Origin of the sequence: Geodermatophilus maliterrae (genome assembly GCF_041018925.1) — a bacterium.
Classification (GTDB): Bacteria; Actinomycetota; Actinomycetes; order Mycobacteriales; family Geodermatophilaceae; genus Geodermatophilus; species Geodermatophilus maliterrae.
In genome coordinates this window covers 56,886-161,832 of record NZ_JBFNXQ010000001.1, presented here as the reverse complement: position 1 = coordinate 161,832, position 104,947 = coordinate 56,886, and the positions used below count along the sequence as shown (strand labels likewise).

Annotated in this window: 105 protein-coding genes and 2 tRNA genes (1 of these 107 running past the window's edge); 61 read left to right on the top strand and 46 right to left on the bottom strand. The window is 75.6% G+C overall.

All coding sequences use genetic code 11. The annotated features are described in order from the left end of the window. Positions 1-3,730 (bottom strand): type VII secretion EssC family protein (locus ABQ292_RS00820; protein WP_369202237.1); only part of this gene is annotated, 3,730 nt, incomplete at its 3' end. A gap of 153 nt (positions 3,731-3,883) precedes the next feature. Here ABQ292_RS00820 and ABQ292_RS00815 point away from each other — a divergent pair. Next, positions 3,884-4,177 (top strand): WXG100 family type VII secretion target, encoded by a 294-nt coding sequence (locus tag ABQ292_RS00815; RefSeq protein ID WP_369202235.1) that lies wholly within the window; start codon positions 3,884-3,886, stop codon positions 4,175-4,177. 15 nt (positions 4,178-4,192) lie between these two features. Here ABQ292_RS00815 and ABQ292_RS00810 read toward each other — a convergent pair whose 3' ends face one another. Next, entirely contained in the window at positions 4,193-5,140 is a 948-nt protein-coding gene (locus ABQ292_RS00810; protein WP_369202233.1) for an HTTM domain-containing protein, read from the bottom strand. Then, on the bottom strand, positions 5,137-5,625 hold the full coding sequence (locus ABQ292_RS00805) for a hypothetical protein (protein WP_369202231.1): 489 nt from the start codon (positions 5,623-5,625) through the stop codon (positions 5,137-5,139). The genes ABQ292_RS00810 and ABQ292_RS00805 overlap by 4 nt, the downstream gene beginning before the upstream one ends. Positions 5,626-5,757: 132 nt before the next feature. Here ABQ292_RS00805 and ABQ292_RS00800 point away from each other — a divergent pair, with 132 nt between their 5' ends. Continuing rightward, the gene (locus tag ABQ292_RS00800; RefSeq protein ID WP_369202229.1) at positions 5,758-6,264 is read left to right on the top strand and encodes a MaoC family dehydratase; all 507 of its coding nucleotides are present in this window, start codon (positions 5,758-5,760) and stop codon (positions 6,262-6,264) included. Positions 6,265-6,318: 54 nt separating this feature from the next. Here the strand turns inward: ABQ292_RS00800 and ABQ292_RS00795 are convergent, their stop codons facing one another. Beyond that, on the bottom strand, positions 6,319-6,771 hold the full coding sequence (locus tag ABQ292_RS00795) for an NUDIX domain-containing protein (protein ID WP_369202227.1): 453 nt from the start codon (positions 6,769-6,771) through the stop codon (positions 6,319-6,321). An 80-nt stretch (positions 6,772-6,851) separates the two neighbouring features. Here ABQ292_RS00795 and ABQ292_RS00790 point away from each other — a divergent pair, with 80 nt between their 5' ends. The 5 genes from ABQ292_RS00790 (at position 6,852) to ABQ292_RS00770 (ending at position 10,207) form a co-directional block, all read left to right on the top strand. Next, on the top strand, positions 6,852-7,475 hold the full coding sequence (locus ABQ292_RS00790; RefSeq protein ID WP_369202225.1) for a DUF6758 family protein: 624 nt from the start codon (positions 6,852-6,854) through the stop codon (positions 7,473-7,475). A gap of 128 nt (positions 7,476-7,603) precedes the next feature. Further along, positions 7,604-7,759, top strand: a complete 156-nt coding sequence (locus tag ABQ292_RS00785) for a hypothetical protein (RefSeq protein ID WP_369202223.1) — start codon at positions 7,604-7,606, stop codon at positions 7,757-7,759. 6 nt (positions 7,760-7,765) lie between these two features. Beyond that, positions 7,766-8,419, top strand: a complete 654-nt coding sequence (locus ABQ292_RS00780; RefSeq protein ID WP_369202221.1) for a PH domain-containing protein — start codon at positions 7,766-7,768, stop codon at positions 8,417-8,419. A 29-nt stretch (positions 8,420-8,448) separates the two neighbouring features. Then, positions 8,449-9,312 carry a PHP domain-containing protein gene (locus ABQ292_RS00775; protein ID WP_369202219.1) on the top strand — a complete coding sequence of 288 codons (864 nt, stop codon included), beginning with the start codon at positions 8,449-8,451 and terminating at the stop codon, positions 9,310-9,312. Positions 9,313-9,349: 37 nt separating this feature from the next. Continuing rightward, positions 9,350-10,207 (top strand): RecB family exonuclease, encoded by an 858-nt coding sequence (locus ABQ292_RS00770; protein ID WP_369202217.1) that lies wholly within the window; start codon positions 9,350-9,352, stop codon positions 10,205-10,207. Here the strand turns inward: ABQ292_RS00770 and ABQ292_RS00765 are convergent. The 4 genes from ABQ292_RS00765 to ABQ292_RS00750 are packed head-to-tail and all read right to left on the bottom strand — an operon-like array spanning position 10,204 to position 15,020. After that, a complete protein-coding gene (locus ABQ292_RS00765) occupies positions 10,204-11,073 on the bottom strand; it encodes an oxygenase MpaB family protein (protein ID WP_369202215.1) in 870 nt (289 codons plus the stop codon). The two genes, ABQ292_RS00770 and ABQ292_RS00765, sit on opposite strands and share 4 nt — an antisense overlap. Next, entirely contained in the window at positions 11,070-11,990 is a 921-nt protein-coding gene (locus ABQ292_RS00760; protein WP_369202213.1) for an alpha/beta fold hydrolase, read from the bottom strand. Before ABQ292_RS00760 ends, ABQ292_RS00765 begins: the two co-directional genes overlap by 4 nt. Before the next feature lie 48 nt (positions 11,991-12,038). Beyond that, the gene (locus tag ABQ292_RS00755) at positions 12,039-13,199 is read right to left on the bottom strand and encodes an outer membrane protein assembly factor BamB family protein (protein WP_369202211.1); all 1,161 of its coding nucleotides are present in this window, start codon (positions 13,197-13,199) and stop codon (positions 12,039-12,041) included. Positions 13,200-13,214: 15 nt separating this feature from the next. Then, positions 13,215-15,020, bottom strand: a complete 1,806-nt coding sequence (locus tag ABQ292_RS00750; protein ID WP_369202209.1) for a DEAD/DEAH box helicase — start codon at positions 15,018-15,020, stop codon at positions 13,215-13,217. A 291-nt stretch (positions 15,021-15,311) separates the two neighbouring features. Between ABQ292_RS00750 and ABQ292_RS00745 the strand changes: the two genes are divergently transcribed. Next, positions 15,312-15,962: a ferritin-like fold-containing protein gene (locus tag ABQ292_RS00745; RefSeq protein ID WP_369202207.1), complete on the top strand. Its 651-nt coding sequence runs from the start codon at positions 15,312-15,314 to the stop codon at positions 15,960-15,962. Between the two features lie 59 nt (positions 15,963-16,021). Here ABQ292_RS00745 and ABQ292_RS00740 read toward each other — a convergent pair whose 3' ends face one another. Both ABQ292_RS00740 and ABQ292_RS00735 read right to left on the bottom strand, forming a co-directional pair. Beyond that, positions 16,022-16,261, bottom strand: coding sequence for a DUF3107 domain-containing protein (locus ABQ292_RS00740; RefSeq protein WP_204691371.1), 240 nt, complete (start codon positions 16,259-16,261; stop codon positions 16,022-16,024). Positions 16,262-16,463: 202 nt separating this feature from the next. After that, positions 16,464-17,105 (bottom strand): TetR/AcrR family transcriptional regulator, encoded by a 642-nt coding sequence (locus tag ABQ292_RS00735; RefSeq protein WP_369202205.1) that lies wholly within the window; start codon positions 17,103-17,105, stop codon positions 16,464-16,466. Between the two features lie 68 nt (positions 17,106-17,173). On the opposite strand from ABQ292_RS00735, the gene ABQ292_RS00730 reads away from it, so the two are divergent. The 11 genes from ABQ292_RS00730 (at position 17,174) to ABQ292_RS00680 (ending at position 32,315) form a co-directional block, all read left to right on the top strand. After that, positions 17,174-18,259: an alpha/beta fold hydrolase gene (locus ABQ292_RS00730; protein WP_369202203.1), complete on the top strand. Its 1,086-nt coding sequence runs from the start codon at positions 17,174-17,176 to the stop codon at positions 18,257-18,259. Between the two features lie 160 nt (positions 18,260-18,419). Continuing rightward, a complete protein-coding gene (locus ABQ292_RS00725) occupies positions 18,420-19,484 on the top strand; it encodes a DUF3152 domain-containing protein (RefSeq protein ID WP_369202201.1) in 1,065 nt (354 codons plus the stop codon). Between the two features lie 111 nt (positions 19,485-19,595). Then, entirely contained in the window at positions 19,596-20,507 is a 912-nt protein-coding gene (locus tag ABQ292_RS00720) for an ABC transporter ATP-binding protein (RefSeq protein ID WP_369202199.1), read from the top strand. Next, positions 20,504-22,144, top strand: coding sequence for an efflux permease Rv1217c-related protein (locus ABQ292_RS00715; RefSeq protein ID WP_369202197.1), 1,641 nt, complete (start codon positions 20,504-20,506; stop codon positions 22,142-22,144). Before ABQ292_RS00720 ends, ABQ292_RS00715 begins: the two co-directional genes overlap by 4 nt. Positions 22,145-22,226: 82 nt before the next feature. Continuing rightward, positions 22,227-23,387 (top strand): adenylyltransferase/sulfurtransferase MoeZ, encoded by a 1,161-nt coding sequence (moeZ, locus tag ABQ292_RS00710; protein WP_369202195.1) that lies wholly within the window; start codon positions 22,227-22,229, stop codon positions 23,385-23,387. Positions 23,388-23,522: 135 nt separating this feature from the next. Next, positions 23,523-24,110, top strand: a complete 588-nt coding sequence (locus ABQ292_RS00705; protein ID WP_369202193.1) for a TIGR03086 family metal-binding protein — start codon at positions 23,523-23,525, stop codon at positions 24,108-24,110. Between the two features lie 3 nt (positions 24,111-24,113). Continuing rightward, a complete protein-coding gene (locus ABQ292_RS00700) occupies positions 24,114-24,398 on the top strand; it encodes an MGMT family protein (RefSeq protein ID WP_369202191.1) in 285 nt (94 codons plus the stop codon). Further along, a complete protein-coding gene (locus ABQ292_RS00695) occupies positions 24,395-24,922 on the top strand; it encodes a GNAT family N-acetyltransferase (RefSeq protein ID WP_369202189.1) in 528 nt (175 codons plus the stop codon). Before ABQ292_RS00700 ends, ABQ292_RS00695 begins: the two co-directional genes overlap by 4 nt. 161 nt (positions 24,923-25,083) lie before the next feature. After that, positions 25,084-28,272 (top strand): ATP-dependent helicase, encoded by a 3,189-nt coding sequence (locus ABQ292_RS00690; protein ID WP_369202187.1) that lies wholly within the window; start codon positions 25,084-25,086, stop codon positions 28,270-28,272. Continuing rightward, on the top strand, positions 28,269-31,799 hold the full coding sequence (locus tag ABQ292_RS00685) for an ATP-dependent helicase (protein WP_369202185.1): 3,531 nt from the start codon (positions 28,269-28,271) through the stop codon (positions 31,797-31,799). Before ABQ292_RS00690 ends, ABQ292_RS00685 begins: the two co-directional genes overlap by 4 nt. Positions 31,800-31,820: 21 nt before the next feature. Next, entirely contained in the window at positions 31,821-32,315 is a 495-nt protein-coding gene (locus ABQ292_RS00680; protein ID WP_369202183.1) for a GNAT family N-acetyltransferase, read from the top strand. Between the two features lie 4 nt (positions 32,316-32,319). On the opposite strand, the gene ABQ292_RS00675 is transcribed toward ABQ292_RS00680, so the two are convergent. Further along, entirely contained in the window at positions 32,320-33,156 is an 837-nt protein-coding gene (locus tag ABQ292_RS00675) for an alpha/beta fold hydrolase (RefSeq protein ID WP_369202181.1), read from the bottom strand. A 57-nt stretch (positions 33,157-33,213) separates the two neighbouring features. On the opposite strand from ABQ292_RS00675, the gene ABQ292_RS00670 reads away from it, so the two are divergent. The 6 genes from ABQ292_RS00670 (at position 33,214) to nudC (ending at position 41,107) form a co-directional block, all read left to right on the top strand. Continuing rightward, positions 33,214-34,617: a dipeptidase gene (locus tag ABQ292_RS00670; protein ID WP_369202179.1), complete on the top strand. Its 1,404-nt coding sequence runs from the start codon at positions 33,214-33,216 to the stop codon at positions 34,615-34,617. Then, positions 34,614-36,194, top strand: a complete 1,581-nt coding sequence (locus ABQ292_RS00665; protein ID WP_369202177.1) for a serine/threonine-protein kinase — start codon at positions 34,614-34,616, stop codon at positions 36,192-36,194. Before ABQ292_RS00670 ends, ABQ292_RS00665 begins: the two co-directional genes overlap by 4 nt. Before the next feature lie 124 nt (positions 36,195-36,318). After that, positions 36,319-37,212 (top strand): DUF2510 domain-containing protein, encoded by an 894-nt coding sequence (locus ABQ292_RS00660; RefSeq protein WP_369202175.1) that lies wholly within the window; start codon positions 36,319-36,321, stop codon positions 37,210-37,212. A 249-nt stretch (positions 37,213-37,461) separates the two neighbouring features. After that, on the top strand, positions 37,462-38,772 hold the full coding sequence (locus ABQ292_RS00655) for a M16 family metallopeptidase (protein WP_369202173.1): 1,311 nt from the start codon (positions 37,462-37,464) through the stop codon (positions 38,770-38,772). Then, positions 38,769-40,151 (top strand): M16 family metallopeptidase, encoded by a 1,383-nt coding sequence (locus ABQ292_RS00650; RefSeq protein WP_369202171.1) that lies wholly within the window; start codon positions 38,769-38,771, stop codon positions 40,149-40,151. Before ABQ292_RS00655 ends, ABQ292_RS00650 begins: the two co-directional genes overlap by 4 nt. Continuing rightward, a complete protein-coding gene (nudC, locus tag ABQ292_RS00645; RefSeq protein WP_369202169.1) occupies positions 40,148-41,107 on the top strand; it encodes an NAD(+) diphosphatase in 960 nt (319 codons plus the stop codon). Before ABQ292_RS00650 ends, nudC begins: the two co-directional genes overlap by 4 nt. A 70-nt stretch (positions 41,108-41,177) precedes the next feature. Here the strand turns inward: nudC and ABQ292_RS00640 are convergent, their stop codons facing one another. The 3 genes from ABQ292_RS00640 to ABQ292_RS00630 all read right to left on the bottom strand — a co-directional run bounded on the left by ABQ292_RS00640 (position 41,178) and on the right by ABQ292_RS00630 (position 42,909). Then, on the bottom strand, positions 41,178-41,426 hold the full coding sequence (locus tag ABQ292_RS00640) for a hypothetical protein (RefSeq protein ID WP_369202167.1): 249 nt from the start codon (positions 41,424-41,426) through the stop codon (positions 41,178-41,180). A gap of 419 nt (positions 41,427-41,845) precedes the next feature. Continuing rightward, complete coding sequence (locus tag ABQ292_RS00635) at positions 41,846-42,472, bottom strand: ANTAR domain-containing protein (RefSeq protein ID WP_369202165.1); 627 nt, start codon at positions 42,470-42,472, stop codon at positions 41,846-41,848. A gap of 173 nt (positions 42,473-42,645) precedes the next feature. Next, positions 42,646-42,909 carry a mycoredoxin gene (locus ABQ292_RS00630; protein ID WP_369202163.1) on the bottom strand — a complete coding sequence of 88 codons (264 nt, stop codon included), beginning with the start codon at positions 42,907-42,909 and terminating at the stop codon, positions 42,646-42,648. A gap of 202 nt (positions 42,910-43,111) precedes the next feature. Here ABQ292_RS00630 and ABQ292_RS00625 point away from each other — a divergent pair, with 202 nt between their 5' ends. From ABQ292_RS00625 to ABQ292_RS00610, 4 genes are all read left to right on the top strand, one after another. Further along, positions 43,112-45,148, top strand: a complete 2,037-nt coding sequence (locus ABQ292_RS00625; RefSeq protein ID WP_369202161.1) for an ATP-dependent helicase — start codon at positions 43,112-43,114, stop codon at positions 45,146-45,148. 192 nt (positions 45,149-45,340) lie between these two features. Beyond that, positions 45,341-45,739 carry a hypothetical protein gene (locus ABQ292_RS00620; RefSeq protein WP_369202159.1) on the top strand — a complete coding sequence of 133 codons (399 nt, stop codon included), beginning with the start codon at positions 45,341-45,343 and terminating at the stop codon, positions 45,737-45,739. Between the two features lie 142 nt (positions 45,740-45,881). Then, on the top strand, positions 45,882-46,229 hold the full coding sequence (locus ABQ292_RS00615) for a WhiB family transcriptional regulator (RefSeq protein WP_438940555.1): 348 nt from the start codon (positions 45,882-45,884) through the stop codon (positions 46,227-46,229). 72 nt (positions 46,230-46,301) lie between these two features. Continuing rightward, entirely contained in the window at positions 46,302-46,466 is a 165-nt protein-coding gene (locus ABQ292_RS00610) for a hypothetical protein (RefSeq protein WP_369202157.1), read from the top strand. 130 nt (positions 46,467-46,596) lie between these two features. Here the strand turns inward: ABQ292_RS00610 and ABQ292_RS00605 are convergent, their stop codons facing one another. The 3 genes from ABQ292_RS00605 to ABQ292_RS00595 form a co-directional block, all read right to left on the bottom strand. Continuing rightward, on the bottom strand, positions 46,597-47,919 hold the full coding sequence (locus ABQ292_RS00605) for an ABC1 kinase family protein (protein ID WP_369202155.1): 1,323 nt from the start codon (positions 47,917-47,919) through the stop codon (positions 46,597-46,599). Between the two features lie 59 nt (positions 47,920-47,978). Further along, positions 47,979-49,037 (bottom strand): ThiF family adenylyltransferase, encoded by a 1,059-nt coding sequence (locus ABQ292_RS00600; RefSeq protein WP_369202153.1) that lies wholly within the window; start codon positions 49,035-49,037, stop codon positions 47,979-47,981. Positions 49,038-49,211: 174 nt separating this feature from the next. Continuing rightward, on the bottom strand, positions 49,212-49,364 hold the full coding sequence (locus ABQ292_RS00595; protein WP_012950213.1) for a DUF5679 domain-containing protein: 153 nt from the start codon (positions 49,362-49,364) through the stop codon (positions 49,212-49,214). 377 nt (positions 49,365-49,741) lie between these two features. Between ABQ292_RS00595 and ABQ292_RS00590 the strand changes: the two genes are divergently transcribed. Continuing rightward, on the top strand, positions 49,742-50,359 hold the full coding sequence (locus ABQ292_RS00590; RefSeq protein WP_369202150.1) for a M48 metallopeptidase family protein: 618 nt from the start codon (positions 49,742-49,744) through the stop codon (positions 50,357-50,359). Between the two features lie 13 nt (positions 50,360-50,372). On the opposite strand, the gene ABQ292_RS00585 is transcribed toward ABQ292_RS00590, so the two are convergent. Further along, entirely contained in the window at positions 50,373-51,773 is a 1,401-nt protein-coding gene (locus ABQ292_RS00585) for a zinc-dependent metalloprotease (RefSeq protein ID WP_369202148.1), read from the bottom strand. A 150-nt stretch (positions 51,774-51,923) separates the two neighbouring features. Between ABQ292_RS00585 and ABQ292_RS00580 the strand changes: the two genes are divergently transcribed. The 13 genes from ABQ292_RS00580 to ABQ292_RS00520 all read left to right on the top strand — a co-directional run bounded on the left by ABQ292_RS00580 (position 51,924) and on the right by ABQ292_RS00520 (position 63,870). After that, on the top strand, positions 51,924-52,949 hold the full coding sequence (locus tag ABQ292_RS00580) for a YlbL family protein (RefSeq protein ID WP_369202146.1): 1,026 nt from the start codon (positions 51,924-51,926) through the stop codon (positions 52,947-52,949). Positions 52,950-53,280: 331 nt separating this feature from the next. Further along, complete coding sequence (locus ABQ292_RS00575) at positions 53,281-56,241, top strand: UPF0182 family membrane protein (protein WP_369202247.1); 2,961 nt, start codon at positions 53,281-53,283, stop codon at positions 56,239-56,241. A gap of 78 nt (positions 56,242-56,319) precedes the next feature. Further along, a tRNA-Met gene (locus tag ABQ292_RS00570) sits at positions 56,320-56,396 on the top strand. Positions 56,397-56,528: 132 nt separating this feature from the next. After that, positions 56,529-56,618, top strand: a complete 90-nt coding sequence (locus tag ABQ292_RS00565) for a putative leader peptide (RefSeq protein WP_369202144.1) — start codon at positions 56,529-56,531, stop codon at positions 56,616-56,618. Positions 56,619-56,664: 46 nt separating this feature from the next. Next, a complete protein-coding gene (locus ABQ292_RS00560; protein ID WP_369202142.1) occupies positions 56,665-57,585 on the top strand; it encodes a TauD/TfdA dioxygenase family protein in 921 nt (306 codons plus the stop codon). 134 nt (positions 57,586-57,719) lie between these two features. Next, positions 57,720-58,667, top strand: a complete 948-nt coding sequence (locus ABQ292_RS00555; RefSeq protein WP_369202140.1) for a glycine betaine ABC transporter substrate-binding protein — start codon at positions 57,720-57,722, stop codon at positions 58,665-58,667. Between the two features lie 10 nt (positions 58,668-58,677). Then, the gene (locus ABQ292_RS00550; protein ID WP_369202138.1) at positions 58,678-59,871 is read left to right on the top strand and encodes a quaternary amine ABC transporter ATP-binding protein; all 1,194 of its coding nucleotides are present in this window, start codon (positions 58,678-58,680) and stop codon (positions 59,869-59,871) included. Position 59,872: 1 nt separating this feature from the next. After that, positions 59,873-60,811: an ABC transporter permease gene (locus ABQ292_RS00545; RefSeq protein WP_369202136.1), complete on the top strand. Its 939-nt coding sequence runs from the start codon at positions 59,873-59,875 to the stop codon at positions 60,809-60,811. Positions 60,812-60,875: 64 nt separating this feature from the next. Continuing rightward, positions 60,876-60,949: transfer RNA gene (locus ABQ292_RS00540), tRNA-Met, on the top strand. A gap of 84 nt (positions 60,950-61,033) precedes the next feature. Continuing rightward, entirely contained in the window at positions 61,034-61,321 is a 288-nt protein-coding gene (locus ABQ292_RS00535) for a GNAT family N-acetyltransferase (protein ID WP_369202134.1), read from the top strand. A 37-nt stretch (positions 61,322-61,358) separates the two neighbouring features. Continuing rightward, positions 61,359-62,228, top strand: a complete 870-nt coding sequence (locus ABQ292_RS00530) for a polysaccharide pyruvyl transferase family protein (RefSeq protein ID WP_369202132.1) — start codon at positions 61,359-61,361, stop codon at positions 62,226-62,228. An 89-nt stretch (positions 62,229-62,317) separates the two neighbouring features. Then, positions 62,318-63,685, top strand: a complete 1,368-nt coding sequence (locus ABQ292_RS00525) for a cytochrome P450 (protein ID WP_369202130.1) — start codon at positions 62,318-62,320, stop codon at positions 63,683-63,685. Then, complete coding sequence (locus ABQ292_RS00520; RefSeq protein ID WP_369202128.1) at positions 63,685-63,870, top strand: ferredoxin; 186 nt, start codon at positions 63,685-63,687, stop codon at positions 63,868-63,870. Before ABQ292_RS00525 ends, ABQ292_RS00520 begins: the two co-directional genes overlap by 1 nt. A 30-nt stretch (positions 63,871-63,900) precedes the next feature. On the opposite strand, the gene ABQ292_RS00515 is transcribed toward ABQ292_RS00520, so the two are convergent. Together ABQ292_RS00515 and ABQ292_RS00510 are read right to left on the bottom strand one after the other, a co-directional pair. Beyond that, on the bottom strand, positions 63,901-65,058 hold the full coding sequence (locus ABQ292_RS00515; protein WP_369202126.1) for a cystathionine gamma-synthase: 1,158 nt from the start codon (positions 65,056-65,058) through the stop codon (positions 63,901-63,903). Further along, on the bottom strand, positions 65,055-66,464 hold the full coding sequence (locus ABQ292_RS00510; RefSeq protein ID WP_369202124.1) for a cystathionine beta-synthase: 1,410 nt from the start codon (positions 66,462-66,464) through the stop codon (positions 65,055-65,057). The genes ABQ292_RS00515 and ABQ292_RS00510 overlap by 4 nt, the downstream gene beginning before the upstream one ends. 113 nt (positions 66,465-66,577) lie before the next feature. On the opposite strand from ABQ292_RS00510, the gene ABQ292_RS00505 reads away from it, so the two are divergent. Then, positions 66,578-67,357: an aldo/keto reductase gene (locus tag ABQ292_RS00505; RefSeq protein ID WP_369202122.1), complete on the top strand. Its 780-nt coding sequence runs from the start codon at positions 66,578-66,580 to the stop codon at positions 67,355-67,357. A 21-nt stretch (positions 67,358-67,378) separates the two neighbouring features. Here ABQ292_RS00505 and ABQ292_RS00500 read toward each other — a convergent pair whose 3' ends face one another. After that, positions 67,379-67,948: a hypothetical protein gene (locus tag ABQ292_RS00500; protein WP_369202120.1), complete on the bottom strand. Its 570-nt coding sequence runs from the start codon at positions 67,946-67,948 to the stop codon at positions 67,379-67,381. A gap of 99 nt (positions 67,949-68,047) precedes the next feature. Between ABQ292_RS00500 and ABQ292_RS00495 the strand changes: the two genes are divergently transcribed. Genes ABQ292_RS00495 through ABQ292_RS00480 form a run of 4 tightly spaced genes read left to right on the top strand, consistent with a single transcriptional unit; the run spans position 68,048 to position 71,719 of the window. After that, positions 68,048-69,058, top strand: a complete 1,011-nt coding sequence (locus ABQ292_RS00495; protein ID WP_369202118.1) for an aldo/keto reductase — start codon at positions 68,048-68,050, stop codon at positions 69,056-69,058. Beyond that, positions 69,055-69,843 (top strand): alpha/beta fold hydrolase, encoded by a 789-nt coding sequence (locus ABQ292_RS00490; RefSeq protein WP_369202116.1) that lies wholly within the window; start codon positions 69,055-69,057, stop codon positions 69,841-69,843. The genes ABQ292_RS00495 and ABQ292_RS00490 overlap by 4 nt, the downstream gene beginning before the upstream one ends. After that, positions 69,840-70,343, top strand: a complete 504-nt coding sequence (locus tag ABQ292_RS00485; RefSeq protein WP_369202114.1) for an XdhC family protein — start codon at positions 69,840-69,842, stop codon at positions 70,341-70,343. The genes ABQ292_RS00490 and ABQ292_RS00485 overlap by 4 nt, the downstream gene beginning before the upstream one ends. Continuing rightward, on the top strand, positions 70,340-71,719 hold the full coding sequence (locus ABQ292_RS00480) for an FGGY family carbohydrate kinase (RefSeq protein ID WP_369202112.1): 1,380 nt from the start codon (positions 70,340-70,342) through the stop codon (positions 71,717-71,719). The genes ABQ292_RS00485 and ABQ292_RS00480 overlap by 4 nt, the downstream gene beginning before the upstream one ends. Positions 71,720-71,765: 46 nt before the next feature. Here ABQ292_RS00480 and ABQ292_RS00475 read toward each other — a convergent pair whose 3' ends face one another. The 3 genes from ABQ292_RS00475 to ABQ292_RS00465 all read right to left on the bottom strand — a co-directional run bounded on the left by ABQ292_RS00475 (position 71,766) and on the right by ABQ292_RS00465 (position 75,788). Next, on the bottom strand, positions 71,766-72,497 hold the full coding sequence (locus tag ABQ292_RS00475; protein ID WP_369202110.1) for a hypothetical protein: 732 nt from the start codon (positions 72,495-72,497) through the stop codon (positions 71,766-71,768). Positions 72,498-72,565: 68 nt separating this feature from the next. Then, positions 72,566-74,896, bottom strand: a complete 2,331-nt coding sequence (locus tag ABQ292_RS00470; RefSeq protein WP_369202108.1) for an ATP-binding protein — start codon at positions 74,894-74,896, stop codon at positions 72,566-72,568. Then, complete coding sequence (locus ABQ292_RS00465; protein ID WP_369202106.1) at positions 74,883-75,788, bottom strand: SIR2 family NAD-dependent protein deacylase; 906 nt, start codon at positions 75,786-75,788, stop codon at positions 74,883-74,885. Before ABQ292_RS00465 ends, ABQ292_RS00470 begins: the two co-directional genes overlap by 14 nt. Before the next feature lie 266 nt (positions 75,789-76,054). On the opposite strand from ABQ292_RS00465, the gene ABQ292_RS00460 reads away from it, so the two are divergent. Further along, positions 76,055-76,255 (top strand): hypothetical protein, encoded by a 201-nt coding sequence (locus tag ABQ292_RS00460; RefSeq protein ID WP_369202104.1) that lies wholly within the window; start codon positions 76,055-76,057, stop codon positions 76,253-76,255. Between the two features lie 72 nt (positions 76,256-76,327). Here ABQ292_RS00460 and ABQ292_RS00455 read toward each other — a convergent pair whose 3' ends face one another. Together ABQ292_RS00455 and ABQ292_RS00450 are read right to left on the bottom strand one after the other, a co-directional pair. Further along, a complete protein-coding gene (locus tag ABQ292_RS00455) occupies positions 76,328-77,134 on the bottom strand; it encodes an inositol monophosphatase family protein (protein WP_369202102.1) in 807 nt (268 codons plus the stop codon). Between the two features lie 22 nt (positions 77,135-77,156). Continuing rightward, entirely contained in the window at positions 77,157-77,333 is a 177-nt protein-coding gene (locus ABQ292_RS00450) for a DUF2795 domain-containing protein (protein WP_369202100.1), read from the bottom strand. Positions 77,334-77,386: 53 nt separating this feature from the next. Here ABQ292_RS00450 and ABQ292_RS00445 point away from each other — a divergent pair, with 53 nt between their 5' ends. Continuing rightward, positions 77,387-77,923, top strand: coding sequence for a DUF2087 domain-containing protein (locus ABQ292_RS00445; RefSeq protein WP_369202098.1), 537 nt, complete (start codon positions 77,387-77,389; stop codon positions 77,921-77,923). Positions 77,924-78,155: 232 nt separating this feature from the next. On the opposite strand, the gene ABQ292_RS00440 is transcribed toward ABQ292_RS00445, so the two are convergent. The 4 genes from ABQ292_RS00440 to ABQ292_RS00425 all read right to left on the bottom strand — a co-directional run bounded on the left by ABQ292_RS00440 (position 78,156) and on the right by ABQ292_RS00425 (position 82,417). Beyond that, positions 78,156-78,593 (bottom strand): VOC family protein, encoded by a 438-nt coding sequence (locus ABQ292_RS00440; protein ID WP_369202096.1) that lies wholly within the window; start codon positions 78,591-78,593, stop codon positions 78,156-78,158. A 14-nt stretch (positions 78,594-78,607) separates the two neighbouring features. Further along, positions 78,608-79,531, bottom strand: coding sequence for a ribosome small subunit-dependent GTPase A (gene rsgA / locus ABQ292_RS00435; protein ID WP_369202094.1), 924 nt, complete (start codon positions 79,529-79,531; stop codon positions 78,608-78,610). An 89-nt stretch (positions 79,532-79,620) separates the two neighbouring features. Next, entirely contained in the window at positions 79,621-80,913 is a 1,293-nt protein-coding gene (gene aroA / locus ABQ292_RS00430; RefSeq protein ID WP_369202092.1) for a 3-phosphoshikimate 1-carboxyvinyltransferase, read from the bottom strand. 43 nt (positions 80,914-80,956) lie between these two features. Beyond that, a complete protein-coding gene (locus tag ABQ292_RS00425) occupies positions 80,957-82,417 on the bottom strand; it encodes an NAD-dependent succinate-semialdehyde dehydrogenase (RefSeq protein ID WP_369202090.1) in 1,461 nt (486 codons plus the stop codon). Between the two features lie 153 nt (positions 82,418-82,570). Here ABQ292_RS00425 and ABQ292_RS00420 point away from each other — a divergent pair, with 153 nt between their 5' ends. Beyond that, entirely contained in the window at positions 82,571-83,317 is a 747-nt protein-coding gene (locus ABQ292_RS00420; protein ID WP_369202088.1) for an SOS response-associated peptidase, read from the top strand. A 72-nt stretch (positions 83,318-83,389) separates the two neighbouring features. Beyond that, positions 83,390-84,883 (top strand): fused MFS/spermidine synthase, encoded by a 1,494-nt coding sequence (locus tag ABQ292_RS00415; protein WP_369202086.1) that lies wholly within the window; start codon positions 83,390-83,392, stop codon positions 84,881-84,883. A gap of 31 nt (positions 84,884-84,914) precedes the next feature. On the opposite strand, the gene ybaK is transcribed toward ABQ292_RS00415, so the two are convergent. Next, positions 84,915-85,391: a Cys-tRNA(Pro) deacylase gene (ybaK, locus tag ABQ292_RS00410; RefSeq protein ID WP_369202084.1), complete on the bottom strand. Its 477-nt coding sequence runs from the start codon at positions 85,389-85,391 to the stop codon at positions 84,915-84,917. Positions 85,392-85,620: 229 nt separating this feature from the next. Between ybaK and ABQ292_RS00405 the strand changes: the two genes are divergently transcribed. Next, positions 85,621-86,337, top strand: coding sequence for a sigma-70 family RNA polymerase sigma factor (locus tag ABQ292_RS00405; protein WP_369202082.1), 717 nt, complete (start codon positions 85,621-85,623; stop codon positions 86,335-86,337). After that, positions 86,334-86,663: a mycothiol system anti-sigma-R factor gene (gene rsrA / locus ABQ292_RS00400; protein WP_369202080.1), complete on the top strand. Its 330-nt coding sequence runs from the start codon at positions 86,334-86,336 to the stop codon at positions 86,661-86,663. The genes ABQ292_RS00405 and rsrA overlap by 4 nt, the downstream gene beginning before the upstream one ends. Positions 86,664-86,792: 129 nt before the next feature. On the opposite strand, the gene ABQ292_RS26670 is transcribed toward rsrA, so the two are convergent. Then, on the bottom strand, positions 86,793-86,867 hold the full coding sequence (locus tag ABQ292_RS26670; RefSeq protein ID WP_099459150.1) for a 50S ribosomal protein bL37: 75 nt from the start codon (positions 86,865-86,867) through the stop codon (positions 86,793-86,795). Between the two features lie 176 nt (positions 86,868-87,043). On the opposite strand from ABQ292_RS26670, the gene ABQ292_RS00395 reads away from it, so the two are divergent. Beyond that, positions 87,044-88,093, top strand: a complete 1,050-nt coding sequence (locus tag ABQ292_RS00395) for a biotin carboxylase N-terminal domain-containing protein (RefSeq protein WP_369202078.1) — start codon at positions 87,044-87,046, stop codon at positions 88,091-88,093. A gap of 109 nt (positions 88,094-88,202) precedes the next feature. Continuing rightward, positions 88,203-88,427, top strand: a complete 225-nt coding sequence (locus ABQ292_RS00390) for a biotin/lipoyl-binding carrier protein (protein WP_369202076.1) — start codon at positions 88,203-88,205, stop codon at positions 88,425-88,427. 37 nt (positions 88,428-88,464) lie between these two features. Here the strand turns inward: ABQ292_RS00390 and ABQ292_RS00385 are convergent, their stop codons facing one another. Further along, positions 88,465-89,280, bottom strand: a complete 816-nt coding sequence (locus ABQ292_RS00385) for an alpha/beta hydrolase (protein ID WP_369202074.1) — start codon at positions 89,278-89,280, stop codon at positions 88,465-88,467. A 195-nt stretch (positions 89,281-89,475) separates the two neighbouring features. Between ABQ292_RS00385 and ABQ292_RS00380 the strand changes: the two genes are divergently transcribed. Then, a complete protein-coding gene (locus ABQ292_RS00380; RefSeq protein ID WP_369202072.1) occupies positions 89,476-91,023 on the top strand; it encodes a WS/DGAT/MGAT family O-acyltransferase in 1,548 nt (515 codons plus the stop codon). 85 nt (positions 91,024-91,108) lie between these two features. On the opposite strand, the gene ABQ292_RS00375 is transcribed toward ABQ292_RS00380, so the two are convergent. Further along, on the bottom strand, positions 91,109-91,615 hold the full coding sequence (locus ABQ292_RS00375) for a GNAT family N-acetyltransferase (RefSeq protein WP_369202070.1): 507 nt from the start codon (positions 91,613-91,615) through the stop codon (positions 91,109-91,111). A 437-nt stretch (positions 91,616-92,052) separates the two neighbouring features. Here ABQ292_RS00375 and ABQ292_RS00370 point away from each other — a divergent pair, with 437 nt between their 5' ends. After that, entirely contained in the window at positions 92,053-93,552 is a 1,500-nt protein-coding gene (locus ABQ292_RS00370) for a sensor histidine kinase (RefSeq protein WP_369202068.1), read from the top strand. Between the two features lie 124 nt (positions 93,553-93,676). Here the strand turns inward: ABQ292_RS00370 and ABQ292_RS00365 are convergent, their stop codons facing one another. Together ABQ292_RS00365 and ABQ292_RS00360 are read right to left on the bottom strand one after the other, a co-directional pair. Further along, positions 93,677-93,925 carry a WhiB family transcriptional regulator gene (locus ABQ292_RS00365; protein WP_369202066.1) on the bottom strand — a complete coding sequence of 83 codons (249 nt, stop codon included), beginning with the start codon at positions 93,923-93,925 and terminating at the stop codon, positions 93,677-93,679. Between the two features lie 356 nt (positions 93,926-94,281). After that, positions 94,282-95,304, bottom strand: a complete 1,023-nt coding sequence (locus tag ABQ292_RS00360; RefSeq protein ID WP_369202064.1) for a diacylglycerol/lipid kinase family protein — start codon at positions 95,302-95,304, stop codon at positions 94,282-94,284. A gap of 83 nt (positions 95,305-95,387) precedes the next feature. Here ABQ292_RS00360 and ABQ292_RS00355 point away from each other — a divergent pair, with 83 nt between their 5' ends. Further along, complete coding sequence (locus tag ABQ292_RS00355; protein ID WP_369202062.1) at positions 95,388-95,861, top strand: hypothetical protein; 474 nt, start codon at positions 95,388-95,390, stop codon at positions 95,859-95,861. A 3-nt stretch (positions 95,862-95,864) separates the two neighbouring features. Here ABQ292_RS00355 and ABQ292_RS00350 read toward each other — a convergent pair whose 3' ends face one another. The 6 genes from ABQ292_RS00350 to sodN form a co-directional block, all read right to left on the bottom strand. Then, on the bottom strand, positions 95,865-96,647 hold the full coding sequence (locus ABQ292_RS00350) for an HAD-IIA family hydrolase (RefSeq protein ID WP_369202060.1): 783 nt from the start codon (positions 96,645-96,647) through the stop codon (positions 95,865-95,867). 45 nt (positions 96,648-96,692) lie between these two features. Next, positions 96,693-97,178 (bottom strand): GNAT family N-acetyltransferase, encoded by a 486-nt coding sequence (locus ABQ292_RS00345; RefSeq protein WP_369202058.1) that lies wholly within the window; start codon positions 97,176-97,178, stop codon positions 96,693-96,695. Next, on the bottom strand, positions 97,175-98,002 hold the full coding sequence (pssA, locus tag ABQ292_RS00340) for a CDP-diacylglycerol--serine O-phosphatidyltransferase (RefSeq protein ID WP_369202056.1): 828 nt from the start codon (positions 98,000-98,002) through the stop codon (positions 97,175-97,177). The genes ABQ292_RS00345 and pssA overlap by 4 nt, the downstream gene beginning before the upstream one ends. A gap of 9 nt (positions 98,003-98,011) precedes the next feature. Further along, entirely contained in the window at positions 98,012-98,689 is a 678-nt protein-coding gene (locus ABQ292_RS00335) for a phosphatidylserine decarboxylase (RefSeq protein ID WP_369202054.1), read from the bottom strand. Positions 98,690-98,761: 72 nt separating this feature from the next. Beyond that, positions 98,762-99,175: a VOC family protein gene (locus tag ABQ292_RS00330; RefSeq protein ID WP_369202052.1), complete on the bottom strand. Its 414-nt coding sequence runs from the start codon at positions 99,173-99,175 to the stop codon at positions 98,762-98,764. A 60-nt stretch (positions 99,176-99,235) separates the two neighbouring features. After that, positions 99,236-99,670 carry a superoxide dismutase, Ni gene (gene sodN, locus ABQ292_RS00325; protein WP_438940554.1) on the bottom strand — a complete coding sequence of 145 codons (435 nt, stop codon included), beginning with the start codon at positions 99,668-99,670 and terminating at the stop codon, positions 99,236-99,238. A gap of 51 nt (positions 99,671-99,721) precedes the next feature. Here sodN and ABQ292_RS00320 point away from each other — a divergent pair, with 51 nt between their 5' ends. Further along, the gene (locus ABQ292_RS00320; protein WP_369202050.1) at positions 99,722-100,111 is read left to right on the top strand and encodes a S26 family signal peptidase; all 390 of its coding nucleotides are present in this window, start codon (positions 99,722-99,724) and stop codon (positions 100,109-100,111) included. Here the strand turns inward: ABQ292_RS00320 and ABQ292_RS00315 are convergent. After that, positions 100,108-100,713 carry a dTDP-4-dehydrorhamnose 3,5-epimerase family protein gene (locus ABQ292_RS00315; RefSeq protein ID WP_369202048.1) on the bottom strand — a complete coding sequence of 202 codons (606 nt, stop codon included), beginning with the start codon at positions 100,711-100,713 and terminating at the stop codon, positions 100,108-100,110. The two genes, ABQ292_RS00320 and ABQ292_RS00315, sit on opposite strands and share 4 nt — an antisense overlap. A gap of 75 nt (positions 100,714-100,788) precedes the next feature. On the opposite strand from ABQ292_RS00315, the gene ABQ292_RS00310 reads away from it, so the two are divergent. Next, positions 100,789-101,982, top strand: a complete 1,194-nt coding sequence (locus ABQ292_RS00310) for an NAD(P)-dependent malic enzyme (protein WP_369202046.1) — start codon at positions 100,789-100,791, stop codon at positions 101,980-101,982. A gap of 114 nt (positions 101,983-102,096) precedes the next feature. On the opposite strand, the gene ABQ292_RS00305 is transcribed toward ABQ292_RS00310, so the two are convergent. From ABQ292_RS00305 to ABQ292_RS00295, 3 genes are all read right to left on the bottom strand, one after another. Further along, entirely contained in the window at positions 102,097-102,810 is a 714-nt protein-coding gene (locus tag ABQ292_RS00305; protein ID WP_369202044.1) for a metal-dependent hydrolase, read from the bottom strand. A 321-nt stretch (positions 102,811-103,131) separates the two neighbouring features. Next, positions 103,132-103,326 (bottom strand): DUF6104 family protein, encoded by a 195-nt coding sequence (locus tag ABQ292_RS00300; RefSeq protein WP_369202042.1) that lies wholly within the window; start codon positions 103,324-103,326, stop codon positions 103,132-103,134. 42 nt (positions 103,327-103,368) lie between these two features. After that, positions 103,369-104,947, bottom strand: the end of a protein-coding gene (locus tag ABQ292_RS00295; RefSeq protein ID WP_369202040.1) for a multifunctional oxoglutarate decarboxylase/oxoglutarate dehydrogenase thiamine pyrophosphate-binding subunit/dihydrolipoyllysine-residue succinyltransferase subunit. It continues 2,333 nt past the right edge of the window; the window shows 1,579 of its 3,912 coding nt (coding positions 2,334-3,912); its start codon lies beyond the right edge, outside the window — the gene reads right to left on this strand; it ends in the stop codon at positions 103,369-103,371.

Below are 104,947 nucleotides of genomic sequence, written 5' to 3'. Positions count from 1 at the left end.
GCGTGGCGGTCCGGCCGCTGCGCGACGGGCCGACGACGAGCAGTCCGCCGGTGCGGCGGAGGTCGACCGTCAGCACCGTCCCCTCGTCCCCGCCCGGCCCGACCGGGAGGGCCCCGGGGAGGCCGGGCGGGACCCCGGCCGGCGCCGGTGCGGTCGCCGGCAGGACCGGGTCGGCCGGCAGCTCGGGGACCCGGAGGGCCAGCGGGCCGTCCGACACCGCGTGCGGGGCCGGGCGCAACGGCCGGGGGAGCGCCACCTGGCACTCGCGCGCCTCCTCCCCGAGCAGCGCGCGTCCGGGTGGCCGGTTGCCGGGGACCGACCGCACCGGGATGCCGGCGACGGCGTAGTCGGCGCGGTCGGGCAGCGGGAGGACCAGCCGGGTCCCCACGGCCGCGGCCAGCCGTCCGCCCGGAACGGCGCGGTCGGCGGTCACGACACAGGTGAGGCCGGCCGCGGCGCCATCGCGGACCAGCCGGAGGAACTCCGCCGACCCCTGGCCGGGCACGGACTCGTCCAGCTGGGCCGTCAGCGCCTCCACGCCGTCGACGAGCAGGAGCACGACCGGGCCGGGATCGCCGGGACCGGCCCGCCGCGCGGCCGTCTCCTCGCCGAGCCGGGTCAGCAGCCGCACCGTGCGGAGGGCATCGGAGGCACCGACCACCGTCCCGGTGTGCGCGAGCCGTGCGGCCTCCGCCCCGAGCGCTCCACCGCCGTGGTCGAGGACGTGGACGTGCAGCCGGTCCGGCGGCAGCTGGGCGACCGCCTCGGCCAGGACGGTCCGCAGCAGCGTGGTGCGGCCGCTGCGGGGGCCGCCCACGGCCAGCCACCCACCGCCGCGGGCCAGGTCGAGGACGAGGGGTTCCCGGGCCTGCCGCTCCGGACGGTCCACCAGCCCGACGAGCAGCTGTGTCGGCGGCCGGTGCGCGGTGCCCGGGTCGGTAGCGGGGCTCGGCGTGAGGTCGGCGGCCTCGAGCCGGTCGGGCAGCGCCGGGCGCCACGGGCGGTGTGGGCGGCGCAGGCCGGTCCGTTCGGCGAGCTCGGTGGTCACGGCGGCGATCCGGGCGAGGTCGGAGGGGACCGCGCCGGTGCCCGTCGTCCCCGAGGCGGGCGGGGGTGCGGCACGAGCGGGCCACTCCCAGCGGCGGACGGCCGGGCCGCTCGCCTCCTGCGGGTCTCCCAGGGCCACGCCCGCCGCCTGGAAGGCCACCGGCCGCCCGCTGCCGATGCGCAGGAAGCCGCGGCCGGGACGGTCCACGGGCACGCTCGCCGCGTCGGGGCCCCCGAGCACGTCGCGGGAGTCGGCGTCGTCGGTGGTGCGCAGGCACAGCCGCAGGGAGCAGTTGGCCCGGATCTCCGGCGAGACGACACCGCTCGGTCGCTGCGTCGCCAGCACCAGGTGCACGCCCAGCGAGCGGCCCCGCTGGGCGATCCCGACCAGGCCGGGGACGAACTCGGGCAGTTCCTCGGTCAGGCCGGCGAACTCGTCCACGACGATCACCAGCCGCGCCAGGTCCACCTCCGGCGGCAGCGTCCCGACGTCGGGGACGCCGGCGGCCGCCAACAGCGCCTCACGGCGGGTGAGCTCCGCGGAGAGCGAGCGCAGGGCGCGGGCCGTGGCCGCTGCGTCCAGGTCGGTCACCACGCCGACGGTGTGCGGGAGGGACACGGCCTCGGCGAAGGCCGCGCCGCCCTTGTAGTCCACCAGCAGGAAGCTGCAGCGGTCCGGCGGGTGCGCCAGCGCCAGCCCGGCGACGAGCGTCCGCAGCAGCTCGGACTTGCCCGAGCCGGTCGTCCCGGCCACGAGGGCGTGCGGCCCGTCGCGGCACAGGTCGACCTCCGCGACGCCGTCCGCGGTGATGCCCAGCCGGGCGCGCAGCGACGTCCGGCTCCGCGACCAGTCCACGGGGACGTCCGCGCCGGTCGCCCCGCCGCCGGCGAGGTCGAGCAGCCGCACCGCGGAGGGCAGCGCCGCGGCCGGCGGGACCGGCGCGAGCGCGGCCAGGTCCCGCGCCAGGCGGGCGGCGACCGCGGGCGGCAGGCGGTCGACGACCAGCTCCGCCCGGTCGCCCGTGCCATCCCGGTCGAGCACTCCGCTGTCCCCGGTCTCGCCGCCCACCTGGAGGACGGCGTCCGCGGTCCCCGCGAGCTGCTCCACCCGTCCGGCGAGACCCACGGTGACCACGCCGGCGTCCCGGGCGCCGCGGAGCGCGGCCCGCAGCACCGGGTCCACCGGCCGGTCGACGACCAGGACCAGCCGGTGCCCGGCTCCCTGCCTCGGTGCCCCCGCCCGCCGGCCCGGGCGCTGGATCCCGCCCGGCTGCCCGGCCAGGTCCGCGAGCCAGGTCAGCAGCGCACCGTCCTCCGCTTCGGCGGACGACTGCTCCTCCGGCTGCACGTGCACCGACCCCGGCGCCACGTGGGGCAGCCAGCGGGCCCAGGACCAGTCCGCGAGCCGCCCGCTCGTGGTCAGCACCGCCACGTCGACGTCCCCGGGTGGTGCGGATGTCACCAGCTGGGCGAGCACCCCTGCCACCACGCCCAGAGCCGGCCCGCGCGGCCCGCTCACGCCGAGGCCGCCGGTGCCGGCCAGGTCCACCGTCACCGGCAGGTCGGCTGCCGGCTCGGGCTCCCGGCGGCCGTCCTCGAGCCGGGACACCCGCGTGACGCCGGGCCCGGTACCCAGGCGGACCACCAGGACCCCGGGATCCCCGGCGCCGCGGTGCCACAGGAGGCTGGTCCGCCGCCGCGCCGCCGCGGTCAGCGTGGCGAGGTCGGGACAGGCCTGACGGGCCGAGCGGACGTCGGCGCGCACCGCCTCGGCCAGGCGTTCGCGCGCCGTCCGCAGCTCCCCGGCGTGGGCCCCCGCCGCCCGTCGCGCACTCCGTGAGCCGCTCCACCGGTCCGATGCCCAGGTGCCGACGGCGACGACCGGGCTGAGCAGCGCGAAGAACAGGAACGTGGGCGCCGACAGGACCCACGCCAGCGACACACCGGCGACCGCGGGCAGGACGACGGCGACCCAGGCGAGGCGGCGCCGGGGCGCGGCCACCGGGGCGTCGGGCAGCCGGACCTCCACGTGGGGGTGCACCGGGGCCGGCCGTGGGGCCGGCTGGACCAGCCACCGTCCCCCCGGGCCGGGGCGGAGCCCGACCGGGCCGTCCCGCGGACCGGTCACCGCCACCGAGCTGGCGCCGACCCGCAGCACGGCCCCGGAGGGCCACTGGTGCGCCTCCCGGCCGAGATCGGTGTCGTCGAGCCGGCTGCCGTTGATGGAGCCCAGGTCGGTGACGGTGATGCCGCCGGCGCCCACGTCCAGCTGCACGTGGCGGCGGGAGACGCCCGGGTCGGGGAGGGGCAGCGTGGCACCGGCGCCGCGGCCGAGCACGTGCCGGCCGGTGGTCAGCGGGACGGTGGTGCCGGCCGCGGGACCACCGACGACGTGCAGCTCCAGCGGGTGCTGCGCCGGTGCGCCCGAGCGCGGGACCGGCCGGCCCAGGCCGAGGACGGCGCCGTGGGCCAGCGCGGGATGGGTCAGCGGCAGCTCCTCGGGCAGCCGGGTGCTGCCCGACCACAGCGCGGCCGGGGGGACGCCGAGGGTCGTCGCGAGCTCGGACAGGACCGCGCCCAGCCGGGCGTCGTCCGCGGCCCGGACCTCGACGTCGACGGCGCCCCCGGGACCGAGGACGGTCCAGCAGCGCGGCTCGGCGGGTGCGGTGGGTGAGGCGGGCACCCGCCGACGGTGGAGCGCGGAGGCGACCCGCGGGGTGGCCGGGCGGGGCCTGTGGACGGCGGACCCTGCTGTGGACGATCGATCGGCCCCGGACCCGCGTCCGGCCTACCGTCCGCTGCCACCGGGGAGGTCCCGGGACGGACAGGAGGAACCATGAAGGTCGACATCGCCACCCTGCAGTCGATGGCCGGGCAGTGCCAGGCCGAGGCCGCCGAGACGGGGTCCCGTCACGCGACCCTGTCGAGCAGCGTCAACACCTCGGTGCTCGACGGGTGGACCGACAGCCAGGCGGCCGTGCAGTTCAGCGCCCTCTACGAGCAGTGGCGGCTCTCGGCGCAGGGGGTGAGCGACGCCCTGACCGGCATGGGGGGCCTGCTCGCGCAGGTGGCCGGTTCCTACCAGCAGCACGAGGCGGACGTGGCCGCCCGGATCGGCGCCCTGCTCTGACCTCCGCCGCGACGGTCAGCCGGGTGGCGCCGCGGCGGGCACCGGGGCCCGCCCGGCGCCCAGCCGCCGGCGCAGCGCCGCGAACACCTCCGGCGCCTTCTCCCAGGGCAGGATCGACAGGATCGCGATGCAGTGCGGCAGGAAGATGATCGTGACGCCGGCGTAGACCATGACGTGGAAGCCGAGCAGCAGCACCACGAGCGCCACCCGCGCCCGGTTCGACCACACCAGCAGCATCAGCGGTGCGGCGAACTCCAGCGCGAGCATCGCGAACTGCAGGGTCATGAGCAGGCCGGGCACCTCGAGCGTCCAGTCGGACAGGAAGGTGCCGCGGCGGACGACGGCGCGGGTCAGCGTGGACCCGGTCGCCCAGTCCCAGCCGCCGAAGCGCGTCTTCGCCCAGGCGGCCAGGAAGTAGGTGAGCATCACGGTGACCAGCACCGCGGCCATCGCCCACCCCGCGGCCTCGGACGAGCGGCGGTCCCGCCAGCGGGCCACGCCGATCGTCGGCAGCACCGCGAGGGCGACGAGGTAGGCGATGCGGTCGTGGTCGACCTTGCCGTAGCTCATCGCGATGACCATCCACTCGAAGTAGAGGAGGAACACCGCGGTACCGAGCAGGCGGGGCGCGCGACCGGTGGCCGCGGCGAGCGCGGCGGCCACCAGCGCCCACTGGACGACGTGGACGACGGTCGAGGTCGGCGTGGGCAGGTTCAACAGCTCGCCGACGACCAGCGGCTGGTAGTAGGCGGTCGGGACGTCGGCGTGCGCGCTCACCCACGCGGTGGTGAGGAAGACGTCCACCGGGATGAACAGGTAGGCGATGGTGCGGAACACCGCGATCCGCGCCAGCGGGACCGGCCGGGTCCACCAGTGGGAGACCGCACCCAGCCGGCCCCGGTCGCCCGTGCCCGGGTGGGCCGCGGGGGTGGGCGCCGGTGCGGACGTGGATCGAGCGCTCACGGGCAGACCTCCAGGTCCTGGTCGACGAGGACCCGGTCGGTCCACTCGCCGGTGAGCGCACCGTCGGTCAGTTCGAAGCGGCGCTGCACCACCTGCACCTCCACGAGGGGCTCGGCGCCGGGGTGGTGCTCGGCGTAGGTGTCGGCGAGCAGGACCAGCAGCGACGGGTCGTCGACGAGGCGGGGCAGCTGGCCCTCGAACTCGGCGCGGCGCAGGCCGACCTCGCCGCCGGAGAGGCGTACCTCCTCGCCGTCCCCGGTGAACCCGACGACGCGGGTGGACACGACGGGGGAGTCGGTGTCGGCGCGGGTCGAGTACATCTTGAACGGGCCGAACGGGAAGGAGGCGTCGGTGCCCCAGACCGTGCCGGCCAGCAACAGGGCCAGGACCACGGAGGAGGCGGCCAGGCGGGTGCGGCGCCCGGTCGGGGACAGCGTCACGACCTCCGCCTCCGCGGGCTCGCCGACGCGGGAGGGGTGGACCACCCGCGCATCGTAGGATCGGCGGCGGTCCAGATGGGTCACCGGCGCGCGTCGTGGCACCTGGCCTCCCGTGCCGGGGCGGTCCGTGTGCGCTGCCGTGTCCGATCACCCCACGACGACGTCGGGAGCGCGCAGATGCAGTTCGGTCGGTACTACGAGGAGTTCGAGGTCGGGGCGGTCTACAAGCACTGGCCCGGGAAGACCGTCACCGAGTACGACGACCACCTGTTCTGCCTCATCACGATGAACCACCACCCGCTGCACCTGGACACCCACTACGCGGCGGAGACCACCGACTTCGGCAGGAACGTCGTGGTCGGCAACTACGTCTACTCGCTGCTGCTCGGCATGAGCGTCCCGGACGTGTCGGGCAAGGCCATCGCCAACCTGGAGATCGAGTCGTTGCGGCACGTGGCGCCGACCTTCCACGGCGACACCGTCTACGGCGAGACGACCGTGCTGGACAAGACCCCGTCGAAGTCCAAGGACGACCGCGGCGTCGTGTACGTCGAGACGATCGGCTACAAGCAGGACGGCACCGTCGTGTGCGTCTTCCGGCGCAAGGTGATGGTGCCCAAGCGCTCCTACGGCGAGGCCCGCGGCGGCGAGCAGCCCGGCCGCCCGGAGCCGGCCGCCCGCTGACCGCCGGCCGGCGGGGCTCACGTCCGCGGAGGCGGGGCCCGGCCGGGCGGCGGCTCAGCCGGGCAGGGCGCCCCAGCCGCGCAGCGTCGCCACGAGCTCCGGCGTGCAGGCCAGGCGGTCGAGGTCGGCGGCGTCGGCGAAGGTGACCGCGTCGGCGTCGTCGCCGGGCGCCGGCTCGGCGGGGCCCCCGGTCAGCGCGCAGACGATGTCGACGACGTCGTAGACCACGCCGTCCCCGGGGATAGTGATCCGCCCGACCGGCTCCCCGGCGCGGACCACCAGCCCGGTCTCCTCGCGCACCTCCCGCTCGACGGCCTCGGCCAGCGACTCACCGGGCTCCACCCGCCCCCCGGGCACCGACCACAGCCCGCGGCCCGGGGCGTTGCGCCGGCGCACGAGGAGCAGCCGCCCGGCGTCGTCGAGCACCACGGCCCCCACGCACGCCTGCACGGGCAGCGCCGCGACGGCGGGCGGACGGGAGTCGTCGCCGGCGGGGGAGGCGGGCACCCGCGCAGGGTACGGCGGCGCGCCGGGCCGCGTCGTCCTGCGCTTGACGGGAGCCCCGAGTGACAGGACGGTGTGACCCGATGAGCGCCTCCCCGGTCTGCCCTCGCTGTGGCGAGCCGCTCGTGGTGCGTCCGGGGGACTCCGCGCAGGCCTGGTGCCACCTGCACGGCGCGGTCACGCCCCTGCACCACACCGCGCTGATCGCCCACGACGCCATCGCCGCCGTCACCGCCGACGCCCGCGTGCCGGCCTGGGTGCCCGACCCCGTGCCCTCGGGCTGGTCGGTCACCGGCCTGGCCTGGGGCGGCGAGCCCGGCGCCCGCGCGATCGTCGTCGGGTGCGCCGGCCCGGCGCCGCTGGGCGGGTCGGCCGAGCTCGTGCTGGTCGCGGAGGAACCGGGCATGGGGGTCGGCTGTGGCTACGCCGGCCTGCCCGGCCTGGATCCCGGTGACGTGATCACCGGGCCCTCCTCGGCGTCGGTCGAGGCCGCCGGCCAGCACGCGCCGCTGTGGGCGGTGCCCACCTCCGACGACCGGGCCGCCTTCGTCGGCGAGGCCTACGGCGTGTGGCTGTGGCTGGTCATGTGGCCGATGTCGGCCGGGTGGCTGCTGGCCGAGGAGATGGAGCTGCTCGACCTGCGCGACCGGCTCTACCCCGACCTGCCGCTCGGTCCGCCCAGCGAGCACCTGCTGCCGGGGGAGTGAACGTGTCCGGTCCCGGTCGGCGTGTCCGCGAGGGGAGCCGTGGGGCCTGTGTTACGCATGGGGTCGGCCTCCGGGCCGAGCCGCGCGGGCACCCGTCCGCGGGTCCGAGCTGATCCCCGGAGGTGGCGGTGCTGAAGAAGGTGCTCGTCTGGCTGGCCGTCGCCTTCGTCGTCTTCTACGTGATCCAGCAGCCGGAGTCCTCGGCCGAGATGGTCCGCAGCGCCGGCACCGCCCTCGGCGACGCCGCCTCCTCGCTCGCCGCCTTCGTCGGCTCCCTCGTCTAGCGGGCCGTGACCGGCCCGGCGCGCTCGGCGGACAGCCGCCCGCCGCGGTGGGCCAAGGACGCCGCCAAGTACCTCCTCCCCGGCGAGGAGGCCGTCGTGGCCACCCGCCGGCACTGGGCGGTCCTGCTCGAGCCGGCCGTCAAGCGCCTGCCCGTGCTGGGCGTCGGTCTGTGGGTGCTCACCCTCGACCCGGAGAACCGGGTGAGCTCCACCGTCGGCGCCCTCGTCGTGCTCTGGGCGCTCGGGTCCTTCGCCCTGCGGGCCGGTGAGTGGTGGATGCGGCACTTCATCGTCACCCGCCGCCGGGTGCTGCTGACCTCGGGCATCGTCGCCCGCACGGTCACGCTGCTGCCCCTGCGCCGCATCACCGACCTGACCTGGAAGGAGACGCTGCTCGGCCAGCTGCTGGGCTACGGCACCTTCCGCTTCGAGTCGGCCGGCCAGCAGCAGGCGCTGTCGCAGATCACCTACCTGCCGCGGGCCGACCGGCTCTACCACCAGGTCAGCGCGCTGCTGTTCAGCAGCGACCGGGGCGGCGCGGCGTCCGGCGACGACGAGGGCAACGCCGAGCCGCCGGGGGACCACGGGCGTGGCCGGCACGACACCCAGCCCATCCCCGGGGCCGGCACCGCGCGCGAGGACGGCCCCGGACGGGCCTGAGCGGCCCGACCGCACCTGGGGGACGCTGGATGCCGATGCGCATCGACCTGCACACCCACTCGTCGGTGTCCGACGGCACCGACGAGCCCACGGCCCTGCTGGCCACCGCCCGCGCCGCCGGCCTCGACGTCGTCGCGCTGACCGACCACGACACCACGGCCGGGTGGGCGGCGGCGGAGACCGCCCGTCCTCCCGGACTGACCGTCGTCCCGGGCATGGAGCTGTCCTGCCGCTGGTTCCCGGCCGGCCGGCCGCCGGTCAGCGTGCACCTGCTGGCCTACCTGTTCGACCCTGCGCACCCCGGCCTGGCCGCCGAGCTGACCAGGCTGCGCGCCGAGCGGCTCAGCCGCGGCGAGCGGATCGTCACCGCGCTCGCCGCCGCCGGCTACCCGGTGGTGTGGGAGCGGATCGTCGCGGCCAGCGGCGGGGGCGTGGTCGGCCGGCCGCACGTGGCCCGCGCGCTGGTCGAGGCCGGCGTCGTCGGGTCCGTCGACGAGGCCTTCACCGAGCTGCTGCACCACCGCGGCCCGTACCACGTCGTCAAGGCCGACACCGACGTCCTCGACGGGATCCGGCTGGTCCGCGCGGCCGGCGGGGTGCCCGTGTTCGCGCACGGCCTGGCCACGAGGCGCGGACGGGTGGTCGACGACGCCGCGATCGCCGCGATGGCCGCCGCCGGGCTGCTCGGTCTCGAGGTCGACCACCCCGACCACGGTCCCGCCGAGCGCGACCACCTGCGCGGACTGGCCGGCGAGCTCGGGCTGCTCACCACCGGCTCCAGCGACTACCACGGCGTCAACAAGACGACGCCGATCGGCGCCTGCACCACCGACCCGGCGCAGTACGAGGCGCTGCTGGCCGCCGGCACGGGGAGCGCGCCGCTGTCGGGCTGACGTGGGAGTCGTCGGTACGGCGGTTAGCGTGGCCGGCATGGCAGGCGCGCAGCTGGAGATGCCGGGCATGCCCCAGCGGCTGTTCCCCGCGACGCCGAGCAAGCTGGCCACCTTCGCCGACTGCCCGCGCCGCTACCGCTACGCCTACGTCGACCGCCCGACCCCGCCCAAGGGCCCGCCGTGGGCGCACAACACCGTCGGCTCGGCGGTGCACGCGGCGCTGCGGTCGTGGTGGGAGCTGCCCCGCGACCGCCGCACCGCCGTCGCCGCCCGGCAGCTGCTGTACGGCGTCTGGTCGGCCACCGGCTTCCGCGACGGCGGGCAGGCCGAGCGCTGGCGGGCGCGCGCCGCGGGCTGGCTCACCGACTACGTGGCCGAGCTCGACCCCGACGACGAGCCGGTGGGCACCGAGCGCCAGGTCGCGGCCACCACGCAGCGGCTGGCGCTGTCGGGGCGGGTCGACCGCATCGACCAGCGCGGCGACGAGCTCGTCGTCGTCGACTACAAGACCGGCCGGGTGCCCAGCACCGACGACGAGGCGCGCGGGTCACCGGCGCTGGCGGTCTACGTCCTCGGCGTCCAGCGCACGCTGCGCCGGCCGTGCCGCCGGGTCGAACTGCACCACCTGCCCAGCGGCACGGTGGCCGCCTTCGAGCACACGGAGCGCTCGCTGGCCAACCACGTCCGGCGGGCCGAGGACGTCGCGGCCGACATCGCCGTCGCGACCACGGCGCTCGAGGACGGCGTCCCGCCCGACGAGGCGTTCCCGGCCGTGCCCGGCCGGCAGTGCGGCTGGTGCGACTTCCGGCCCAGCTGCCCGGCCGGCCAGGCGGCGACGCCGGCCCGCGAGCCCTGGAGCTTCCTGGCGGCCGACGACGACGAGGCCGCGACCTAGGCGCTCGCGGCGGCGTCGGCCGCGGTCCGCTCGAAGCCGGCGCGCACGACCGGCGACAGCCGCGCCCACGTCGGCAGCGCCAGCACCCCGGTGCGGAACGCCCACAGCGCCGCGGTCGCCGCGGTGTCGGTGACCGCCAGTCCCGGCAGGGAGCCCAGCCGCCGCGCCCACGACGGCAGGGTCGCCACCGCCAGCGAGGCGAGCGTCCCCCACGCCGGGCGAGCCGGGGTGAGGAGCTGCACCCAGCGCGGCATCGGCGGGACGACGACGAAGCGCCACGCGTCGCGCGCCGCCGGGGTCACGGCCAGCTCCGGGCGGACCCGGTCGAAGTAGGCGGCAAGCGTGGCCACCGAGTCGGGCACCCCCGCGGCGTCGACGCCGATGAGCTCCGCGGCGACGACCTGCTCGGCCACGTAGCGGTCGGCCTCCTCGTCGGTGACCACGCCGGCGCGGCGGGCGACGTCGAGCAGCGAGTCGACCTCGCAGCAGTGCACCCACAGCAGCAGGTCGGGGTCGTCGACCCGGTAGCTGCGGCCGGTGGTCTCCTCGGTGCCGCCCAGCCGCTGGTGCAGACCACGCACCCGCCGGACGGCGCGCACCGCCTCGCGGCGGGTGCCGAAGGTGAGCGTGTCGACGTACTCGGCGGTGCGGGTCAGCCGCTGCCACGGCGATTCCCGGAACACCGAGTTGCGCGCGACGCCGTCCATGGCGACCGGGTGCAGGGCCTGCAGCAGCAGCGCGCGCAGCCCGCCGACGCTGTACACGGGGTCGGCGTGCACCCGCCAGGTGATGCTGGCGGGACCGAAGAAGCCGAGCCGGTCCTCCTCGTCGGTCCAGTCGCGGGCCGAGGGACGCAGGCCGCTCACGCCGCGGTCCCGGCCAGCGAGGACCAGAAGGACTCGAGCACCTCGACCGTGCGCGGTGGGTTCTCGATGGCGGGGGAGTGGATCGCGGCCGGGATGACCTCGTGGCGGGCGCCGAGGCGGGCGGCCATGTCGGCCTGCGCGGCGGGCGTCCACGCGTCGTCGGCCTCGCCGTGGGCGACCAGCACCGGGACCCCGGTGGCGGCCAGCTCGGCGACCCGGTCGGGCTCGGTGGTCATCGCCGCAGCCATCCCGCGCAGCCCGGCGGCGCTGTTGGCGAGGAAGCGGCGGGCGTAGAAGGCGCGGGTCGGCTCGGGGACCGCCCGGGCGCGGGGGTCGGTCATGGCGAGCTGCTCGAGCGTGGCGTGCACCAGCGGGACACCGCCGGCGTCCAGCAGCGGGCCGAGGTGGTCCAGCAGCTCGACCCGCGGGCCGACCAACCGGGCCGGCCCGGAGCCCAGCAGGGTCAGCGACCGGAAGGCGCCCGGGTCGGCGAGGACGGCGGCGCGGGCGACCAGGCCACCGAAGCTGTGCCCCAGCAGGTGCACGGGCCCGGTCTCCGCCTGCAGCAGGTGGGCGACGGCGACGACGTCGGCGGCGAGCTCGGAGACGGTGTACGCGGCCGGGTCGTCGGGACCGGGGGACTCGAACTGCCCGCGCTGGTCGATCGCCACGACGCGGTGGCCGGAGGCGGCCAGCGGGGCTAGCAGCGGGGCGAAGTCCTCCTTGCTGCCGGTGTACCCGGCCACCATGAGCACCGTGCCGCGCGGCCCGTCGCCGCCGGTGTCGAGCGCCGCCAGCGGGCCGGCCCGGCCGGGGAGGGTGCGCGGCGTCGCGTCGTGGTCGGCGAGCTGGCGCAGGTCGTCAGGGGCGACGGCGAGGGAGAGCGCAGGCGTCTCGGGGCTCCCGGGCAGGACCATGGTCCCCAGTGAACCTCGCGACGGGCGAGCGCGCCGCGGACGGCGGACCTAGCTGTAGCCGACCACCCGGTCGGGCAGGCGGTACACCAGCACGGGGCCCACGACGGAGGTCCGCCCGCCCGGGGCGAGGCCGCCCTCGACGGCCGCGCGGTCCACCTCGCTGCCGGTGGCCAGGTCGCGCAGCACGAAGCCGTCGGCCTCGGGCACCCACACCTGCGTCGTGTCGGTCGCCGACGGCAGGCCGAGGGCGGGCAGCTGCCACACGGGCGCGCCGGTGGTGCGGTCCAGCGCCCGGACGGTGCCGCGGGCCCACACCAGCGCGAGGTCGCCGACACCGGCCTGGTGCAGCACCTCGTCCCCCGGGTCCCCGGCGGCCGCGGGCAGCGGGAGCTGCTGCAGCAGGGCGCCGTCGTCCGGGCGGTGCACGAGCAGGGTGTCGCCGGCGACGACGTCGACGAGCCGGTCGACGCCGGTCAGCCGCACCGTGCCCCCCTCGGGGACGGCGAGGTCGCGGGTCCACCGGGCCTCGCCGGAGAACCCGTCGAACAGACGCAGCTGCACCGCGGCCGAGTCGGGGCAGCGCTGCAGCACGGCCACGCCGGTGCTGCCGACGTCGGACCCGACGAGCCGGCAGCCCTCCGGGGCGACGTAGCGCCAGCGGACGTTGTCGCCCACCGGGTCCAGCACGACGATCCCGGTGGCGCTGCTGGCGAGCACGACCCGGTCGGTACCGGCCAGGACGGCGTCGCCGCGCAGGCTGAGGTTTCGCGTCCAGGCCCGCACGCCGGTGGCCGCGGTCAGCGCGAGGGCCTCGTCGCAGCGGTCCCGGGTGCGGAAGACGGCGACCACCAGCCCGTTGACGGCGGTGACGTCGCACAGCCGCGCGTCGGCCCGCCGGTAGTGCCAGGCCTCCTCGCCGGTGGCGCCGTCGAGCGCGGTGAACCCGTGCGCGTCGGGCACCAGGACCCGCCCGCTCTCGACGACGCGCCGGGGCAGGGGAGCGCCGGCGTCAGCCGACCAGGTCTGCGCCACCTGCGCGGCCGGGGCCGCGTCGGGGACGGCCGGCTCCGGTGCCGTCGTGCTGTCGGTGGCCGCGACGCTCGACCCCCGCCACAGCAGCGTGGCGACGACGACCAGCGCGAGCGTGGCCGCCGTCCAGACCCACACCCGCAGTGGCGGGGGACGCAGCGACGGGGAGCGCGACGCCACCGGCGGACGCCGGTGTCAGGCGGCGGACTCGGAGTCGCCGCCGGAGCCGCTGTCGGACCCGCCCGCGGAGTTGGCCGCCGAGCTGGTCGCGGAGTTCTCGCCGCCACCGCGCTTGGCGCCACCGCGGCGACGACGGCGCCGGCGCGGCGACGAGGAGCCCTCGCCGTCGGCCACGGGGGCCTCGGCGGCGGGCGAGCCACCCTCGGCGGTGGAGGTGTCGTCCTCGGCGGTGGGGGTGTCGTCCTCGGCGGTGGGGGTGCCGCCCTCGGCGTCGGAGCCGCTCCGGGTGCGCCGGCGCGAGCGGGAGCCGGAGCGGGCGGGCCGCTCGCGGTCCTCGCGGGGCTCCTCGCGGGCGGGCCCGCGGCCGGCGCCCCTCGTGCGCTTGCCGGTCTCGCCGAGGTCCTCGAGCACCTCGGCGTCGAGGCCCTCACGGGTGCGCTGGGCCCGGGGCAGGCGGCCGGTCGCGCCCTCGGGGACGTCGAGGTCGCTGTAGACCCACGGGGAGGTGGAGTAGGTCTCCGGCGGGTCGGCGAAGTCGAGGTCGAGCGCCTTGTTGATCAGCTGCCACCGGGGGATGTCGTCCCAGTCGACCAGCGTGACGGCGACACCGGTGCTGCCGGCCCGGCCGGTGCGGCCGATCCGGTGCACGTAGGTCTTCTCGTCCTCGGGGCACTGGTAGTTGACGACGTGGCTGACGCCGGTGACGTCGATGCCGCGGGCGGCGACGTCGGTGGCGACCAGGACGTCGACCTTGCCGCTGCGGAAGGCGCGCAGCGCCTGCTCGCGGGCGCCCTGGCCCAGGTCGCCGTGCACGGCGGCCGCGGCGAACCCGCGGTCGACCAGCTCGTCGGCGACCTTCTGGGCGGTGCGCTTGGTGCGGCAGAAGACCATGACCAGGCTGCGGTCGCGCGACTGCAGCACGCGGGCCAGCAGCTCGGGCTTGTCCAGGTTGTGCGCCCGGTAGATGAACTGCGTCGTCTGCGGGACCGTCGAGCCCTCGTCGTTGCCGTGGGCGCGGATGTGCGTCGGCTGGGTCATGAACGACCGGGACAGCGTCACGATCGGGCCGGGCATGGTCGCGGAGAACAGCATCGTCTGCCGCTTCTCCGGGACCATCGCCAGGATCCGCTCGATGTCGGGCAGGAAGCCCAGGTCGAGCATCTCGTCGGCCTCGTCGAGGACGAGGACCTTGACCTTGCCGAGGACGAGGTGGCCCTGCTGGGCGAGGTCGAGCAGCCGGCCCGGGGTGCCGACGACGACCTCGACGCCGGCCTGCAGCGCCGAGACCTGCGGCTCGAAGGCACGGCCGCCGTAGATGGCCTGCACGCGGGTGCCGCGCTTCCTGCCGGCGGTGGCCAGGTCGCGGGCGACCTGTACGCACAGCTCACGGGTGGGGACGACGACCAGCGCCTGCGGGACGCCGTCGCCGCCCTCGGCCGGCGGGACGATGCGCTGCAGCAGCGGGACGCCGAAGCCGAGGGTCTTGCCGGTGCCGGTGCGGGCCTGACCGATGAGGTCGTGGCCGGCCAGTGCCAGCGGGAGGGTGAGCTCCTGGATGGCGAAGGTGCGGGTGATGCCGACCTCGGCCAGCGCCGCGATGACGTCGGGGTGCACGTCGAAGTCGCTGAACAGCGGGCTGTCCTCGGCGACGGGGGCGCCGCCGAGCTGCTCGACGGTCTGCTCGAGCTGCTCGGGGGCCGGCGCGCCGGTCTCGGCGTGGTCGAGCTCGGGAGTGGTGGGGGTGCTCTCGATGGAGGTCAGTGGTCTCGCCTCTGGTCGGCTGGGGGAGCGGCCGGGGGCGACGTCGACGTCGCCCGGCACTCCGCGGTCGGGTGTCGCGGGAAGTGCGTTCCAGCGCCGACGCGGCCAGCGGACCGGGTGGACCCCCGGGGACGGCCCCTCGCCCGGGATGACTCCCCAGGGCGTCGCGGGGCGTTCGTCAGCGCACAGATACCAGCGAGCCTGGCGGCCCGCTTGTCCCCATGGTAGCGCGGACAGCGGTTAGCCTCGGTCGCCGCGCGGGGGACGCCTCGCGACCTCCCCCTCCCGGGGTGGGTGTGCGCGGCACCGACCTGCGCCGGAGGCGCCCACGACCACCGCCCGGAGGCGCCCGTGACCACGGTCGAGACCCGAGCCGTCGTCGACCTGCTCGGCGTGCTGGCCTACGCCGAGCTGACGGCGTTCGACCGGCTGGCGGAGGACGCCCGCATGGCGCCGACCCCGGCCGGCCACGCCGCACTGGCCCGCATGGCCGCCGCCGAGATCGGCCACCACGACCGGCTGGTCCGGCGGCTGGGCGAGCTGGGTGCCGACCCGGCCTGGGCGATGGCCCCCTTCGTGCCGGCGCTCGACGGGTTCCACGCCAGCACCCGGCCGCGGACGTGGCTCGAGGGCCTGGTGAAGGCCTACGTCGGGGACGGGCTGGCCGCCGACTTCCACCGCGAGATCGCCGGGTTCCTCCCCGAGCCGGACCGGTCGCTCATCCTCGAGGTGCTCGCCGACACCGGCCACGCCGACTTCGCCGTCCGCGAGGTGCGCGCCGCGATCGCCGCCGAGCCCGCGCTGGCCGGCCGGCTGGCGCTGTGGGGACGTCGGCTGGTCGGGGAGGCCATCTCCCAGTCGCAGGCGGTCATCGCCGACCGCGAGCAGCTGGCCCGCCTGATCACCACCGGCACCGGGGACGTCGCGGGCATCGGGCGACTGATCGACCGCATCACCGCCGCGCACACCGAGCGGATGCGGACCCTGGGCCTCAACCCCTGACAGACGCCGACGGGGCGCCCCCGCGGCTGCGGGACGCCCCGTCGGGACGCGGTCCTCGCTCAGGCTCCGCCGGCGACGAAACCGACCCGGCGCTGGTCGGCCTGGGCGATCTCCACGTAGGCGATGCGGTCGACCGGGACGAGGACGCGGCGCCCGCGCTCGTCCTCCAGGGTCAACAGCCCGTCCTTCGTCGCACCGCCCATGGCGGCGGCCACGTCGGCAGCGATCTCTTCAGGGGTCTTCGGGCTGTCGACGACCAGCTCCCGGGGGGAGTGCTGGACACCGATCTTGACTTCCACGGGGGATGCCTCCTCGGGTTGCACGGCTGACGACCACGCTAGTCCAGCGCCGGTCGGGCGGCCCCGCCGCGCGGGTGCGCCGACAGCGAACGCGCAGCCTGCACGGACCTGGCGCGAGCCTGCGAGGGTGGGGAGGACGGGCGGCCCTCCTGCAGGGTCCCGCCGCGAGCGTCCGAGTGGTGGGGGGCAGGGGGGTCCTCCTTCAGCCGGTGGCCGGCTCGCCCTCGACCCGCGGGAACCGGGAGATGCCGCGCCAGGCCAGCGACGACATGAGCGACACCGCCTCCTCGCGCGGGAGCGTGCCCTTCTGGGCCAGCCACCAGCGGGCGCTGGTCTCGGCCAGCCCGGTCAGCCCCGAGGCGAGCAGGTGCGCCTGCTCGGGCGAGCTGCCGGTGTCCCCGGCGATGACCTCGGCGACGGCCTCGACACACGCCCGGTTGCCGCGGTCGACGAGCGCGCGGACCTCGTCGTCGTTGCGCAGGTCGGACTCGAAGACCAGCCGGTAGGCTCCGCCCTCGGCGTCGACGAAGTCGAAGTAGGCACCCACCGCGCCGTGCACCCGGTCGCGGTTGTCCTGCGTGCCGGCCATGGCCTCGCGCACCCGGTCGGTGAGCTCGGTGACCTGCTGCTCGAGGAGCGCCAGGTACAGCTCCCGCTTGCCGGGGAAGTGCTGGTAGAGCACCGGTTTGCTGACGCCGGCGCGGTCGGCGATGTCGTCCATCGCCGCGGCGTGGAAGCCGTGGGCGACGAACACCTCCTGCGCAGCCTGGAGCAGCTGCAGCCGCCGGGCACCCCGGGGCAGCCGCGAGGTGCGGCGGACGGGGACCGGGCGTGAGGACTGCATGGCGCGGAGGATGTTACCGGCGGGTCACCGGCCGCACGCGGGGCGTCGGCCTGACATACGGTCGCCGGGTGCCCGAGGCCTCCCGCACGCGCACCCGCCGAGCCCCGGCGCCGCCCACCGTCGCGCCGTCGTCCACCGCGCGCCCGTCGACGGCGCCGCTGCCGCCGACCGACCCCCCGCCGCCGGCCTGGCCGGGCGCGCAGCTGCCCGTCCGGGGCGGCGCGGTCCACGTGCGCACCACCCCGTGGGCCGGCCGGCCCGGCGCACCGCGGGAGCGGGCGCTCTACGTGCACGGCCTCGGCGGGGCCTCCACCAACTGGACCGACCTGGCCGCCCTGCTCGCCGTCCGCTGTGAGGGCTGGGCGCTCGACCTGCCCGGCTTCGGGCGCTCCTCGCCGACGCCCGGCGGCTCCTACTCCGTCGGTGGCCACGTGCGGGCCGTCGTCGAGGTGCTCGAGCACGTCCGGGCGCAGCCGGGGGAGGCCGCCGGCCGGCCGGTGCACCTGCTCGGCAACAGCCTCGGCGGGCTGGTCACCCTGCTGGTCGCCGCGCGGCGACCGGACCTCGTCGCCTCCCTGACGCTGGTCTCCCCGGCGATGCCGGTCTACCGCGTGCCGCAGGCCTTCGGGCGGGCGCTGCTGCTGGTCCTGCTGCCCGGTGTCCCGTCGCTGGCCGAGCGGCGGCTGGCCGGGGTGACCCCGGAGCAGTCGGTGCGCGGGATGCTGCAGATGTGCTTCGGCGACCCCGCGCGGGTCCCGCGCGAGCGGCTCGACGCCGCCGTCGAGGAGATGCGCGAGCGGACGTCGCAGGCGTGGGCCAGCCGGGCGCTGGTCCGCAGCATGCGCGGGCTGATCACCTCCTACCTGCGGGTGGGCCGGGCCAACGCCTGGCGCCTGGCCCGCGCGCTGCGCGTGCCGACGCTGGTCGTGTGGGGCGACCGCGACCGCCTCGTCGACCCGCGCCTGGCGCCGCGCCTGGCCGCCGCCGTCCCCGGCGCGCGGCTGCTGGTCCTCGAGGGCGTCGGTCACGTGGCGATGCTCGAGGCGCCCGAGGAGACGGCGCGTGCGGTGCTCGGCATGCTCGAGGACGCCGCGGCGGAGGCCCCGGCCGGCACCTCCGCGGACACGGCGGCTCCCGAGGAGCGGGCCGGCTGACCCACGGCGCGCCCCCGACCCGGGTGGGCCCGTCTCCGCAGGGGCCGTGAGAACCTGACCGAGGACGCGTGGTGACGGCCCTCGGCCGCCTGCGTGACCGGCAGGACGAGACGCGGCCGGCCCCGAGCGCCCGGCCGCAGGGACGGGTGAGGAGGCCGCTGTGGCAGGACCCCCCTCCGGTCGGCCGCCCGGTCCGGAGCCGGTCCGCGGCCTGCCCCGCGTCCCGCCCCCGCCGGCACGGCGTCCGGGAGCCCGGGAGACGCCCGCGCCGCCGGCCCGTCCCTCCTCCCCTCGCCCCCCGGCGCGGTCCCGACCGGCCGGGCCGCTGGTCGCCCGCCGCGACCCGCTCGCCGTCCGCGAGGACGCCGGACGGCGTCCCGCCGGGTCCCGGCCGGTGCCGCCGCGCCGCCCCGCCGGCCGGCTGCGCCGCTTCGTCGCCCGCCACGGCTGGCGGGCCTACGCCATCCCGCTGCTCACCGTCGCCACCGTGCTGACCCTCGTCGACTTCGTGCTCACCGCGGGCGGGAGCGAGCCGGCCCCCACGGCCGTCGTCACCGGCACCGGTGCACCCGCCGGCGAGACGCCGGCCGGCACGGCGGCGACCACGTCCCCGCCCGCTCCTCCAGCCCCGGCCGAGGGTGACGCCGGCCCGACCGACGTGCCCCCGGCGACCACCGCCGTGACCTACGTGGAGCAGGGCGCCGGCAGCGTGACGGTCGTCCCCGGCAGCTCCGCCGTCCAGGGCAGCGGTCCGCTGCAGCGCTTCGTCGTCGAGGTCGAGGACGGCATCGGTGTCGACGGCGCCGCGTTCGCCGCCGCGGTCGAGGCCACGCTCGGCGACCCGCGCTCGTGGGGGAGTGGCGGGCGGATGTCGTTCCAGCGGGTCGGCGAGGCCGAGGCGGCGGCCGGCGACTACGACTTCCGGGTCAGCCTGGTCAGCCCCGGGAGCATGGAGCGCTACTGCCCGGGCGTGGGCACCGGCGGCTACACCTCCTGCCGCTACGGCGAGCGCGCCGTCATCAACCTGGCCCGCTGGGAGACCGCCGTCCCGCACTACGACGGTGACATCGCCACCTACCGGCAGTACGTGGTCAACCACGAGGTGGGCCACGCCCTGGGCAACGGCCACCAGGAGTGCCCGGGGCCCGGTCAGGTGGCGCCGGTCATGCAGCAGCAGACACTCGGCCTCGACGGGTGCGTGAAGAACGCCTGGCCGTACGCGTAGGCAGCGTGTCGAAAGGCCTGGGAGGGCAGGGACTCCGGGTCTAGGCTCTCCCTCGGTGCGCCGGGAAGCCTGGTCGGCAGTCGTGTCCGCGACTCCGATCGGAGCACCTCGATGGCCGTCCCTGCCGGCGTCCCCGCCCTGCGTGCCGAGCGCCTGACCAAGCACTTCGGCGGCACCCACGCCGTCGAGGACCTCACCCTCGAGGTGCCGGCCGGCGAGGTGTTCGGCTTCCTCGGCCCGAACGGCGCGGGCAAGTCCACGACCATCCGGATGCTGCTCGGGCTGTTGCGCCCCACGTCGGGGCAGGCGTGGGTGTTCGATACACCCGTCGCGGACGTCGAGCAGGCGCACGTGCACCTCGCGTACGTGCCCGCCGACGTCGCGCTGTGGCCGTCGTTCACCGGCCAGGAGTGCCTCGACCTGCTGGCGGGGGTGGGCCCGGGCACCGACCTCGGCTACCGGGCCGAGCTGGTCGAGCGGCTCGGGCTCGACCCCGGGAAGCGGGCCCGCGCCTACTCCACGGGCAACCGGCAGAAGGTGGCGCTCGTGGCGGCCTTCGCCACCCGGGCGCCGCTGCTGGTGCTCGACGAGCCCACCAGCGGCCTGGACCCGCTGATGGAGCGGGAGTTCCGGCGCTGCATCGGCGAGGCGACCGGGCGGGGCCAGACGGTGTTCCTCAGCTCCCACCAGCTGGCCGAGGTCGAGGCCGTGTGCACGCGGGTCGGGATCCTCCGCGCCGGGCGGCTGGTCGAGGTCGCCGGGCTCGAGGAGCTCCGCCGGCTGCGCCGCTCGGAGGTCACCGTCGACCTGGCCCGCCCCGCGCCGGGGCTCGAGTCGCTGTCCGGCCTGCCCGGCGTGGCCGACGTCCGCTGGAGCTCGCCGCTGCGGCTCACCCTCGCGCTCACCGGGCCGCCCGGGCCGGTGCTCCGCGCGCTCGGCGAGGCCGACGTCGTCCGGCTCGACGTGCGCGAGCCGACGCTCGAGGAGATCTTCCTCGACTACTACGGCCGGGCGGCGGCGTGAGCACCCGGACCCCGCCCCGCACCGCGCCGTCCACCGAGCGGCCCGCGCTCCGGCGGGCCGGAGCCGCCGTCACCGGCGGGCTGGTCCGGGAGCTGCGCCGCGGCACCGTCGTCGTCGCCGTGGTCTGCGGCGGGCTCGCCGGCTTCGTGGCGCGGGAGTACGAGCGGACCCTCAGCGGCGCGGTCGGCGCCGACTCGCTGGCCGCGCTCGCGGAGAACCCGGCCATCCGCACGCTGTTCGGCCCACCGGTGGCCCTGGACGACCCCGGCGGTTTCACCGTCTGGCGCACCGGCACGGTGCTCGCCGTCCTGGCCGGTGTCTGGGCCGCGCTCGCCGCCACCCGCGTCACCCGCGGCGAGGAGGACGCCGGGCGGGCCGAACTCCTGCTCGCCGGGCGCATCCGCCTGACGTCCCTGGTGCGACGCGCGCTGGCGGTCGTCCTCGGGGCCGGAGCGCTCGTGGGCGCGGCCCTGACCCTCGGCACGCTGCTCGCCGGCACCGCGGCCGCCGGCGCCGTCCTCTTCGGGGCGCTGGTCGGCGGCACGGCGATGGTCGGCGGCGCCCTGGGCGTGCTGGCCGGGCAGCTGCTGCCCGAGCGCCGCGCCGCCTCGGGGCTCGCCGTCGGGCTGCTCCTCGCCGGCCTACTCACCCGCATGGTCGGGGACGGCGTGCCGGCCCTGTCCTGGCTGCAGTGGCTGAGCCCCTTCGGGCTGGTCGCTCGGGTGGCGCCCTACGCCGGGGACCGGGTGGCGCCGCTGCTCGTGCTCGCCGCGCAGGTCGCCGTCCCGTCCGTGGCGGCCGTGGCCCTCGCCGGGTCACGGGACGCCGGCACCGGACGCTGGCGGGGCCGCGACCGCCCTCGGGCGCCGAGCCGGCTGCTGCGGTCCCTCCCCGGTCTGGCCGTGCACCGCACCCGCCGGCCGACGGCGACCTGGTCGGCCGGCGTGGCCGCCTACTTCCTGCTCATCGGACTGCTGGCCACGGCGATGGTGGACTTCCTGCGGGACAACCCCGTCTTCGCGCAGATGGCCGCCGCGGCCGGGTTCGCGCGGCTGGCCTCCGTGCAGGGCTACGCCGCGTCGCTGTTCTCGCTGCTCGCCGTGCCGGTGGGCGCCTATGCAGCGGGGCGGGTGGCGGCCGTCGCGGCCGACGAGGCGGCGTCCCGGCTCACGCTGCTGTACTCCCGGCCGGTCTCGCGGGTGCGCTGGGCGACCTGGGAGACCGCGGTCGTCGCCGTCGGCACCGTGCTGGTGGCTGCCGCCGCGGGCGTGGCCGCGTGGGCCGGCGCGACGTGGGTCGGCGCCGGGCTCGGCCTCGGGGAGGCGCTGCGCGGCGCGCTGTCCGTCGTCCCCGTCGCCCTGCTGTGCCTCGGTGCGGGGCTGCTCGCGCTGGGCTGGGTGCCATCGGCCGTCCTCGCCGTGGGGGTCCTGCCCGCCGCGGGCGGCTACCTGCTCCTGGTGCTCGCCGACAGCTTCGGCTGGCCGGCCTGGGTCCGGGAGGTCTCGCCGTTCGCGCACCTGGCGGCCGTCCCCGCCGAGCCGGCCGACGTCGCCGGGACCGCCGGGATGCTGGCCGTCGCCGTGGTCCTGGGTGTGGTCGGGATCGTCGGCTACGCCCGCCGGGACCTCCGCGGCTAGGGGAATCAGCATGGCTGCCACCCTGTTGTGCGGAGGAACGCAGGCCCCACCGGGGCCGCTGGTCGAGACCTGAGGAGCAAGCGTGTCCCTGCCACCCCTGGTGGAGCCCGCCGCCGACCTGTCGATCGACGAGGTCCGCCGCTACAGCCGCCACCTGATCATCCCGGACGTCGGGATGGACGGGCAGAAGCGGCTCAAGAACGCGAAGGTGCTCGCCGTCGGCGCCGGCGGCCTCGGCTCCCCGGTGCTGATGTACCTGGCCGCGGCCGGCGTCGGCACCCTCGGCATCGTCGAGTTCGACGTCGTCGACGAGTCCAACCTGCAGCGGCAGATCATCCACGGGCAGTCCGACGTCGGCCGGTCGAAGGCCGAGAGCGCGCGCGACTCCATCAAGGAGATCAACCCGCTGGTCGACGTCCGGCTGCACGAGACGCGGCTCGACAGCGACAACGTGCTCGACATCTTCGGCCAGTACGACCTGATCGTCGACGGCACCGACAACTTCGCCACGCGCTACCTGGTCAACGACGCCTGCGTGCTGCTGGACAAGCCCTACGTGTGGGGCTCGATCTACCGCTTCGACGGGCAGGTCTCGGTCTTCTGGAACGAGCACGGGCCCAACTACCGCGACCTCTACCCGGTCCCGCCGCCGCCCGGCATGGTCCCCAGCTGCGCCGAGGGCGGCGTGCTCGGCGTCCTGTGCGCCACCATCGGCGCCATCCAGGCCACCGAGGCGGTCAAGCTCATCACCGGCATCGGCGAGACGCTGCTCGGCCGGCTCATGGTCTACGACGCCCTGGAGATGACCTTCCGCACGATCAAGGTGCGCAAGGACCCCGAGGCCGAGCCGATCACCGGGCTCATCGACTACGAGGCCTTCTGCGGCGTCGTCTCGGTCGAGGCCCAGGAGGCGGCCGCGGGCTCGACGATCACCGTCGACGAGCTCAAGGACATGATGGACGCGGGCAAGGACTTCGAGCTGATCGACGTCCGCGAGCCCAACGAGTACGAGATCGTCTCGATCCCCGGTGCGAAGCTGATCCCGAAGGACGAGATCCTCTCCGGTCGGGCGCTGGCCGAGCTGCCGCAGGACAGGCCGATCGTGCTGCACTGCAAGACCGGCGTGCGGTCGGCCGAGGTGCTCGCCGCGGTGAAGAACGCCGGCTTCCGGGACGCCGTGCACGTCCAGGGCGGCGTGACGGCGTGGGCCACGCGCATCGACAAGACGCTGCCCACCTACTGAGGAAGGACCCCCTCGCCCCCCGCCGCTCGCAGGCTCGCGGCGGGGCCGTGCAAGGGGCCGTTCCAGTACGTCACCGAGGGCCCGGCTCCTGCACTGCGGGTGCCGGGCCCCCGGCGTCTGTGTTGACTGGACGACGTGCCCGCACCCCCGGATGCCACCGAGCTGCTCGAGCTGTTCCAGCGCGCCCAGGCCGCCTTCACCGACCGGGTCGACGCCGTCGAGCCGGGGCAGTGGGACCTCGAGGCGCTGCCCGGCTGGACGGTCGCCGACCTGGTCGCCCACCTCGTCGGCGAGGGGCACTGGGTGCCCGGCCTGCTCGCCGGCGAGCCCGTCGACGACGTCGCCGCCCGCATGCCGCACGGCACCTCCGCACTGCTGGGGGAGGACCCGCTGACCGCGTGGGAGTCCGTCGCGGACGAGGCGCTGGCCGCCGTCGCCGCGGCCGGGGACCTCACCGGCACGGTGCACCTCTCCCGGGGTCCCACGCCGGCGCACGAGTACGTCGAGGAGCTCACCGCCGACCTCACCGTGCACTCGTGGGACCTCGCCCGCGCCACCGGGGGTGACGAGCAGCTCGACCCCGCGCTGGTGCGTGCCGCGGAGGCGCTGGCGGACCGGTTGCCCGCCGACGGCCTCCCGGGCCTGTTCGACCCGCCGGTCGAGGTGCCCGACGGTGCGTCGCCGCAGGCCCGGCTGCTGGGCCGCTTCGGCCGCCGGGCATGACCCGTGGACGCCGCTGACGTCGACGAGGCGGTCTACGACTGCGTCGAGCGGATCCCGCCGGGCCGGGTGAGCACCTACGGCGCGATCGGCCGGCTGGTCGGCGTCGGCCCCCGGCGGGTGGCCCGGGCACTCTCCGCCGGTGGGGGAGCGGTGCCCTGGTACCGGGTGCTGCGCGCCGACGGGACCTGCGCCGAGCCGGTGCGGGTGCGGCAGCTGGAGCTGCTGGCCGCCGAGGGCGTGCCGGTGCGCGGCGGCCGGGTCGACCTGGAGGCGGTGGGCTGGCCGTGACGGACGTCGACCTCCGTGCGCTGGAGCCCGCGGACGCCCTGCTGCTGCGCGTCGCCACGTGGCTCGACGTCAACTGGGGCGGCGAGCGGATCTCCCTCGCGCAGGTGGACGCCGACCCGCTGCTCGCCGAGTACTGCCGGTTCCGGCCGGACGGCGGCGACTTCGGCCTCGTGTCCGCCTCCGGGGACCCGAGCACCGGCGTCGTGTGGGTCAAGCACTTCCCGCCCGACCGCCCCGGCTACGGCTTCGTGCGCGCCGGCGTCCCCGAGCTCAGCGTGTGCGTGCTGCCGGGCTACCGCGGCGCCGGGACCGGCGGTGTGCTGCTCCGCGCGGCGGTGGCCGAGGCGCGACGCCGGTCGATCGGCGCGCTGAGCCTGAGCGTGGAGGACGGCAACCCGTCGCGCCGGCTCTACGAGCGCCTGGGGTTCACGTCCGCGCCGTCGGCCCGGCATCCCGGGACGATGCTGCTGCCGCTGACGGGACGACGGCACGGGCCGCCCGGGCCCGGTGCTCCCGCGGGCTGATCCCCCGCTCCCGGGTGGAGGCCGCGGTCAGCGCGAACGGTGTCCGGACCCGGTGGAACAGCGTCCGTGCCGTCGTGTGCCTCCTCGCGGCGGCCCTCGCCGCCGCGCCGTCGGTCCGAGCGGACCGAGGCGCTGTCGGCGGTCCGTGGTGTCATCGACGGGTGGCACTGCGGGGGGACGAGGCAGCGCCGGTGTACCGGCTCGTGCAGCCGGCGCCGGCGCCGGCGCGGCTGCCCCGGCTCGACCCCACGCAGCAGGCCGTCGTCGACCACCCGGGCGGGCCGCTGCTGGTGCTCGCCGGTCCCGGCACGGGCAAGACGACCACGATCGTCGAGGCGGTCGCCGCGCGGATCGACCGCGGCGTGGACCCCGAGCGGGTCCTCGTCCTCACCTTCAGCCGCAAGGCCGCCGCCGAGCTGCGCACCCGCATCGCCGCGCGGGTGGCGCGCACCATCCGCGAGCCGCTGGCCCGCACCTTCCACTCCTACGCCTACGGCGTGCTGCGCCGGTCGGCGCTGCTGCGCGGGGAGGCGCCACCCCGCCTGCTCACCGCCGCCGAGCAGGACGCCGTCGTCGCCGAGCTGCTGCGCGGTGACCTCGCCGGTGAGGGCGCGGTGCGCTGGCCGGCGTCGCTGCTGCCCGCGCTGGCGACCGCCGGGTTCCGCGGCGAGCTGCGCGACCTGCTGCTGCGGGCCACCGAGCGCGGGGTCGACCCCGACCTCCTGGCCGGCTGGGCCCGCGAGACCGGCAACGAGGCGTGGCTGCACGTGGCCGCGTTCCAGGAGCAGTACGAGGCGGTCACCGCCTTCTCCACCGCCGGCGGCGGCGACGCGTCCGGCTACGACCCCGCCGAGCTGGTCCGCGCCGCGATCGCCGAGCTCGAGGACGACCCCGAGCTGCTGCGCGCCGAGCGCGAGCGGGCCCGCTGGCTGTTCGTCGACGAGTACCAGGACACCGACCCCGCGCAGGTCGAGCTGCTCGAGCTGCTGGCGGGGGGAGGGGGCGACCTGGTCGTCGTCGGCGACCCCGACCAGGCGGTCTACGCCTTCCGCGGCGCCGAGCCGCGCGGCATCGTCGAGTTCCCCGACCGGTTCCGCACGGTCGACGGCCGGCCCGCCGGGCGGCTGTCGCTGGGCGTGTGCCGCCGGTCGGGTCCGGGGCTGCTCGCGGTCAGCCGCCGGGTCGCCGAGGCGCTGCCCGGCCCGTGGGAGCACCGCCGCCTGCAGGCCGTCCCGGGGGCCGAGGAGGGCACCGCGGAGGTGCACGTGTTCGGCTCGGCCAGCGTCGAGGCCGCCTACGTCGCCGACGTGCTGCGCCGGGCGCACCTGGTCGACGGCGTCCCCTGGTCGGGGATGGCCGTCGTGGTGCGCACCGCACTGGCCATCGGCCCGCTGCGGCGCGCCCTGACGTCGGCCGGTGTCCCCGTCGAGGTCTCCACCGACGACCTGCCGCTGGCCGCCCAGCCGGCCGTCGCGCCCCTGCTGGCCGCGCTCACCGCGCTGCTGCCGCGACCGGGCACCGAGCCCGGCGCGCTGGCGCTCGACGAGCCCGGCGCCGAGGCGCTGCTGGCCTCCGCGCTGGGTGGGGCCACCGTCCTCGACCTGCGCCGGCTGCGCCGCGCGGTGCGCATCGCCCAGGCCCAGCGGGGTGTCGACGCCGACGAGCGGGGCGCGCCGCTGGCCACCGCGCTGGCCGACCAGACCCTGCTCGTGGAGATCCCCGAGGCGGTCGCCCGCCCGGCGCACCGGGTGGCCGGGGTGCTGGCCGCCGGCCGCGTGGCGCTGGCCCGCGACGGCTCGGCCGAGGACGTGCTGTGGGCCATGTGGCAGCGCAGCGGCCTGGCCGGCACGTGGGCCCGCGCCAGCGCCGTCGGCGGGTCCGCGGGCGCGGCGGCCGACCGCGACCTCGACGCCGTCGTCGCGCTGTTCGACGCCGCCGCCGGCTTCGTCGACCGGCTGCCCTCGGCCACCGTGGGCGCCTTCGTCGAGCACCTCTCGGCGCAGGAGCTGCCCGGCGTGACCGGCGCCGTCCGGGAGGGCCTGCCCGACGCGGTCCGGCTGCTCACCGCGCACGCGTCCAAGGGCCTGGAGTGGGACCTCGTCTGCGTCGCCGGAGTGCAGGAGGGCATCTGGCCCGACCTGCGCGACCGCGGCACGCTGCTGGGCACCGAACTGCTGGTCGAGCGGGTCGCCGGCATCGACGGTGCGTCGCTCGACCGGCGCACCCAGATGCTGGCCGAGGAGCGGCGGCTGTTCTACGTCGCGGCCACCCGGGCCCGCCGCCGGCTCGTCGTCACCGCCGTCGAGGGCGCGCTCGACGGCCCGGACGCCGGGGCCACCGCCTCCCGCTTCCTCGACCTCGTCGTCCCCCCGCCGGAGGAGGGCCGGCCGCTCACGCCGCTGCCGCGCTCGCTGCGGCTGCCGGCGCTGGTCGCCGACCTGCGCCGGGCGGTCAGCGACCCCCAGACCGACCCGGCCCGCCGCTCGGCGGCCGCCGCCGTGCTGCGCCGGCTGGCCGACGAGGGCGTCCCCGGCGCCTCCCCGGCCGACTGGTGGGGCCTCGCACCGCTGTCGGACGACGCGCCGCTGGTGCCAGCGGACGACCCGGTGCGGGTGCGGCCCTCGGCGATCGAGACCTTCCAGCGCTGCCCCCTCACGTGGGTGCTCGGTGCGGTCGGCGCCGAGGCCTCGCCCGACGCCACCCGCACGGTCGGCACGGCGGTGCACGCGGTGGCGCAGCAGGTGGCCGAGGGGCTCCCGCCGGCCGAGGCCCCCGCCGCGCTGGCCGCCGAGCTCGACGCCCTCGACCTCGGGCCCGGCTGGGCCGACCAGCGGCAGCGCACCGCCGCCCGCGACATGCTCGACCGCTTCCTGCGCTGGCACGCCGGCAACCGCCGCGAGCTGGTCGCCGCCGAGGCCGACTTCGACGTCGTCGTCGGCCGGGCGCGCATCCGCGGCCAGGTCGACCGGCTCGAGCGCGACGGCGCGGGCCGGCTGGTCGTCGTCGACCTCAAGACCGGCCGCAGCGTCGCCAAGGAGATCGACACCCACGGGCAGCTGGCCGCCTACCAGGTGGCCGTGGCCGCCGGCGCCTTCGGCGAGCACGGCAGCGAGCCCGGCGGTGCGGCGCTGCTGCAGGTCGGCTCCGGCGCGAAGGCCAAGGAGCAGGCCCAGGAGCCGCTGCCGGCCGAGGTGCCGGTGGGCGAGACCTGGGCCGGCGAGCTGGTCGCCGAGGTCGGCGAGGGGATGGGCGCGGCCACCTTCGCGGTGCGCACCGGCAGCCACTGCTCCCGCTGCCCGGCGCGGCGCAGCTGCCCGCTGCACGAGCGCGGCCGGCAGGTCACCGGATGACACCTCGAGGCACGAGGCCCCGTCCAGGGCTCCCTCGCGGGCCTGCGAGCGGAGGGGAGAGCGGGGTCCTCGAACAGCTCTCCTTCGACGACGACCTCTTCGGGACCGCGCCCGAGCAGGTCCGCCGGCGCCGGCTGCTCACCCCCGCCGAGGTCGCCGCGCGGTGCGGGCTGTCCTACGCGCCCTCGCCCGAGCAGGCCGGGGTCGTGTCCGCGCCGGCCGACCGGCCGCTGGTCGTCGTCGCCGGGGCCGGGTCGGGCAAGACCGAGACGATGGCTGCCCGCGTGTGCTGGCTGGTGGCCAACGAGCTGGTCGCGCCCGACGCGATCCTCGGGCTGACCTTCACCCGCAAGGCCGCCAGCGAGCTCAACGAGCGCATCAAGATCCGCCTCGGCGCGCTCGCCCGGCACCCGGAGACCGACCCGGCACTGCGGGAGCGGCTGGCCGTGGCGGTGCCGACGGTGTCGACCTACCACGGCTACGCCGCGTCGCTGGTGTCCGAGCACGGCCTGCGGATCGGCGTGGAGCCCGGCGCCGGCGTGCTCGGCCCGGCCATGTGCTGGGGACAGGCGGCCGCCGTGGTGAACGGCTGGACCGGCGACATGGACGACGTCCCGCTCACCCCGCTGACCACGGTCGAGGACGTCCTCACGCTGGCCGGCGAGCTCGGTGAGCACGACATCAGCCCGGCCCGGCTGCGCGAGTGGACGGCGCAGCTGCAGGCGCGGGTCGCCGGTTACCCCGACGCGCCCCGCAAGCGCGGTCCCTACGCCCCGGTGCTCGAGATGCTGGCCCGCCAGCGCGCCCGGGTGGCCCTGCTGCCGCTGGTGGAGGCGTTCGAGGCGCGCAAGCGGGCCGCCGGGGCCATCGACCACTCCGACCAGGTGGCGCTGGCCGCGCGGATCGCGGTCAGCGCACCCGAGGTGGGCCGCCGCGAGCGGGCCCGCTGGACGGTGGTGCTGCTCGACGAGTACCAGGACACCAGCGTGGGCCAGCTGCGGATGCTCGAGGCGCTGTTCGGCCGGTCGAGCGGGCACGCGGTGCTCGCCGTCGGCGACCCGCGGCAGTCGATCTACGGCTGGCGCGGCGCCTCGGCCGGCACGATCGAGCGCTTCGACCGCACCTTCCCCGGCGTCCGCGGCAAGGAGGCGGAGCGGCTGACCCTGGCCACCAGCTGGCGCAACGACGGCGCCGTCCTCGCCGTGGCCAACGCCGTCGCCGGGCTCCTGCCCGCCCCCGACGTGCCCCTGCCCGACCTGACCCCGGCACCGGCCGCGGGACGGGGACTGGTCACCGCCGGCCTCTACTCGACGGTGGCCGAGGAGACCGAGGCGCTGGCCGACCGGCTGGCCGCCTGCTGGCGCGGGGAGGACCCGACGCTGCCGCCGCGCCCCGACGGTCGCCCGCCGACCACCGCGGTGCTGGTGCGCACCCGCCGCCAGCTGCCGGGGATCGCCGCCGCCCTGCGCGCCCGCGGGCTGCCGGTCACCGTCGTCGGCCTGGGCGGGCTGCTCGAGGTGCCCGAGGTCTCCGACGTCGTCGCCACCCTCACCGTGCTGGTCGACCCCACCGCCGGTGACGCGCTGGGCCGGCTGCTCACCGGCGCCCGCTGGCGGATCGGCCCGCGCGACCTCGCCGCCCTCGAGGCCCGGGCCCGGGCGCTGGTGCGCGCCCGCCGCTCCGCCCGTGACGACTCCGGGGACGATGCCGGGGACACCGCCGGGGACGCAGCCGCGCCGACGACGGGGGAGCGCGGCAGCATCGTCGAGGCCCTCGACGACCTCGGTGACCCGTCGGCGTACTCGGCCGTGGCCCACCGGCGGCTGCGGCGGCTCGGCGGGGAGCTGGCGCACCTGCGCGGCCGGCTGGGCGACTCGCTGCCCGACCTGGTCGACGAGGTGGCCCGCGCCCTGGGCCTGGAGACCGAGCTGGGCAGCGCACCGGGCGTCAGCCCCGGCGCGGCGCGGGCGCACCTCGACGCGCTGCACGGCGTGGCCGCCGAGTTCACCGAGCTGGCCGAGCTGCCCTCGCTGCCGGCGTTCCTCGGCTACCTGCGCGACGCCGAGGAGCGCGAGCGGGGCCTGGAGCCGGGCGAGGTCGCGGTCGACCCCGAGTCGATCCAGCTGCTCACCGGCCACTCGGCCAAGGGCCTGGAGTGGGACGTCGTCGCCGTGCCCGGGATGACCGCCGACCAGTTCCCCGCCCGCACCGACACCGGTGACTCGTGGGTCAAGGACCCCGGCGCGGTCCCGGTCGACCTGCGCACCACCGACCGCGCGGAGCTGCCGCAGCTGCGCCTGCCGGTGCCCGGCTCCGGCGACCAGGCCGCGGTGCGCGCCGCGCTCGAGGACTACGTCCAGGAGTGGAAGGACTTCGGCACGTCGGAGGAGATCCGGCTCGGCTACGTCGCGGTCACCCGCGCCAAGCACCTGCTGGTCTGCTCGGGCAGCTGGTGGCGCGACGGGGTCAAGCCGTGCGGGCCCTCGGTGCTGCTCGACACCGTCCGCCGGTCCTGCGCCGCGGGCGCCGGGGTCGTCGTCGCCTGGGCCGAGCGGCCGGAGGAGGGGGCGACCAACCCGGCGCTTGAGGAGTGGCCGGTCGGGGTCTGGCCGGCCGACCCGCTGGCGCCGGCCCGCCGTCGGGCGCTCACCGCGGCCGCCGAGCTGGTCGCCGGGGCCGCGCCGCACCCGCTGGACGCCGGCGTCTCGCTCGGTACCGCCGACCCGGTGGTCGAGGACTGGGTGCGCGACGCCGACCTGCTGCTGCGCGAGCGCCGCCGCGCCGCCCGGCCGACCGTCGAGGTGCCGCTGCCCAGCCACCTGTCGGTCTCCGAGCTCGTGGCGCTGCGCCGCGACCCGGCCGGGCTGGCCCGCCGGCTGCGCCGGCCCCTGCCCGCCGCGCCCGCGCCGCTGGCCCGCCGCGGCACCGCCTTCCACGCCTGGCTGGAGGAGCGCTTCGGCGCCTCCCGGCTGCTCGACCTCGACGAGCTGCCCGGCTCCGGCGACGCGGGCGCCCTGCCCGACAGCGCGCTGACCGGCCTGCAGGAGGCGTTCCTCGCCGGCGAGTGGGCCGACCGGCAGCCGGTCGAGGTCGAGGTGCCGTTCGAGACACCGCTGGGCTCGCTGACCCTGCGCGGCCGCATCGACGCGGTCTTCGGCGACGGCGCCGGCGGCTACGAGGTGATCGACTGGAAGACCGGGCCACCGCCCTCGGGCGCGGAGCTGGCCGCCGCGGCGGTGCAGCTGGCCGCCTACCGGCTGGGCTGGTCGCGGTTGGCCGGCGTCCCGGTCGAGCGGGTCAGCGCCGGGTTCCACCACGTCGCCGCGGGCGTCACCGTGCGCCCGGTCGACCTGCTCGACGAGGCCGGCCTGCTCGCCCTGGTCGCCGGCGAGGCCGCCGGGGAGCACCTCCCCGAGCCCCCGGACGACGACCTGCCCCCGCCGCCCGAGGACGAGCCGCCCGAGGACGAGCCGCCCGGGGACGAGCTGCCCGGGGACGTGCTGCTCGAGTACCGGGAACCCGGTTGACGCGGCCACCAGCCTGACCGTGTGGCCGTCGAGATCCGGGACCTGACCGACGCCGACGTCCCCGGGGTGGTGGCCCTGTCGCTGCGCGCGTGGGCGCCGGTGTTCGCCTCCTTCGCGACGGTCCTCGGGCCGGGGGTGTACCGGCAGCTGTACCCCGACTGGCGCACGGCGCAGGCCGCGGCGGTGGAGCGCGTGTGCCGTGATCCGGCGATCCGGGTGCGGGTGGCCGCCGAGGACGGCCGCCCGGTCGGGTTCGTCGCCGTCGTCGTCCACGACGAGTCGCACGACGAGCCCGGTAGCGGCGAGGTCGAGATGCTCGCCGTCGACCCCGCGGCCCAGCGGCGCGGCACCGGCGCCCGCCTGCTCCAGGCCGGCCTGGACGTGCTGCGGGACGCCGGGGTGCGGCTCGCCGCGATCGGCACCGGCGGCGACCCCGGGCACGCCCCCGCCCGCCACACCTACGAGGCCGCGGGTTTCACCGCGCTGCCGCTGGTCCGCTACTACCGGCTGCTGTGACCGCTCAGCTCGACGCGATCCGGTCGAGGATCGCGGCGGCCAGCCGGTCGGGCGCCTGCTCGGGGATCCAGTGGCTGACGCCGGGCAGCTCGAGGAAGCGGTAGTCGCCGGTCACGTGCGCCGCGCAGGCCTCGGCGGCGGTCCGGCCGATCGCCGCGTCGGCGTCGCTCCACACGTACGTGGTGGGGACGGCGACGTCGTCGACCGGCGTCGCCGAGCTCATGGCGCGGTACCAGTTCAGCGCCGCGGTCAGCGCGCCCGGCGCCGACAGCACCGCCACGTACTCGTCGACGGCCTCGCGGTCGACGGCGTCCCCGTACATCCGCCGCAGCCGCCGCGCGTCGTCGGCCAGCAGCACCTCCTCGGCCTTGCCCTCCTGCCAGAACAGCCGGATGTAGGCCGACCGCTCCTGCTGCTCGGGGTCCCTGCGCCAGGCGGTGGTGAACGCGCTGGGGTGGGGCACCGAGACGGCGGTGAGCGAGCGGACCCGGTCGGGGTGCCAGGCGGCCAGCGCCCAGGCCACGTTGGCGCCCCAGTCGTGCCCGACGACGTCGGCCACCGGCAGGTCCATCGCCGTCATCAGGTCGGCGGTGACCTGCGCGAGGTTGGTCAGCGCGTAGGCCTCCACCTCGGCCGGCCGGGCGCCGGGGGAGTAGCCGAGCTGGTCGACGGCGTGGGTCCGCAGCCCCGCCTCGGTCAGCCGCGGCGTGACGGCCGCCCACGACAGCGACGTCTCGGGGAAGCCGTGCAGCAGCAGCACCGGCCGCCCGTCCTCCGGTCCGTCGGCCCGCACGTCGAGGGTCAGGTCGCCGACGTCCACGCGCAGCAGTTCTCCGGCCATGCCGCGGAACCTAGCCGGGGCGGTCCGGCGCCGCCCACGCCGCTACCGTCGGCGCTCGTGACGAGCCCGGAACGCGCGTACGTGCAGGCCCACCTCGACGACCTGCACGCCGACCTCGACGCCTGGTTGCGCATCCCGTCGATCTCCGCCGACCCCGTGCACGCTCCCGACGTCGCCGCCAGCGCCGAGTGGCTGGCCGCCGCGCTGCGGCGCACCGGCTTCCCCGTCGTCGAGGTGTGGGAGACCGCCGGGGCGCCGGCCGTCTACGCCGAGTGGCCCGCGGCCGACCCCGGCGCGCCGGTGGCCCTGGTCTACGGCCACCACGACGTGCAGCCCGTCGACCCGCCCGAGCTGTGGGAGCACCCGCCGTTCGAGCCGACCCGCGTCGAGGGCCCCGACGGCCCGGAGCTGTACGCCCGCGGCGCCATCGACGACAAGGGCAACGTGGCGATGCACCTGCTCGGCATCCGCGCCCACCTGGCCGCCACCGGCCGCGACGCCCCCGCGGTCACGGTCAAGCTGCTGGTCGAGGGGGAGGAGGAGTCGGGCTCCCCGCACTTCGCCGACCTGCTCCGCGAGCGCGCCGCGCGGCTGGCCTGCGACGTCGTCGTCGTCAGCGACACCGGCATGGCCGCGCCCGACGTGCCCAGCGCCGTCGTCGCCATGCGCGGCCTCGCCGACGCCGAGATCACCCTGCGCGGGCCCGCCGTCGACCTGCACTCGGGCTCCTTCGGCGGCGGGGTGCCCAACCCGCTGCACGCCATGGCCGAGCTGGTCGCCGCCCTGCACGACGAGCAGGGCCGGGTCACGCTGCCCGGCTTCTACGAGGAGGTCCGGCCGCTGACCGACCGCGAGCGCGAGCTGATGGCCCGCGTCCCCTTCGACGAGGCCGCGTGGCTGGCCGGTCCCGCCGCCTCCCGGGCGACCGCGGGCGAGGCGGGCTTCAGCACGCTGGAGCGGATCGGCGCCCGCCCGACCGCGGAGGTCAACGGCATGTGGGGCGGCTACACCGGCCCCGGCCACAAGACGATCATCCCGGCCGAGGCGCACGCCAAGCTCACCTTCCGGCTGGTGGCCGACCAGCGGCCCGAGAACGTCGCCGCCCAGGTCCGCGCGTGGGTCGAGCAGCACCTGCCCGAGGGGATCGAGGCCGACGTGCACACCCCGCCCGGCGGCGTCGCCCCCTGCGCGAGCGACCTCGACTCCCCGCACGTGGATGCCCTGCTCAGCGCCATCGGGCAGGCCTTCGACACCGATCCCGCCGACGTGCTGTTCACCCGGGAGGGCGGCAGCGGTCCCGAGGCCGACCTGGTCGAGGTGCTCGGCGCGCCGCTGGTCTTCCTCGGCGCCGGGCTGCCCACCGACCGCATCCACTCCCCGAACGAGCGCGTGCTGCTGCCGATGCTGTACCGCGGCGCGGAGGCGGCGGCCCACCTCTGGCGGGAGCTGGCGACCCGGTGACCGTCCCCGAGCCCGGTGGGCGCTTCGGCCCCTACCGCGTCCTCGGCGTGCTCGGCAGCGGCGGCATGGGGTCGGTGCTCCGGGCGCACGACGACGAGCACGAGCGCGACGTCGCGCTGAAGGTGCTGCACCCGCAGTGGGCCACCGACGAGGGCTACCGCGAGCGCTTCCGCCGCGAGGCCCGGATCGCCGCCCGGCTCAACGAGCCGCACGTCGTCCCGATCCACCGCTTCGGCGAGATCGACGGTCAGCTGTTCCTCGACATGCGGCTGGTCGAGGGGGAGGACCTCGCCTCGCTGCTGCGCCGCTCCGGGCGGCTGTCGCCGGCGCGCGCGGTCGACGTCGTCGGCCAGGTGGCCCGCGCGCTCGACGCCGCGCACGCCAGCGGCCTGGTGCACCGCGACGTCAAGCCGTCCAACGTGCTGCTGGTGGCCCGTGCCGACGGCACCGACCTCGCCCACTCCGCGCCCGGTGAGGACTTCTGCTACCTCGCCGACTTCGGCATCGCCCGCACCACCGAGGGCACCGGCCCGGCGCTCACCGGCACCGGGGCGGCCGTCGGCAGCACCGAGTACATGGCGCCCGAGCGGTTCTCCTCCGTGCCGCTGGACGGCCGCGCCGACGTCTACTCGCTGGCCTGCGTGCTGTTCGAGACGCTCACCGGGCGGCGGCTGTTCCCCGGCGCCGACCCGGTCGCGCTGATGGCCGCGCACACGCACGAGCCGCCGACCCCGCCGTCGTCCCTGGTCCCGGGCGTGCCGCCCGCCCTGGACGCGGTGGTCCTGCGCGGCCTGGCCAAGGACCGCGAGCAGCGCTGGCCGACCGCCGGGGCCATGGCCGCGGCGGCGCGGGCCGCGCTCACCGGGAGCGGCGTGCCGGTGCCCGCCGAGGCCGGCACCCGGGTCGGTCCCGCACCCGACGGCGTCCCCGGCCGGGTGGTCACCCGGCAGCAGGGCGTGCCCCGGCCGGCCGGCCCGCCGACGACGGTCGGCGCCGGGGCGTACCGGGCCCCCACCGGCCCGCCGGCGCGACGCCTCCCGCGGCTGCCGTGGGTGCTGGCCGCCCTCGGCGGTGTCCTCACGCTGGTGCTGGCCGCGCTCCTGGCCCTCGCCGCCGTCAGCGCGGACGACGCCTCCGACGCCGCGACCGGCGCCGGTCAGCGGCTGGTCGCCGCCGGGCTCGCCGACGACGTCGACCCGGCCGACTGCACGGTGCAGGAGCCCGCCGACGGCGTGCTGCGGCAGCTGGCCTGCCCCGCGGTCGAGGACGGACCGACCAGCACCACCTACGCCGCCCACGAGGGCGACGGCGCCGCCGCGGCGTCTGTCCGCCGACGTCGAGCGCCAGCAGCTGGGCCGGCTCGGATCGCGGACCGACTGCGGACCCAGCGCGGACGGACCGGGCCCGAGTGGGTGGCTGCCGGTCGTCGACACCAGTGCCGGGACCGGCGCCGACGCCGGCGAGGTGGAGGTCGGCCGGCTGGCCTGCTGGGTCGACGACGACGGCGACTCCGTGCTCGCCTGGACGTGGGACGACCTCGGCACCTACTCGGTCGCCGAGCAGCGCGGCGGGGGTGAGGACGGGCTCCGCGCCCTGCTCAGCTGGTGGGGTGACACCGGCGACCGCGGCTACAGCTGACCCCCGCCGACTCCCGCTGCCGGGTGACGCGGACCGGCGGGGTCACGGTCCTACGCTGACCGCGTGACCGGACGTGGGCAGCCGAGCGAACCGGCAGGGTGGTACCCCGATCCCGACGGTGCCGCCGGGATGGTGCGCTGGTGGGACGGGGTCGGCTGGTCCGACGTGACGACGCCGGCCGGCCCCGGCGTCGCGGTGCAGGCCTCCCCGGTGGCCGCGCCCCCGCGTCCGCCGCTCCCGCCGTCGGCCGGGACCCCGTGGCAGGTCGCGCCGCCGCGGCCTGCCTCGCGGGCGCGCACGGGGTGGCTGGTCGCCGGCGGCGTGCTGGCGGTGGTGGTCGTGGTCGTCGTGGCGCTCGTCGTCGGCCTGTCCGGGCGCAGCGACACGGCCGTCGCCGACCCACCGCCTGACGACCCGCCGGCCGGCCCGACCTTCCCGCCGGGCACCGTGCGGATCGTCGACGAGTCGGCGGGCATCTCCTACCCGTTCCTCGGCAACGGCTGGTACGAGTACGACCTCACGCTCATGCCCGAGACCCGCACGACCGCCGGGCAGTACTTCACCACCCAGGAGGGCGTGCCCACGGGCGGGGACTTCATCGCCCAGTGCACCTCCGGCCCGGTGTCGCCCGGCTACGGCTGGACCGGCCCGGGCAGCGAGCAGGCCACGGTGACGACGCTGGCCGACGGCGTCCGCGTGGCCTACTACCCGTACCCGAACGAACGCGAGGTCCTGCGCGACGAGGCACTCACCGTCGACGGCGCGAACGCCCACCTGATCGAGTTCCAGCTGACCTGGGACGTCGAGGGGTACGACTCCACCGGCGAGCGGGCCGCGCTGCTGGTCATCGACGTCGGCCGGCCCGACCCGGCCCTGCTCTACGTCTCCATCCCCAACACGCACGCCGAGCTCTACGGCGTCATCGACCGCGTGGTCGCCGACATCGACGTGCTCTGACAATGCGGTCCTCCGGACCGCACCGCGGCCAGGAGCCGTCCCCCTGCCGCGTTGCGCCGCGGCGGGCGCAGCCCTCCTCGGGGACCCTGCGGGCCCCGCTCGTCGGTCGCCGACCGCGGCCAGGAGCCGTCCCCCTGCCGCGTTGCGCCGCGGCGGGCGCAGCCCTCCTCGGGGACCCTGCGGGCCCCGCTCGTCGGTCGCCGACCGCGGCCAGGAGCCGTCCGTCGCCCTGCGGTTAGTGTCGGGTGCGTGACAACAGCTGGGGTCGACCTGACCGTGCGGCACCCGGTGGAGCGCTTCTCGCTGGACAACGGGCTGCGAGTCGTCCTCGCGCCTGATCGCAGCGTGCCGGTCGTCGCCGTGACCGTCTTCTACGACGTGGGCATGCGCAACGAGCCGGAGGGCCGCACCGGGTTCGCCCACCTCTTCGAGCACGTGATGTTCCAGGGCTCGGCGCACGTGCCGAAGATGGAGCACGCCCGCCTGGTGCAGGCCGCCGGTGGCACGTTCAACGGCTCGACGCACCAGGACTACACCAACTACTACGAGGCGTTGCCGGCCGAGGCGCTCGAGCGCGCGCTGTTCCTCGAGGCCGACCGGATGGCTGCGCCGGCGATCACCGAGGAGAACCTCCGCAACCAGATCGACGTGGTCAAGGAGGAGATCAGGGTCAACGTGCTCAACCGGCCCTACGGCGCGTTCCCCTGGCTCCAGCTGCCGCAGCTGGCCTTCGAGAGCTTCGCCAACACCCACGACGGCTACGGCTCCTTCGTCGACCTGGAGAGCTCCACGGTCGCCGACGCCACCGACTTCTTCTCCCGGTACTACGCCCCGGGCAACGCCGTCCTGTGCATCGGCGGGGACCTCGACGCCGGCGAGACCGAGCGGCTGGTGCGCCGCTGGTTCGGCCCGGTGGAGGCCCGCGACGTCCCCCCGACGCCCTACACCGGGGAGCCCTCCCCGACGCAGGTCCGTTCCGGCGTCGTCGAGGACCGGCTCGCCCCGGCGCCCGCCGTCGCACTGGGCTGGCGGGTGCCCGACCCGGTGGGCGACCTCGACACCTACCTCGGCACCGTGCTGCTGGCCGAGCTGCTCAGCGAGGGCGACGCCTCCCGGCTGGAGCGCCGGCTGGTGCACGACGACCGGCTGGCGGTGGCGCAGAGCAGCTACGTGGGTCTGTTCGGCGACCCGTTCGACGTCCGCGACGCCACCCTGCTGACCACGCAGGTGCACCACCCGGCCGCGGTGCCCGTCGCCGACGTGCTGGCCGCGGTGCACGAGGAGATCGGTCGCGTGGCCGCCGAGGGCGTCGAGCCCGAGGAGCTGGCCCGGGTCCAGGCCCGCACGAGTGCCCAGCTGCTGCGGCAGGCCGACTCGGTGCTCGGCCGCACCTTGGGCTTGGCCGCCGCCGAGCTGGTGCACGGCCGCGCGGAGCTGGCCGGGGAGCTCGCCGCCCGGCTGGCCGCGGTCACCCCCGACGAGGTGCAGGCGGCGGCCAAGGGGCTCGATCCCGGCACCGCCGCGGTGCTGGAGCTGCGCGCCACCGGGGGTGCCCGGTGAGCGCGCCGGTGCTCGACCTCGGCCTCGTCCCGCCGCTGGGCGAGCCGCGTCCGCAGCCGGTCCCCGAGGTGGCGACGACGACGCTGCCCAGCGGGCTGACCGTCGTCGTCGTCCCGCGGCCGGGCGTCCCGCTGGTGGAGCTGCGGCTGCGCGTGCCCTTCGCCGCGACCTCGCCGCGCGGCGCCGCCCAGCACACCGCCCGGGCCTCGGTGCTCTCCGGCGCGGTCCTGCTCGGGACGGCCCGGCACGACGCCACGGGGATCGCCGAGCTGCTGCAGGGCCACGGCGCCGAGCTGTCCGTGGCCGCCGACCCCGACCGGCTGCTGTTCTCCACGACGTTGCTGTCCGAGGGGCTCGAGCCCGTCCTGGGCGTGCTCGCCGAGGTGCTCACCCAGGCGGCCTACCCGACCGACCGGGTGGACGCCGAGCGTGACCGGGTGGCCGAACGGATCGCCATCGCCCGCTCCCAGCCCGGCGTGATCGCGCGGACCGCGCTGGCCGCCCGCCGCTACGGCACCCACCCCTACGCCGCCCAGCTGCCCTCGCCCGAGCTGGTCGGCAGGGTCGGGGCCGCCGCACTGCGCAAGCTGCACCGCGAGCGCGTGCTGCCCACCGGCAGCACGCTGGTGCTCGTCGGCGACCTCGACGCCGCCGCGGCCACCGACGCCGTCGCCGCCGCGCTGGGGCAGTGGACCGGCGAGGGCACCGCCGCCGTCGCTCCGCCGGCCCCGACGCTGGCGGCCGGACACCTCGAGGTGGTCGACCGGCCCGGCGCGGTGCAGTCCAACATCCGCCTGGGCGGGCCGGCCCCCGGCCGCACGGACCCCGACCTGCCCGCCGTCCGGCTGGCCAGCATGGTCTTCGGCGGTTACTTCTCCTCGCGGCTGGTCGAGAACATCCGCGAGCGGCGCGGCTACTCCTACAGCCCGCGCAGCGCCGTCGACCACCTCGCGGCCGCCTCCTCGTTCCTCGTCGAGGCCGACGTCGCCACCGAGGTCACCGGCCCGGCGTTCCTGGAGACCTGGGCCGAGCTGGGCCGGATGGCGCTGGCCCCGGTCACCGAGGCCGAGCTGGACGCCGCCCGCCGCTACGTGCTCGGCAGCATGGCGCTGTCCACGGCGACGCACGCCGGGCTGGCCGGCACGCTCTCGGCGCTGGCCGGCTCGGGCCTGTCGGCCGAGTGGCTGGCCGAGCACCAGCGCGCGCTGGCCGACGTCACCGTCGAGCAGGTGCAGGAGGCCGCCCGCCGGTACCTGGCGCCGGCCACGCTCACCGGCGTCGTCGTCGGTGACGCCGAGCGGGTCACCGACGCGCTGCGCGCCCTCGGCCCGGTCGACGTCACCGCCAGCGCCGCCGCGACGGCACCGGAGCCGGAGTGAGCGTCCCGCCGGGTGGCAGCACGCCGGCCGACGTCCCGCCCACCCGCGAGCAGTGGCCGGCCGGCACGCCACCGACGAACGGCGCCGTGCCCGTGCTGTCCCGCTCGGCGCACGACCGGGCGCACCTGTCCCGCTCGCTGCCCGACCCCGCCGGTGGGCGGCCGGTGCGGGTGCTCACCGTCGACGAGCGGCGCACCGTGCCCGTGCACGAGGGGGACGACGGCCCGTCGCTGGTGTGGGACGAGCAGCCCGCGCTGCCGGTCGGCGCGGTGTACCTCGGCGAGGCCGACGGCGTGCCCTACGCCGCGGTGCGCGGGGAGCGCGCCCTGACGGTCAACGGCCGGCCGGTGGACACCTGGTCCGGGCTGCGCGAGGTCGGCGCCGCCCTGGGCGACCTCGACGCCGGCCTGCTCGCCGAGGCGATCGGCATCCTCGAGTGGCACGAGCGTGCCCGGTTCAGCCCGCTGTCGGGTGCCCCCACCACCGTCGAGCGGGCCGGCTGGGTGCAGCGCGACCCGGTGACCGGTGTCGAGCTCTTCCCGCGCACCGACCCTGCGGTGATCATGCTCGTGCACGACGGCGGTGACCGCTGCGTGCTGGGTCGCCAGGCGGTGTGGCCACCGGGACGGTTCTCCATCCTCGCCGGGTTCGTCGAGCCGGGGGAGTCGGCCGAGGGCGCGGTGGCCCGCGAGGTGGCCGAGGAGGTGGGCCTCACGGTCACCGACATCCGCTACGTGAGCAGCCAGCCCTGGCCGTTCCCGCAGTCGCTCATGCTCGGGTTCACCGCCCGCGTCGAGGGCGACGACACCCTGCGGCTGGACCCCACCGAGATCGAGGAGGCCCGCTGGTGGACCCGCGAGGAGCTCGCCTCCGGTCGCGGTCCCGAGGCGCTGCCGCCGCCGGTGTCCATCGCCCGGCACATCATCGACCGCTGGGTGGCCGGCGAGCTCGGCTGAGCCACGATCAGGGTCCCTGATCGTGGCGCGTCCCCCCTGACCGTGCACGGTCGGGGAGGACGTGCTGGGATCAGGTCACCTGGTCATCGCGGGCGGCGAAGCGGCCCTGCAGCACCAGCGCGGGGTGCTCCGGGCGGTCGGCCAGCACCACGGCGTCGGCCAGGGCCACGGGGTCGACCTCGTCGTCGTAGCGGTCGAACGCGGGCAGCTCCCACGCCTGGTCGGCCGGGAAGCGCCGTCTCCGTGCGGCCGGGGCCACCCGCAGGTGGACGACGACGTCGAAGGCCAGTCCGACGCCCTGCAGCAGCGGCCCGGGCACCAGCAGCACCCCGCCGGTCGGCGCCGCCCGGTAGGCGACGCGGGCCGCTCGGTCACGGGCGACGTCCCACAGCAGCGGCAGGTACTCGCCGGGACCGCCCGGGCCGACCCGGTCGAGGACCTCCCGGGCCAGCGCCCCGGTGTCGAGCCAGTCGGTGTAGCGCGCATCGGGGTCGGTGCGCCCGTGCTCGAGACGCAGCGAGGCGGGGCGGAGGAACCCCGCGGCGGGGACGACGGCCGCGGGGCGGCCGAGGACGGGCAGCCGCTCGGCGACCGCAGCGGCGAGCGCCTCCGGAGCGGCGACGTCGGGGCCGTCGACGGCGACCCGTACGGCGGCGGCCCCGGTCAGCGGTTCGACGTCGGCGAGGAGGGCGGCCAGCCGGTCGGCCAGCGCACCCGGGGTCAGCGGCTCCGGACCGCTCAGCGGCGGCCGTCCGCGGGGGACGCCGGGCCGGGGCGGCTGCTGCCCCGCTCGACCCGCCGACCGGGGTGCCGCCGCGGCGCGGGCGAGGGCCCGGCGGGTGCGGACGGTGCCGCCTCGGCGGCGGGCGCGTCGACGACCGGCTCGGCGCCGACGGGCACGGCCGGGCGGGGCGCCTCGGCGGGCAGCCGTTCCAGCGTCGCGAGCACCTCGGTGGCGAGCTCGTGCACGGAGCGGCCGAAGGAGCGGGCCTGGGCGCGCAGCGCCTCGAACGCCGCCCGCGGTGCGGTGGTGTGTCGCTCGGCGAGCACCCCGATGGCCCGCTCCGTGACCACGCGGGAGGCCAGGGCGTGCTCGAGCTGGGCGACGGTGCGCTCCAGCGCGACGATCCGGGCGTCGCGCGGGTCGGCCGGGGGCTCCTGGGCGCCCGGACCGCGGGCGGCCCGGCGGGCGGTGCGGTCGGGCTCGGCGGGGGAGCCGAGCTCCTCGGCGACGAGGTCGGCCAGTGACATGCCCTCGAGCAGGTCGCCGACGTCCTCGGCGCGCCCCGGCGCGAACACGTGCCAGCCGCGGCCGGTGCGGGCGACGACGACGGCCGGCCGGTCCTCCGTGACGTCCGGGGACACGGGCGAGCCGGGTACGGCGGGCGGAGGGAGGTGCACGGCGTCCGAGGTCACGACAGCGGCTCCCGGGGTGGTCCGGCCGGGCGGGCCGGGGACGGTCGGGCGGTCACGGTCGCGACCAGCCAGGGGTCGATGATGCACCGCCGGGAGTCGGCGACCGTGCACCACCCGCCGTCTCAGGCGCCGGGCTGCTGCGCCAGCTGGGCCTTCACCTGGTCGATGCTGGGGTTGGTCAGGGCGCTGCCGTCGGCGAAGACGAGGGTCGGCACGGTGCGGTTGCCCCCGTTGGCGCGCATGACGACGTCGGCGGCGGCCTCGTCGCGCTCGATGTCGACCTCGGCGTAGGAGATGCCCTCGATCTGCATCATCTTCTTGAGCCGCACGCAGTACCCGCACCAGGTGGTGGTGTACATCGTCACGGCGGCGGGTGCGGCAGTCACTCGGGGTCCTCCCAGGGAGTCGGTCGGTGCTGGACGCGCGGCGTCCCGCCGGGGGAACGCCCCGACCGCGGTGGACCTTCCCTCCTGCTCCCCACCCGCCGTCCCCAGGTCCGGGGTGTCCCCGCCGCCCGTCGGTGGCGGCTGGGAGGATCGGGGGCAGTCCGCCCGACCACCACCGTGCTCGTCCTCAGGAGGAAACCGCATGCCGCGGACAGCCGACGCACCCGGACGCGGTGCCGGGGCTCCGGCGCCCTCCACCGCCGAGGCGGTGCTGGCCGGTCTCGACGAGGAGCAGCGGACGGCGGCGCAGGCGGTCACCGGACCGGTGTGCATCCTCGCCGGCGCCGGCACGGGCAAGACCCGCACCATCACGCACCGCATCGCCTACGGCGTGCACACCGGCGCCTTCGTCCCCGAGCAGGTGCTCGCGGTGACCTTCACCGCCCGCGCGGCGGGGGAGCTGCGCACCCGCCTGGCCGGGCTGGGTGTCGGCGGTGTCCAGGCCCGCACCTTCCACGCCGCGGCGATGCGCCAGCTGCGCTACTTCGCCCCCCGCGTCCTCGGCGGGCCGCTGCCGCCGCTGGTCGAGAACAAGCTCCGGGTGGTCGCCTCCGCCGCCACGCGGGCACGGCTGACCACCGACCGCACCAGCCTGCGCGACCTCGCCAGCGAGATCGAGTGGGCCAAGACGACGCTGGCCACGCCCGAGGACTACCCGAAGCGGGCCGCGGCCGCGGGCCGGGAGCCGCCGTTCGACGCGGCCGCCGTCGCCCGCGTGTACGCCTCCTACGAGTCGGCCAAGCAGCGCGACGGGGCGCTGGACTTCGAGGACCTGCTGCTGGTCACCGCCTTCGCGATCGAGGAGCACCCCGACGTCGCCCGGCAGGTGCGTGCGCAGTACCGCTACTTCGTCGTCGACGAGTACCAGGACGTCAACCCGCTGCAGCAGCGGCTGCTCGACGCCTGGCTCGGCGGGCGGGCCGACGTCTGCGTCGTCGGGGACCCCAACCAGACGATCTACTCCTTCACCGGCGCCGACCCCGACCACCTGCTCGGCTTCGCCGACCGCTATCCCGACGCCGAGGTGGTCAAGCTCGAGCGTGACTACCGGTCCACCCCGCAGGTCGTCGCGCTGGCCAACAAGCTCATCGGCCAGGCGCCGCCGCGCCGGGGGCTGCCGGGTCTGCGCCTGCTCGGTCAGCGCGCCGAGGGGCCGGCCCCGCGCTTCCTCGAGCACGCCGACGAGCCCACCGAGGCCGCCGCCGTCGCCCAGGCCTGCCGCGCGCTGGTCGAGGCGGGGACACCGGCGTCGGAGATCGCCGTCCTGTTCCGGATCAACGCCCAGTCGCAGGTGTACGAGTCGGCGCTGACCGACGCCGGCGTCCCCTACGTCCTCAGGGGCGGCGAGCGGTTCTTCGAGCGGCCGGAGGTGCGCGAGGCCGTCGTCCTGCTGCGCGGGGCGGCCGCCGGCGGCAGCGAGCCGGGCGCGCTGGTGCCCACCGTGCGCGACGTGCTCGCCTCGACCGGCTGGGTCGAGCACCGGCCGCCGGCCGGTGGGGCGGCGCGCGACCGCTGGCAGTCACTGGCCGCGCTGGTCGACCTCGCCGTCGACCTCGTCGCCGAGGACCCCACGGTCGACCTGCCGCGCTTCGTCGCCCACCTCGCCGAGCGGGCCGACGCCCAGCACGCACCCACCGTCCAGGGCGTCACCCTCGCCTCGATGCACGCGGCCAAGGGCCTGGAGTGGGACGCGGTCTTCGTCGTCGGCCTGGTCGACGGCGTGCTGCCGATCGCCCAGTCCCTGTCGCGGCCCGAGGCGGTGGATGAGGAGCGGCGGCTGCTGTACGTCGCGGTCACCCGCGCGCGGGAGCAGCTCACCCTCTCCTGGTCGCTGGTGCGCAACCCCGGTGCCCGGCGGCCCCGGCCCCGCAGCCGGTTCCTCGAGGGCCTGGTGCCCGGGTCCACGCCGTCGGCGGCGCCCGTGCCCCGCAAGGCCAAGAAGGTCAAGGTCGTGCTCGAGGGCGAGGCGGGGGAGCTGTTCGAGCGGCTGCGCGCCTGGCGCAGCAGCACCGCGCAGGCGGCCTCGGTGCCGGCCTACGTCGTCTTCACCGACGCCACGCTGCAGGCCATCGCCGAGGCGAGGCCGGCCAGCCTGCGCGAGCTGTCGGGACTGCCAGGGGTCGGCGCCCGCAAGCTCGAGCTCTACGGCGACGAGGTCCTGGCCACCGTCAGCGGCTGACCGCTCACGCGCGGTACCGACGGCACGGGCCGACGCCGGCCCGTCCCGTGGGCGGAGGACGGCGTCGTTAATTGCGTTGCGCCGGATCCTGGCCCGCCCCTACTGTCCGGTCAGCGCCTGACGGAACCCACTCGGGCGCGCCAGACCGAGCCGGCTCGACCGCCGGCTCCGACCCCGGGAGGAGGGGTTCCTGTGATCAGCACTGCGTGCACCGGCACCCCCGCCGGGGTCACCGGCCCGGGTGCCCTCGCTGTGCGTCCGGCCCCGCGCGCGGGCATGGACGGCGCCGCGCTCGTGGTCCGTCCGCGGCACGGCACCGCCGCTCCCGTCGCCGTCGCGACGCCGTACCAGCTGACCGGGACCGGCCTGACCGGCGTGACCGTCGCCGTGCAGGGGACCAGTCTGCCCACCGCCGGCCTCCTCGGTATCAACGCCCGCCGCGCCGACGTCTTCAGCACCGACGTCTTCAGCGCCGACGTCTTCAGCGCCGACGTCTTCAGCGCCGACGTCTTCGGCACTGACACCACCGACCCCACGTCCATCGAGCGCACCACCCTCGGGATCCACTCCCCGAGGAGACCGCAGAGCTAGCCGCTCGTCCGGTCCTCCTCGAGGCCGCGGAACCCGAACCCGGGATCCGCGGCCTCTTCGTTTCTCGCGGCACCCGGCCCCGACCACCCGGTCGGCGGGCCCCCGCCGGCCGCGGAGACGACGAGTACGAGGAGGAGCGGCAGTGCAGTCGACGATCGCCCGCCCGACGTCCCACCGCCGACCCGGGCTCCCCCGGACCGGTGGCCCCACCCCGAGGACACCGCACACGCCCCTGGCCCCGGCACCGGTGCGGCGGCCCCTGCCGTGCCGCGGGTCCGACGACCCGGACCTGTGGTTCGCCGAGAGCCCCGCGCTGCTCGAGCAGGCCAAGGTCCTGTGCGGCGAGTGCCCGGTCCGCGACGCCTGCCTGGCCGGTGCGCTCGACCGCGGCGAGCCGTGGGGCGTCTGGGGCGGCGAGATCTTCGAGCGGGGTGTGGTCATCCCGCGCAAGCGCCCGCGGGGCCGTCCCCGCAAGGTCGTCGCGGCGTGACCGCGACGGCATCGGACACCGACACCTGATCCCCAGCGGGCACCGACGCCCGCCGAGCACCGAGGACCCGAGATGAGCACGTACGAGTACGACCTCGCCACCAGCCGGTTGCGCGAGCTGCGCGCCGAGGCCGACGCCGCCGGCCGTGTCCGCCGGCTGCGGGCCGCCCGCCGGTGGGCCCGGCGCGCCGAGTACGCCACCCGGCGTGCCGCGCGCGCCAGCGCCGCCGTCCGCTAGGAGGACCCCGCTGCCCGCACCGCTCGCAGGCCCGTGGTGGGCCCCTGCAGCGGGACCATCCGGCCGAGGCCGGGTCCCGGACGCTCCCGGTGCGTCCGGGACCCGGCCTCCTGCCGCCGCGAGGGCCGGCTCAGCCGGCGAAGCCCGGCAGCCACTCCTCGCAGACGCTGCGGTAGTCGGCGGCGGCGTCGAGCTGGCAGAGCACACCGATCGAGCCGATCGTCACGCGGTGGATGAGCAGGTAGGCAGGTGGCAGGTTCAGCTGGCGGCCCAGCCGGCTGGCCTCGCTGCGCGGGTCGGCCAGGCGGGCAGCCTGCTCCTGCATCCACGCGCGGGTGAAGCGGAAGCCGTGACGCTCGATCGGCTCGAGCATCGGCCGCAGGTAGTCGAGCACCCCCCCGGCGTCGACCTGTACGCCCGGACGGATGAAGCCCTCGGCGCGCAGGTCGGTCAGCACGTCCTCGGCACGCCCCTCCAGCGCCCACCGCACGAGGCGGCCGATCGGCTCGGGCAGGCCGTCGGGCAGCCGGGCGGTCGCGCCGAAGTCGATGACCCCGAGGCGGTCGCCGTCGACCAGCCGGAAGTTGCCCGGGTGCGGGTCGGCGTGCAGCAGGCGGGCCCGCCACGGAGCGGAGAAGTGCAGCACCGCCATGAGGTGGCCGGCGCGGTCGCGCTGCTCCCGGGTGCCCTCGGTGATCACCCGGGACAGTGGCAGGCCCTCCAGCCACTCGGAGACGATCACCTTGGGGGCGCTGGCGACCACCCGGGGGACGACGATCTCCGGGTCGCCGGCGTAGGCCGCGGAGAACTGCCGCTGCGCGTCGGCCTCGAGCCCGTAGTCCAGCTCCTCGACCACCCGGGCCTTGAGCTCGGCGATGAGCGGCTTGACGTCCAGGCCGGGGAACAGGGCGGCGAACAGCCGGGCGAAGCGGGCCAGCTGGTTGAGGTCGGCCATGAGCGCGGTCGCCGCACCCGGGTACTGGATCTTGACGGCGACCTCGCGGCCGTCCCGCCAGATCGCGCGGTGCACCTGGCCGATGCTGGCCGCCGCGGCCGGGGCGTCGTCGAACTCGCGGAAACGGGTGCGCCACGTGCCGCCGAGCTGCTGGGCGAGCACCGCGTGCACGGTGCGCACCGGCATCGGCGGCGCCTCCTCCTGGAGCTTGACCAGCGCCTCGCGGTACGGCGCGGCCATCTCCTCGGGCACGGCGGCCTCGAACACCGACAGCGTCTGGCCGAGCTTCATCGCCCCGCCCTTGAGCTGGCCCAGGACGGCGAACAGCTGTTCGGCGGTGCGCTGCTGGAGCTCCGCGGTGACGGCGTCGGCCGGCTGGCCCGACAGGCGCTTGCCGATGCCGAGCGTGGCGCGTCCGGCCGCCCCCAGAGGAAGCGAGGCCAGTCGCGCGCTGCGCGAGATCGAGCCCCGCGGGATCCCCCGTGCGTCGTCGCTCACCGTGCCATTGTCCCCTGCGGAGCGCGTCCACCGCTGACGGGACCAGGGACGGCCTCCCGTCAGGACGTCGGTGGCCGCGTCGACGCGGTGCAGCCGCACCCCGGGTGCGGCGGCCACTGGCGCAGGCGGGGCACCAGGTCGGGCGGCCCCAGCTCGACGACGGCCGAGAGCGCGGCCGGGCTGCCGCTGCCGTCGAGGTAGGCCAGCGCCTGCTGGACGGCGGCCAGCGCGGTGGCCCAGCAGGTGAGCGTGGCGCCGCTCGGCGCAGCCTCGCCGCCGGTGAGCTGGGCGGCCAGCACCGGCCACCGCGGATCGGCGTCGCGGCGGTGCAGGTCTGCGCACCTCAGGCAGCTGGTCACCCCCGGCACCACCAGCGGCCCGACCACGCCGGTCTCCCCGCGCACGGTCGCGACCAGGTGTGCCACCCCGGCGTCGCGCAGCCCGGCCACCAGCGGGTCGGAGGCGGCCCAGGGACGGGCGAGGACGACCAGGTCGGGGACGACGCCCGGCGGGAGCGGCCGCAGGTCGGTGAGCGGACTGGCCCGGCGGACGGCGTCGGCGGCGGCTGCCCCCCGGGGCCGTCCCTCGTCGGCCGCCGTCAGCCCGCCGACGACGGCGTCACCGGCGTCCACCGTGCCGTCGTCGCGCACCGCCACGCGGCCCACCCCGCTGGCCGCGAGCAGCGCGGCCACCGGGACGCCGACCCGCGTGGCGCCCTCGACCACGACCGACGCCCTCCGGCGGGCGCGCCAGCGGGAGGTGCCGGCGCGGTCCCGCGCGGCGGGCAGCTCGGCGGCGGTGCGTGCCGTGGCGGCCGGCCCGGCGTCGGAGGCCAGCAGATCGGCGGCCTCCAGGTCGACCAGCGTGCCGGTGGCCCGCAGGCCGTCGAGGAGGTCGCCCACGGAGCCGGGGTCCAGACCGGCCGCGCCCGCGTCGGCCAGGACCGCCCGCTGGGCGCGCCGGCCGTCCAGGCCGCGCAGCAGGCCCGCGACCAGCGACGGCTCGGCGCCGACCAGCAGGCCGTCGGCGCCCTGGACGCCGCCGACCTGCAGGGCGTCGGGCCCGTGCCGCAGCAGCGGGGTGCCGGGGGGCAGGAGGGGGTGGGCGGTGTCGGACACCCGGGCAGGGTGGCAGCGGATCGGCCCGGCTCGCTGCCGCTGTCCACAGGGCCGCGGACAGCGGACGGCGGCGCCCCGCCGTGCGGGACGCCGCCGTGGGTGACGTGCTGGAACGGCCTCCCTGCAGGGGCCCGCCGCGAGCGTGCGAGTGGTGAGGGGCAGGGAGGTCCTTTCTCAGGCCTTGCCGAGGATCCGGTTCATCTTGGTGCCGCACACGGGGCAGGTGCCCTGGGCCATCCGGCGACCGGACTCGCTGACCTTGACCTCGCCGTCGAAGTCCCGCTTCTCCTTGCACTTCACGCAGTAGCCGTTGTAGCTCTCCGCCACGGTGCCTCCTCCTCGTCGGGCCGCTCGGCGCCCGTCCCGGGCGCCGCTGTCGCCGGGGAACGCTACCCGGACGGTCCCCACCGTCCGGCGCGACCGGCGGACGCGTCCCGCCCGCGCACCCACAGCCTGTGGACGACCCTGTGGAGCACGTGGGGACGCGGCGGCGTGTCGCTGTGCGGATCCGGGGGACGGGAACGGGGACGCAACCCGCCGTCCTGCGGGTGACGCAGATCCCACCTGCACGGACGCCGTCCGCGACGCTGTGGACAGGGTGCGGCGCGCCCCGTCCCCCCGGCTGTCCACCGTCCGTGCGACTCGTACCCGTGCGGGTGGCGCCCGCGGGTACACGGGCGGCGGGTGGTGACTACGGTCCAGGCGTGCCCGGCTCGACCTCCGACCGCCCCTCCGGCCCCCTCTCCGCACCGGGGCCGGTCGAGGTGCGCCGCAGTGCGCGTCGCCGGCGGACGGTGACCGCCTACCGGGATTCGGGCCGGACGATCGTGCTCATCCCGGCGGCCTTCACGCCGGCCGAGGAGCGGCGGTGGGTGGCGCAGATGGTGGCCAAGCTGCAGACCCGCGAGGAGCGTCGGCGGCGGTCGATGGGCGGGGACGCCGAGCTCATGGCACGGGCGCGGGAACTGGCGGCCGCGCACCTCGACGGCCTGCCCCAGCCGACCAGCGTCCGGTGGGTGGACAACCAGCAGCGGCGGTGGGGCTCCTGCACGCCGGCCGACGGCAGCATCCGGCTGTCCAGCCGCCTGCGCGCCATGCCCGAGTACGTCGTGGACTACGTCCTGGTGCACGAGCTGGCCCACCTGCTGGAGGCCCGCCACGACGCTCGCTTCTGGGCGCTGGTGGCCCGGTACCCGCGGGCCGAGCGGGCCCGCGGCTTCCTCGAGGGCGTCGAGTCCGCCCGCGCCGACGCCACCGACAGCAGGGACGGCGCCGGAGCCGAGGCCGCCGGCGTCGAGGACGCCGACGACCTGGTCGACTGAGCCGGCGGGCGACTCAGCGGGCGGCGGCGTCCCCGTCCGGCCCGTCCGGCCCCTCGTCGGTGTCGTCGCCCGGCGTCTCCGGCGTCCGGGGCCCGGCGTCGTCGGCGCTGAGCTGGCGCAGCTCGTCATCGACGCCCTGGCGGGCGACGAAGTCCATCGGCTCGTCGAGGTCCTCGGAGGTGGGCAGCAGGTCGGGGTGCGACCAGAGCCGGTCCCGCTCGGCGGTGCCGTACCGCTGTGCCATGGCGCCCCAGACGGTGGCGGCGTCGCGCAGCCGGCGCGGGCGCAGCTGCAGGCCGACGAGGGTGGCGAAGGTCTGCTCGGCCGGGCCGCCGGAGGCGCGGCGGCGGCGCATCGTCTCGGCCAGCGCGCCGTGCCCGGGCAGCCGCTCACCGGCCGCGTCGGCGACGACGGCGTCCACCCAACCCTCGACCAGCGCCAGCAGCGTCTCCAGCCGGCGCAGCGCCATCTGCTGCTCCGGCGTCTCCTCCGGCTCGAGCAGCCCGCTGCCGAGCAGCTCCTGGATGCTCTCGGGGTTGGACGGGTCGAAGCCCCCGCCCATCGAGCCCATCGCGTCGTTGAGCCCGCGCTCGATCGCCTCGCGGTCGATCGTGATCCCGCGGGCGTAGGCGTGGACGGCATCGTGCAGTTGCTGGCGCAGCCACGGCACGTGCGCGAACAGCCGCAGCGAGGCCGCCTCGCGCAGGGCCAGGAACAGGCGCACCTCGTCGGCGGGCCGGTCCAGGCCCTCGGCGAAGGCGGCCACGTTCTGCGGCACCAGCGCGCCGGCGCCGGCCGGCGCCAGGGGCAGGCCGACCTCGGTGCCGGTGAGGATCTCGCCGGCGAGCCGGCCGAACGCCTGCCCGACCTGGGCGCCGAACATCAGCCCGCCCATCCGGCCCATGATCCCGGCCAGCGGCCCGGCCATCGCCATGGCCTCCTGCGGCAGCGCGCTGGTCATCGCGGCGACGACCTTCTCGGCCAGCGGGTCGATCAGCGCGCTCCAGGCCGGCAGCGTCTGCTCGACCCACTCCACGCGCGACCAGGCCAGCGTGCGCTCGACCCCGGAGGGCAGGTCGGTGGCCTGGTCCAGCCACAGGTCGGCCAGCCGCAGCGCCTCGGCCACGGCGGCCCGCTCGGCCTCCGACGTCGGCTGGGTGCCGGTGGCCAGCGCGCTGATCGCGCCCTGACGGGCGAGGTCCCAGTTGACCGGGCCGCCGGACCAGTTCATGAGCTTCTGGAGCTCGGCGAACAGCGGCATCTTGCCCAGCAGTTCCTCGGGCGCGCCGCCGCCGGGACCGCCGGAGCCGAACAGCGCGCCGAGACCGAAGGGGTCGGCGGGGTTGGAGCCCGGCTGGTCGCGGCGCTCGGGGTCGCGGTCGGGCATCCCGAAGCCGAACGGCAGGTCGCTCATGCCCCCACGGTAGACGCGTGATCACCCCGTCGCGGCCGGATCGGCGGTCCCGTCGTCCGCTCTCGGCGGACGGGCGGCCCCCGGCCGGGCTCCGCCGCGAGCGTGCGAGCGGTGGGGGGTAGGACGGTCCTTCTCCTAAGCTGGCCGGTCGTGACCCGTCGGATCGCCGTCCTCGCCGTCGGTGTGGTGCTGTTGCTGGTCGCCGGTGTCCTCGGAGCGGCGCTGCCGGTGCCCTACGTCGCCCAGGTACCCGGACCGACGTTCAACACCCTGGGCGAGATCGACGGCGACCCGGTCATCTCCGTGCGTGGGCGCGAGCGCAACGACACAAGCGGCGACCTCACCCTGACCACGGTCGGCGTCGGCCGGGCCGGGCTGAGCCTGGTCGAGGCGGTCCGCGGCTGGTTCGACGACGAGGTCAGCGTCGTCCCGGAGGAGTCGGTGTACCCGCCCGACCAGACCGAGGAGGAGATCGAGCAGGCCAACCGGGAGGCCTTCCTCACCTCCGAGGAGTCCGCCGAGGCTGCCGCGCTGGCGGAGCTGGGGTACCCGGTGAAGGTCGTCGTCCGCGGGGTGTCCGGCGACGACTCGCCGTCGGTCGGCCTGCTCGAGGAGGGTGACGCGATCGAGGCCGTCGACGGGCGGCCGACACCGGACGACGACGCCCTGGCCGCCGTGCTCACCGCCATCCCGGCCGGCAGGGCCGTCGAGGTGGCCTACACCCGTCTCGGCGAGGCCGGGACCGCCACGGTCACCACCGACGCCGCGCCCGACCGCGACGGCTCGGTGCTCGGCGTGCTGGTCAGGCAGCAGCCCTCGGCGCCCTTCGACGTCGACATCGACGTCGCGGACGTCGGCGGCCCCTCGGCGGGCCTGATGCTCACCCTCGGCATCCTCGACCTGGTCGGCGACACCGACCTGACCGAGGGCGCGGTCGTCGCCGGCAGCGGCACCATCGACGAGGACGGCACGGTGGGTCCGATCGGCGGGATCCAGCTCAAGATGGTCGCCGCGGCCGAGATCGGCGCCGAGCTGTTCCTGGTGCCGGCCGACAACTGCGCGGACGCCCTCGCCGCGCCGCGGTCCGGCCTGACCCTGGCCCGCGTCGCGGACCTCGACGACGCCCTGGCCGCCCTGACCGACCTGCGCGAGGGCCGGACCCCGGTGGGCTGCTGAGACCCCGGCGGCCGCGCGGGGGACGTGCGACGCCGGCCGGTCGCCGTGCACCCGGCTGATTGGGGGAAGCTGTCGACCAGCAGGGGACTCCCGGGGAACCCGGTGCCGCGCCGGACGTTGGTCGGGGCGACACCGGACGGTGCCGGGCCGGACCGGAGCCCGTGCCGACCGATCCGTCCCACAGGGCACCACCCCACACGGCAACACCCACGCAGGAACCCGGAACGAGAACGCAGAGCGAGACCGCACAGCCAGACCCGCGGTCGCCCCACCCGCGACGGCGCACCCGGTGCACCGCCGCACCCGCAACTGAAGGAGACCGCTCGTGGCCATGCGGCCCCCCGTGTCCGTGCCGACGCTGTCGCGGCGCGCGAAGGTGGTCATCGGGTCCATCGCCGTGCTGCTGGTGCTGTTCACGGCCATCGGGACGTTGACCAACGTCTACGTCGACTACCTGTGGTTCGACGAGACCGGCTACACCGAGGTCTTCTGGACCGAGCTCCAGACCCGCGCGCTGCTGTTCGCGGTGGCCGGTGTGGCCACCGGTGGACTCACCGCGCTGGCGATCCACCTCGCGTACCGGTTCCGCCCGGCGTTCCGGCCGATGTCGCTGGAGCAGCAGAACCTCGAGCGCTACCGCCAGTCGCTCGAGCCCCGGCGCACCCTGGTCCTGACCGCCGTCGCCGTCGTCGTCGGCCTGTTCGCCGGCTTCACCGCGCAGGGCAGCTGGGAGACCTGGCTGACCTTCCGCAACGCCGTGCCCTTCGGCCAGGTCGACCCGCAGTTCGGCCTCGACCTGTCCTTCTTCGTCTTCGAGTACCCCTTCTACCGGCTGCTGGTCAGCTTCGGCTTCGCGATCGTGCTGCTGTCGCTGATCGGCTCGCTGCTCACCCACTACGTGTTCGGCGGGCTGCGGCTGCAGACGCCGGGGCAGAAGCTCACCGGTGCGGCCATGGTGCAGCTGTCGGTCCTGCTGGGGCTGTTCGTGGCGCTCAAGGCGATCGCCTACTGGCTCGACCGGTACAGCCTGGTCTACTCCGACCGCGGCGGGCTGTTCAGCGGCGCCAGCTACACCGACGTCAACGCGCTGCTGCCGGCCAAGACGATCCTGGTGTTCGCCGCCGCGTTCTGCGCGGTCGCGTTCTTCGCCAACGTCGTCGTCCGCAACTTCCGGCTGCCGGCCGCGGCGCTGGTCCTGCTGCTGCTCTCGAGCCTGGTGATCGGCGTGGCCTACCCGGCGATCGTGCAGCAGTTCGTCGTCCGCCCGAGCGCCGACCAGCGCGAGTCGGCCTACATCGAGCGGGCGATCGCCTCGACCCGGCAGGCCTACGGGCTGGGCGAGGTCGACTACGTGGACTTCGCCCAGGAGACCACCGGCGACGACGTCGACACCGACGCCGCGCTGGCCCAGCTGCGGGCCGACGACGCGACGATCCCGAACGCCCGTCTGCTCGATCCCAACGTGCTGGCCGGGACCTTCACCGCCCGCCAGCAGATCCGCAACGTCTACGGCTTCCCGGAGAAGCTCGACATCGACCGCTACACGATCGACGGGGAGACCCGCGACTACGTGGTCGCCGTCCGGGAGCTCGACAGCGGCAGCCTGTCGGAGAACCAGGACACCTGGATCAACCGGCACACCGTGTACACGCACGGCAACGGCTTCGTCGCCGCGCCGGCCAACCAGGTGGTCACCGGCCAGGAGGGCGGCGAGCCGAACTTCACCAGCCGCGACCTGCCCACGACCGGCGACATCACCGTCGAACAGGGCCGGATCTACTACGGCGAGCTGATCCAGGACGGCGGTCAGGACGTCTACTCGGTCGTGGGTGCTCCCGAGGGCGCGGAGCCGCGGGAGTTCGACCGGCCGGAGGACGGCTCCGACGGTGAGGTGAACAACACCTACGACGGCGAGGGCGGCGTCGCGATCGGCAGCTTCTTCCGGCAGCTGACCTTCGCCATCCACTACCGGGAGCGGAACTTCCTGCTCTCCGGCGCGGTCAACGACGCCTCGAAGGTCCTCTACGTCCGCGACCCGCGCGAGCGGGTGGAGAAGGCCGCGCCGTTCCTCGAGGTCGACGGGGACCCCTACCCCGCGGTGATCGACGGCCGGGTGACCTGGGTCCTCGACGGCTACACGACCTCGGACGCCTACCCCTACTCCGAGCGGATGGAGCTCGGCGAGGCGGCTGCCGACGCGCTGACCGGCACCGGCACGACCGCGCTGCCCAACGACCAGTTCAACTACATCCGCAACTCGGTGAAGGCCACCGTCGACGCCTACACCGGCGAGGTGGACCTCTACGAGTGGGACGAGAACGACCCGGTGCTCAAGGCCTACACGGCCGCCTTCCCCGGGGTCGTCCAGCCGCGTGGGGACATGAGCGACGAGCTCGTCAGCCACGTCCGCTACCCCGAGGACCTGTTCAAGCTGCAGCGGGACGTCCTCACCCGCTACCACGTGAGCAACCCGACGGACTTCTACAACCAGAACGACCGCTGGGCGGTGCCGGCCGACCCGACGGTCGACACCGAGGAGGCGCAGCCGCCGTACTACATCCTGGCCGCCCGGCCGGATGAGGCCGAGCCGACCTTCCAGCTGACCAGCGCGCTGAACGCCTTCCGCCGGCAGAACCTCTCGGCGTTCATCTCGGCGTCCAGCGACCCGGAGAGCTACGGTGAGATCCAGGTGCTGCGGCTGCCGGGCAACACGCCCTTCCGCGGGCCGCAGCAGGTGCAGCAGTCGTTCAACACCGACGACGAGGTCGCGCAGGACCTGACGCTGTTCAACAGCCGCAACTCCCAGGCGGTGTTCGGCAACCTGCTGACCCTGCCGATCGGCGGCAACGGCCTGCTCTACGTCCAGCCGCTGTACGTGGAGGGGACGGGGGAGAACTCCTTCCCCCTGCTGCGCAAGGTGCTGGTCAACTACGGCGGGCGGGTCGGCTACGCCGACACCCTCTCCGAGGCCCTCGACCAGGTCTTCGGTGCCGGGGCGGGCGAGGCGGCCACCGACAGCGACGACGCCGGGACGACGCCGGACACCGAGGAGCCGACCCCGCCGACGACGCCGGCGCCGGCCGAGCCGACGACACCGCCGGCGGACGGCGGGACGCCCGCGGAGGGGCTGGACGCCGCGGTGGCCGAGCTCGACGCGGCGCTGCAGGCCCTGGCCGACGCGCAGCGCAGCGGCGACTTCGCCGCCCAGGGCGAGGCGCTGGCCCGGCTGCAGGCCGCCGTCGAGGCCTACGAGGCCGCGCAGGCGGGCGGCGCGGCGACCCCGACCGGTTGACCCGGAGGCGGGGGTGCGTCCCCGGGCGCACCCCCGCCGCACGTCCCGGCCTGGACCGGGGTACAGTGGTCCCACCGACGCGGGGTGGAGCAGCTCGGTAGCTCGCTGGGCTCATAACCCAGAGGTCGCAGGTTCGAATCCTGCCCCCGCTACCACGGACGAGGGCCGGCGCGGACGCGCCGGCCCTCGTCGCTTTCCCGGCCCTCGTGCGGGGCGCCCCCCTGATCCGGCGGGTCCGACGTGACCCTGCTGACACGGCACCCGGGACATCCGTTACGGTAATCCCTATGTCTCTGGTCGGGATTGTGCGGTTTGCGCTCGTGGAGCGCCGCCACGTCGACCTGCTGCGGTGCGCCAGCGCGCTCTGTACGGCCTGAACGTCCGTCCAGCCCGCCATCCCCCCAGCACTCCCGGAGACCTCCCATGACCCTGCTCGCAGCAGCCACGACCACCCCTGCACCCACCCTCACGCCCACTCTCACGCCCACGACCCCGCCCGGTGTCCTCGACCTCGAGCGTCTGGAGCCCCGCTTCGGCGCCCGTGTCCACGGCGTCGACCTCAGCCGCGCCACCGACGACCAGGTCCGCGCCATCCGCACCGCGCTCGCCGAGCACAAGGTGCTGTTCTTCTCCGGCCAGCACGACCTGCACCCCGACAGCCAGGTCGCGCTGGGCCGCCGGCTGGGCGAGGTCACCGAGTCGCACCCGGTGGTGCCGGGCGTCGACGAGGAGCACCCGGAGATCTACGCCCTCGACAGCGCCCAGGGCGGCTTCGCCGACGTCTGGCACACCGACGTCACCTTCGTCCGCCGGCCGCCGCTGGGCTCGGTCCTGCGGGCCGTCGTCCTGCCGCCCACCGGCGGGGACACCCAGTGGGCCGACCTCCAGCTGGCCTACGAGTCGCTCAGCGAGCCGGTGCGGCGCCTGGCCGACCAGTTGGTCGCGGTGCACGACGGCACGCGGGAGTTCGGCTACTACCTCGCCCAGCGCGAGGCGCGGACGACGTGGGAGGGCGAGCAGTTCCAGGCGCTCGTCCCCATCGAGCACCCGGTCGTGCGCGTGCACCCGGAGACCGGCCGCAGGGGCCTGTTCGTCAACCCCGGCTTCGTCTCCCACCTCAAGGACGTCTCCGACGCCGAGAGCCGGTACCTGCTGGACCTCTTCTACGCCCAGATCACCAAGCCGGAGCACATCGTGCGGCACCGGTGGTCGGTCGGCGACGTCGTCATGTGGGACAACCGCTCGACCGTGCACTACGCCAACCGCGACTACGGGGACCAGCGGCGGGTCATGCACCGCATCACGCTCCGGGGTGACCAGCCGATCGGTCCGACTGGCGCCTGACCACCTACGTGGACGACGCTCGTACCGAGAACTGACCGCACGGCGAGGCGCAGGTCCCTCCGAGGGGCCTGCGCCTCGTCGCACGACCACCTCCGCCGGCGTGCTCAGCCGGCGCCTCCACGAGAGAAGACCCCATGCTACGCACCTCGATCCGTCCCCGAGCGTCCGCGGTGGCGCTGGCCGCCCTCCTCGCCGCGACCGTCACCGGGTGCAGCGCCGAGGAGGGCGCCGGCGGTGGCGACGGGATCACCGTCCAGGCCGCCCAGTACAGCTGGACGGCCGCCGGCCTGACCAACTCCATCCTCAGCGAGATCGCCGCCGACCGTCCGGAGCTCGGCGTGGCGACGCTGCAGACGACGCAACTGGACCCGGCCGCGGCGTGGGCCGGAGCGCAGCGCGGGGACATCGACCTGCTGACCGAGGTGGCCCTGCCCAACCAGCAGGAGCTCGCCGACGGCGCCGCCGAGCAGGTCGAGATCGTGTCGGAGACCTACGGCGACGCGGCGCAGGGCTGGTTCGTGCCCGCCTACGCCGTCGAGCCCGGCGGCCCGCTCGAGGGCCTGACCAGCGTCACCCAGCTCAACGACTACGCCGAGCAGCTGGGCAACAAGTTCTACGACGCCGATCCCGGCTACATCACCACCGAGCAGAACGCGAAGCGGCTCGCGGGCTACGGCATCACGCTGGAGCACGTCGTCTCCAGCGAGGCGGCCGAGCTGGCGCAGCTGGAGAACAGCTACAGCCGCGAGGAGCCGATCGTGCTGTACCTGTACCACCCGCACGCGGTCTTCGCGCAGTACGACATGGTCCAGCTCGAGGAGCCCACGCCCTACACCGAGGGCTGCCTGACCACCGGCGACGGTGCGTGCGCGATGCCCTCCTACAGCGCCAACATCGCCGCGAGCACGGAGCTGCAGGAGCAGGCGCCGGAGTTCGCCGACCTGCTGGTCGACCTGCGCATCTCCGTCGAGGAGATGGAGCAGATGCAGAAGCAAGTCGACGTCGACGGCGAGGAGGTCGCCGACGTCGCGCGGCAGTGGGTGGACGCGCACGCCGACCAGGTCGACGAGTGGGTCGGCTGACGTGCCGCCGGTGCTGCGCGCGACGGGGCTGACGAAGGTCTTCGGGGCGCGCGAGCAGGAGGCGCTGCGGCTGGCCGGCGAGGGCGTCGGGCGCGACGAGATCCTGCAGCGGACCGGGAGCACGCTCGCCGTCCACGACGTGGGCTTCAGCGTCGAGCGCGGGGAGCTGTTCGTCGTCATGGGCCTGTCCGGGTCGGGGAAGTCGACCCTCGTCCGGCTGCTCAACCGGCTCATCGAGCCCAGTGCCGGCACGGTCGAGGTCGACGGCCAGGACCTGCGGGCGCTCGGCGACGCCGACCTGCGGACGCTGCGCAACGACAAGGTCAGCATGGTGTTCCAGCACTTCGCCCTGCTCCCGCACCGCACGGTGCGGGAGAACGCGGCGTACGCGCTCAAGATCCGCGGGGTTCCCCCGGCCGAGCAGCGCGAGCGGGCCGACTGGGCGCTGCGCACGGTGGGGCTGCTCGACCGGGCCGACGCCCGGCCCGATCAGCTCTCCGGGGGGATGCAGCAGCGCGTCGGCCTGGCCCGCGCGCTCGCCGCGGACTCCGAGGTGCTGCTCATGGACGAGCCGTTCTCCGCGCTGGACCCGCTCATCCGACGCGACATGCAGGACCTGCTGGTGCAGCTGCAGACCGAGTTGCAGAAGACGATCGTGTTCATCACGCACGACCTCAACGAGGCCATGCGGCTGGGCGACCGCATCCTGATGCTCAAGGACGGGCGGACGGTCCAGCTGGGCACCGGGCCGGAGATCATCTCCGCCCCGGCCGACGCCTACGTCGCCGACTTCACCTCCGACGTCGACCGCACCCGCGTGCTCACCGCCGGCGACCTGCTGCGCGAGCCGCGGATGACCGCCCGGCTCGGCCAGTCCCCCGGCGAGGTGCTGCGCGCCCTCGGTGCCGCCGAGGCCAACGGCGTGTACGTGCTCGACGACGACCGGCGCATCGCGGGCGTGGCCCGCGACGACCTGCTCGCCCGGGCGCGCCACGAGGGCCGGACGGCCGTCGGCCCGCGGGAGCTCGTCGCCGACTACGCCACGATCGCCCCGGACCGCCCGCTGGTCGAGTTCGTCCACCTCGTCGGGCGCCACCCGGTGCCGCTCGGGGTCGTGGACGACGACGGGCGGCTGCTGGGCGTGGTGCCGCGTGCGGCCGTGCTCGACGCGCTGGCCGCCGTCCCCGTGCGACGGGAGGGCTGAGATGATCCCGCACATCCCCCTCGGCCAGTGGGTGGCCGACCTCATCGACTGGCTGCTGGCCACGGTGCCGTGGCTGTTCGACGCCGTCTCGCAGGTGATGCAGGTCCTCGTCGACGGCCTGACCGACGCCCTGACCACGCCGCCGCCGGTGGTCTGGCTCGTCGTCTTCGCGATCGTCGCCCTCGTCGTCCGCGGGTGGGGCCTGGCGCTCTACACGGTGCTGGCGTTCCTGCTCGTGGTCTCGCTCGAGCTGTGGGTCGAGACGATGCAGACCCTCGCGCTGGTCCTCGTGGCGGCGGTGATCGCCACGGCCATCGGGGTGCCCATCGGGATCCTGGCGGCCCGCAACCGCGCGGTCAGCGTCGTCGTCCGGCCGGTCCTGGACTTCATGCAGACGACGCCGGTCTTCGTCTACCTGATCCCGGCCGTCTTCTTCTTCGGCGTGGGTGTCGTGCCCGGTGTCGTGGCGACCATCCTGTTCGCCATCCCGCCCGGCGTCCGGCTGACCGAGCTCGGCATCCGGCAGGTCGACCGGGAGGTCGTCGAGGCCGCGCACGCCTTCGGCGCGCGGCCCGGCCAGATCCTGCGGGAGGTCCAGCTGCCGCTGGCGCTGCCGTCGATCATGGCCGGCGTCAACCAGGTCATCATGCTGGCGCTGTCGATGGTGGTCACGGCCGGACTGCTCGGCGCCGCCGGCCTCGGTGCGGTGGTCGTGCGGGCGGTGACCCAGCTCGACGTCGCCTCCGGTTTCGAGGGCGGGCTCGCCGTCGTCCTGCTCGCCATCTTCCTCGACCGGGTGACGGCGGCCTTCGGGCAGCGGACGGCCCTGTCGCGGCTGCTGGGGGCGAGGACGCGGCGGTCCCCGTCCCGCGGGACCACGGACCCGGCGGTCCCGCGGCCGGAGGAGCCCGCGGCGGCCGGCGCGCGGTCGTCCGGCTGACGGCGGGCTCCACCCGCCCGTCGCGGCACGACCCCGCGGGGACGTGTACAGTCGGCGCTACCGACGCGGGGTGGAGCAGCTCGGTAGCTCGCTGGGCTCATAACCCAGAGGTCACAGGTTCGAATCCTGTCCCCGCTACTGGCACGAGGGCCCCGGAGCTGATGCTCCGGGGCCCTCGTCGTGTCCGGAACACCTCCGCCGGTCGTCCGGTTGGCGAAGGGCATGGAACCCACCGTGACCGACGCCCCCGACGCCGAGCGCTACGAGATCCGCGACGGCGACCGCCTGCTCGGCCTGGCCGCCTACCAGCGCCACGGTGAGCAGGTGGTCTTCACCCACACCGAGGTCGACCCGGACGCCGAGGGATCGGGCCTGGGCGGGAAGCTCGTGCGGGGCGCGCTGGACGACGTCCGGTCGAGGGGCGGCCGGGTCGTGCCCCGCTGCTCGTTCGTGCGCGGCTGGATCGAGCGCCACCCGGAGTACGGCGACCTGGTCGACCACAACTCCTGACGGGCGGGTCCCTGCTCCGGCTGAGAGGCTGGGGCGCGTGCGTGTCCTCCTGGCCGGCTGGTTCAGCTTCGACGAGGTGATCGCCACCGTCGGCGACGAGCTGGGCGGGGACGCCGTCGGCCGGTGGCTGACCGAGCTCGAGGTGCCCTTCGACGTCGCCGTCGCGCCATTCCGCGAGCGCGGGGTGGACTGGCGTGACGTCGACCCCGCCGACTACACGCACCTCGTCTTCGTCACCGGCCCGATCCGGGACTCACCGCTGCTGCGCGAGCTCACCGGCACCCTCGCCGGGTGCCGGCGCTGGGCGGTCAACGTGCCGGTGGTGGACGAGGCCGGCCGGGCGCTGTTCGACGAGGTGTGGGAGCGCGACGCCGAGGGGGTCGGCCGGCCCGACCTCGCCGTCGAGGGCCCCGTGGTGGACGCCCCGGTGGTCGCCGTCGCCTTTACCCCGGCGCAGGGGGAGTACGGCGACCGCAGCCGCGCCGGCCGGGTCCGCGAGGAGATCGAGGAGTGGCTGGCCAGCCGGCAGCTGCCCTGGTTCGAGCTCGGCATGGACCAGTACGGGAAGCCCCACCCGCGCCGGCCGGCGCAGGTGGAGGCGCTCGTCGCGCGGGCCGACGTCGTGGTGAGCATGCGCCTGCACGGGCTGGTGCTCGGCCTGAAGTCCGGCCCGCCGGTGGTCGCCTGCGACCCGATCGCTGGCGGGGCCGAGGTGACCCGCCAGGCCGTGGCGCTCGACTGGCCGGTGGTGCTCCCGGCCGAGGACGTCGCCGCCGGCACGCTGGACGCCGCGCTGACCCGCTGCCTGTCCGGTGAGCTGGACGGCGCGGTCGCCGGTGCCCGGGTGCGCGGGGTCGCGGCCAACAGGCAGGCCCGCGAGTGGCTGGCCAGCCGGCTCGCGGGGTGAGCCGCGGCGCGCGGCCCGGTGTGTTGCCCGTCATCCTGCGTCGTCTCTAGCGTGGCCTGACCGCCGTCCGTCCCGCCGAGGAGGCCGCTGTGACCGTCGCACCCGAGGGCGTCGCACCCGAGGACGTCGCACCCGAGGACGTCGCACCCGAGGACGTCGCACCCGAGGACGTCGCACCTGAGGACGTCGCACCTGAGGACGTCGACCTCGCGTCCGTCGACCTGTCCGACCGGACCTGGTGGACGACGCCACCGGCGTACCGGCACGCCGCGTTCGACCGGCTGCGGCGGGAGCGGCCCTTCGCCTTCTTCGCCGAGCCCGACATCCCCGGCATCCCGGCCGGCCCCGGCTACCACGCGGTCACCCGCTACGCCGACCTCGAGGCGATCAGCTCGCAGCCGGCGGTGTTCTGCTCCGGCAGGGGCGCGGTGTCGATGCAGGACGTCCCGGCCGAGCTCCACGAGTTCTTCGGGTCGCTGATCAGCATGGACGACCCGCGGCACGCCAAGATCCGCCGGATCGTGTCGAAGACGTTCACGCCGCGGATGCTGGAGCGGACGCTGGACTCGGTGCGCGCGATCGTCGACGACGTCCTGGCACGGACCCGGGCGAAGGCCGAGGCGGGCGACGGCACCATCGACGTCGTCGCCGACATCGCCGCGCCGATCCCGCTGCGGGTCATCTGCGACATGATGGGCGTCCCCGAGCAGGACCGGCCCGGCGTGCTGGCGAACTCCAACATCGTCCTGTCGGGTGGCGACCCGGAGCTCATCGAGAACGACGACCCGCTGACCGCCTTCCTCACCGCCGGCATGGAGATGGCCGCGCTGATGGAGCGGCTGGCCGCCGAGCGGATGACCGACCCGCGCGACGACCTGACCACGGCGCTGGTCCGGTCGGAGGTCGACGGCGAGAAGCTCTCGCACCAGGAGATCGCGTCGTTCTTCATCCTGCTGCTGGTGGCCGGTAACGAGACCACCCGCAACGCCATCTCCCAGGGCCTGCTGGCGCTGGCCGAGCACCCCGACCAGCGGGCGCGGTGGGCGGCCGACCCCGGGCTGGACCGCACCGGCGTCGAGGAGGTCGTGCGCTGGGTCAGCCCGGTCACCTGGATGCGTCGTACCGCGACGCAGGACGGCGAGATCAACGGCCTCCGCTTCACCGCGGGCGAGAAGTTCCTGCTCTTCTACGCCGCGGCCAACCGGGACCCTGCGGTCTTCGCCGACCCGCAGCGCTTCGACGTCGGCCGCGACCCCAACCCGCACGTCGGCTTCGGCTCCAAGGGACCGCACTTCTGCCTCGGCGCGCACCTGGCCCGCCGCGAGCTGCAGGTCACCTTCCGCGCGATCTTCGACCAGCTGCCCGACCTGGAGGTGACCGGCCCGCCGGACCGGCTGGCGTCGTCGTTCGTCAACGGCCTCAAGCGGCTGCCGGCCCGGCTGGGCGGGGACGGCTGATGCGGGTCACCGCCGACCGCGAGCGCTGCGTGGGCTCCGGCCAGTGCGAGCTGCTCGCGCCCGAGGTGTTCGAGGTCGACGACGACGGCGCGGTGCGGGTGCTGCAGCCCGAGCCGGACGACGACGCCGCCGTCCGGGACGCCGTGCAGCAGTGCCCGACCGGCGCGCTGTCGCTGGAGGGCTGACGCCTCGGGCCCGCGCCTCGGGCCGGCGCCTCAGGCCAGCGCCTGCTCCAGGTCGGCGAGCAGGTCGTCGGCGTCCTCGATGCCCACCGAGAGCCGGACGAGGTCGCCGGGCACCTCCAGCGGCGAGCCGGCCGCGCTGGCGTGGGTCATCCGCGCCGGGTGCTCGATCAGCGACTCGACGCCGCCCAGGGACTCGGCCAGCGTGAACAGCTGCGACCGCTCGCAGACCCGCAGCGCGGCCTCCTCGCCGCCGGCCACCCGGAACGACAGCATCCCGCCGAAGCCGGACATCTGCTTCGCGGCGATGTCGTGGCCGGGGTGGTCGGGCAGGCCGGGGTAGCGCACCGAGGCGACCGCGTCGTGCGCGAGGAGGAACTCGGCGACCCGGGCGGCGTTGGCCTGGTGCCGGTCCATCCGCACGCCCAAGGTCTTGATGCCCCGCAGCACGAGCCAGTCCGACAGCGGACCGGAGACCGCGCCCATCGCGTTCTGGTGGTAGGCGAGCTGCTCGGCCAGGTCGGCGTCGTCCCCGACCACCAGCGCGCCGCCGACGACGTCGGAGTGCCCACCCAGGTACTTGGTCGTCGAGTGGACGACGACGTCGGCGCCCAGCGTCAGCGGCTGCTGCAGGTAGGGCGAGGCGAAGGTGTTGTCGACGACGAGCAGCGCACCGGCCTCGTGCGCGACCTCGGCCACCAGCGCGATGTCGGCGACGTTGAGCAGCGGGTTGGTCGGCGTCTCGCACCAGACCACCCGCGTGCTCGGCCGGATCGCCGCCCGCAGCGCGTCGACGTCGTTGAGGTCGGCCGGCGTGTGCTCCACACCCCACCGCGAGGCGACCCTCGAGATGAGCCGGAAGGTGCCGCCGTAGGCGTCGCCACCGAGGACGACGTGGCTGCCGGGCTCGCAGACCGTGCGCAGCAGGGTGTCCTCGGCGGCCAGGCCGGAGGCGAACGCCAGCCCGGTGCGGCCCTGCTCGAGGGCGGCGAGCGCCTCCTGCAGCGCCGTCCGGGTGGGGTTGGCGCTGCGCGCGTACTCGTAGCCGCCACGCAGGCCACCGACGCCGTCCTGCTTGAAGGTGGTCGCCAGGTGCAGCGGGACGACGACGTCGCCGGTGGCCGGGTCCGGGTCCTGCCCGGCGTGGATGGCGCGGGTGTTGAAGCCGGGGAGCCCGGCGGAGCTGCTCATGCCCCGACGGTAGGAGCCGGCGCGGCGGACGACGTGCCCGCGAGGTGCCCGAGCACGTCCTGCCGGGTGACGACGCCGGCCGGCTTGCCCTCCTCGTGCACGAGCAGCGCGTCCGCCGTGCTCAGGGCCGTGACCGCGGCGCTGACCGGCTCGCCGGAGCCGATGATCGGCAGCGGCGGCGACATGTGCCGCTCCACCCGGTCGGCGAGGCTGGCCCGCCCGGCGAACAGCGCGTCGAGCAGCGTCTTCTCCTCGACCGACCCGACGACCTCCCCGGCGGTCACCGGCGGCTCGGCGCGCACGACGGGGAGCTGGCTGACGCCGTACTCGCGCAGGATGTCGATGGCGTCGCGCACCGTCTCGTTCGGGTGGGTGTGCACGAGCTCCGGCGTCGCCCCGCCCTTCTCCGCGAGCAGCTCGCCGACGGTGCCCTGCGTGGCCTGCTCCAGGAAACCGTAGTCGGCCATCCAGTCGTCGTTGTAGATCTTGCCGAGGTAGCCGCGGCCGCCGTCGGGCAGCAGCACCACCAGGACGTCGTCCTTCGTCAGCCGCTCCGCGGCGCGCAGCGCGGCGACCACCGCCATGCCGCAGGAGCCGCCGACGAGCAGGCCCTCCTCGCGGGCCAGCCGCCGGGTCATCGCGAAGGAGTCCCCGTCGCTGACGGCGATGATCTCGTCGGCGATCGAGCGGTCGTAGGCGTCGGGCCAGAAGTCCTCTCCGACGCCCTCCACCAGGTAGGGGCGCCCGGTGCCGCCGGAGTAGACCGAGCCCTCGGGGTCGGCGCCGACCACGCGCACCCGCCCGCCGGAGGCCTCCCGCAGGTACCGGCCGGTGCCGCTGATCGTGCCGCCGGTGCCCACGCCGGTGACGAAGCAGGTCACCTTCCCGTCGGTCTGTGCCCAGATCTCCGGCCCGGTGCTCTCGTAGTGCGACCGCGGGTTGGCCGGGTTGGCGTACTGGTCGGGCTTCCACCCGCCGGGGGTCTCGCGGGCCAGCCGGTCGGAGACCGAGTAGTAGGAGCGCGGATCGGCCGGGTCGACGGCGGTCGGGCAGACGTGCACCTCGGCGCCGTAGGCCTTGAGCACGTCGATCTTCTCCTTGCCGACCTTGTCGGGGCAGACGAAGACGCAGCGGTAGCCGCGCTGCTGGGCGACCAGCGCCAGCCCGATGCCGGTGTTGCCGCTGGTCGGCTCCACGATCGTCCCGCCCGGCCGGAGCGCGCCGCTGGCCTCGGCGGCGTCGACCATCCGGACGGCGATGCGGTCCTTCACCGAGCCGCCGGGGTTGAGGTACTCGACCTTGGCCAGCACCAGGGGCGCGTCCGGCCCGAGGTCGCGGGTCACGGACGTCAGCCGGACCAGCGGGGTGTTCCCGACCAGCTCGATGACGTTCTCGACGTACTGCACGGAAGGCCCTCCTCGGCGGGCGGCCGGTCGCCGGCCCGTCGCCGTCCATCCCACCAGACGGGACCGGCCCGCGCCGGGTGTCGGGGCTCCGGGCGCCGGGCACCGGACCGGGCATGACCGGGACCGTCCCCGCCGTGCCGCTCGCCGACGGCGGCACCATGCCGCTGCTCGGGTTCGGCACCTGGCAGATGACCGGGTCCACCTGCTACGACGCCGTCCGCACCGCCCTCGACGCCGGTTACCGGCACCTCGACACCGCGACGATGTACCGCAACGAGGCCGAGGTCGGCCGGGCGCTGCGCGACTCCGGGGTCGACCGCGCCGAGGTCTTCGTGACCACCAAGCTCCCGCCCCGGGAGGCCGGGCGGGCCGACCGGACGCTGGCGGCGTCCCTCGACGCGCTCGGCGTCGACGCGGTCGACCTGTGGCTGGTGCACTGGCCGCCCGGCGGCGCCGGGGAGGACCTGTGGGAGCGCTTCGTCGCCGCCCGCGAGGCCGGGAGGGCCCGGGCCGTCGGCGTCAGCAACCACTCCCTGGACCAGGTCGACCGGCTCACGCAGGCCACGGGCGTGATGCCGCAGGTCAACCAGGTCAGCTGGGCGCCGTCGCGCTACGACGCCGCGGTCGAGGCCGGGCACCGCGAGCGCGGCGTCGTCCTGGAGGGCTACAGCCCGTTCAAGAACACCGACCTGCGCCACCCGGTGCTGCGGGAGGTCGCCGACGCGCACGGGGTCACCCCGGCGCAGGTGGTGCTGCGCTGGCACGTCGAGCACGAGGTCGTCGTCATCCCCAAGTCGGCCACTCCCGAGCGGATCCGGGCGAACCTGGCCATCGGGGACCTCACGCTGTCCGCCGACGAGGTTGCCCGCATCGACGGCCTGGCGCGACGCTGAGCCGCCGGCCGGCGGGTGCCGCTACGGCGTCGGCCCGGTCCCCCCGCCGGCAGCCGCGGCGGACGCCGCCGACGCGTCCCCGGCCGGCTGCGGTGCGGCGTCGGCGCGCCGGGTGACCGGCTTCCGGGACTCGCCGGCCAGCGCCGGCCGGACGTCGATCAGCGGCGCGACCAGGCCCGTCGTCGGCCGGGTCACCGGTGTCAGGTCGGGTGCCGTGCGCCGCGCGCGCCGGGACCGCAGCGCGGTGAGGAGGTCGAGCAGCGCCAGCCCGGCGGCGGCGGCGGTGGCGGCACGCAGGCGGCGGTACCGCTCGCCGCGCCGGTGCGACAGCGCGACGCCCATGGCGGTCAGGTCCAGCGCGTCGCCGACGACGCGGGTCCAGGCCCACCCGGGTCGGCCGGCGAGCAGGCCGGAGGCGTGCACCAGTTCCCGGACGCCGACCGCGGTGATGACCGGCAGGGCGTTGGGCGAGTCGTCGACCCCGCTGGCCCGGGCCACGCCCATGGGGGAGACGAGCATCGAGGTGCCCAGGCCGAGGCTGGCCAGACCGAGGAAGCGGGCCGTGCGGCGGCGGGCGGGGCTGGAGCTCATGGGTCCTCCCGGAGGTCGGTGCCCGGGAGCGGCTACCCGTCAGGGCCCGGCGAAAACGGCGGGTGGCGAGCCGTCGCGGGCGGCGACGAGGATGCGGGCATGACCTCTCCCGTCGGTACCCGCACCCTCGGCCGCGACGGCCCGGCCGTCTCCGCGATCGGCCTCGGCTGCATGGGGATGAGCCAGATGTACGGCACGGCCGACCGCGACGAGTCGGTCGCGACCGTCCACCGCGCCCTCGACCTCGGCGTCACGTTCCTCGACACCTCCGACGTCTACGGCGACGGGCACAACGAGGAGCTGGTGGGCGAGGCGATCGCCGGGCGGCGCGACGAGGTGCAGCTGGCGACCAAGTTCTCCCTGTCGCGCAACGACCGCGGCGGCATGGACATCGACGGCCGCCCGGAGAACGTGCGGGCGCGCGCCGAGGCCAGCCTGCGGCGGCTGCGCGTCGACGTCATCGACCTCTACTACCAGCACCGCGTGGACCCGCGGGTGCCGATCGAGGACACCGTCGGCGCGATGGCCGAGCTGGTGGAACAGGGAAAGGTCCGCCACCTCGGGCTGTCGGAGGCGTCGGCCGCCTCCCTCCGCCGCGCCGTCGCCGTCCACCCGATCGCCGCGCTGCAGAGCGAGTGGTCGCTGTGGACCCGCGACCTCGAGTCGGAGGTGCTCGGGGTCGCCCGCGAGCACGGCATCGGCATCGTGCCGTTCAGCCCGCTGGGCCGGGGTTTCCTCACCGGTGCCATCCGCAGCCCCGAGGACTTCGGCGAGGACGACTGGCGTCGCGGACACCCGCGCTTCACCGGGGAGGCGTTCGCGGCCAACCTCCGCCTGGTCGACGCCGTCCGGGCCATGGCCGAGGAGAAGGGGTGCACGCCCGGCCAGCTGGCGCTGGCCTGGGTGCTCGCGCAGGGCGGCGACGTCGTGCCGATCCCCGGTACCAAGCGGCGCAGCTACCTGGAGGAGAACGTCGCCGCGGCGGCCGTGCAGCTCTCGGACGGCGACCTGGCGCGGCTGGGCGAGATCGCCCCGCCGGGGGTGGCGCAGGGCGGGCGCTACGCCGACGCCTCCTACGCGTACGGCGACAGCCCCGAGCGGGCCGCGTGACCACCTCCACCGGCACCCTGCGCGTGCCCGGCGCCGACGGCGTCGCGGTCGCCGTGCACCGGTGGGGTGGCCCCGGCGCGCTCCCGCCTGTCTACCTCCAGCACGGCTTCGTCGCGGACACCCGGCTCAACTGGGTCGGCACCGGGACGGTCGCGGCCCTCCTGTCGGCCGGGCGGGAGGTCGTCGGTGTCGACGCCCGGGGGCACGGGAGGTCGGACAAGCCGCACGACCCCGTCGCCTACGGGGAGGCCCGGATGGCCGACGACCTGCGGCGGGTGGCCGACGCACTCGGCCACGACTCCTTCGACCTGGCCGGCTACTCGATGGGCGCCACGGTCGCGATGCTGACCGCGGTGACCGACCGGAGGGTGCGCCGGCTGGTGGTCTGCGGCGCCGGCGCCGCGGTCGTCGAGCCCGGTGGTGCCGAGCGCCACTCCGTGCTGATGGGAGGGCTGGCTGCCGCGCTGGACGCGGCCGACGTCGCCGACGTGCGTGATCCCGCGACCGTCTTCTACCGTCGGCTGGCCGACGCCCTCAACGCCGACCGGCGCGCCCTCGCCGCGCACGCCCGCGCGGTGCACGCCAGAGGTGCCGACCTGGCCGCCATCACCGCGCCCACGCTGGTGCTCGTCGGCGACGGCGATCCGCTGGCGGTCCGCCCCGAGGTGCTGGCCGCTGCCATCCCCGGTGCCCGGGTGGCCGTCGTCCCCGGCGACCACTCGACCGCCCTCCGGACGCCGGCCTTCGCCGCGGCGCTGGTCGGCTTCCTCGGGGAGGACCGGTGATCACGGATCCGCACTGCGGAGTCGCGCACGGCGCGCCCGCACCCGAGGTCACCGGCCGCGTGCTGGTGACGGTGTTCGTCTCGCCGGTGGCCGAGGTGCTGCAGCGGTGGGCACCCGAGCTGGGCTTCCGCACCGTGCTGCTCGACCCCGACCCCGCCCGCGGGGCCGGGGTCGTCGGCCTGGCCGACCTGACGGAGGACCTGTCGGACGCCGACGTCGTCGTCACCGACCACCACCGCTCGGAGCTGGGTGAGTTGCTGCGCGACGCGCTGGCCCGGCGGGTGCGCTGGGTGGGCGTGATGGGCAACCCGCGGCACGAGGGGCCGCACGTCGCCGCGCTGGCCGCCCTCGGGGTGCCGCCCGAGGAGGTGGCCCGGGTGCACCGGCCGATCGGGCTGGACATCGGCTCCCGCACGCCGGCCGAGATCGCGCTGAGCACGCTGGCCGGGCTGGTGGCCGACCGCAACGGCCGCAGCGGCGGCACGCACGGCCCGACGTGAGCGACGTCCTGCTGGGTGCCGACCTCGGCACCAGCGGGCTCAAGCTCGCCGCGCTCGACGCCGACGGCGCGACCGTCGCCGAGGCCGAGGTCGAGTACGCGGTGCACAGCCCGCAGCCGGGCTGGGCGGAGACGGACGTCGGCACCTGGCGGGCGGCGCTCGACGCCGCGCTGGAGCAGGTGGCCCCGGCCCTGCGCGGCGCCACCGTCCGGGGGCTGGGGCTGTCCGGCCAGATGCACGGCGCCGTCCTGGTCGACGACACCGGCGCCGCGCTCGCCCCGGCGCTGCTGTGGCCCGACCGGCGGGCCGCCGCCGAGCTGCACCGGTGGCGCGAGCTCCCCGTGGCCGACCGCGCCGCCCTGGCCAACCCGCTGGTGCCCGGCATGACCGGGCCGCTGCTGGCCTGGCTGGGCGCGCACCGGCCCGGGCTCCTGGCCCGCGCCGCCGGCGTGCTGCTGCCCAAGGACGCGCTGCGCGCCACGCTGCTGCCCGGGACCGACTGGCACCGCACCGACCGCAGCGACGCCTCGGCGACCCTGCTGTGGGACGTCCCCGGCGACCGCTGGTCGACGGCCGCCACGGCCGCCGCCGGCGTGGACCCGGGCCTGCTGCCCGCCGTCGTCCCGGGCTCGACCGTGGCCGGCGCCGCCGACCTGCTGGGTGCCGAGGTGCCGGTCGTCGTCGGCGGCGCGGACACGCCGCTGGCACTGCTGGCGGCCGGCACCCGCACCGGCGTCCAGGTGAACCTCGGGACCGGCGCGCAGCTCCTCCGGCCGGGGTGGACCCCCGCTCCGGTCGCCGACCCGGTGGTGCACACCTATGCCGACGCCGAGCGCGGCTGGTACGCCATGGCCGCCCTGCAGAACGGCGGACTGGCGTGGTCCTGGGTGCGCGGGGTGCTGGGCATGACCAGCGCCGAGCTCTTCGAGGCCGCGGGCGGCGTCCGGGCCGGCGCCGGCGGAGTGGTCTTCCGGCCCTTCCTCACCGGCGAGCGGGGCGGTGTCGCCGGTCCGGCCGACCTCGGCAGCTGGACCGGTCTCTCGGCGGGGACGACCCGCGCCGACCTCGCCCGCGCTGCCGTGGAGGGAGTCGTGTTCGCGGTCGCGGCGGCGGCGGACCTGCTCGGCGGTGGGTGGCAGGTCGTCCTGACCGGCGGGGGAGGGCGCTCGGCCGTCGTCCAGCAGCTCCTCGCCGACGTCCTCGCCGCCCCGGTCCGGTACCTGCCGCTGCGCAGCGCCTCGGCCGTCGGCGCCGCGCTGCTCGCTGCGCGCGGGACCGGGACGGCCGTCGCGGTCCCTCAGGAGCCGGGTCGGGTCGTGACGCCCCGCACGGACCCGGAGCTGCAGGCGGCGGCCCGCCGCTGGCGCGCGTCGTGAGCCGACCGCGGGGGGCTGCGCATCGGCGCGGACGTCGGCCGGCGGGTCATCCCGGACGGGATCTGCGGCGTACGAGGCCGACCAGCCGTCGCCGCAGCCGATACCAGACGGGCGTGGCGGCGAGGCCTCCGACGGCCAGCATAACCAGCACCCAGACCACCACCACCCAGATCACGTACTGCACGGTGAAGCCGTACAGCCGAGGGCTGACCAGTGCGGCGGTGACGAGGGCGGCGGCCAGTCCGGCCGTCGCTGCCGCGAGGAGCGTCCGCCCGACGGCGGCCGGCGTCCCTACTGCCAGGAGGCCCACGGCCAGCAGGGTGAGAGTCACGATCTCGATGGCCACGAGCGGGCCCGGTTCCAGGGTCGAACCCAACCCATAGGTGTACGTCGGGTCGCTGAGGTAGGTCAGGTCTCCGAGGTACTCGGGCAGGGGCTCGGCAACGAGCAGCAGGCCCGCAGACACCGCCGCTATCCCGGCCGCCACACCCGTGACCTGGGCGACCGGCACGGACGCGAGGTCGGGGGTGACTGGAGGCCGGCCCATCATGCGCCGGCGCCGGACGGTCTGCCGCCAGCCCGGGTCCAGCCGGGTCGTCGCCTCCAGACCGATCCAGGTGACGAGGAGGACGACCGCCGCCGCCTGGGACAGCCAGTCGGGCCCCGACCGGATCATCAGCTGAGGTGTGTCGGTGTCGACCGCGGTATAGCTCGGGACGTGCCACAGGTGGGCGAAGACGAGCGCCAGGACGCTCAGGACCAGCCGCGACAGGGTCACACTCCAGAGCGCCGGCACGGTCGAGCGTGCTAGGTCGGGTGACGTGGTGGAGGCCAACGAACCCTCCTTTAGGTCGCCGTCACGACAACGGTGGCCGGTGCGGAGGCGAGGTTCCGGACAAGCAGGACCCGATCCGGTCCAGTCGGGAGGGCCAGGCGGGCGCCGGCGAGGTCGTGGGGCGAGATGCACTCCGTGGGTTCGGCGCGAGGCCCCGGGTTCAGGATGAGTTCCATGGCCCTGGCCCCGCCGGAGGGCTCCGCGCTGACCTCGACGGATCCGTCCGGGAGGTCGAATGACGCGGCGCTCAGCGGGGGGAGTTCTTCGGGGAACGGCTGCCCGAGTGACAGCGCCGATGCCGTGGCCGACACCGTCGTGATCGAGTACGACCCACTCGTCCCCGTCTCGTACGGCCGGACGTAGACCTGGTACACCTCATCCGCGCGGGTCGGGACGCTCACCCACGAGTCGGTCGAGCGCAACTTGGGGACGGTGCCGGAGACTGAGGTGTCGCTGACCTCCACAGGGCAGGCGGTACTGACGTAGGTACCGGAATCGTCATTGGTGAGCCCGTCCGAGTACTCCGACCCCCCGAGGGGGAGCAAGGTGAGGATGGTGTCGAACGCGTTGGAGTGCGCTACGACGTCGACAGTCGTCCCCGTTCCGCGGAGCAGCATCGGCCCGGCCACCGCGCCACTCAGCTCCCCGTCGTACGTGACCCCGTCGGGGTCGACGGACAGCTCAGGCCCGGTGGCGACCCAGAGCTCGTAGTCGGTGGGGGTGTCCGTCCGCCCCTCCACCACGAGCTGGTGGTCCCCGGGCGGAACGTCGGCCCAGAAGGCTCGGACGGCGGGTCCGGGGTCGAGGTCGGTGCCGCCCGCGTCCTGCACCGTCCCGTCGGGAGCCTGCAGGCCCAGTCGAACGGCCTGCCCGGTGGCCTCGCTGGCGCCCACGACCAGAGCAGTGGCGAGGTCGAGGTGTACCAGGTGCAGGTCCTGCTCTCCGCTCGTTACCCTGCCGGTGAGGGACGTCCCGGCCGTGAGAACCGTGTCTGCCATGCTGGTCTCGTCTGCCGTACTGGTCTCGGGAGACGGGAGCACCAGCGCTCCTAGAGCGGACACTAGGGCCACCACGACCGGCGGGACGGTGGCCCTCGCCCAGGTCAGCGCGCGGCGCTCCCGCCGTGCCCGCCACCGGACGTTCGCGACGAGGACCGGGGTGATGAACGTGTCGTGGGTGAGCTCGTACCAGCGGCCGCCCCCGTCGACCCGCTGCTCACCGCGGATGACGTGCCGGGCCTCGAGCTGGTCGACCACGTCGTTGGGGATCGGGATCACGTCGTCGGTGTGCGTGGGTCCGCGGAACACGGTGCCTCGAGTGCGCACCGCCGTCACGAGCCGGGTGCTGAACCACTCCCGCAGCGTGGCCTCGTCCACCGGGGACGAGGCCACGACGGACGACATCACGTCGTCGTAGTAGGCGGCGAGCACGTCCTCGATGTCGCCGAACCGGGGGAGCTCGGCGGCGGTGATCTCCCCGGGATTGGCCTCCCCCCAGATGGAGTGGCATACGACCTGGAGCTGCACCGGCTCCACGCGCGTGCCGTCGATCAGCTCGAAGTGCCCGGGGCGGACCTCCGCCCTCGTCTTCATCAGCTCGCCGACGAGGATCTCGGCCGCCTCGGCGGAGAACGGCTTCGCCGACCCCCTCGCCGTCTGCACCACCGCCTCGAGCGCGGCCTCCCGACTGAGGTGGTCCAGGCGGTAGCGCAGGCCCAGACCGTGGGGGAGTAGCCCGGCGAAGACCTCGAGCTGGCTCACCCGGTCCTCGCGGACCAGCCACACCACCCGGAGCAGCGGGTCGGCACGCAGCGCTTCCGCCACCTGCAGGAAGAACGCGCGCTGGTGCTCGGGTGATCGGCTGGAGTAGATCGCCAGGATCTCCTCGAACTGGTCGAAGACCAGGACCCGGGCGACCGGTGTCCCGTCGTCCTCCGGCCTCGGGTACCGGGCGAGGAAGTCCGCCAGGGTCCAGGACGCCGCCTGGTCGGGGGACACCGTCGGGTCCATCTCCAGGATCGCCTGGTAGGTGTAGAAGCACGCCAGCGTGTCCGACCGCTCGACGTCCGTGCGCCCGCGGACCCGGGCCACCGGCAGGACCTGGAAGTCGTGGACGTCCTCCAGTTCCGGGATGACGCCCGCGTTCACCAGCGAGGACTTGCCGGCTCCGCTGGGGGAGTAGAGGAGGACCAGAGGCTGGCTCAGGATGTATGAGACCAGCTCCTGGACCTCTCGCTGCCGGCCGAAGAAGCGGGACTCGTCACGGCTCCGTCGGGGGAAGGGCACGGGGCCGATGAACGGGTTGCCCGTGATGACGCCGGTTGCCGTGTCAGTCGCCACCACGGACGTACTCCTCGTACCTCTCGAGCAGTTCCCGGGCGAACTGGGTGGCGTCACCCCAGTACATGGCCAGGCTCGGCACGTGGTGCAGCTGGGTCAGATACCTCTGCAGATACTCCTGTGCCTCGGCCACCTTCCCGGGGGCCACCTCGTCCTCGCCGGGGACCAACTGGATCGCCACGGCGGGTTTCTGTGTGTTGGCCCTGATGGTGCGCATGAGCCCCCGGAAGAGCACCCGGAAGGTCCAGTCCGACAGGCGGTAGCCGATGAACAGCAGGCTGCTGCCGGCCAGCGCGGTGCGGATGTCCGAGCGCAGGAACTGCGACCGGTGCTGGGAGTCCTCGGCGGCGGAGATGAGGAAGTCGAGGTAGTCCTCCTCGGTCAGCACCAGGGAGTCGATCCAGTCCGCCTGGCCGTGCAGGTGGTAGACGAGGGGCTGGGCGACGCTCGGCCGGTGGGTCCGCCCCGGCGGGACCCTCTCCTCGATGGACTCGTAGTCGTTCCACCGGCAGTAGTCGATCGCAGGTGACTTCTCCGGGCGCAGCGACCGGCAGATCATGTCGTCGTAGTTGGTGGTGATGTAGAGCGGGAACGGCAACTGCGCCAGGTAGGGATACGGGGTCCCGCCCAGGTCGACGTCGCCGACCGCGGCCAGCGCCTCGAGCATCATCTCCTTGGGTCGCGCCGGGTAGTCGACCAGCGCTATGTACTGGCTGACCCGGGCGAGGTCCTGGTCGTCGGCCAGCGGGTAGTCGTACTCCCGGGCCCAGGACCGGGCCAGCCGCGCCGCGCCCGGGACGATCGTGGCGCTCGCACCCGCGCCGATGACGGGAGTGCACTGTCCCTTGTGGATCTGCCGTAGCAGGGTGGTCCACCCGCGCTGGTCGAGGCTCACGTCCCGGTCCTCCGATGTCCCCCACCGCGGCGTTCAGTGCCGCCGCGACGTCCGTGCCGGTTACCTTGAGTATGGCTGTGGGGTGGTCCCCGTCACAGTGACGGTGACGCCGTGGTGACGCCGTGGTGACGCCGATCTGCGGCCTCTCCACCGGTGCGTGGTCGATCGGCGGGTCCGCCCGCCAGCCCGCGGAACGGCGCGGGGCCGGTCCCCGTTGACCGGGGTGATGGGACCCGCACCGGGACCCGGCGAGAGGAGGACGCGACATGGCGTCGGTGTTCGACAAGGTGGCCCAGTTCGCCCGCAGCCCCAAGGGCCAGCAGGCGCTCCGGCAGGTGACCACCAAGGCCCAGCAGATGGCCAAGGACCCCAAGACCAAGGCGCGGATCGACGACGCGCGCCGCCGGTTCTCCGGTGGCCGCGGCACGGGCGGTTCCGGCACGGGTGAGACGACCCCGACGGTCTAGCCACGAACTGACGACGGCGGCCCCTCCCCGGTTTCGGGGAGGGGCCGCCGCCGTGTCTCAGGTCGCCGTGTCTCAGGTCGCCGGGTCGGGCAGGCGCAGGTGCGTCAGTGCGGCGTCGTGCAGCAGGCCGTTGGTGGCCAGCGCGCTGCCGCCGGCCGGCCCGGGCGCGCCGGACAGGTCGGTGAAGCGGCCGCCGGCCTCGCGGACGACGACGTCGAGCGCGGCGAGGTCCCACAGCGACACCTCGGGCTCGCAGGCGACGTCGACGGCGCCCTCGGCGAGGAGCACGTAGCTCCAGAAGTCGCCGTAGCCGCGGGTCCGCCAGACCGACCGGGAGAGGTCGAGGAAGCCGTCGAGCAGGCCGCGCTCCTCCCACCCGGCCAGGCTGGAGAACGACAGGCTCGCGTCGCCGAGGTCGGAGACGCCGGACACCCGGCAGCGGGTGGCCGACTCCAGCCGCCGGCCGGTCCAGGCGCCGACGTCCTTGGCCGCCCACCAGCGGCGGTTGAGGGCCGGCGCCGAGACCAGCCCGACGACCGCCTCGTCGCCGTCGAACAGCGCGATGAGCGTCGCCCACACGGGCACGCCGCGCACGAAGTTCTTCGTCCCGTCGATGGGGTCGAGCACCCAGCGCCGCGGGCCGTGCCCGGTGACGCCGAACTCCTCGCCCAGGACGGCGTCGCGGGTGCGGGCCCGCGCGAGGGTGGTGCGCAGCTGCTCCTCGACGGCACGGTCGGCGTCGGTGACCGGCGTGAGGTCCGGCTTGGTCTCGACCGTCAGGTCGAGCGCGCGGTACCGCTCCATGCTGATCGAGTCCGCCTGGTCGGCGAGGACGTGCGCCAGGTGCATGTCCCCGGTGAAGTCCCGGCCCGGTGTCATGGGCACCGAACCTAGCGGGCGGTCAGTCGAAGACCGCGGCACTGACCCCGCTGGGCCCCTCGTACTCCCGGTCGTCGATCTTCTCCAGCGCGTCGAGCACCTCCTTGTCGCCGCCCTTGGCGTGCTCGAGGATCTGCTGCTTGCTGGCCGGGTAGTCCATGCCCTTCAGGGCCTTCTGGATGTCGATGGGGCTCACCATGGCAGTCGGCTACCCCCGCCCGTGCCGTCCGATGCGCGGATACCGTCGCAGGCGTGGAGGCGGCGAGGATCGTGGGGCTGCTGGCCGACCCCACCCGGTTGAGGGTGGTGGCGGCCCTGGCACTGGGCGCCGCGACGATCGAGGAGGTGGCCGACGCCTCCGGGCTGGCGCTCAAGGACGTCGCGCTGGCCGCCCGCCGGTTGGCCCGCGGCGGGCTGGTGCGCCGTGACGGGCACGCGCTCGAGCTGCTGACCGACCGCTTCGGCGCGGCCGCGCGGGCCGCCGCCGAGGCCGAGCCGGCCCCCGAGCCGCTGTCGGAGGACCCCGCCGAGTCCGCCGTCCTGGCCGCGTTCGTCCGCGACGGCCGGCTGGTGTCCATCCCGGCCCAGCGCACCAAGCGGCGGGTGGTGCTCGAGCACCTGGTGCGGGTGTTCGAGGTCGGCGTCCGTTACCCGGAGCGCGAGGTGAACGCGCTGCTGGCGGTCTGGCACCCCGACACCGCGGCGTTGCGCCGGTACCTGGTCGACGAGGGCCTGCTCTCCCGGGCGGAGGGGCTCTACTGGCGCAGCGGCGGCTGGGTCGACGTCTGACCCGCCGGACCTCGCGCTCTCAGCCAGCCGGGTGCCGAGCACGACCGTCCGCACGCCTCTCCCGCCGGTCGTCGTGTTCTGGTCCGCATGCGGAGCAGAGCACGACGTCCCGCGGACAGGTCCCGGCTCCCGGCCACACTGCCCAGGTGGGCCTGGAGGCGGCGGTCCGGACGACGGGCAGCAACGGGCCACGCTGCGGGTGCTGCCCGCTGCTGGAGACCTCGCAGGGAGGCTACGGCTGGCCGAGCCGGACGGTGCCGTCGGCGTCGACCGACCAGCCGGGGTTGTGCGCGACCTCCCAGACGACGCCGTTCGGGTCGGTCACCAGCGCGTGGAAGACACCGCCGAAGGCGCCCTCCTCCGGGGCGGTGAGCACCGTGCCGCCGGCCGCGGCCATGGCGTCGACGAGCGCCCGGACGGCGTCCCGGTCGGCCACGTTGTGCGCCAGCGTCACACCGGAGACCGCGGGCCGCGCCGGGCCGGTGCCGAGGTCCTGCGCGAACTTCGCCGCCTCGAAGAAGGCCAGCACCGTGCCCGGCGCGACCTGGAAGAACACGATCTCGCCGGGGACGTCGAGCAGCGGGGACCAGCCGAGCCCCCCGACGTAGAAGCGCCGCGCCGCGTCGAGATCGGCGGTGGCGAGGGTGAGGAAGTGGACCTGCTGCTGCACGGGACCTCCGTCGTTCAGTAGCCGGGGCCGACCTGGCCGACGGCGTCGAGCAGCCGCCGGACGCTGGCCAGCCGTTCGGCCCGCGCCGGCGGTCCTGCCGTCGCCCAGGCGTCGAGCGCGCAGTCGGGGTCGTCGGCGGAGTGCCCGCATCCGGGCGGGCAGTCGACGGCGGCCTCGGCGAGGTCGTCGAAGGCGCCCACCACGTCGTCGGCGGTCACGTGCGCCAGCCCCAGCGAGCGGATGCCCGGGGTGTCGACGATCGTGCCGCCGCCGGGCAGGTCGAACAACACCGCCGACGACGAGGTGTGCCGGCCCTTGCCGACCTTGCTCACGTCGCCGATGGCCCGGTCGGCCTCGGGCACCAGCCGGTTGACCAGCGTCGACTTGCCCACGCCCGACTGGCCGACGAACACGCTCGTCCGCCCGGTCAGCCGGTCGAGCAGCGGGTCCAGCGGCGTCTCGCGCGACATCGGCACCGCGTCGACCTCCAGCCCGGCGTAGCGGTCCAGCAGCGGCTGGGCGCTGGCCAGGTCGGTCTTGGTGAGGCAGAACAGCGGCTCCAGGCCCCCGGCGTAGGCGGCGACCAGACAGCGGTCGAGGAACCCGAGCGCCGGGTCGGGGTCGGTGACCGACGTGACGACGACGAGCTGCTCGGCGTTGGCCACCACCACCCGCTCGGTCGGGTCGGTGTCGTCGGCGGTGCGTCGCAGCGACGTCGCCCGGTCCTCGATGACGACGATCCGGGCGAGGGTGTCCGGCCGCCCCGTGGTGTCGCCGACCAGCCGCACCCGGTCGCCGACGACGACGCCGTGCCGGCCCAGCTCCCGGGCGCGCATCGCGGTGACCTCGACGGGGGCCCCGTCGTCGCCCTCGACCCGGACGGTCATCCGCCCGCGGTCGACCGCGACCACCAGCCCCGGGACGGCGTCGGCGTGCACGGGGCGGGTGCGGGTGCGCGGTCGCGACCCGCGCCGGCTGGGCCGGACCCGGACGTCGTCCTCGTCCGACCGGCTGTCGTGCCGCCGGCTCAGGAGACCACCCCCGCCGTCGCGCCGAGCATCCCGGCCCAGCGCTCGCGGAAGTCCGGCAGCGTCTTGGTCACCGCCTCGGGCCCGGACACCCGGACGCCGTCGACGGCCAGGCCGAGGACGGCGGCGGCGTGCACCATGCGGTGGTCGGCGTAGGAGTCGACCAGCGCCGGGCGCCGCGGGCCGGGGGAGACGACCAGCCCGTCGGGCAGCTGCTCGACCCGCGCACCGACGGCGCTGAGCACCTCGTCGAGGGCCTGCAGCCGGTCGGTCTCGTGGCCGCGCAGGTGCCCGATGCCGGTCAGCCGCGACGTGCCGCCGGCGAGGGCGCACAGCGCGGCGAGCACCGGCGTCAGCTCGCCCACCTCGCCGAGGTCGGCGACCAGCGGGGCGATCGTGCCGGTGCCGGTGACCTGCAGCCCCTCGGGCGTGCGCTGCACGTCGGCACCCATCTGGCGCAGCAGGCGGTCGAGCTGCGCGCCGGGCTGGGTGGTGACCTGCGGCCAGTCGGGGACGGTCACGCGCCCGCCGGTGACCAGTGCCGCGGCGAGGAACGGCGCGGCGTTGGACAGGTCGGGCTCCACGACGCGGTCGCGCGCGGCGACCGGGCCGGGCGCGACCCGCCAGCCGCGGCCGGTGGCGGTCACGTCGACGCCGTGCTCCCGCAGCGCGACGACGGTCATCTCCACGTGCGGCATCGAGGGGACCCCGCCGGCCGGCGTGAGGTCGAGGCCCTCGTCGAAGCGAGCGGCGGCCAGCAGCAGGCCGGAGATGATCTGCGAGGACTCGCTCGCATCGACCGTCACCGTCCCGCCGCGCACCCGGCCGGTGCCGTGCACGGTGAACGGCGCCCGGCCGCGGCCCCCGTCGTCGACCTCGACGCCGAGGTCGCGCAGCGCGGCGACGAGCCCGGCGTTGGGGCGCTCGTGCAGCCGCGGGTCGCCGTCCAGCCGCACCGGGCCGGTGGCCAGCGCGGCCACCGGCGGCAGGAAGCGCAGGACGGTGCCGGCCAGCCCGGCGTCGACCTCGGCGGGGCCGCGCAGTTCGCCCGGGGTGACCAGCCAGTCCGCGTCGGGGGAGGTGCCGTCGTCCTCGACACCGACCCCGAGGGCCCGCAGCCCCGCGGCCATGAGCTCGGTGTCGCGGGCCCGCAGAGGGCGGACCAGCCGGCTCGGCCCGTCGGCCAGCGCGGCCAGCACCAGCGCCCGCGCGGTCAGCGACTTCGAGCCCGGCAGCGGGACGACGGCGTCGACGGGGGTCGGGCGGTGCGGTGTCGTCCAGGCCGGGCTCACGGCACCATCCTGCCCGGTCGGCGACACCGCACCGCGCGCACGCTCAGCTGCCGGCCGGCTTGGCCTTCTTCACCGGGACCGTGCGGACCAGGCGGCGGTTGGCGAACTCGAACATCGCCAGCTCGGAGAGCTCACGGCCGTAGCCGGACCGCTTCACGCCGCCGAAGGGCAGCTCGGGAGAGGACCCGGTCGGCTGGTTGATCCACACCATGCCGGCCTCCAGCCGCTCGGCCACCGCCCGCGCGCGGTCGAGGTCGCTGCTCATGACGGTGGCACCCAGGCCGAAGTCGCTGTCGTTGGCCAGCGCGACCGCCTCGTCGGCGTCCTTGACCTTGTAGACGACGGCCGCGGGGCCGAACAGCTCCTCGCGGTAGGCCCGCATCTCCGGGGTGACGTCGGTGAGGATCGTGGCCTCGACGAACGCGCCCGCGTGGTCGGGCCGCTGCCCGCCGGCGACGACGGTGGCGCCCTTGTCGACGGCGTCCTGGATCTGCGCGTGCAGGTCCTGCGCGGCCCGCTCGCTCGACAGGGGGGCCAGCGACGTCGAGGGGTCGGCCGGGTCGCCGGGCGCGAAGGTCGAGAAGGCCTGCTTGAGGCCCTCGACGAAGGGCTCGTAGAGCTCCTCGGTGACGATCAGCCGCTTGGACGCGGTGCAGGCCTGGCCGGTGTTCTGCATCCGGCCCATCGTGGCGGCCTTCACCGTGGCGCCCAGGTCCTCGGCGTCGAGCACGATGAACGGGTCGCTGCCGCCCAGCTCGAGCACGGACTTCTTCAGGTACTTGCCGGCCAGGGCGCCCACCGCGCTGCCGGCCCGCTCGCTGCCGGTCAGCGTCACGCCCTGGATGCGGGGGTCGGCGATGACCTGCTCGACGTCCTCGATGCGCAGGAAGGTGTTCGTGAAGACGCCCTCGGGGGCGCCGGCGTCGGTGAACAGCTGCTCGATGGCGACCGCGCACTGCGGGGTGATCTCGGCGTGCTTGAGGATGACGGTGTTGCCCAGCACCAGGTTCGGGCCGGCCACGCGGACCACCTGGTAGAAGGGGTAGTTCCACGGTTCGATGGCCAGCAGGACGCCGATCGGCTGGGTCTCCACGACCGCCTCGCCCTTGCCCATCAGCGGCTGGATGGACTTCGGCTCGAGGAAGCCGGGGCCGTTGTCGGCGTAGTACTTGAGGATCATGGAGCAGAGGTAGAGCTCGCCCGTGGCCTCCTCGCGGCGCTTGCCCATCTCCCTCGTGACGAGCGCGGCGAGGTCGTCGCGGCGCTCGTCCATGAGCTCGGCGGCCCGCCGGACGACGGCGGCGCGCTCCTCGACCGGGCGCTGCCGCCACTCCTGGTACGCGGCGTGCGCGCGTCCGACGATCCCGTCGATCTCCTCGGTCGGGGTGAAGTCGAACTCCTCCTCCGTCTCCCCGGTGAAGGGGTTGACCGTCGCGTAGCGGCGCTCGGCGGAGTCGCTGGCGGTCTTGGGCTTCTCGTGCGGTGGGTTCTGGGTCGCGGTCACGCCCGTGATCCTCGTCTCTCGTCGGTGTCGTCTCCAGTGGGGGCCTACCCGCCGCCCGTGGGAGCAGTCGCGGTGTCGGCGGGCACACCTAAGGTCAGGGAGGGGCCCACCCGGGTGCCCTCGTCCGGACCCATCCAGCCGGGAGGACCTGTCATGTGCGGTCGTTACGCCGCCAGCCGCCGCCCCGAGGACCTCGTGGTCGAGTTCGAGGCGGTGCCCGCCGAGGGCCAGCAGCCACTGCCGGCCGACTACAACGTCGCGCCGACCAAGGACGTGTACGTCGTCCGCACCAAGCGCGAGCGCGACCCCGAGGGCAGCCCCACCGGCGCGGGGCACCGCGAGCTGCGCAGCGTCCGCTGGGGGCTGGTGCCCTCGTGGGCCAAGGACGTCTCGGTCGGCAACCGGCTGCTCAACGCCCGCGTGGAGTCCCTCACCGAGAAGCCCGCCTTCCGCGCGGCTGCCCGCTCCCGCCGCTGCCTGGTCCCCGCCGACGGCTGGTACGAGTGGCAGAAGCGGCTCGACTCCCCGGGCAAGCAGCCCTTCTTCATCACCCCGGCCGACGGGTCGGTGCTGGCCATGGCCGGGCTGTACGAGGTCTGGGGCAAGGGCGAGGACCGCCTCTACACCTGCACCGTGGTCACCGCCCCGGCCACCGGCGCGCTCACCGAGATCCACGACCGCATGCCGCTGGTGCTGCCGCGCGAGCGCTGGGCCGACTGGCTCGACCCCGCCCGCGACGACGTCGAGACGCTCGCCGCGCCCACGCCGCCGGAGCTGGTCGAGGCGCTCGAGCTGCGCCCGGTGGGCACCGCCGTGAACAACGTCCGCAACAACGGCGCCGAGCTGCTGACCCGGGTGGAGGGCACCAGCGCCCCCGCCGACCAGCCGGCGCTCTTCTGACGGGAGCGTCCCCTGACCGAGCGCACGACGACCGCCGGACCCGACGAGGCCACCCTGCCGGCCGCGGGGGGCGTGCTGCCCGGCTGGGTGGCCGCCGGTGTCACCTTCCTGGCCTCCGGCGCGGTGCTGGTGCTGGAGATCGTCGGGCTGCGGCTCATCGCGCCCTACGTCGGCATCACGCTGCAGACCAACACCGCCGTCATCGGGTTCGCCCTGGCCGCGATCGCTATCGGCGCCTGGGCCGGCGGCGCCACCGCCGACCGCCGCGACCCGCGGCAGCTGATCGCACCGCTGCTGGTGGCCGGTGGCGCGCTCGTGGTCGCCGTCCTGCCGCTGGTCCGCTTCACCGGGTCCTTCCTCACCGGCGCCGACGCCGGCAGCGTGCTGCTCCTGGCCGCCGTCGCCGTCGTCGTCCCCGCGGCGCTGCTGTCGGCCGTGCCGCCGATGGTCGTCAAGCTGCAGCTGGCCAGCCTGGCCGAGACCGGCTCGGTCGTGGGGCGGCTGTCGGGCATCGGCACCCTCGGGGGCATCGCGGCCACCTTCGTCACCGGCTTCCTGCTCATCGCGGTGTTCCCGAGCAGCGGCATCCTCGTGGGCACCGGGCTGGTCACCGTCGTCGCCGGCGTCGCCGTGGCGGTCCTGCTGCGCCGCTCGCCCGGCGGGGCCGGCCGGGTCCCCACCGCGCTGCTGCTGCTCGCCGTCGTGGGGTCGCTGCTGGCCGCGGTCGCGCCGACGCCGTGCGAGGAGGAGACGGCCTACCACTGCGCCCGCGTCGTCGCCGACCCCGAGCGCGACACCGGCCGGGTGCTGCTGCTCGACACGCTGCGGCACAGCTACGTCGACCTCGCCGACCCGACGTACCTGGAGTTCGAGTACGTGCGGGCCATCGCCGCGGTCACCGACGTGGTCGCCCCGGCCGGGGAGCCGCTGTCGGCACTGCACCTGGGCGGCGGCGGGCTCACCGTGCCGCGCTACCTCGCCGAGGTCCGTCCCGGCACCACCAGCCGGGTGCTCGAGGTCGACCCCGGTGTCGTGGAGATCGACCGCGAGCAGCTCGGGCTGGAGACGTCGGAGGACCTGCAGGTGCGGGTCGGTGACGCCCGCGTGGGACTGGCCGCCGAGCGGGCGGGGCAGCGCGACCTCGTCGTCGGCGACGCCTTCGGCGGGCTGTCGGTGCCCTGGCAGCTGACCACCGTGGAGGCGCTGGGGCTGGTCGACCGGGTGCTCACCGACGACGGCGTCTACGTCGCCAACCTCATCGACCACCCGCCGCTGTCCTTCGTGCGCGCGGAGCTGGCCACGGTGCGCGAGGTCTGGCCGCACGTCCTGCTGCTGGCCCGCGCGCCGGTCCTGGCGGGGGAGGACGGCGGCAACCTGGTCGCCGTCGCCTCCTCCCGGCCGCTCGACCCCGACGCCCTCGCCGCGGCGCTGCGGGCCCAGGACTCGACCTGGCAGGTCGCCTCCGAGGACGGCGTCGCCGCCTTGGCCGGCGACGCGCAGGTGCTCACCGACGACGCCGCGCCGGTCGACCAGCTGCTCACGCCCTACGGCGCCCCGGGCTCCTGAGGAGGGGGCTCCCTCCGGACCGGGCGGCCCTTCAGCGACGTCCGATGGGGGCGGTGCGGGCGCGGGTCAGCCGGACCAGGTCGGCCGGCGGCAGCTCGACCTGCAGGCCGCGGCGCCCGGCGCTGACCAGGACCGTGGGGAACGCCAGCGCCGACTCGTCGACCACCGTCGGCAGGGCCTTGCGCTGTCCCAGCGGGCTGATCCCGCCCAGCACGTAGCCGGTCGTCCGCTCGGCGTCGGCCGGGTCGGCCATGGCCGCCTTCCGCCCACCGGCCGCCGCGGCCAGCGCCTTGAGGTCGAGGCTGCCGCTCACCGGGACGACGGCCACGGTGAGGACGCCGTCGACGCGGGTGACCAGCGTCTTGAACACCTGGCGCGGGTCGGCGCCGAGCGCGGCGACCGCCGCCTCGCCGTGGCCCCGGTCGTCCGGGTGCTCGGGGTCGTAGGGGTGCAGGGTGTGCGCCACCTTCGCGCGCTCCAGGGCCCGCACCGCGGGGGTCGCCGCCACGGGCCGGCAGCGTAGCGGCGGGAGGTGGCCCGCGCCGCCGCGTTCCGTGGTGGCCACCACCCGGGGAATGCCGGCCGCCGTCCGTGCGGTTGGACCGGCCGTGAGCAGCACCGTCTCGAGCGCGCGGACCCGCGCTCCGCACCGGCGGCCCCCAGGCCGTCCCGACGCCGCGCGACTAGGATCGTCCGACGTGGTCGCCCGCCTCCGGGCGCCGCAGAGAGGACGGTCGGTGCCTGAGGAGTCCACGGGCGGCAGCCCCGCCGTCGAGCCCGTCGGGACCGCGCGCGAGCAGGTGGTCGGGGCTCCGGTGGACGTCCCCGAGGCCCGCGAGGGCGGCAGCCGCACCGAGGTCGCCGAGACCCGTGCCGAGCGCGACGCCCGCTTCGAGCGCGACGCGCTGCCCTACCTCGACCAGCTCTACCCGGCGGCGCTGCGGATGACCCGCAACCCCGCCGATGCCGAGGACCTGGTCCAGGAGACGTTCGTCAAGGCCTACTCCGCGTTCCACCAGTTCGCCGAGGGCACCAACCTCAAGGCCTGGCTGTACCGGATCCTGACGAACACCTACATCAACAGCTACCGCAAGAAGCAGCGGCAGCCGCAGCAGTACCCCACCGACCAGGTGCAGGACTGGCAGCTGTACGCCGCCGAGGAGCACAGCTCCAGCGGCCTGCGCTCGGCCGAGATCGAGGCGCTGGACCACCTGCCGGACTCCGACATCAAGGACGCCCTGCAGCAGCTGCCCGAGGACTTCCGGCTGGCGGTCTACCTCGCCGACGTCGAGGGGTTCGCCTACAAGGAGATCGCCGAGATCATGGGCACGCCCATCGGCACGGTGATGTCCCGGCTGCACCGGGGCCGGCGGGGCCTGCAGAAGCTGCTGGCCGACTACGCCCGTGAGCGCGGCTTCGTCCGCGCCGGCGCCGGAGAGGGGGCCGGGTCGTGAGTGCCGAGCACGAGCACGCCTCCTCGTGCGACGACGTCCTGACGCACGTCTTCGAGTTCCTGGACCACGAGACCGACGACGCCCGCCGCGCGGTCATCGCCGAGCACCTGGAGGACTGCTCGTCGTGCCTCCGGCAGTTCGGCATCGAGCAGGAGTTCAAGGCGCTCGTCCGTCGCCGCTGCGGCGGTGACAAGCCGCCGCTGGGTCTCAAGGATCGCATCAAGCTGCAGCTGACCACCGTCTCCTTCGAGGAGGACGGCACGCACGTCAGCGTCGAGCAGGTGAGCACCGAGGTCGTACGGACCGACTGGTCCCACGACACCTGAGGCCCACTCCCAGGACCAACGACGGCGCCCCGCTCCGGATCACCGGAACGGGGCGCCGTCGTGTGTGCACCACGGCCCCCTGCAGGGTCCCGCCGCGAGCCTGCGAGCGGCGGGGGCAGAGGGGTCCTCCTAGGCGTTGGGGCGCTTGCCGTGGTTGGCCTTGCTCCCCTTGCGGGAGCGCCGCTTGCGTCCGCGCTTGGACATCGCTGCCCTCCTCTCCTCGTCGTCGGGTGGGTCGGCGGGGACCGCCGGGTCTGCCCCCAGGGTCCCACAGTCGAGGGAGACACCCCCCGGCCGGTGCGGCGGGTGTCGGTCCCGAGGAGCACCATGCAGGGAGGCCGGGGGAGCCGACCCCGGCACCGACGGGAGGACGGGCGGACGTGGCCCAGCACGGGATCGAGAGCGTGCTCGTTGCGGGGCGGGGGCCCGCCGCCTGCGCGGTGGTCGCTGCCTGCTCCCGTCTCGGCGTCAAGGCGGTGGCCGTCTACTCCGAGGCCGAGCGGTCGGCCCGGCACGTGCGGCTGGCCGACGACGCGGTGCTGCTGGGCCCGGCCCCGGCCGCGGAGTCCTACCTCGCCGTCGACCGGATCGTCGAGGCCGCCCGCCGCAGCGGCGTGGCCGCCGTCCTGCCCGTGCCGCCGGCCCTCGCCGGCAACGCCGCCCTGGCCGGCGAGGTGACCGCCGCCGGGCTGACGTGGGTCGGCCCGCCGGCCGAGGTGCTGGAGCGGCTCGGCGGTGACGGCGTGGAGCCGGCCAGCGAGCACGGCCTGCTCGCCCTGGTCACCGACGACGGTCTGCAGTACGCCACCCCGGTGGCCCGTGACCGCGCCGCCGGCATCGCCCGCGTCTCCTGGACGCCCGACCCGGGCGGCGAGGTCCCACCGGGGGCCAAGCGGCTGGCCGAGGTGGGCTGGCGGGGGCTGGTCACCGTCGGCGTCGCCGAGGACGGCGAGCTCGGCGAGGTCGCGGCCGGCTTCTCCCTCGACATGTCGGTCCTCGAGCGGGCGCACCGGGTCGACGCCGTCGACCTGGCGCTGGCCGTGGCCGCCGGGGAGCGCGCGCCGCGCCGCCGGATCCGCGAGGAGCACCCGCCCCGTGCCGCCGTCGCCGTCCAGCTGCGGGCCACGCTGCCGCCGGGGCGGGCCGGCTGGGTGACCGGCCGGCTGCCGCTCTCGGGCCGGCTGCGCGGCGCCACCGGACAGACCGAGGTGGTGGCGGTCAGCGGCTACGACCCCGGTGACCGCCTCGACGGCTGGTACGACGCGCTGCTGGCCACGGTGAGTGCCGGGGCGGTCGACACCGCCACCGCCGCCCGCGCCGCCGGCGCGACCCTCGCCGAGCTGCCCGAGGCCGGGGTCCCGCACGACGGTGCCGAGGTGTACGCCGTGCTCGAACGGCTGGCCGACGGGGACCCCGCCCCGGGGAGCTGACGTGAGAACCCCGGGCGCCTCCCTCCTCCCACCCCTCGCAGGCTCGGACGGTGCCCGGGAGGGGGCCGCCTGCTTGGATGGGAGCTCCGGAGCAGCGAGGGGGTGCCGCGTGGCGGTCGAGGAGATCCACGCCGAGATGGTCTCCAGCGTCTGGAAGGTCCTGGTCGCGCCCGGGGCCGAGGTCGCCGCCGGGGACACGCTGGTGATCCTCGAGTCGATGAAGATGGAGATCCCCGTCCTCACCGAGCTCGCCGGCGTGGTGCAGGAGCTGCACGTGGTCGAGGGCGAGGTGCTCCAGGAGGGCGACCTCATCGCCACCGTCGCCGACGGCTGAGCTGCCCCTCGTACGGCTCCTGGCCGGCGAGGCTCGGTCAGCCGGCTCCGCCGGACCCCGACGAGGTCCGTCCGGCCAGGGCGGCCAGCCGCTCACCGAGCACCTCGTAGACCTCCGGGTGGACGCTCATGCCGACGTGGCTGGAGTCGACCTCGACGTTGTCGGCGTCCGGGTCCACGCAGGCGTGCCAGTCGACCACCCAGTCGCTGCGCGAGTAGACCGAGACGTAGGGGACGTGCGCGGGGAACGGCCGGTCGAGCCACTCGGCGAGCTCCCCGGCGCACTCGCCCTGCAGGCAGTCGTCGAGGAAGACGCCGGGCACACCCGCGGTGCCCAGTGCGGCGACCAGGCGCACCTGTGCGGCGACCAGCGGGTTGATCGCCATGTGGTCGACGTTCGGGCTGCCCAGCGTGACGATCCCGCTGACGCGGTCGGGCCGGCGCATGGCCATGAGCTTGGCGAACAGCCCGCCGCGGCTCTGCCCCACGATCGCCGCGGGCCGCCCCGTCCGGTCGGTGAAGTCGACCAGGCGGCGCTCCAGGCGCTCGACCGCCAGGCGGGTGCAGTCGACGTTGACGCGGATCTGCGACGTGCACGTCCGGTAACCCCGTGCGCGCAGCCAGCGCTCCATCATCGACAGTGACGGGTCGCCGGCCAGGAAGCCGGGCACGAGCAGGACCGGCAGGCCGCCGCCGTGCGGGACGTCCTGACCGCGCCACACCGGTGAGCGCAACAGGGCGGCCGCCTCGCGCCACGGCCGCTGCAGGGCGAGCAGCGCGGCGACCGGGGAGGCGCCGATCCACGGGGGAGCTCCGTCGTCGCGTGTCCGGTGTGGCGGCGGTTCTGTGCGCATGTCCTGTCCTCGCTCCGGTCCGTGACCGGGGGCGGCACGGGCACCCACGCCGGTGCCGGACCGCCCGCCCCCACGGAGGAGTGTGACGCCTGGCACACTGCGCCACACGCCGAGGTCACGCGGGTCGTGTCCGGGGCAGTGGCCGGGGATGTGCGGCCCGTGCTCCTCGCCGCCGACCCGAGGAGGGCAGGGACGATGAAGCAGCTGTCGGGACTGGACGCGACCTTCCTCCACCTCGAGACGTCCGCGCAGTTCGGCCACGTCTCGAGCCTGTCGATCTACTCCCGCCCCGACACTCCCGGCTACCAGCCCTACGAGGCGTGGCGAGGGCAGCTGCAGCAGCGGCTGCACCTCCTCGAGCCGCTGCGGCGGCGCCTGGCCGAGGTCCCGCTGGGACTGGACCACCCGTACTGGGTGGCCGATCCCGCCTTCGACCTCGCCTTCCACGTGCGCCACACGGCAGTCCCGCCGCCCGGCACCGACGACCAGCTCGCGACGCTGGTGGGGCGCCTCGTCTCCCGGCCACTGGACCGGCGCAAGCCCCTGTGGCTCTCGTACGTCATCGAGGGCCTGCCCGACGACCGCTTCGCCGTCCTGACGATCGTCCACCACGCCACGATCGACGGAGCCTCCGGCGTCGAGCTGATGACGCTGATGCTCGACGACCGTCCCGAGGGCGGCACCGTGCCACCCGAGACCGACCCGTGGACGCCCGATCGCCCTCCCGGCGACCTCGAGATGCTCGCCCGGGGCGCGCTCGGCCTCGCCCGCAAGCCGGCGCGCGGGATCCTGCTCGCCGCCTGGACCGCCCGGGAGGTCGGCCGGGCGACGCGCAACCCCGTGCTCGTCCGGACCGCGAACGAGGTCCGCCGCAGTCTGCGCGGGCCGCTGGGCACCGTGCTCAACCTCGGACGTCACCGCCCCGAGGAACCCGACCAGCCACCGGTCGTGCCCAGCGTCCGGCCTCCGCGCACACCCTTCAACGGACCGATCACGCCGCACCGGAAGCTCGCCATCCGGTCGACGTCGCTCGACGTGGTCAAGCAGGTGAAGTCGGCGCTGGGCGTCACCGTCAACGACGTCGTCATGGCCGCGTGCGCCGGCGGCCTGCGCACCTGGCTGGATCGCCGCGGCGCGCTTCCCGCGGACCCCCTCGTGGCGCTCGTGCCCGTCTCGGTGCGGACCGGGGAGGAGACCGACCGCTGGACCAACCGGGTGTCGATGCTCTCGGCCGTCCTGCCCACGGACGAGCCGGATCCGGTCCGGCGCGTCCGGCGCGTGCACGACTCGATGGCCAGCAGCAAGGAGCTCTTCGCGGCGCTGCCCGCCGAGCGGCTCACCGACTTCGCCGAGTTCCCGCCGCCGGCCGTCTTCGCGCGGGCGATGCGGCTGAGCGCCCGGCTGCGCCTCGGCTCACGCCTGACACCGGGCAACCTCGTCATCTCCAACGTGCCGGGTCCGCGCACGCCGCTCTACGCCGCGGGCGCGCGGCTCGAGCACTACTTCCCGGTCTCGACGATCGTCGAGGGCCAGGGCCTCAACATCACGGTGCAGAGCTACCTCGACCGCCTCGACTGGGGGCTGGTCTCGTGCGCCGAGCTGCTGCCGGACGTCGACGTCCTCCTCGGCGACGTCCTCGACGAGATGGACACCCTCGCAACCGCAGCGGGCGTCGTGACGCCGGCCGCTCCCGCGCGGCGTCCGTCCCGGTCGCGCAGCGGTCCGGCACGCACCCGCGGCTGACCGCCCGGCGACGGGCAGGCGCGGCGGCGGAGACGCAGCCGTCCCGGTTCGGGGGACCACGCGGGTCCCGCCTCCCGCTCGGGGCTCAGAGCTCCAGTGCGTAGACCAGCAGGTCGATCCCCGGCCGCGGTGACCAGTCCCGCTCGGGCAGCCGGGTGAAGCCCAGCCGGGCGTAGAGCCGGTGGGCGGCGGTCATGCGCGGATCGGTCGACAGCACCATCCGCCGCAGCCCCGCCGCGCGGGCTCTCTCCAGGCACTCGCGCACCAGGAGCTCCCCGACGCCGCGGCCGCGCGCCGCCGGGTCGACGACGAGCATGCGGAACGCGGCCTCGTCCGGGGATGCGGTCACCTCGCCGAAGTCACCGGCGAGCACGAGGGCCACCGCGCCCACCACCTGCCCGCCCTCGCGCGCCACGAGCAGCGAGGACCGCCCCGCCCGGCCCTGCACGTCGGCCAGCTGGCCCAGGTACTCCTCCGAGGCCAGCCGCTCGTCGCGGTACACGCCGGCGGTCAGCGCGGAGATGCGCGGGAAGTCGGCGGGCACGGCGTCCCCGACGGTCACGGGCAGCTGAGCGGGGGACGGGAGAGCCACGGAGGACCAGCCTAGAGAAAGGACCTCCCCGCCCCCCGCCGCTCGCACGCTCGCGACGGGACCCTGCGGGGAGGCCACCGCTCCCGCCGCTCGCACGCTCGCGACGGGACCCTGCGGGGAGGCCACCGCTCCCGCCGCTCGCACGCTCGCGACGGGATCCTGCGGGGAGGCCACCGCTCCCGCCGCTCGCACGCTCGCGACGGGATCCTGCGGGGAGGCCACCGCTCCCGCCGCTCGCACGCTCGCGACGGGACCCTGCGGGGAGGCCACCGCCCCCGCCGCTCGCACGCTCGCGACGGGACCCTGCGGGGAGGCCACCGCCCCCGCCGCTCGCACGCTCGCGACGGGATCCTGCGGGGAGGCCACCGCTCCCGCCGCTCGCACGCTCGCGACGGGACCCGGGAGGAGGCCCGGACGGAGCCATACCCTCGGAGACGATGAGCACCCTCTCCGAACGGCTGCACCGCGGCTCGGCGACCGCGCCGTCCCAGGTCGACCACGCCCGGCGCCTGGTGGCCGACTGGCAGCTGCTGGCCGACCTCGCCTTCGCCGACCTCACGCTGTGGGTGCCGCTGCGCACCGGCGCCTGGTGGTGCGTCGCGCAGGTGCGCCCACTCACCGCCCCGACCAGCCAGCCCGAGGACCTCGTCGGCAGCGAGGTCGAGGGTCCGGACGCCGACCCGTTCCGGGTGGCGCACCGCGAGGGCCGGCCGGTCACGGAGGGCGACCCGGACTGGTCGGGCACGAACCCCCGCCGCCGCGAGGTCATCCCCGTGCGGCACGACGGCGTCGTCGTCGCGGTGCTGGCCAAGGACACCAACCTGGCGGTCACGCGCTCGCCGTCGACGCTGGAGCTGACCTACCTCGACATCGCCGCCGACCTCTGCCTCATGGTCTCGGCCGGCACCTTCCCGCCGGAGAAGCTGCTCGGCGGCGAGCTGAGCCCACGCGTGGGTGACGGGCTGGTGCGCCTGGACGGCACCGGCCGCGCCGTCTACGCCAGCCCCAACGCCCTGTCGGCCTACCGGCGGCTCGGGGTGACCGGCGACCTCGTCGGCGCCGACCTGGCGCGGCTGACGCGCGCGGCGGCCGCCGACCGGGTGGCCGGGGAGGCGGTCGCGGCGGGCATCGCCGCGGCGGTGGCCGGCCGGTTCCCCGACCCGACGGACATCGAGGGCGACAGCGCCACGCTGCTGGTGCGGGCACTGCCCCTGCAGGCCCCCGGCGCCGAGGAGGGCGCGCTGGTGCTGGTCCGCGACGTCACCGACCTGCGCAGCCGCGACCGGGCGCTGCTGACCAAGGACGCGACCATCCGGGAGATCCACCACCGGGTGAAGAACAACCTGCAGACCGTGGCCGCGCTGCTGCGGCTGCAGGCCCGGCGGATGACCGAGCCGGCGGCGCGTGCGGCGCTGGAGGAGTCGGTGCGCCGGGTGGCCTCGATCGCCGTCGTGCACGAGACGCTGGCCGGCAGCCGGGAGGACGTCGTCGACGTCGACGACGTCCTCGACCAGGTGCTGCCGATGCTCGGCGACCTCACCTCGATCGGCCAGGCCGCCCGGACCCGGCGGGTCGGCGCGTTCGGCGAGCTGCCGGCGGCCACGGCGACGCCGCTGGTCATGGCGGTCACCGAGCTGCTGCACAACGCCGCCGAGCACGCCTTCCCGGCCGACGGCCCGCCCGGCTCCATCGAGCTCGTGGCCGAGCGGGACGGCGACGACCTGGTGGTGCGCGTGCGCGACGACGGCCGGGGGCTGCCGGAGGGGTTCGACGCGGCGGCGAGCGACGGCCTGGGCCTGCAGATCGTGCGGACGCTGGTCACCAGCGAGCTCGGCGGCTCCCTGCACATGGCGGCGCCGGCCGAGCCGCCCGGCCCCGGCCGCCCGGGCACCGAGGTCGTCCTCGACGTCCCCGGCGCCGGCCGCCCCCGCCGTTAGGCGGTGGCGGCCGGAGTGGCGGCCGGAGGCCTGCGCGAGGAGGAGCCGGTCCGGCACGACGACGACACGACACGAGGCCGGTCCCCCGTGGGGACCGGCCTCGTGTGTCCGGTGGTGCGGCGACTCAGGCGCGGATGCGGGTGCGGGACTGGCGGCGCTTGAGCGCGCGCCGTTCGTCCTCGGACAACCCGCCCCAGACGCCGGAGTCCTGGCCTGCGCTCAGTGCCCAGTTCAGACAGGACTGGACGACCGAACAGCGACCACACACCGCCTTGGCCTGCTCGATCTGCACGAGGGCGGGGCCGGTCGTCCCGATGGGGAAGAACAGCTCCGGGTCCTCGTCCCGGCAGAGCGCGCGGTGGCGCCAGTCCATGTCGGTGTACTCCTCGGTGTCGGCTACGGTCGGTGCTGCAGATCGCTGACGTCGGGCCGCTCGCGCAGGCGACACCGGTTCCCCAGCGCCTCGTTCCAGCGACCACCCACCGCTTGTTACCGGCAGGTTGCGTTCCTCTCGCGATGTTTTCACCTGAGGACAGCGTGTCAAGCGCACGGAGGTCCTGGGTCGACCCCTCGTGAGCAACCTCACCACGGGCGTGCTAGGGACGCCACTCGACGTCGCCGGGGTCGTTGACACGGCCCGCCGGGCGTGTCTGAGGAGCCCGCCGGGCGGTCTGCTCAGCAGGGCCCTCCGCGAGCCCGCGAGCGGGTGGGGGCAGGGAGGTCCCTTCCTCAGGCGACGACGGAGAGGGCGGCCGGAACCGACCGCACGTGCAGGCCGGTCGCCGTCCCGAGGTGGTCGCCGTCCAGCTGCCAGCCCTGCGGCCGGGAGGCCGTCAGGGTCAGCTCGGCGAGGGAGTGCCGCCGGTGCACCCCGCGGCCGCGGGCGTCCGGACGGCGGGCCAGGACCTGCCGCGAGTGGTGCAGCATCCGCAGGACGCCCATGCGGCCGAGCGCGAAGACGTCCAGGTCGGCGTCGAAGGAGGCCTCCGGGCTCGGGTCGACCGGCCGGGCCCCCAGGTAGGTCCACGGGCTCACGTTGGACACCAGGCAGAGGAAGAGACCGTCGAGGTCGGCCTCGCCCGGCAGCGCCAGCGTCATGGCCGGGCGGCGCCGCTCGCGGCCGAGCACGAAGGTGCGGGTGGCCTCCCGGACGTACAGCGGCCCGGTGGACCGGCGGCCGCGGGCGCGCTGCGCCTCGACGCGGGCGATGACGTCGGCGTCGAAGCCCATGCCGGCGGCGAACACGAACCAGCGCGGCTCGGTCCAGCCCTCGTCGGCCGCGGCGTCGGCGCCGGCGACGGCCGCGGTGACCGCCGGGTCGCCGCCGTCCACCGTGGCGCTGCTCGTGCCGGTGGCGCGGACGGTGCCGAGCGATACCCGCCGCGTCCGCCCGGCGCGCAGCGACGCGAGGATCTCGCCGGTGGCCTCCACCGGGTCGCGGGAGCGGCCCAGCGCGCGGGAGAAGACGTTGGTCGAGCCACCGGGGACGACGGCCAGCGTGGGGACGTCCGCGCCCGGGCCGTCGGACAGCAGCCCGTTGACCACCTCGTTGACGGTGCCGTCCCCGCCGAGGGCGACGACGACGTCGACCCCGTCGGCCCGCGCCTGCCGGCTCAGCTCCCGGGCGTGACCGCGGCGGGTCGTCTCGGCGAGGTCCACCTTCAGCTCGCTGGCCAGGGCACCCACGAGGACGTCGCGCACCCGGCCGGTCGTCGTCGTCGCCGCGGGGTTGACCACCACGAGCGCACGCATGCCGGTCAGGCTAGCCAGCGCGGTGGGCCGCTGACCGGCACGGACGGGTCCTGGCGTGACCGGTGACGCGTAGCCTCGCTCGTGTGACGGAGGAGGACGGGGCGCGGCGTCCCACCCGCGCCGAGCGGCTCTTCGGCGGAGCCGCCCAGCCCTCGGCCCGCCCGCCCCGCGCCCCCGGACCCGAGGCGCCGGTGGCCGTCCGGCGGGCGGCGCTCGTGGCCGCGGTCGAGGCCGCACTGCTGTTCGGCGGTGCGCTGGTCGTCCTGTGGCTCACGCTCACCAGCTCGCCCGACAGTGTCGGCCGGGCTCTGGCCGAGGTCGTCTACGTCGGGCTGTTCGGCGTCGCCCTCGCGGTGGCCGCGGCCGGCCTGCGGCGGGTGGCGGCGTGGGCGCGCGGACCGGTCGTCGTCCTGCAGATCCTGCTGGGCCTGTTCGGCTACAGCACCGCGTTCCCCGGCGGCCAGCCGCTGCTGGGCGTGCCGCTGATCGTCCTCGCGGTCACCGAGCTCTACCTGCTGGCCACGCCCGAGGCGCGGCTGGCCTTCTACGAGCGCTGAGCGTCACACCAGGTCGACGACGTCGGCGATCGAGTTCAGCACCCGACTGGGCCGGAAGGGGAAGCGGGCCACGTCGGCGGCCGCCGTCGAGCCGGTGAGCACCAGGATGGTGTCCAGGCCCGCCTCGATGCCGGCGACGACGTCGGTGTCCATGCGGTCGCCGATCATCACCGTGCTCTCCGAGTGCGCCTCGATCCGGTTCATGGCGCTGCGGAACATCATCGGGTTGGGCTTGCCGACGAAGTAGGGCTTGGCGCCGGTGGCCTCGGTGATCATCGCGGCGACCGAGCCGGTGGCCGGCAAGGGCCCCTCCGGCGAGGGCCCGGTGACGTCGGGGTTGGTGGCGATGAACCGCGCGCCCGCGCCGATCAGCCGGATGGCCCGGGTGATGGCCTCGAACGAGTAGGTGCGGGTCTCGCCCAGCACGACGTAGTCCGGGTCGGTGTCGGTGAGCGTGTACCCCGCCTCGTGCAGCGCCGTGGTCAGGCCCGCCTCACCGATGACGTAGGCGGAGCCGCCGGGCAGCTGGTTGGCGAGGAAGTCCGCCGTCGCCAGGGCCGAGGTCCAGATCGACTGCTCGGGCACCTGCAGGCCCGAGCGGGACAGCCGCGCGGCGAGGTCGCGCGGCGTGAAGATCGAGTTGTTGGTGAGGACGAGGAAGCGCCGTCCCGTGTCGACCAGCCGGGCGAGGAAGTCGGCCGCCCCCGGGAGGGCCTGCCCCTCGTGCACGAGGACGCCGTCCATGTCGGTCAGCCAGCACTCGGCCGGGCCCCGCTCGATCGTCACACCGCCCACCCTGCCGTACCGGCGGGGTGCGCGTCGGACGGGCGGTCAGGGACGGCGGTCGGCGGCGAAGTCGCAGAGCGCCTGGTCGGTGAGCCGGAAGACCGTCCACTCGTCCATCGGGACGGCGCCGGCCGCCCGGTAGAACTCGATCGAGGGCTCGTTCCAGTCGAGCACCCACCACTCCAGGCGGCTGTAGCCGCGCGCCACGCAGGTGGCCGCCAGCGTCCGCAGCAGCTCCCGGCCGAGCCCCGTGCCGCGGTGCTGCGGCTGCACGTAGAGGTCCTCGAGGTAGATGCCGTGGGTGCCGCGCCAGGTGGAGAAGTTGAGGAACCACAGCGCCATCCCGACGACCTCCCCGCCGGGGCCGAGGGCCACGTGGCCGAAGAGCGCGGGGGAGTCCCCGAACAGTGCAGTGGTCAGCTGCTCCTCGGTGAGCCGGACCTCGTCTGCCGCCTGCTCGTACTCGGCCAGCTCGCCCACCAGGCCGACAACGGCCGCCACGTCGCCGGGCTCGACCGGCCGCACCGTCACGTGAGGACCTCCCGCACGCGGGCGGGCACCAGCCGGGCCAGCGGCGACACGGCCGGCACCAGCACCGGCGCCAGCAGGTAGCCGTAGGCCAGCACGCAGCCGGTGACGACCGGGACGGTGGCGAAGCCGACGACCAGGGCCACCGCAGCCGCCACCAGGCCGTACGGGCGCCCGCTCTTCGGGCTCACCAGCGAGCGGAACGAGCGGAACCTGATGGTGCTGACCATGAGCAGCGCCGGCACCGCGACGATGAGCAGCACCCACAGCCGGTCGCGGCCCTGCATCTGGTCGCCGAAGGCGAAGACCGAGGCCAGGACGACGCCGGCCGCGCCGGGGCTCGGCATGCCGGTGAAGTACCGCTTGTCCGCCGTCGGGTCGATGGTCGTGTTGAACCGGGCCAGCCGGATCGCCGCACAGGCCAGCCAGAGGAAGCAGACCACCCAGCCCAGGGCGTCGAACTCGTCGCGGCCCTCGGAGAACAGCGTGAACGCGACCACGGCCGGTGCCAGGCCGAAGGACACCAGGTCGGCCAGGGAGTCGAACTGCAGACCGAAGGAGCTGACCGCGCCCACCAGCCGGGCCACCGCGCCGTCGGTGATGTCGAAGAGCACCGACAGGCCGATGAGCACCGCGGCGAGGGTGTACTGGCCGCGGATGGCCACGAGGATGGCGCCGAAGCCGCACATCATGTTGCCCAGCGTGAACAGGCTGGGGAGGGTCGCCAGGGCCCGACGGCGGGAGCCGCGCACCGAGCCGCGCACGAACTCGACGGTGGCCGTCCGCCGTGTCTGGGGCCGGCCGGAGCCGGAGGCCGAACTGGGCACCGGAGCTCCTCAGCCCGCGGCGGGCCAGCGGGCGATGACGGTCTCGCCGCCGCGCACGCGCTGGCCCTTGCGCACGGTCAGCGTGCACTCGGACGGGAGGAAGACGTCCATCCGCGAGCCGAACTTCATCAGCCCGAACCGCTCACCGGTGGCCAGCCGCTGCCCGACGCCGGTGCGGGTGACGATGCGGCGGGCCAGCACGCCCACCAGCTGGCGGAAGACGACGGTGCGCGCGCCGTCGCGCAGCCACAGCTCACTGCGCTCGTTGCGGTGCGCCGACTCCGCCCGGTAGGCCGCCAGGAAGCTGCCCCTGCGGTAGGAGCTCTCCACGACCTCGCCGCGGTAGGGCGAGCGGTTGACGTGCACGTCGACCACGGAGAGGAAGACGCTCACCTGCTGCCAGCCGCCCTCGGGGGCGGGCTCGGGGGCGACCCCCTCCTGTGGCTCCCCGGCGACCATCACCATCCCGTCGGCGGGGGAGAGGACGTCGTCGGCCGGCGGCTCCTCGCGGTCACACGACCGCTCCGGGTCGCGGAAGAACAGGACCATGTAGGCCGACAGGGCCAGGAGCGGCCAGGCGGCCAGCCGCAGGCTGCGGCGGCCGGCTGCCCGTCCGCCCGCGGCGAGGAGGGCGGCGGGCGCCAGGGGCCCGGTGATGAACGGCCACCCGGCCGGGTCGATACGCATCGAGGTCAGACGGTACCGGGCCGCAGTCGGCGCGACCGGCCGCCGGCACGGGGCCGGCGACCGGGCGGCGGATCAGCTGGTGGGGGTCGCGACGTTGACCAGCCAGCGCATGCCGAAGCGGTCGGTGACCTGTCCGAACGTGTCGCCCCAGACCTGCTTCTCCAGCGGGACGTCGACCTCCCCGCCCTCGGCCAGCGCCTCGAACCAGCCGGTGAGGGTCTCCAGGTCGTCGCCGGACAGCGACAGGGACAGCTTGTCGGGGCCGCCGGCGTCCGGGTCGTGGCCGTCGGAGGCCATGAGCTCCAGTCCGTGCTCGGTGCGCAGGAAGGCGTGCATGACGCCGTCGGCGGGGTACTCGTCGCCGCCGCCGCCCACGTCGCCGAAGGTCATGACGTCGAGGTGGCCGCCGAAGACCGAGCGGTAGAGCTCCATCGCCTCGCGGGCGTTGCCGGAGAAGTGCAGGTAGGGGTTGAGCCGGACGGCCATCGGGTCTCCTCGGGGGGTGGGTGGTCGTGTCGCGGTACGGACCGGGCGGGGCGCCGGTTCTCATCGCGGGGACCCCACCCGGGGTCCGCGGACGGCCGCGGCCTTGGTCTCCCAGAAGATCCTGTCGATCTCGGCGATGTGGTCGAGCAGCTTCTGGCCCTCGGCGGGGTCCATGCTGCCCTTGCCGCCGGCCGCACCGGCCTGCTTGGTGGCCTTGTTGAACAGCTCGTGCAGCTGCGGGTACTTCTCGAAGTGCGGCGGCTTGAAGTAGTCGGTCCACAGCACCCACAGGTGGTGCTTGACGAGGTCGGCGCGCTGCTCCTTGATCAGCACGCAGCGCATCCGGAACACCGGGTCCTCGTTGCCCTGGTACTTCTCCTGGATGGCCTTGACGGACTCCGCCTCGATGCGGGCCTGGGCCGGGTCGTACACGCCGCAGGGGAGGTCGCAGTGCGCGGTGGCCTCCACGGCGGAGAACATGCGGCTGAACAGCACGTCACTACCTCCGGATGTCGCGAGATCTGGTCGTCTGCGACCCTACTCGCGGTGATCAGGCCCGACACGTCCGAGCGAGCCGGACCGTCCCCGGTGCCGCCGCTGCCCTCGGCCTGGGTCCTGGCCCGGGTCAGCGGCCCGTCCATGACGCCCACCGTGCGGCACGGTGACCGGCTGCTCGTGCGCCGGCTGCGGCCCGGGTGCGCGCGGCCGGGCGACGTCGTCCTGGCCCGGTTCCCGTCCCGTCCCGACCTGCTGGTGGTCAAGCGGGTGGCGCGGGTGCTCGACGGCGGGGCGGTGGACGTCCGCGGCGACAACCCGCTGGTCACCGACGACAGCCGCGCCTACGGGCCCGCGGTCGCCGTCGGCCGGGTCGTCGTCCGGGTGCGCCCGCGCCCCGGGCGGCTCAGACCGGCTCCGGCCGACCCCGGCGGGCCCTAGGCACCGGCGCGCAGCTGCGCGTACCGGGCGGCGCACTGCTCCATCGTCGGCAGCAGGCCCTCCTCGCGCGCCTGCGCCAGCGTCGGTGCCGCCCGGTCCTTGTCCGACAGCCGGACGTCGACGCCGGCCGGCCACGGCAGGTCGAGCTCCGGGTCCAGGGGCGAGACGCCGAACTCGCGGCCGGGGGAGTAGCCCGAGGAGACCAGGTAGGTGACCGAGGAGCGGTCCTCCAGAGCGAGGAAGGCGTGGCCGAGCCCCTCGGCGAGGAAGACCGCGCGGGGCCGCCCGGCGCCGAGGAGGACGGCGTCGGAGGCGCCGAACGTCGGCGACCCGACCCGGACGTCCACGACGACGTCGAGGACCCGCCCCGCCGGGCAGTAGACGTACTTGGCCTGGCCGGGGGGCACGAGCGCGAAGTGCAGGCCGCGCAGCACCCCGCGGGCCGACACGCTGTGGTTGGCCTGCGCCAGCGGCAGGGTCCGCCCGGTGGCGGCGGCGAGGACGTCGGCGCGGTACCACTCGGCGAAGCGGCCGCGGTCGTCGTCGTGGGGCACCAGGTCGAGCACGTAGCTGTCCGGCACGGCGAGCTGGCGGATCTCCACGGGCGGCACGGTAACGAGGGCGGTCGCCGCCGCGCCGGGCGGCGAGAGGGGGCACAGGACTACCCTCCAGGTCCCATGGGCGCAGAGACGGGCTCCACCGAGGACAGTGCGGACCGCTTCGGACACGACCCGGCGTTCGCCGTCCACGAGGGCGGCAAGCTCACCGTCCGGCCGACCCGCGGCATCGCGTCGCGCGAGGACCTCGCGCTGACCTACACCCCGGGTGTCGCCCGGGTCTCCAGCGCCATCGCCGCCGAACCCGCCCTGGCCCGCCGGTTCACCTGGGCGCCGCGCGTGGTGGCCGTGGTCTCCGACGGCACCGCCGTCCTCGGGCTGGGCGACATCGGCCCGTCCGCGGCGCTGCCGGTCATGGAGGGCAAGGCCTGCCTCTTCAGCGAGTTCGCCGGGCTGTCGTCGGTGCCGGTGGTGCTCTCGACCACCGACGTCGACCAGATCGTCGAGACGGTCGTGGCGATCGCGCCGTCCTTCGGCGGCATCAACCTCGAGGACATCAGCGCGCCCCGCTGCTTCGAGATCGAGGAGCGGCTGCGCGAGCGGCTCGACATCCCGGTCATGCACGACGACCAGCACGGGACGGCGATCGTCGTCCTGGCCGCGCTGCGCAACGCCGCGCGGGTGACCGGCCGCGGGCTCGGGGACCTGCGGGTCGTCGTCGCCGGGGCCGGGGCGGCCGGGGTGGCCTGCACCAAGATCCTGCTGGAGGCCGGGATCGGCGACCTCGCCGTCGCCGACTCCAGGGGTGTCATCCACACCGGCCGCGACGACCTCACGCCGGTCAAGCGGTGGGTCGCCGACAACACCAACCGGGCGGGCTACGCGGGCACGATGGTCGGCGCGCTGGAGGGGGCCGACGTCTACCTCGGTCTGTCGGGCGGCTCTGTGCCGGAGGCGGCCATCGCCGCGATGGCGCCGGACTGCATCGTCTTCTCCCTGGCCAACCCCACGCCCGAGGTCGACCCCGAGATGGCGGCGCGGTACGCGGCGGTGGTGGCCACCGGGCGCAGCGACCTGCCCAACCAGATCAACAACGTGCTGGCCTTCCCGGGGGTCTTCCGTGGCGCCATCGACGCCGGCGCCACGGCGATCACCGAGCAGATGAAGATCGCGGCGGCCGAGGCGATCGCCGGCGTGGTGGGCGACGACCTCGCGCCGGGCTACATCGTCCCGAGCCCGCTGGACCGGCGGGTGGCCACCGCGGTCGCCGAGGCCGTCGCCGCCTGCGCCCGCACGGAGGACGTCACCGTCTGACGGAGGACCTCCCTGCCCCCCACCACTCGCAGGCTCACGGCGGGCCCGCGCAGGGAGGCCGCCCGTGCTCCCCACCCCTCGCACGCTCGGGGCGGGACCCGGGACGGGGCCGACTCAGCCGAGGTCGCGCAGGGCCTGCAGGTAGGGGTCGAGGACCTCGCGGGCGCCGGTGTTGGCGTAGACGAACCAGATCGCGACCCCGAGGAACAGCGGCGCCAGCACCGCCTTCTCCAGCGTCGTCCCGGTGCGCATGGGGGTCAGGGCCAGCCGCTTGCGGCGCAGCAGCCAGAGCAGCGGGACCGGCACGCCCTGCTTGGTGACCAGGTCGCCGGCGATGTGCGTGAGGACGCCGAGCGCGACCGCCCACGGCAGCCAGGTGGGCTGCGGCGTGTGCGCGAGCAGCAGCCAGGCGCCACCCCAGGACAGCACCAGGTTGCCGATGACGGTGTTCTCCGCCCGGCCCGGGATGACGAAGTGCAGAGCCCGCAGCGCCAGCCCGATGGCCAGGGCCATCACCAGCAGGCTCGACCAGAACAGGCTGGCCGCGGCCAGCGCGAGCGCGCCGGAGGCGATCGGCGCGAGCAGCGCGTCGTGGGTGCCCCAGCGGTGCCCGCCGGCCAGCCGGCCGACCGCCCCGGACGGGACGTCGGTCGCCGGCCCCCACATGTCCGAGACCGTCGAGCCGCTGTGGTCGAGGTCGGGCAGCATCGCGAAACCGCCGGCGGCGGCGACCCAGGCGACCTGGGCCACGGTGCCCTGGACCGGGGCCCAGGGGAGGGTCGCGGCACCCGCCGCGAGGCCGGACAGGGCGTGCGAGTGACCGAGCACCTGCGCAGCGTGCCGCTCTGCGGCACACCCGAGGTGCAGGCTGCCGCGTCTCGGCGTGTCTGCGTGGGACCTCGGCCGCCGGACGGGGAGGGGCGGTGCAGGGCCGGGGACGTGGTCCAGGCCCGTCAGCTGACGTGGGCGGCGATCAGCACGCGGCTGAGGGCGCCGTCCCGCGCGACGAGTGTGGCCGCGTCCGCATGACGGCCCAGGGAGCCGAGACGGCGGACGCCGCGGCGCCGGGGGCGGCGAAGCCACAGGAGGGCGCGACCGGCCCGGTCACGGTTGCCCGTCGTCCGTTCGACCGTGGCGTCCGCCGTGATGTCAGCCGTCCGGCTCGTCGTCGACGTCGTCGGTGCCGCCGCGCGCCAGCCAGGTGGCCAGCCGCTCGATCGGCACCTCGAAGTCCGGGTTCTGGTCGACGAAGGCCTGCAGCTGGTCGGCCAGCCAGGCGAGGGTCACCTGCTCCTCGCCCCGCCGGCCGGCCAGCTCCTCCAGACCACGATCAGTGAAGTACACGGCCGGGACGTCCTCGTGTGGAGTGCACGGTCGGCAGGCCCGTCAGTCGGCGAAGGCCTGCGCGACGAGCTCCTTCTGCTCCGCCTCGTGCACCTTCGCCGAGCCGACGGCCGGGCTGGCCGAGGCGCGACGGCTGACCCGGCGCAGCGTCCGCCCGTCGAGGTGCTCGGGCAGATTGAGGGCCATGAACGACCAGGCGCCCATGTTGGCCGGCTCCTCCTGCACCCACACCAGGTCCGTGGCGTTCGGGTAGCGCCCGACCGCCTGGCGGATCTGCTCGGTCGGCAGCGGGTAGAGCTGCTCGACCCGGACGACGGCGACGTCGGCGGTGCCCTCGGCCTCCCGCTGCGCCAGCAGGTCGTAGGCGACCTTGCCGCTGCACAGGAGCACCCGGCGGACGGCGCCGCCGTCGAGCGGCTCGCCGCCCACGCCGGGGTCGGCCAGCACCGGCTGGAAGCCCTCGTCGGTGAACGCCGCGACCGGGCTGACCGCGGCCTTGGCCCGGAGCAGCGACTTGGGCGTGAACACGACCAGCGGCCGGTGCACGTCCGACAGTGCCTGCCGACGGAGCAGGTGGAAGTAGTTGCCGGGGGTCGTGCAGTTGGCGACGGTCATGTTGTTCTCCGCGGACAGCTGCAGGAACCGCTCGATGCGACCGCTGGAGTGGTCGGGCCCCTGGCCCTCAAGGCCGTGCGGCAGCAGCAGCACCACACCCGAGCGCTGCCCCCACTTGGCCTCACCGGAGCTGATGAACTCGTCGATGACCATCTGGGCGCCGTCGACGAAGTCACCGAACTGCGCCTCCCAGAGCACCAGCGCCTTCGGGTTGGCCACCGAGTAGCCGTACTCGAAGCCGAGTGCGGCGTACTCGCTCAGCAGCGAGTCGTAGACGAAGAACTTCGCCTGGCCCTCGGCGAGGTTGGCCAGCGGCGTGTACTCGGCGGCGGAGTCGCGGTCGATGAGGACGGCGTGCCGCTGCACGAAGGTGCCGCGGCGGGAGTCCTGCCCGGCCAGTCGCACCGGGACGCCCTGCACGAGCAGCGACCCGAAGGCCAGGAGCTCGCCCATCGACCAGTCGATGCCGCCCTCGCTGGCCATCGCGGCACGGCGCTCGAGCATGCGCTTGAGCTTCGGGTGCGCGGTGAAGTCCTGCGGGAACGAGACGTGCGCGTCGCCGATGGTCTTGAGGACCTCGGTGCTGATCGCCGTCTCGACGGTCGACTGCTCCGGCGTGCGCGGGTCCATGACCGGCTGCGGCTTGGAGGAGTCCTGCGCGTCGTGCGTCTCGGCGAAGGCCCGTTCCAGCTGGTCGCGGAAGTCCTTGAGCGCCTCCTCGGCCTCGGCCAGGGTGATGTCCCCGCGGCCGACCAGCGCCTCGGTGTAGAGCTTCCGGACCGAGCGCTTGCGGTCGATGATGTCGTACATCAGCGGCTGGGTCATCGACGGGTCGTCGCCCTCGTTGTGCCCGCGCCGGCGGTAGCACACGAGGTCGATGACGACGTCCTTCTTGAACGCCTGCCGGTACTCGATCGCCAGCCGGGCCACGCGGATGCAGGCCTCGGGGTCGTCGCCGTTCACGTGGAAGACCGGGGCGCCGATCATCCGGGCGACGTCGGTCGAG

What these genes read in the sequence shown, in the direction of transcription:
- ABQ292_RS00815 (WP_369202235.1), top strand. Translation starts at nt 3,884, where the DNA reads ATGAAGGTCGACATCGCCACCCTGCAGTCGATGGCCGGGCAGTGCCAG.
- ABQ292_RS00800 (WP_369202229.1), top strand. Translation starts at nt 5,758, where the DNA reads ATGCAGTTCGGTCGGTACTACGAGGAGTTCGAGGTCGGGGCGGTCTAC.
- ABQ292_RS00790 (WP_369202225.1), top strand. Translation starts at nt 6,852, where the DNA reads ATGAGCGCCTCCCCGGTCTGCCCTCGCTGTGGCGAGCCGCTCGTGGTG.
- ABQ292_RS00775 (WP_369202219.1), top strand. Translation starts at nt 8,449, where the DNA reads ATGCCGATGCGCATCGACCTGCACACCCACTCGTCGGTGTCCGACGGC.
- ABQ292_RS00770 (WP_369202217.1), top strand. Translation starts at nt 9,350, where the DNA reads ATGGCAGGCGCGCAGCTGGAGATGCCGGGCATGCCCCAGCGGCTGTTC.
- ABQ292_RS00760 (WP_369202213.1), bottom strand. Translation starts at nt 11,990, where the DNA reads ATGGTCCTGCCCGGGAGCCCCGAGACGCCTGCGCTCTCCCTCGCCGTC.
- ABQ292_RS00735 (WP_369202205.1), bottom strand. Translation starts at nt 17,105, where the DNA reads ATGCAGTCCTCACGCCCGGTCCCCGTCCGCCGCACCTCGCGGCTGCCC.
- ABQ292_RS00720 (WP_369202199.1), top strand. Translation starts at nt 19,596, where the DNA reads ATGGCCGTCCCTGCCGGCGTCCCCGCCCTGCGTGCCGAGCGCCTGACC.
- ABQ292_RS00685 (WP_369202185.1), top strand. Translation starts at nt 28,269, where the DNA reads ATGACACCTCGAGGCACGAGGCCCCGTCCAGGGCTCCCTCGCGGGCCT.
- ABQ292_RS00675 (WP_369202181.1), bottom strand. Translation starts at nt 33,156, where the DNA reads ATGGCCGGAGAACTGCTGCGCGTGGACGTCGGCGACCTGACCCTCGAC.
- ABQ292_RS00625 (WP_369202161.1), top strand. Translation starts at nt 43,112, where the DNA reads ATGCCGCGGACAGCCGACGCACCCGGACGCGGTGCCGGGGCTCCGGCG.
- ABQ292_RS00610 (WP_369202157.1), top strand. Translation starts at nt 46,302, where the DNA reads ATGAGCACGTACGAGTACGACCTCGCCACCAGCCGGTTGCGCGAGCTG.
- ABQ292_RS00585 (WP_369202148.1), bottom strand. Translation starts at nt 51,773, where the DNA reads ATGAGCGACCTGCCGTTCGGCTTCGGGATGCCCGACCGCGACCCCGAG.
- ABQ292_RS00575 (WP_369202247.1), top strand. Translation starts at nt 53,281, where the DNA reads ATGCGGCCCCCCGTGTCCGTGCCGACGCTGTCGCGGCGCGCGAAGGTG.
- ABQ292_RS00565 (WP_369202144.1), top strand. Translation starts at nt 56,529, where the DNA reads ATGTCTCTGGTCGGGATTGTGCGGTTTGCGCTCGTGGAGCGCCGCCAC.
- ABQ292_RS00560 (WP_369202142.1), top strand. Translation starts at nt 56,665, where the DNA reads ATGACCCTGCTCGCAGCAGCCACGACCACCCCTGCACCCACCCTCACG.
- ABQ292_RS00555 (WP_369202140.1), top strand. Translation starts at nt 57,720, where the DNA reads ATGCTACGCACCTCGATCCGTCCCCGAGCGTCCGCGGTGGCGCTGGCC.
- ABQ292_RS00545 (WP_369202136.1), top strand. Translation starts at nt 59,873, where the DNA reads ATGATCCCGCACATCCCCCTCGGCCAGTGGGTGGCCGACCTCATCGAC.
- ABQ292_RS00535 (WP_369202134.1), top strand. Translation starts at nt 61,034, where the DNA reads ATGGAACCCACCGTGACCGACGCCCCCGACGCCGAGCGCTACGAGATC.
- ABQ292_RS00520 (WP_369202128.1), top strand. Translation starts at nt 63,685, where the DNA reads ATGCGGGTCACCGCCGACCGCGAGCGCTGCGTGGGCTCCGGCCAGTGC.
- ABQ292_RS00515 (WP_369202126.1), bottom strand. Translation starts at nt 65,058, where the DNA reads ATGAGCAGCTCCGCCGGGCTCCCCGGCTTCAACACCCGCGCCATCCAC.
- ABQ292_RS00505 (WP_369202122.1), top strand. Translation starts at nt 66,578, where the DNA reads ATGACCGGGACCGTCCCCGCCGTGCCGCTCGCCGACGGCGGCACCATG.
- ABQ292_RS00500 (WP_369202120.1), bottom strand. Translation starts at nt 67,948, where the DNA reads ATGAGCTCCAGCCCCGCCCGCCGCCGCACGGCCCGCTTCCTCGGTCTG.
- ABQ292_RS00495 (WP_369202118.1), top strand. Translation starts at nt 68,048, where the DNA reads ATGACCTCTCCCGTCGGTACCCGCACCCTCGGCCGCGACGGCCCGGCC.
- ABQ292_RS00460 (WP_369202104.1), top strand. Translation starts at nt 76,055, where the DNA reads ATGGCGTCGGTGTTCGACAAGGTGGCCCAGTTCGCCCGCAGCCCCAAG.
- ABQ292_RS00455 (WP_369202102.1), bottom strand. Translation starts at nt 77,134, where the DNA reads ATGACACCGGGCCGGGACTTCACCGGGGACATGCACCTGGCGCACGTC.
- ABQ292_RS00450 (WP_369202100.1), bottom strand. Translation starts at nt 77,333, where the DNA reads ATGGTGAGCCCCATCGACATCCAGAAGGCCCTGAAGGGCATGGACTAC.
- ABQ292_RS00420 (WP_369202088.1), top strand. Translation starts at nt 82,571, where the DNA reads ATGTGCGGTCGTTACGCCGCCAGCCGCCGCCCCGAGGACCTCGTGGTC.
- ABQ292_RS00385 (WP_369202074.1), bottom strand. Translation starts at nt 89,280, where the DNA reads ATGCGCACAGAACCGCCGCCACACCGGACACGCGACGACGGAGCTCCC.
- ABQ292_RS00380 (WP_369202072.1), top strand. Translation starts at nt 89,476, where the DNA reads ATGAAGCAGCTGTCGGGACTGGACGCGACCTTCCTCCACCTCGAGACG.
- ABQ292_RS00370 (WP_369202068.1), top strand. Translation starts at nt 92,053, where the DNA reads ATGAGCACCCTCTCCGAACGGCTGCACCGCGGCTCGGCGACCGCGCCG.
- ABQ292_RS00365 (WP_369202066.1), bottom strand. Translation starts at nt 93,925, where the DNA reads ATGGACTGGCGCCACCGCGCGCTCTGCCGGGACGAGGACCCGGAGCTG.
- ABQ292_RS00360 (WP_369202064.1), bottom strand. Translation starts at nt 95,304, where the DNA reads ATGCGTGCGCTCGTGGTGGTCAACCCCGCGGCGACGACGACGACCGGC.
- ABQ292_RS00335 (WP_369202054.1), bottom strand. Translation starts at nt 98,689, where the DNA reads ATGCGTATCGACCCGGCCGGGTGGCCGTTCATCACCGGGCCCCTGGCG.
- ABQ292_RS00330 (WP_369202052.1), bottom strand. Translation starts at nt 99,175, where the DNA reads ATGGCCGTCCGGCTCAACCCCTACCTGCACTTCTCCGGCAACGCCCGC.
- ABQ292_RS00310 (WP_369202046.1), top strand. Translation starts at nt 100,789, where the DNA reads ATGGGCGCAGAGACGGGCTCCACCGAGGACAGTGCGGACCGCTTCGGA.